Here is a 93,662-nt window from a genome sequence, read left to right as displayed (position 1 = left end):
AAAAACGGGGGAAAGCGCAAGGAAATTGCCCTGTTCTCTTAACCACTTCGGGTGGGAAAAAGGCGAGAGTCCCACCCCGGGGGGAAGGGTCCACCAGCGGGAGGGGCGGGGGGCGCTGGGGCCCCCCCGCCAATATGGCGGGGGGCCTCAGTTTGTCAAAAAAGCGCTCCTGCGGAGGTCCGGCGCCCACAGGCGGCGGATAACGTTTGATGCTGCCCTAAAAGTGACTCCGCCACTTTTAGGCAGTCGCAGGCCCCACCAATATGGCGGGGCCTGCTGTGTCAATGACGCGGGTTGTCCCGGATCAGCTTGACTGCATTGCTGAGGGCGGCGAGCACATCTGTGCGGTTCTGAGAGTCACAATTCTTCAGCTTGACCATCATACGCCCGGTATCCGTCACCACATACTGCGGGGGCAGATGGTTCAGCGCATAGGCGATCACATCAGATTTACAGATGTCGCAGTAGCAGCAGCCGTCCGCCTCCAAGATCCTATCTACATGCTGCAGCACGATATCCTCCATCAGATTATGGTAATTCAAGCCCATTTCCACATTCCCCTTCTTTTGAGAAGCGATCATATTCTTCATGATCCATATCCTCTGCACACTAGAGGGAGGATCGATCTGTAGGCCGGAAAAAGCGAGGATCGCTGGGGAAATAAAAATTTTCTGTCAGCGAGAGCCGGCGGGCAGGATATGCCGGGGGGAGTCCATCACAGATTTGCAGGCCCAGATGATCTGCCTGGTGATCTCGCTGTCATACCGGGCCCGGTACACACTGAGCTTGGTGGGGAGCAGATCTGGCGGAAACACGGCATATTGGGCCGGGAGCCGGGTGAGAGCCAGTGCCTCGGCGTCCGCCAGACAGCGGGGACAGCTGCAAAGACCAAACAGCTTTACATAACGTTCCAGCTTTTCCGCCACCAAGAGCTGCATCACATTGAAGAGCTCTGCGCCGTCTGACAGCTCTGTGGATGCCTGCTCCGGCACGGAAGGAGAGGGAGCGGGAGCAGAAGGAGTGGGGGGCGGAGTGTCCAAAACCTGGGGAGAAGCCTCTCCCTCCGCTGCGGAAGCGGGAGATGCAGGAGGGACCGGAGAGGGGGCGGCAGTCTGCTCCGAGGAGGCCAGCTCCTCCTGAAGTGCGGATTCCAGCGCAGTGTGGATGCTCTCTGACAGCGCAGCATTGTTGCTGCGGGCCACCTCCAAAATGGGCGGGGAGAGACGGCGCGCAGCAGAGGACGGAGCCCCCGGCACGGACATGTCTGAAGCAGGGGGGGCAGGCTCCAAAGGGGCGGGGGGAGGTGCTTCCCTGGGGGGCGGCACCGCGTCCGGCTTTACCTCCGGCGTGCCGCCGGAAAGAAGATTCAGCACATGGGCCGTTTTGCTGCTTCGGCTGTTTTTGCCCGCCATCACACATCCCTCCCGGGCCCATCCTGATGGCTCCTGCGGGGAAAGGCGGCGCCGGCCAGCTCATCACACAGACACTCATAATCCTGGGAGGGCTTGGAGTGGGGAGAGTAATCTACGATGCTGATCCCGTGAGCCGGGGCCGCCGCCACCGAGACGCTGTTACGGATCTTAGTCTGGAATACTCTGGTATCCAGCTGTTCCGCCATCTGCTGGGAAAGCTCCAGCATTTCCCGATTGAGATTCAGCCGGGGATTAAAACGGGTGAGCAGAATGCCCATGACCCGCAGGCGGGAATTATAATACTCCCGCACACTGTCAATGGTCTCTTTGATCTGGGAGACGCCCAGCAGGCTGAGTACCTCCGGCGCCATGGGAATGATCAGGCCGTCAGTGGCGACATAGGCGTTGACGGTCAGAATATTAAGGGCGGGAGGAGTGTCGATGATGATGAAATCATATCGGTCCTGGAGCTTTGACAGGGCGGTTTTCAGCAGAAATTCCCGCCCCGGCTTCTGGAACTCCAGTTCGGCTGCGGAGAGAAGGATATTGGCTGGAAGAAGATCGCAGGTATCTGTAGGGGAGACGGCCTGTTCAGGGGAAGCGGTCCCGCGGAATACATCGTAGATCGTGACGCAGTGCTCAATATCAAGACCGAGGCTGAAGCTCAGACTCCCCTGCGGGTCCAGATCCACGCCCAGGACCTTGGCCCCGCGGTTATGCAGGGAGGACAGAAGGGCGCAGGCAGTTGTTGTCTTTCCGACGCCGCCTTTCTGATTGGTGATCGAGATAATAGTTGGTGACATACCCCTTTACTTCTCCTTTCGTCAGTTCCGGAAAAGCCTGTGCGCAGTCTGGCATAAGGGCGCCGCAAGAAAATGCGGTATCAGCTCTTAATTTTTGACGATTCCGGACGATATAAAAAGCGAGGTAGTAAGGAGTAAAAACGATGTGCAAATTGATTTTACTCAAAATAAACTGGATTGTCAATCTATTACAGTGCTGTCCTGGGGGGACAGCCGTGTCAAAGGAGTGAAGGAAACATGGCATCGATCGGAAGCTTGACTGGCAGCACCTCCAGCGGAAGCATTTATGGAAACAGAAATTCCAACATCATCTCCGGACTGGCCAGCGGACTGGACACGGAATCCATGATCGAGGGAATGGTCCAGGGCTACCAGCAGAAAATTTCGGGACTGGAGCAGAACCGCACGGTGCTCCAGTGGCAGCAGCAGGCGTACCAGAGCATTTCCAACAAACTGGTGGAATTCGCACGGAAATATGCCTCTTATACCTCCAGCACAAACCTGCTCAGTTCCAGCTTTTTCAACAATGCGGTGGTGACCACCCCCAATGGGACGTTTTCCAATCTGGTGACTGCCTCTGGAAAGACCAGCAGCAATGTGGTGCTCAATGCGGTGGCCCAGCTTGCCACCGCCGCCCGCTATACGGTCAACAACTCTCTGGGCGCGAGTGCGAAGGACGGTCAGATCACCGTAGAGGGTGAGAAGATCGATCTGGGGAAGGAGATACAGGTCAGCACCATGAGCGGATCGCTCACGCTGACTTATGGAAATCAGAACATCACCCTGGACTTCGGGGAGCTGGAGGATTTTTCCGGAAAAGACGGAAAGCTGGACTTGGATAAGTTTAAGGAAGCGGTAGAGAAAAAGCTGGCCGACCAGAAAATCACCACTTCCAGTGGAAATGTGGTCTCTGCCTCTGAGGTGATCGGGGTAGAAGTGGGACCTCATGGGATCGGGTTCAGCGACAAATCCGGTGCCGGGAACAGCATCTATATCAGCGGAGCTTCCGGGGACTTCAAGGACATGGTGATGGAGCTGGAGGATACCATCAGCGGCAAATCAAGTAGCATCCGGCTGGATACTGACAAAGCCGTGACCGAACGCGTATCCACAACAGAGTATCTCCGGGACAAGCCCCTTACCATCACCCTTAACGGGCAGACCAAGCAGATCAAAGTGGGCGAGGTGACACCGCAGAATGGTGAAACCTATATCAAGGCATTTGCACGCACTCTGAATGAGTCCATTGCGGACGCCTTTGGCGCCGGAAAGATCACCGTGGGAACGACAGATGCGAACAACGCCCTCACGTTCCAGGTGGCCAATGGAAACACCCTGTCCGTCAATTCCTCGGTCAACGAGCTGCTGGGCCTGGGGGAGAATGGCCTGACCTCATATCTGGATACCAGCCGGACGCTGGGTGATCTGCTGGGAGAGGATATGAAGGGTCTGACTGCCCTGAGAGGCGAGGGACTGGACGGCGGAAACAAGCCCATCGAAAAGGATGGGAAATATTATGACACAGCGGGAAATCTGGTGGATCAGGATGGCAACCGGATCGACAGCGAGGGAAACAAGCTCTATTCCATGAAAATCAACGGGGTCGAGATTGGGACCTATACCAAGGACACCGCGCTGGAAACTGTGATCAACGGCATCAACAGCAATACAGAGGCGGGGGTCAACGTCAGCTATTCCAAACTCACCAACCAGTTCGTCTTTACAGCCAAAGAGACGGGCGAGGGCGGTAAGATCGAATATGGGACTGTGGATGGACAGGGAAACGCAACGGATCTGGCGGCCGCCCTGTTCGGCGGCGTAACAAATGAGAATGCTCCCGGGTATGTGAAAGGACAGGACGCCATATTCCAGGCCACCATCAACGGTGAGACCATGACATTCACACGCAGTTCCAACACCTTTGAGGCGGATGGAATGAATATCACCTTCAGCGGAACGTTTAATGCCGCAGATGGTGTGGGAAAGGACCCCATTACCAGCGAGGAGCTGAAGAATAAAAAGCCGGAGGACCTCTTCAAAACAGACGGTGAGGGCGTTACCTTTACCAGCAAGACGAATGCGGACACCATTGTGGATGCGATCAAATCCATGGTGGAAGATTACAACGCCATTGTCTCCGAGGTGAAGAAGGCGTACTCTGACATGCCGCTGGAACAGTCCGACGGCTCCAAGTACAAGCCCCTGACCGACAAGGACAAAGAGGGGATGACGGAGAGTGAGATCAAGGCCTATGAGGAAAAGGCCAAGACCGGGATCCTCTTTATGGACCGGGACCTGTCCTCTCTGTATAACGCACTGCGCAGCGCTGTTGCGCCAGGCGGTGCAGATGGCTCCTTCCTGCGCTCCATCGGGATCAAGACCAGCTATGAGGACGGACTGACCACCATCAGCCTGGATGAGACTGCGCTGCGGGAGGCTCTGGAGACCAACCCGGACCAGGTGCGGGATGCCTTCACCAAGAGCAAGGACAACGGAGCGGCCACAGATGGTCTCATGACGATGATTCAGAAGGTGACGGACCGCTATGCTGCCACGACTGGAGATGTAAAGGGCATCCTGATCGAAAAGGCGGGATCGCAGTACTCTCCCACAGCGGCACTGGACAATACACTTTTGAATCAGATGAAAGAGATCGATGAACAGATCGAAAAATGGCAGGATAAGATGTCCAACAAAGTGGACTATTATACCAACAAGTTCACTCAGTTGGAGGTCCTGATCCAGCAGATGAACTCCCAGAGCTCCACACTTTCCGGTTTAATGGGAGGCTATTGAGCCGGATAGGAGAGAAAGGATTCCAACACCTATGGATATGAGAGGATACCAACGCTACCGGGAGGACTCGTTAAGCACCATGACCCAGGGAGAGCTCCTGCTCCTGCTCTTTGACGAGCTGGTGAAGCGGCTGACCCAGGCAGAGCTCGAACTGGAGCGGGAGCATTATCCTGCTTTTGAAGCGGCAGTAGACAGAAGTGTAAAGATCATCCGGTACTTGGATGACACGCTGGACCGCCAGTATCCGATCAGCCAGAACCTGGACCGCCTGTATGAATATTTCTGTTATGAGCTCAGCCGGGTCAAAAATGGAAGGAACCAGAAGGAGCTTTCCCGGGTCAAAGGAATGGCGGCGGAGCTGAGGGACAGCTTCCGACAGGCGGATAAAAGTCAGACGGACCGCTGAAGGAGAGACAGAAGATGCTGAGCAAACAGGAGCTTGACGCAGCCTTGGCGGCAGAACGGGCAATGTATCGGGCCCTGTCCGAGGTGCAGGATATCACCCGGGAGCTGCTGGATGCGGTAGACCGCCAGGATCAGGTATCGGTGCGGCTGTTTTTGAGCATGCGTCAGGAGCAGATCAACCAGCTTAGAGATCAGAAGGAACTGCTGAAAAAGCAATGTGGCGGACTGCCCAAGGAAGAGGGCGATCTGCTGCGCCAGATCCTGTCCGGAAAAAAGCCGGCGGGAGTGGAGGGAGAGGCCCTGTCCCTCCAGGTGGAACGGAACCGCGCGCTGTTAGAGCGGACGCTTCAGGCGGACAAGGCTCTGAGCAGGCGGCTGGCGGGGAGAGAGTCTTTTTACCAAAGCTGAGTCAGGCCGCTGTTTGGTGGAAAAAGCCCTCTGCCGGCATCTTGCCGGCAGAGGGAGCTTGATGTCATTTTAGGGTGGAGAAGCGCCAGAGCGGCGCACCGGAAGAGCGGCTTTGGGATAGCTCCGCAAGGATCACTTCCGGGTCCCACGCGGCCAGGCTGCGCTCCCGGCTGTTTGGATCAGCCACCAGGATTTTCCCATCCAGCGTGACCCCGCGCAGGAGAATAAAGTGCCCGGAGCTGGTAAAGTGACCGCTCCCCATCAGAGCTACAAAGATGTGCCCGGAGGAGAGATCCTGACGCAGTTCGCCAGGGGAGAGGTCCGGGACGGACTCAGCACTGAGCCCATATGCCTGGGAGACCCCCTCTACGATGGAGAGATAAGAGCCGCTTCCGGGCGCACAGTAGCCGTGCTCATAGGCCCACGCTGCCATTTCCTCCGGGTCGATGTCCTGATCGGTCAGAGAGGAGACCAGCATAGACAGGGCGGTGGGACCGCACCCATAGCCGGAGATCGGATCTGGTCCAAAAGGCCGGCTCGCCCAAGGCTCCTCACCCTGATTGTAATAAGTCAGCGCCACTGTGCCGCCGGTCAGGATCTCTCTATCGGCCCGGACGACGAACTCTGTAATGTTGGCGTCCTCCATCGGCGGTGCCTCCGAAATGGCAGGATCACCGGCAAGCTGGCTAACAGGGGCCTCTTCCGGTGTGAGCCGGTCCAAAAGTCCGGCACCGGCGGTGCGGACGGTTTGAAAGAGCCGGGAGGCAGGGGCTGTGATCCTCTGAAAGAGGGCTGGGTCGGCATAGGCGCAGACCGCCAGCTCGGTCAGACCGATGCACAACAGGGCCAGCAGGCCCCAGAGGACCAGCCTGCGCCTGAAATGAGACTTTGATCGACGGGACAAAAAAACCACTCCTCTTTATTTGATTATAGCAAATCCGGGCCCTGATGTATAGAGAAAAAGGGGCGAAAAGGAGCGTAGTATGCCACAGATCCGCTTGGAACAGGTGAGTAAATATTATCAGCAGGAAAAGAAAGCGGTTCCCGCGGTGAGAGAGATCGACCTTACCATTGAACAGCAGGAATTTGTCTTTGTTACCGGCAGCAGCGGCGCAGGGAAAAGCACTCTGCTGAACCTGATCGCGGGGGAGATCACTCCCACTGCCGGAGCGGTTTATCTGGACAATGTACCCATAGGGCAGCAGCGCAGATTCGGGCATCCCAGAAAGGCGGGCTGCATCGGCTATGTGCCGCAGATCTCCCAGCTGATGAGAAAGCGGACCATTGAAGAGAATCTGGCCATGGCATCCATGATAGGGCGGGGGCGGAGAAAGGTGCCGATGGAGGAGCGCATTCGGAAGGCGCTGTGTATGGTCGGACTGAAGGATGTGGAGAAACGGTATCCGGTGGAACTGTCACTGGGAGAGTGCCGCCGGGTGGAGCTGGCCCGGGCCATCATCAACAGCCCATCCGTGCTGGTGCTGGACGAACTTACCGCAAGTCTGGACGAGGACACTATATGGGATCTGTTTCACTTGATCGGAGAGCTTAACCGCCTGGGTACAACGGTAATCATGGCCACGCACGCCAAAAACTTTGTAAATCTCATGCGAAAGCGTGTGATCACTCTGGTGGACGGGAGGATCTTTGGAGATGTGAGAAATGGAAGGTATGGAGATGTGATGTAGAAAGAGCAGAGTATCGCAGGACTGATCGAGATAAATATAAAATAGATAATAGATAAAGGAAGTAGTTGCCATGCTGAAAAATATGAAGGTCAAAAAAAGTCTGATCCTGGGATATGGGATCACTATTGTGATTTCTGTAGCGCTCATTATTGCCTCCCTCATGATGATGAACAATCAAAGGGGCCAGTATGAGACGCTTATGAATGAAGATGTGGAGACCAATATGGCCATCCTGAATGCGCGGGTCAATGCCATTACGGCGGGCCGGAACTACCGTGATGCGCTTCTGGTCCCCGAAAGCAGTGCCAACGAAAGCCTGATCGCGCAGGCGGAAGCGGCTCTGGAGGCGATGCAGACCTATACCAAAAGCCTGTATGAGACATGGCCCAGTCAGATCGAGGACCAGTCGCTGCTGGAAAAGTATGACAGCATTAACAGCGAGTGGAGAGCGGTTGCGGAAAAGATCATGGGCCTTTACCAGCAGTATCGCAGCACCGGGAATGAGCTCTATCTGGAGCAGGCAAAAGAGATCATTTACAATGAGGATACCCCGCTTCAGACAGAGATGGGGGATGCGGCCACTGAACTGGATACTTTTTTGGAAAAGAGCATGGCCGAGGAGCGGACCAGAATCGAGAACAGCGTGAAGGGAACTTTCTTTGCGATTATTGCCGCTATGGTGGCTGCTACCATCGGTGTTCTGGTCCTGGCGTTTGCGCTGATCCGGAATGTGACCGGCCCCACAGAGGAGGTCCGCAACGCCCTGGTGGGCTTTAGCGAGGGCAACATGGATATCCCGGTCACATTTAAAAGCAAGAACGAATTGGGCGATATGTGTGAGGCCCTGCGTACCAGCCAGCATGTTTTAAAAGAAGTCATTGCGGATGAGTGCTATCTGTTGGAAGAGATGGCCAACGGGAATTTTGACGTACATTCCAAAAACGTGGACATGTATGTTGGCGTACTCCAGTCCGTTCTCAAGTCTGTCAGGGTCATCAATGGAAACCTGAGCGATACCCTGTCTCAGATCGGTGTCAGTGCGGAGCAGGTGTCTGCCGGTTCCGAACAGGTGTCCAATGGGGCCCAGGCGCTGGCGCAGGGCGCTACTGAGCAGGCCAGCGCAGTCCAGGAGCTCTCCGCTACCATTTCTGATCTGGACCAGAAAGCACAGGAGAATGCGGAGACTGCCAGAGTTGCCAAGGAAAAGGCGGACCAGGCCGGCGGAAAGACCCAGGCCTGCAATCAGAAGATGCAGGAGATGCGCCAGGCCATGAGCGACGTGCTGAAGAGCCAGACAGACATTGGAAAGATCATTGAGACCATTGAAAACATTGCCTTCCAGACCAATATTCTGGCGCTGAATGCGGCAGTGGAAGCTGCACGGGCCGGCTCTGCCGGAAAGGGCTTTGCCGTAGTGGCGGATGAGGTGCGGAATCTGGCTTCCAAGTCGGACCAGGCGGCCAAGCAGACAAAGAAGCAGATCGAAAATGCCATTGCTCATGTGGAGCGGAGCAACGCTCTGGTGGAAGATGTGGTAAAGAGCATGGAGGAGACTGTGGAATATTCCGGTACTGCCATTGACTATCTGGATCAGCTGGCGGAGAATTCCATTGCCCAGTCCGAGTCGATCGCTCAGCTGACCACGGGCGTGGATCAGATCTCTGCTGTGGTCCAGACCAACTCCGCCACCAGCGAGGAGTCTGCAGCCGCGAGTGAGGAGCTCTCCTCCCAGGCGGTCGTCATGAAGCAGATGATCCAGCGCTTCCGGCTGAAGGAAGGAAGTGCCAGAACTGAGGAGCCCGCTGTCGGCCAGTGTGAGCCCGCCATTCCGGTCGGTGGGCTGGAGCTGTCCCAGGGAGAGAACCGGTTCAGCAAATACTGAGTGCCGGGAGCTGTGCGAAAAGAAAAAAGGGGCACAGCCAGGACCTGAAAAAGAATATTCGGCAGATAGATAAACAGGCGGGGTGGGGAGGTTGTCTTAAAAGAAATTTTAAGATAGCCTTCCCGCTTTCGTAAGGGGGTAATTCCATGGAAGAGACCAGCAGACACTCGGACCAGGAACAGGATCTGATCTATGCACTGGACATTGGGACCAGAAGCGTGATCGGGCTGTTGGCCCGGCAGGAGCAGGATAAAATGCGGGTCCTCGAAGTGGAGAGGCGGCCGCATGAGAGACGTACCATGCTGGATGGACAGATCGAAGATATCCGGCAGGTGGCAAAGGTAGTCTCCGAGGTGACGAAGAGCCTGGAGGAGCGGAGCGGGAGAAAGCTGGAGCGGGCTTGTGTGGCTGCGGCCGGCCGAGCCCTGAGAACGGAGCGGGGAGAGTACTGTCTGGAGCTCTCCGCTCCGGAGATCGTGAAGGGAGAGCGGATCAGCCAACTGGAGCTGGAGGCGGTGGCAGCGGCGGAACGCACCCTTCAGGATAAGGAGCAGGAGCAGAGGATGTTTCTGGTGGGGTACACTGTTACACAGCTTCGGCTTGACCATTACCCCATGACCAGCTTGGAAGGACACACAGGGCAGGTGCTGGAGGCGGCCGTGGTGGCTACCTTTCTGCCCAGCGAAGTGGTGGACAGCCTGTACGCAGTGATGGTGGAGGCGGGACTCGAGGTGGCGAGCCTGACCCTGGAGCCGATTGCGGCCCTGAACGCAGCCATCCCGGAGGACATCCGCCTGCTGAATCTGGCGCTGGTGGATATTGGAGCCGGGACCACGGATATCGCTCTGTGCCGGGATGGAGGCGTTGTGGGCTACACAATGGCTACGGTGGCCGGGGATGAGATCACAGAGGCGCTGATGCGGGCGTGCCTTGTGGACTACCACACTGCGGAGCGGATCAAGATGCAGCTGGGGAAGGGGGCACCCATTTCCTTTGAAGACGTGGTAGGTGTGGAGCAGAGCTGTTCGGACGAGGAAATTTTTTCTATGATAGAGCCGGAGGTCCAGCGGCTGGCCGATGAGATCGCCCGCCGGGTCCTGGAATTGAATGAGAGACCGCCTTCCGCGCTGTTTCTGGCTGGCGGAGGCAGCAAACTGGCAGGACTGAGCGGACGGGTAGCAGATGCGCTGCAGATGGACCGAAAACGGGTAGCTGTGGCCGGACGGTACTTCCAGAACAGCGCCTGCTCCGATATCCAGGACCTGGACGATCCGGAATATACCACACCTTTGGGCATCGCGGTCTCAGCAGGATTGGGACTGATCAGCGACAGCTATCGGGTCGTGCTCAACGGGAAGCCGGCAAAGTTGTTCCGGAGCGGGAGGGTGACAGTGCTGGAGCTTCTGATGATGAATGGCTTTACCCACAGCGACCTGCTGGGCCGGAGCGGAAAGAGCCTGATGCTCTACCTGGATGGGAAACGGACTGTATTTTATGGAGAACCTGCCCTCCCGGCGAGGCTTGCGATCAATGGAGTGGAGGCAAAGCCCTCCCAGATAGTCCATGCGGGAGATGTGATCCAGTTCGAGCCGGCCAAGGCGGGAAAGGATCAGGAACTGAACGCGGGTCAGCTGAGCCGACAGCTGGGAGTGGGAGGACTGGCGTGCCAGGGAAAACTGCTGGCGCCGGACACTCCTCTCAGCACGGGCGACAGCCTGGAAACCGTGCAGGTATCTGAAAAGGGGCCGGAGAAGGAGAAGGCAGCTGGGGCGCCAATACAGATCGAACTTAATGGCAGACCGCTCCCCCTTCCAGGGAAGGCGGATGGTACGCCCTACTATTTGATGGACCTGCTGGAGCGGTCCGGAATCGACTTCAAACATGCAGAGCGGCCGGTGCGGCTTACAGTGAACGGTGCGGACTGCACCTTTCAGCAGCGGCTGAATGATGGGGATAGAGTGGAGATCCAATATGAGTGATCGGATGGAACAAGGAAGCTGGAGAAATCTGGCGGGAGGCGTACTGACGCTGTGCCTGACCCTGACGGGATGCGGCGGAGGAGCCGAGCCGCCCGACAATTATGGGATCGGATCAGATGCACTGCCCGCGTTGACCAAGCTGGTGGCCCTGGGCAGCGAAATGACCTGTTCGGTGCAGGAGAATACACAGGCCGGCGGGGACCAGGACACAGATGAGGCCCAGGGACAGCCGACCTATGAATACTCCGGGCTCGAGTCCGGAAACCAGGTCGCGGCAGAATATGTGCAGATGTTGGAGGACAATTATGACTGCTCCATTCTGGGCAGCAGAGACGCCCCAAAGGAGGAGCCTGACTTTCAGGCGGAGAGGGGGGAGGTGACGGTAGGAACAAAGTGTGCAGAAGGGGACGGAATCTTTGCCCTGGAGATCAGATGGCAGACACAGTCCTGTTCTATCACGCCTGTTCTGCTGGAAGGGGCGGAAGAGGAGGCAGAGTCCCTTACAGTTGAGGAGGCGGTGCACTTTCTGGAAGAGATGCCTCCGGAGAGGCTGGGACTGAGCGGCAGTGATATGAGTTCCTATCTGTTGTTCCCGGAGGAGGGGATCGTGATGGTGGACGGGATGCCCTGCTACTGCATCAATGCTTACGGAAGAGAGGATCACCAGATCCTGGATACCTACCTGGTATCAGAGGATGGGAGCGGATTGTACCGGCTTGACCGCGGGGAGGATGCAGTCTCAGCGCTGACATAAGGGGGCGGAAGGACTGCCTGAAAGCGGGATAGAAGTTCAGGAGAAAAGTGATGCGTTGGGCTGATGCCCTTTTTCCGCAGTGGGTCCGCAGAACATCAGTAAAATTTGATCGCGAAGAATTTCGATGCATGGACAGCGTGATAGAAAAGATGCTGGTCAGTTTTGGCACTGACGCAGGGGACGGCGGGCACTGTTCAAGGCGGTCGATGTTCAGACTGCCTGGGAAATTATTTTTCGGCAGAAGAAAGTGCAGGCTGTCGGACAGGCATTTATAAAAGAGGAAAAACTGGGTGGGACGATATGGATCATCAGATACAATATCCGGGGAATATGGCGGAAGGCACTTTGATGCCGCAAAATGATGCAGTCAAACTGACACCAGAGCTCATTGACAGCTTCGAGGCATACATGAAAAATAAGGGAATGGATCAGGGCTCCATTAAAAGCTACAGACAGGCGGTGGAGATGCTGTATCAGTGGCTGCCGGAAGAGAAAGTGATGGACCGGGATACACTGAGGCAATGGAGCGAGAACCTTCAAAAGGAATCGTATGCGGTCCGCACGATAAACCGATTCCTCTCTGTGGGAAATACCCTGGCGGATTTCCTGGGGCACAGGGAATTTCAGATCAAGACCCTGATGGTGGATGCGGACGAGGTGCTGCCGGAGCTGACGCGCAACGAATATTTGCGTATGCTGCAGACGGCAAAGGCGTTGAAGAACGAGCGGGTCTATTTTTTGATAAAGGTATTTGCTAATGTTGATCTTCCGGTGCAGCAGGCATCCAAGCTGACAGTGGAGGCCGCAGAAGAGGGAAAACTGGTGATAAACAGAGGCGGCGGGAGAGAGATCATCCGTCTCCCAAAGTGCCTGTGTCAGGAGCTCTTGTCCTATGCAAAGCGGAGCGGGATCACAACAGGCCCCCTGTTCCTGACCAGACAGAAAAAACCGATGCGGAGGACACAGATTTCCGACAGCATCCGAAGAATGTGTCTGGAGGCTAAAATACCAGAAGGAAAAGGAAATCCCAGGTGTCTGCGGAAGCTGTATAAAGAGACCATGCGGTCTATTTATGCCAACATGGATTTCCTATTTGCGAAAGCCTACGAGCAGATTCTAGATCAAGAACAATTGATATACGGATGGGAAGAGAGTGTTTGAATCGGGGAGCAAGTGTACGGACAGGACAAAAGGCACCTTGGGCAGGATGATACGAAGGTTTAAACGGAGTGGCGCGGTGTGAGCGAGCCACTCCTGTTTTCCATATTAGGAACAGGCTTTCCCTGCATAAGCATCAAATGAGGGACCGCCCAGCCTTTCCAGGGGCTGGACGGCCCCTCATTTGACGCTTAGGATCTGCAATCTTCATTTTGACAGATATTTGATACCCTCTGCACCCTGAGGGGATAGTGCTGTTGGATATAAAAAGTAATATGGACAGGCTGCCTCTGAATAGCTATAAGACACAAGCGAACAGAAAGGTTGTGCCGAGATTGAGTGAATATGAATTGGATGCGCTCCAACAAATTGACCTTGTTGCTTTGGAGGCTGTGGATGTCCAAACAGTATCCCCTGATGATCTGGTCGATTTGAAGGATATCCAAATCGACCCTTCCCTTCCGAAGGAGGAGCGGATCGCATCTTTTATCCGACAGGTTAAAAATCCCTATTGCTACAAATGCGGAAAGATCGTGGTGAAGGTGGGGTTTGAGGAAGGAACGACCCTGGAGGAACAGCTGAAGACGATCTTCTCTACTATGATCTAGCCAGCTCCGCCTTGAGGTACAGCTTTTTGGATCTGTCTGTTGCCGAAACCTGAAATTTAAGCTGGACGCCGCGAGGCGGTGTTATAATGTGTCTGGAGCGGATCAGAAAATACAGCACGCATAAAGGTTTCTGCGAATTGGATGGTCCATTGGGAGGAAACCTTTATGAGTGCTTTTTTTGCATCATCAACTGCATCACATGGACAGATCTGGGATGTAGATATCTATGTGCGCGCATCCCGCGAGGACGGCGACAAGGAACAGAGCGAAACCATTAGCAACCAGATCACTATGCTGACCGATTTTGTCCATGGGAGGCCGGAGCTCCGGCTGCACGAGATCCGCAAAGATGACGGTATTTCCGGTGTGACCTTTGACCGTCCGGGCTTTCATGCAGTCATGGACGATGTGCGATCCGGCGCAGCAAATTGTGTGGTAGTCAAGGACCTCTCCCGGTTCGGACGGAACTATATCGAAACCGGTAAATACCTGGAAGAAATTTTTCCCTTTATGGGGGTCCGCTTCATTGCTGTCAATGACAATTACGACAGCATGGCGGAACGCTCCGCCGCAGACGATGTGGTGCTGCCCTTCAAAAATCTGGTGAACGACACCTATGCCAAGGATATCTCCATCAAGGTCCGCAGCAGCAAGGCTGTAAAGCGCAGAAATGGCGATTTTGTCGGTCCCTTTGCTGCCTATGGCTACTGTAAGGACCCGGAGAATAAAAACCAGCTCATCATTGACGAAGGAGCCGCCGAAACTGTTCGACAGATTTTCAGCTGGAAGCTGGATGGTATGAGCGCCCAGGCTATCGCGGACCAGCTCAACAGCAAGGGCGTACTGTCTCCCATGGAGTATAAGCAATCCATTGGGTTGAACTTCAAAACCAGCTTCAAGCTCAACAAAATGGCGAAATGGACCGCTGTGGCGGTGCTCCGCATCCTGAAAAACGAACTCTATATGGGGACAATGGTTCAAGGCAGAGAAACGACGCCCAATTACAAGGTCAAGACCCGTATTTACCAGCCTCCGGAAAAGTGGAGCCGTATTGCAAACGCCCATGAGCCGATCATATCTCCAATGATCTTTGCCCGCGTCCAATACTGCCTTTCCCTGGATACCCGTTCCGCCCCCCACAGTAAGCAGGTCTATCTATTTTCCGGGCTCCTGGTCTGCGCGGACTGTGGTCAGCCGATGATCCGGCATCCGGTTCAGAGAAAGGGAAAAGAGTACATCTACTATGTCTGTTCCTCGGCCAAATGTGGAAAAAAGTGTGAGAACCACAATATCCGGGAGGACTATCTGAAGGAAAGTGTGCTGGTCTCCATTCAGGCGCGCATCCGCAGTGTGATCGACCTGGAAAACTTGGTTCGCTATGTGGATGCACTTCCCTTACAGCAGCGGGAGATCATCAGGCTCCAGGCCCAGCTCGCCCAAAAGCAGGAGGAAGCAGAGCGGTACAAGAGGCTTTTTCGCTCCCTTTATGAACGGCTTTCAGAAGGCATTTTGACCCAGAATGAATTTTTAGAGTTCAAAGCAGTCTATGCCCATCGTTGCGACGAGGCAGAGCGGGCGGCTGGCGCGCTTCAAAGGGAAATCAAGGCGGCAACAGCGGGAACCAGTGGAACCTTTCGGTGGATCGAAGACTTCAGGGAACATCGAAACCTGACGAAACTCACCAGAAAAGTGGTTGTCATGCTGATAAAGCAGATCAAGGTCTACAAAGATCAGCGCATCCACATCCAATTCTACCAAGAAAACGAATGCCGCTGTCTGGCTGAGCGGATCATGTCAGCCGCCGACGGCCAGCCTGCGGCTGATTACAGGAAGGGGGATAAGGATGGCGAGGACCAGCCGTAAACAGATACATCAGCAGACAGACCTTGCTCAGGCCCCTAAAACCTATCTGGGCGGCGCTTATCGCCGCCTTTCTGTGGAAGATGACCGCCACCGGGACCGCCACTCTCTGGAAAACCAGGAAAACATTATTCTGGACTTTTTAAAAACCCATCCTGATATCCGTCTTGTGGAGGTCTACACCGATAACGGAGAGACCGGAACCAAGTTTGACCGGCCGGATTTTCAAAGGATGATGGAGGATGTGCGTTCCGGGAAGATCAACTGCATCATCGTCAAGGACCTCTCCCGCTTTGCCAGGGACTTCCGGGAGGCTGGGCACTATCTGGAACAGATCTTTCCCTTTTTGGGAGTCCGCTTTATCTCTATCAACGATCACTATGATTCCAGTGATCCGAAGCCTGATAAGGAAGGAATCGCCATTCCCGCAACGAACTTGATCAATGAGCTGTATGCCCGTGATATTTCCCAAAAGGTCAACAGCGGCCTGAAAACGCTGCGAAGTGCGGGGAAATTTGTGGGTGCCCTGGCGCCTTATGGGTATAACAAATCCCCCCAGGATAAGCACCAGCTTGTGGTGGACCCTCCTGCAGCAGAGGTCATTCGGAATATTTTCCAATGGCTCCTGGATGGCTGGAGCGACTGCCAGATCGTGTATCATCTGAACCAGCAGGGGATCCCCTCGCCAGGACAATACCGCTATGAGCAGGGCCTTCTAAAGCATGAGCGATATGAGAACTGTGGTCCTTGGAACCGGACCGCGATCAAAAGACTGGTCCGGAACCGTGTCTATGCTGGAGATATGGTACAAGGGAAACGGAGCAGCTCTTATTTCAGCCGCCCTGGGCCAAGGCCGGAAAGCGATTGGGATATCGTAGAGGACACCCATGAAGCGATCGTGAGCAGGGAGACCTTTGATGCGGTCCAAAATCTTCTGAAGGACCGGACGGACTTGTTTAAAAAGCGGGCCGAGAAAAATAAGGGACTGACTTTCCATCAAAATCTTCTGCGTGGCGTGGTGTACTGCGGTGGCTGCGGCCGTCCTATGGAGCGCCTTTATTATCGCTCCGGCAGACACAAGAAAGGAGAACGCCATGTCTATTACTATACCTGCCAGACCTTTACCAAGCGATCCAAAAGTCTGTGTGCCAGAAATATGGTTTCGGAGAAAGAGCTGCGGGAGGCGGCCCTTTCTACGATCCAGGCTCAGATCCGCATTGCCGCCGACTTGAAAAGGATAGCAACGGAGGTGTGGGATACGGGGGAAACCAAAGACCAAATCGCGGATATGGATGCCGAGATCCGGACCCTTCGACAAAAGCTCGCCCGCAGCAGCACCCTAAAACGCGGCATCTATGAGAACTACATAGAAGGCGTCTTAAGCAAGAGCCAGTATCTCTCTGCCAAGGAAGAATACACAAAGACGGAGGCGGCATTCCAGCAGCAGATCGACGCCCTCCTGAGTCAGAAACGCTGCATGGCCGAACACCTGACTCTCAATAACAGATGGCTGAAAGACTTCCTGAACGATGAGAGGGGTATGGAGCTTTCTCAAAAAATGCTGGCCGGTCTTGTGCAGCGGATCGATATATTTGAGAAAAAACGGGTGAGGATCACGCTGAAATTTCAGGATGGATACCATCTGCTTACTGATCATTTGACGGAGAGAGCTCATAGCAGAGAGAAGGTGGCGGGATGAATGAACTGTTTGCTCCCCCGGAAAGCGGCCTTTTGATCTCCTATCTTCGAGTGTCTTTGGAGGATGAAAACACAGGGGAATCGGAGAGCATTTCCAATCAGCGGGATTTGATCGGCTGCTATCTGAAGCAGCATCCGGAATTTACAGCCTACAAGGTCATGGAAGTGGTGGATGATGGACACAGTGGGACCAACTTTGACCGTCCAGGCATCAAACGCGTGTTGGAGCTGGTACGGCAGCGGAAAGTCGCGGCCATTCTTGTCAAAGATGACTGTGTAATAATAGAACCAACACAGAAAGACCTTGAAAATCAAGGCTTTGTGGCTGGTTCTATTTGTTTTTGACCCGAAACAAAGAGAATTTTAATTATATAATGCAATCTGCGCCGCTGGCAGCGTAACGGAGGAAATGCCAGATCAGAAAAGAATAGTATTGAACATAGAGCGGTTATCTGCCGTCAGGAGAAATCCTGGCTGGCGGGTAACCGCTCTTTTTTTGTTTCTGCCGTTACTGGCAGAAGCAAAAAGTAAGCAATGCAAGGAGGTTGTGTGAAGTGAAAAATATGTTGCTAACGAGTACAGCGCCGTAAGGAGGTGGTTGAGATGGCAGTTTTCCGGGTAGAGAAAAACGCCAATTACACAACCATGTGTAACTACCATCTGAGGGATCAGACACTGAGTCTGAAAGCAAAGGGGCTTCTCTCCATGCTTCTCAGCCTGCCGGATACATGGCACTACTCTGTGAGAGGACTTGCGGCAATCTCCTTGGAAGGTGTAGACGGTATTCTCACCGCGCTGAAAGAGCTGGAAACACATGGCTATCTGGAACGCCATCAGCTTCGTCAACCGAATGGTCGCTTGGGACAGACAGAGTATGTGATTTTTGAAAAGCCGAGAGTACAGCCGTGTATGGATTCACCGTGTACGGAAAAGCCGGATACGGTAAGCCCGAATACGGTTCCGCCGGATACGATAACTCCCGCACAAAGAAGTAAAGAAGGATCAAGTAAAGAACAATTAAGTACGGATGAGAAGGCAAAAACAGTATCACAACCCTCTCGTCATCGGTACGGAATGTATCAGAATGTACTTCTTTCGGACGAAGAATTGCAAAAACTCCAAACTGAGTTTCCAGCAGACTATCAGAGCCGCATTGAACGATTGTCGGAATATATGGCTTCCAGCGGAAGGCACTATAAAAATCATTTAGCTACCATCCGCAGTTGGGCAAGACGGGATTCCAAACAGTCCAAACTGCCCGCCTACAGCCATGATAACTACCGGTACAAGGAGGGAGAAAGTTTATGAATACAATGTACGATTTTCTGGATCGTATTCAGGTTCAGAAAGAACCTGGGCCGCAGCAGTATCTCGGCGAAGATGGACTCCTCTATTGTGGGAAATGTCATACGCCGGTTCAATGTCGGATCACATTTGAGGGCAAAGAACGGCTCATGCCCTGTATCTGTAAATGCCAGAAGGAAGAACGGGAACGGCAGGAACAGCGCATGAAGGAGGAAGAACAGCTGCTCTACGTTCGCCGTCTGAAAGCGGCAGGTATTCAGGAGAGACATCTTCAGGATTGGACATTTGCGTCAGCGACAGATACTCCCAGCATCCAGATGGCGAAACGGTATACGGAAAATTGGAAGAAAGTCAAGGCGGAAAACCTTGGCCTTTTGCTTTGGGGCGATGTTGGAACAGGAAAATCATTCCTGGCCGCTTGTATTGCTAATGCATTGTTGGAAAAAGGTGTTCCCGTCCTGATGACCAATTTTTCCAAAATCCTAAACCAGATGGGTGCCATGTATTCGGATGAGCGGTATCGCTATATTGCTTCTTTCAACCGCTTCTCTCTGCTGATTATTGATGATCTTGGAATTGAGCGGAATACCGAGTATGCGTTGGAACAGGTTTACGCTGTTATTGATGAACGCTATAAGACAGGGCTTCCATTGATTATCACAACAAACCTGACGATCAGCCAGCTCCGTAATCCTGAAGATGTGGCACACGCCAGAATTTACAGCCGGGTACTGGAGATGTGTACGCCGGTACACGTTCCGGGGCATGACCGGCGAACTACGATTGGAAAATCAAAGCAGGAACTGGTCAAAGAGGTGCTGTTCTCATAATAGAAAAACGGCTGTACAGCCGGGAAAGAGAGGGTTTTATGAATGCCTGTAAAAAAGTCTGAACGGATTCAGGAGATTCCGCTCTCTGAATTACACCCGTTCAAAAATCACCCTTTCCGGGTGGTGGATGATGAAGCCATGCAACGCACAGTAGAAAGCGTGGCACAATTTGGCGTGTTGGCTCCAGCACTTGCCCGCCCCCGTCCGGAGGGCGGATATGAATTAGTGGCAGGTCATAGGCGTATGAGGGCTTCGGAACTTGCCGGACTTGAAACCATGCCAGTGATTGTCCGGCAGATGGATGATGATACCGCAACCATTGCCATGGTGGACTCCAATCTTCAAAGGGAAACGCTTCTCCCCAGTGAGCGTGCTTTTGCCTACAAAATGAAGATGGATGCGATGGCTAGAAGGGCTGGAAGACCGTCTAAGGAAAATTCCGGCCAAGTTGGCCGGGATTTTCAGGGAAAAGAGTCCAGAGAGATTATTGCTGAGCAAACCGGTGAAAGCGCCCGTCAGGTTCAGCGATTTATCAATTTGACCAATCTGATCCCGGAGCTTCTGGATATGGTGGATCGTAAAGAAATTGCATTCAACCCGGCGGTGGAATTATCTTTTCTGAAAAAAGAGGAACAGCAAGGTTTCCTGGAAGCTATGGATTACGGACAGTCCACTCCATCGCTGTCTCAGGCACAGCGGATTAAAAAGCTCAGTCAGGCAGGTATATGTACCCAGGAAGCTATGAACACGATTATGAATGAAGAGAAAAAGAGCGAATTGGATACGGTCACGCTCAAGAATGATGTACTCCGCAAGTATTTTCCACGCTCTTATACTCCAAAGCAAATGCAAGATACGATTATCCGGCTGTTGGAACAATGGCAGAAAAAGAGACAGCGGGATCAGTCAAGGTAAAGGAGAACAAATATGCTTAACAAAAATGAAATGAATTGTAAAGCCAATGCTGCGGACGTAGATGTGGACTTGCTGGTGGCAGGTATCGGAGAAATGTTGGATGGAATCCGGCACTGCCTGAAAGCCACCGATCTGCACAGCAGTTCAACAGACAGCGATTACATTCTGATGGTTGCTGCGCTTCCAGGGAAAGGTATCCAGGTGAAGGACGTCACCGAATGTTTTGATGTGCTGAAATGTTTCGGCACAGACGATTCCGTGATTCAGGCTCCGGACTGTGATTTGCTTATGAGCTATGATGAACGGCAGGTTCTGGTGCTGGATGGTCGGAAATATCTGGTCGGCCCTGCTATCTTCTATGATGTGGACGGTGACGGTGAGGACGTTTCTGTGACTGCAGAGGACATTTACGATGTACAGCGCATGGTCGCTCACCGCACGGTAATTCTTTGTGCCGACGGGCAGGACTTTCCGGCGCTTCTGCTGAATGGTGAGGTATGAAGAAATATGAGCTGATTTATGTCGATCCGCCCTGGCGTTACCGCAGCGGCAAGGTACAGGGAGCCGCAATCAATCATTACGCTACAATGTCAGATGAGGAACTATATCAGCTTCCCGTTGCAGAAATTGCGGCAGATAATTGTGTATTGCTTCTGTGGGCAACCTTTCCAAAGCTCCCGGAAGCCCTTCGGCTGATTGAAGCGTGGGGCTTCCAGTACAAGACAGTCGGCTTTGTATGGGTAAAGACAAATCCATCCGGAAACGGCTTTTTTCTCGGCCTTGGCTGGTGGACACGCAGTAATGCTGAGATATGTTTGCTGGCAGTCAGAGGGAAACCAAAACGTCAATGCGCCGGTATTTCTCAGCTGATTATCAGTCCCAGAGAGCGGCACAGCAAAAAGCCGGATATTGTTCGTGATCTGGCAATTTCGCTGGTGGGCGATGTACCGCGCATTGAGTTATTCGCAAGGGAAACGTCTCCCGGCTGGGATGTCTGGGGAAATGAGGTGGATTGCAGCATTACGCTGACGCAATCGGAAGGAGATGCACATGAGTAACGGAAAAACCATTGGTGAACTGATGGAGGAAATGCGTCTGAAAGCTGGCGCAAAGGAGTATCACGGACATGAGTATATGGCACTGGAGCGCTTTGCTGACGATACCCGCCATATGATTATCTTTGATGTTCTGACAAAAGATTCTCCTGTTGGATGGCAAGGTGAGCGAACCCGTTTGTTTTTAACGGATGAAGGGTATCGAAAATCCCTCGAAAATCAGGAAAAAGGTCACATCAAGATTTTAAGCCATGCCCGTGTAGTGCAGGGACACCTGCATTACGATAAAAAAGAACAGATTCGTTGATGCCGGAACGGTAGTTTTTCTACCTGATCCGGCATCTTTCATTTTCCCCGATTCCGTGTTCGGGTTAAGGAGGTGGTCTATTGCAGGAGGAAGTAGAAAACAGGACACTGAATCTGGCGATCAGCACAACAAAGCTGAGTGGTCGGGCGCTGCTTGCGGCGTTTCGGAAATATATGCAGCATCGACGCAATGTAAAAGCAAATAAGCTGGCTGCTGAAAACGAAAAGCCTGTAGGTGAGCAGACCATTGATCAGCTGTTAGGGCAAAATCAGGGTGCCACCAATATTGAGATTGAGAAAACGGACATCAAAGGCTTTAAGAGGTTTCTGGACAAGTATGGCATTGATTATGCCATTACGAAAGATCCGTCCCAGGCGCCGCCCCGGTATCTGGTATTTTTCAAAGCCAGGGACGGAGACGCCATGACGGCTGCGTTTAAGGAATACTCTGCGTCTCTGCTGCAAAAGCAAAAGAAACCGAGTGTACTCAAGCAGCTGAACAAACTGAAGCAGTTGGTGGCTTCCATGCCCGCGAAGGTACGGCAGAAGAAACAGGAGCGTGATTTATGAGTAAGAAAGAAATCAAACGCCTGGTAATTCTGAATATCCCGTATCTGATTCTTGGATTGCTTGCTACCAATCTGGGAGAAGCATGGCGTCTGGCAGAAGGAACGGATATTTCCGCAAAATTGTTGGCGTTCTTCTCCACAGTCGGTCAGGCTTTTGCCAATCCGATGCCCAGCTTCTACCCTTCCGATTTTCTGGTCGGGCTGTTTGCCGGAGGATGTGTCCGGCTGGCAGTTTATCTGAAAGGAAAAAATGCTAAGAAGTATCGCCACAATATGGAGTACGGGTCGGCGCGATGGGGAACAGCCAAAGACATTGAACCGTTCATGGCTCCGAAGTTTGAGGACAATATTATCCTGACAAAAACGGAACGCCTGATGCTGTCGAACCGGCCTGATAATCCGAAGAATGCCCGCAATAAGAACGTCTTAATTGTAGGTGGTTCCGGTTCCGGTAAGACCAGATTCTGGATTAAGCCCAATCTCCTACAGTGTAACTCCAAAGAGTATCCGACTTCCTTTGTAGTCACCGATCCAAAGGGCCAGATTGTCTGCGAATGCGGAAATGCATTGTTAAAGCACGGGTATCGGATCAAGATTTTTAACACCATCAACTTCAAAAAGTCCATGCGGTACAATCCATTCGCCTATGTGCATAGCGAGAAGGATATTTTGAAACTGGTGACAACTTTGATGGCAAATACGAAGGGTGACGGAAAAAGCGGTGACGAGTTCTGGGAAAAATCGGAGAAGCTGCTCTATACAGCGTTGATCGCCTATATCCATTACGAGGCTCCGGTAGAAGAACAGAATTTTGCTACGCTGCTGACATTTCTGAATGCGATGGAGGTCCGGGAGGATGATGAAGAATTTCAGAATCCGGTGGATTTGATGTTTGAGGCACTGGAACGAAAGAAGCCGGATTCCTTTGCGGTTCGCCAATACCGACTCTATAAATTAGCCGCTGGCAAAACCGCAAAGTCGATCCTGATTTCCTGCGGTGCCAGATTGGCTCCATTCGACATTCAGGAATTGCGGGAAATCACTGCCTACGATGAGCTGCAGCTGGATACCCTTGGAGATCGGAAAACGGCGTTGTTCTTAATCATGAGTGATACGGACAGCACCTTCAATTTTCTAATCTCTATGGTGTACACGCAGTTGTTTAACCTGCTTTGTGAAAAAGCGGATGATGTGTATGGAGGTCGGCTCCCGGTTCATGTGCGTTGTCTGATTGACGAAGCAGCCAATATCGGGCAAATTCCCAATTTGGAGAAGCTGGTAGCAACCATCCGAAGCCGGGAAATCTCTGCCTGTCTGGTGCTGCAGGCAAAAAGCCAGCTGAAAGCCATTTACAAGGACAATGCGGATACGATTGTCGGCAATATGGATTCGCAGATTTTCCTGGGTGGCTCTGAGCCGACAACACTGAAAGAACTAAATGCCGCCCTAGGTAAGGAAACGATTGATATGTTCAACACTTCTGATACCAGAGGCAACAGCCCGTCATACGGCACAAATTATCAAAAGACCGGTCATGATCTCGCTTCCATCGATGAGCTTGCCGTATTGGACGGCGGCAAGTGCATCCTTCAGCTGCGCGGTGTCCGGCCATTTTTGTCGGATAAGTATGATCTGACCCAGCACCCAAACTACAAATACACGTCCGATTTCGATAAGCGCAACACCTTCGACATTGAGAAATTCCTGAACAGGAAAATGAAATTGAAAAAGAACGATGTCTTTACGGTCGTGGATGCTGACGCTTTGTAACGTAAGTCTGTCTGGAATGGCAGGCTTTTTATTTATGCCATGAATCCCTGATTGCGCAAAGAACAGACCGACTGCGGTAAGCAGAGTAATTTATCTGGTTCTAATGTGCGGTTCATATTCAGGCATTCTCTCCGCCTGCAAAAACAGAATGCAGAAATCACAATATCAAATTAAGAAAGGAAAGACCGAAGCCGGGAGCCGTTGGAAGGAAAAATGCCAGCGGCTTTTGCTTTCTGGCTTTGCTGTGCGGATTCCTATTACAGACAATTTCCCGATATGCTTCGGTCACAGGTATTTTGTATGGATTTCTTTAATGAAGCGATTACCGTTCTCCAGACCCTCGTTGTTGCCCTCGGCGCTGGCCTTGGTATTTGGGGCGCGATTAACCTTCTGGAGGGTTACGGCAACGACAATCCCGGTGCCAAATCTCAGGGGTAATGAATGCCCTCCACGGACAAGTAATTGCCGTGAAGCGTGTGGTGAAAGTCCACACGATGACAGACTGAATTGCTGGGAACCCCTAAAGCCATGTGTGCCACAACACAGAGATGAAACAGGCTCCAATGTGATGGCTGCGAAAGCAGAAAGAAACACATGGATCGCGCAAGGTGCGAACCTAAACGCCGGTAAGAATGGGCAATCAGCAGCGAAACCTCGAACAGAGGGACGTTCAACGACTATCCTTTGCAGGAGTAGGGTCAAGCGGCCCGAAGAGGTCTGCCCCGCAATCAGCGGGTGAAGATATAGTCTGCGCCCATGTGAAAACATGGGGTGTTCGCCTGATAAAAGGTGGAACCGCGCTGGAATCGCGCACCGGCGTGAACAAAACGGATGAAACAGCTTATGGCGGGCGGCGGTGTTGCCCTGATCGGCATCACTCTCGTTCCGCTCCTGTCCGGTCTGTTTGGTTAATCGGAAACCCTGTAAATCCTCGCTCCGTCCCGCATAATGCGGGGCGGGCAGAAAGGAGGTCGCAGCCGGATGGATTTTATCTGGGAATCGATTACCGAATGGCTGAAAGAAGTGCTGGTCGGTGGGATTATGGATCATCTGTCCGGGATGTTTGATGCAGTCAACCAGCAGGTTGGCGATGTTGCGACGCAGGTGGGAACATCCCCGGCGAATTTCTCGCCGGGGGTCTTCTCTATGATTCAGAATGTGTCGGAATCTGTCATTATCCCGATTGCAGGCATTATTCTTACGATTATCGCCTGTTACGAACTGATCCAGATGATTATCGATCACAATAACCTTGCCAATTTTGAAACCTGGATTTTCTTCAAGTGGGTTTTCAAGACCTTTGTAGCAGTTATGCTGATCACCAACTGCTTTAATATCACCATGGCGGTGTTTGATGTCTGCCAGAACGTGATTAACGGCGCAGGCGGATTGATTTCAGATACCACAGCCATTGATGGAGCGGCTTTGGAAACTCTGGAAGAAACCCTGATGGAGATGGACATTGGCCCGTTGATTGGTCTGTTCCTCCAGTCGTTCCTGCTCAATGTCACCATGTGGGCGCTGAGTATCATTATCTTCATTATCGTGTATGGCCGGATGATAGAAATTTATTTGGCCGTGAGCCTTGCGCCGATTCCATTTGCCACATTCGGAAATCGGGAGCAAAGTCAGGTGGGACAGAATTACCTGCGCTCACTTCTGGCGCTTGGTTTTCAGGGATTTCTGATTCTGATCTGTGTCGGAATTTATGCGGTACTGATTCAGGGAATCTCTTTCAGCGATGACGTGATTGCCTCAATCTGGGGCGTAGTCGGCTACACGGTACTGTTATGCTTTACCTTATTTAAGACCGGCGCTCTCGCTAAGGGAGTGTTTTCCGCTCACTAGACTAGGAGGGATTCAAATTGGCAGCTTATATCTCGGTTCCCCGTGACCTTACACGGGTGAAATCAAAAGTATTATTCAATCTGACAAAACGACAGCTTCTCTGCTTTGGAGCCGGTGCGCTGGTGGGCGTTCCGGCTTTCTTCCTGTTAAAGCAGTCCGGCAATGTGTCGCTTGCCGCCATCGGCATGATGATTATCATGCTCCCCATGTTCTTTCTGGGGATGTATGAGAAACACGGCCAGCCGCTGGAAGTCATTGCAAAGCAGTTTATTGAAGCAAAATTTATTCGCCCGAAAGTCCGTCCCTATCAGACCAACAATTACTATGCGGTGCTGATGCGGCAGGCGTGGGCAGAACAGGAGGTACAGCGTATTGTTTGCTCTGAAAAACAGAAAAAAACAGACAGAACCCAGCGGAATGGCTCTGCCGGACACTCTGACAAAGCGGGAGAAAAAGCAGATTCACTCTGTCATTGAAAAGGCGAAGCGGGATGATGGCATTCCCCGCACGGCACAGCAGTCCATCCCATTTCAGAGGATGTTCCCGGACGGCATCTGTCGGGTCAGTGACCGCTATTACACGAAAACCATTCAGTTTCAGGACATCAACTATCAGCTGGCTCAGCAGGAGGACAAAACTTCCATTTTTGAGGAATGGTGCGGCTTCCTGAATTTCTTTGACAGCTCCATCCACTTCGAGTTGTCCTTTATGAATATGGCTACTGATATGGAGAGCTTTGAACGCCGGATTCAGATTCAGCCCCGGCAGGATGGCTTCGATGATGTACGCCAGGAATACAGCCAGATGCTCCGCCAGCAGTTGGAACGTGGCAACAACGGTCTGACCAAAACCAAATATCTGACCTTCGGTATTGAAGCAGAATCCATGAAGCAGGCAAAGCCCCGACTGGAGCACGTTCAGACAGACCTGCTCAACAACTTCCGACGCCTGGGCGTTTCTGCCCGGACATTAAATGGTAAGGAACGGCTGCACCTGATGCACTCCATGTTCCACATGGGCGACCATGACAAGTTCTATTTCGACTGGAAATGGCTTCCTGCATCGGGATTATCGGTAAAGGATTTTATTGCGCCCAGCAGCTTTTCTTTCCCCGGTGGAAAGACGTTCCAGATGGGATCGTTGTATGGGGCTATGAGCTTTCTCTCCATTACTGCCTCTGACCTTAGCGACCAGCTGTTGAAAGATTTTCTGGATATGGAATCCAGCGAGATTGTAACAATGCACATCCAGTCTGTAGACCAGAACAAAGCCATTAAGACCATTAAGCGCACGATTACAGAACTGGATCGCAGCAAGATCGAGGAACAGAAGAAGGCGGTCCGTTCGGGGTATGACATCGACATCATCCCCTCCGACCTAGCTACCTACGGGAAAGACGCAAAGGCGCTTTTGAAGGAATTGCAGAGCCAGAATGAGCGAATGTTCCTGATTACTTTTCTGGTGATGAATACCGGAAAAACGCTGCAGGAGTTGGAAACCAATGTGTTCCAGGCATCCAGTATTGCACAGAAGCACAACTGTAATCTGTGCCGCCTGGATTTCCAGCAGGAACAGGGGCTTATGAGCAGTCTCCCGCTGGCACAGAACCTGATTGAGATTCAGCGTGCGCTGACCACCAGTTCCACGGCTATCTTTATCCCGTTTACCACCCAGGAGCTGTTTCAGAACAGCCCGGAGGCGCTGTATTATGGTCTGAACGCGCTTTCCAACAATCTGATTATGGTTGACCGGAAAAAATTGAAAACGCCCAACGGTCTGATTCTCGGCACACCTGGTTCCGGAAAGAGTTTTTCGGCAAAGCGTGAGATCACCAATGCTTTTCTTGCTACGGATGATGATATCATCGTGTGTGATCCTGAAAGCGAGTACACACCTCTTGTGACGCGCATGGGCGGTCAGGTCATTAAAATCAGCCCTGCCAGCACCCAGTATATCAACCCCATGGACATCAACAGCAATTATAGTGAGGAAGATAATCCCATTGCGCTGAAAGCAGATTTTATCCTGTCACTCTGCGAACTGGTCGTGGGCGGCAAGGAAGGGCTGCAGCCGGTGGAAAAGACAGTCATTGACCGCTGTGTTCACCAGATTTATCAGCCCTATTTTGAGAACCCGTTGCCGGAGAATATGCCATTGTTGGAGGATCTCTACAACACGCTTTTGGCGCAGGACGAAAAGGAAGCCCACCATGTGGCAACGGCACTGGAAATTTACGTCAAAGGTTCTCTGAACCTGTTCAATCACCGGACGAACGTGGATATTGAAAACCGGTTCGTCTGCTATGACATCAAAGAGCTTGGCAAGCAGCTGAAAAAAATTGGGATGTTGATTGTCCAGGATCAGGTTTGGGGACGGGTGACAAAGAACCGCGGACAGGGTAAAACCACTCGCTACTATATGGATGAGTTCCATCTTCTTTTGAAAGAAGAACAGACCGCTTCCTATTCCGTAGAAATCTGGAAGCGTTTTCGGAAATGGGGCGGGATTCCGACAGGAATTACGCAGAATGTCAAAGACTTGCTCTCTAGCCGCGAAGTGGAGAATATCTTTGAAAATTCTGACTTTATTATCATGCTCAACCAGGCCGCCGGTGACCGGCAGATTCTGGCGAACCAGCTGAATATCAGTCCCCACCAGCTTTCCTATGTAACCCATTCCGGCGAGGGCGAAGGTCTTCTGTTCTATGGAAACGTGATCCTGCCCTTCGTTGACCGCTTCCCGACAGATTTGGAGCTGTACAGCATCATGACATCGAAGCTGTCGGAGGTTATGGAACGGGAGGCGTGAGATGCTGTTCAAAAATGAAGATAGGATTTTCCCCAGGGACTACGAAAACAGAATTTTTTGTGAGGACTGTCTGACTTTTATGAAAAGGATTCCGGACGAGTCAGTTTCCCTGATTTTGACCGATCCCCCTTATGGTATCCATTACAGCAATCAGTTTGCAAAGATTCCGCACGCCATGCTTCCGGGTGATGATGGGATTGATTATTCTGCATTTGCCAGAGAGAGCTACCGCATTTTACGCATGAACAGCCATGCGTATTTTTTTACCCGTTTTGACTGCTATCCTTGCCATTTTCAATGCCTGAAGGAAGCTGGCTTTACCATCAAAAATTGCCTGGTGATTGAAAAAGGAACGCTTGGAGGGATTGGCGATCTGAAAGGAAGCTATGCAAGCAGCGCAGAATGGGTGATTTTCTGTCAAAAAGGGCGGAGAATTTTCAACTCAACTACGCTTCTGGAAAACCGGAATAAAGAAGGCACTATGTTTCACAAGGGACGCCAGCCCAGCAAACGGTATAAAACACGGTTTTCGGACTGCTGGTTTGGCTCAGAATACCCGAAGGCCACACACCATTCCATGTGGCAGAAAAAGAATGGAATCTTTCATCCAACGGTAAAAAACGAAGTCTGTCTGCAGTGGTTGATTCAAATATCCAGTAATCCGGATGATTTGGTATTCGATGGATTTATGGGAACGGGAAGTACAGCGTTGGCCGCGATTCAATCTGGACGAAAATTTACTGGAACGGAAATCTCAGAGGAATATTGGAAAATCGCGCAAGATCGGATTCGGGAGGTCAGAAAGGGGATGCGGTCGGATGAAGAATAGAACCACACGCCTGCGGTTTGAAGAAGAGGAACTGGCGAATAAGCCGGTTGCCCATGCGGCAAAGAAAGCGGAACGGGCTGCGGATAAGGCGGATGCCGCAAAAGCCCGGCTGCCCACAAAGAATAAACTGAAGCATGAGAAAGATAAGGCGGCTGACCGCAAGGAACAGTTGCGCTTTGGCAAAAAGGATAATTCCAAAGATGCGGATGTTTCTCAAAAGACATCTGGTCAGGCAAGTAAGAAAGCAGTACCAGATCGAAAGAAACCGGCGGGCAAAAAGGGCGGCAAGCAGAAAATTGGCACAGCAGATGTAAATGAGCATTTACGCTTCGACGATTCAGCAGTGGATGTAGTGTCTCCCGGCAGCCGTATCAGCCGCACCGCTTCCCATGCGGTAACTGGTACGCTTGCTGGCCGTGTACACCATGAAATTGCGGAAAACGAGGATGACAACGTGGGTGTACAGGCGGCGCATCAGAGCGAAGAATTTGCGGAAGGCGCTGCACAGACTGTCAGTAATGTCCGGTACGGTCATAAGTTGAAAGCATACCAGAAAGCCGCCCGGCTTGACCGGAAAGCAGACAAGGCAAATGTAGAAGCCCTTTATCAGCAGGCTGTAACGGATAAACCGGAAATTGCATCCAATCCTATTTCCCGTTGGAAGCAGCGTCAGGAAATTAAAAAGCAATATTATACAGCAAAAGCTGCTCAGGGGGCTGCTGCCGGGTCTAAGACTGCAGGCGGCGCAGCAAAAGGCACCGAAAAAACTGCTCAGGGAGCAAAAACACTGCTGGAACGGCTCAAAGAATTTGCCGTCCAGCATACCCATGCCATGATTATTATTCTGGTATTTGCTTTGCTTTTTCTGATGGTTTCCGGGGCGTTTTCCTCCTGTTCTGCCATGCTGCAGGGCGGTACTGGCTCTTTGTTGGGTACTTCCTTCACTGCTACGGATGAAGACATTACCGGAACCAATGAGGACTATAAGGCACTGGAAGCCGCACTGAAAAATGAGATCGACAATATCGAATCCACGCATCCCGGTTATGATGAATACCGGTATCAGCTGGATGAGATCAACCACAATCCTTATGAGCTGACTGCCTACCTGACGGTTCTGTTTGAGGATTATACCAGAGCGGAAGTTCAGGAAACCTTACAGGCACTGTTTGACCGGCAGTATACGCTCACACTTGAGGAAGAAGTGGAGGTGCGTACACGCACGGAGACACGCACCCATACAGTGACTGATCCGGAAACTGGAGAAACCTCGGAAGAAGAATATGAGGTTGATGTAGAATACAACTACTATATTCTCAATGTCACCCTTAGAAACAATGGGCTGGGGACGGCAATCGCTGCGTCAGGACTGACGGAGGATCAGCAGGAACGATATAACATCCTGCTGCAGACCCAGGGCAACCGTCCCTATCTGTTTGAGGATGATATTTATGCCACGCCTACCGGTCCTTATACAGACTACGATATTCCGGGAGAAGCTCTGACCGATGAAAAATTCGCCAATATGATCCACGAGGCGGAAAAGTATCTTGGATTTCCTTATGTTTGGGGCGGAAGTTCACCCAGTACCAGCTTTGACTGTTCTGGTTTTGTCTGCTGGGTAATCAACAACTGCGGCAATGGCTGGAATGTGGGCAGAACCACGGCAAACGGCCTTATGAGTTCCTGCGATATTATTCCCGCCAGTGAAGCACAGCCCGGCGATCTGATTTTCTTCCAGGGGACGTATGATACTGCCGGTGCCAGCCATGTGGGAATTTATGTGGGCGGCGGGATGATGATCCACTGCGGAAATCCGATCTCTTATGCTTCGATAGAAACAAGTTACTGGCAATCTCATTTTTATGCGTATGGACGCATTCGTTGAGGAGGTATGTGAATGAGTGCAAAATTGGATCGAATCGGCGAAGAACGGGATAAAGCTCTTCGCAGGCGGGATGAATGGGACGCCCGCTATAAAGAACTGGATAAACGGTATCGGGAACAGGAAAACACGGAGATTCATGACCTGGTTCATGCGTTTAACCTGACTCCGGAACAGTTGGGGCAGCTGCTGCGCCAGACCGCACAGTCCCTTCCCTCTCCGGAAGCAGTGAATCAGGTGGTAAAGGAGGATGCCACAGATGAAGATTAAAAAGTTTTTCGCGCTGCTTTTGGCTATGACCCTTTGTATGGGGGTATTTTCGGTAAACGCCTACGCTTATGTGGACGAAAGCGCTGCGGCAGAATCGCAGCCGGTTCAGGAAGAATCAGTACCGGAGGAAACTCCTGAGCCGGAGCCGACAGAGGAACCCATGGAAGCCTTGACGCCGGATGGCAATCTGACGATTGTGGACGATAACGGCAGTGTAGCAGGGGCTGGAAAGCAGTTTATCACATTGGTGAGCAAGAACGGCAATTATTTTTACCTGATTATTGACCGTGACGATGAAGGAGAACAAACCGTCCACTTCCTCAATCAGGTGGATGAAGCCGATCTTCTCAGCCTGATGGATGAGGATGCGGCAGCACAATATCAGGAAAGCCTAGAAGTTGAAACAGAACCGGAAACTCCTGAGACAGCTGCACCGGAACCTGAGCCGGAACCGGTAGAGGAACCAGAAGAAAAATCCACGAATATGCTTCCGATTGTTGTGCTGTTTGCGGCAGTGCTGGCCAGTGGCGGTGGATTTCTGTTTCTCCAGATGAAGAAAAAGAAGCAGGCGGAACAGACAAAGCCTGATCCGGACGCGGATTATACCGAAGACGAGGATGATGATTTTGAACTGCCGGATGAGGATGATGTGACTGACAGCGAAGAAATTGACTCTGAGTCTGGAGAAGACGATGCATAGGATTAAACCGGCGTAACCCTACTTTCCCAAACGAGGCAGCTTTCGAGTTGCCTTGAACATACAAATTGCGATATGCCGTTACGGATGATATAATAAATAAATCAGCTATAGATATTAAGGGGGCAGATTTTTTGAAGCAGTGTACAATTTGTGGGAAGCCTTTACCAAATGATTATAAAAAAGACATTTGTAAAGAATGCAAAAAGGATAAACGGCAAAAATGGTTCCGAAAAAATGGAAAGTGGATCGCTGTCAGTGCGGCAGCAATAGCCGCATACATTGCCAAAGTCCTATTGACCTCTGATACATCAGAGGAGCAGGATACATCAGATAGTACGGAAGATGATTATTCACCCGAAGTCATTAAGCATGAACCGGGCGAAAAATATTGGAATCCGAACACCAATAATTGGGAGAAAGATGGGAAGCCATACTCATATCGTGTTTCTTATAGAGATCGAAGAGATGGAGAAATACATACTCATAATTATGCTGATGTAGATAACGGATATGAGGATTATCAATACTACAATAAACAGTGGTGGGCGGCAGATACACAATGGGATCATGTGCCACCTGATGAAGAATAAGAGTTGAAGTAAACATAGGCAGTCATGTACTCCGGTACAGGCTGCTTTTTTCATGCCAAAAATCGAAAGGAGTTGATTGCTCATGCTCAAACTCGTGGTTTGTGAAAAGCCCTCAGTCGCTCAGAGTATCTCAAAAGTGCTGAGAGCAACAAAGCGTGGCGATGGCTTTCTGGAAGGCGGCGGCTATATTGTCAGCTGGTGCGTCGGCCATTTGGTAGAACTGGCGCAGCCGGAAAGCTATGAAGAACGCTATGCCAAATGGCGAAAGGAAGACTTGCCGATTCTGCCCCATTCCTGGAAATACCAGGTGACGGCGGCAACGAAAAAACAGTTCTCCATTTTAAAGAAGCTGATGTTACGCCCGGATGTGGAGAGTCTGGTCTGTGCAACTGATGCGGGGCGCGAAGGTGAATTGATCTTCCGTCTGGTCTATCATCAGTGCGGATGCAAAAAGCCCTTTGAACGCCTTTGGATTTCTTCTATGGAAGACACTGCGATCCGGGAGGGCTTTGCCAATCTGAAACCGGGGACAGAATACGATGCTTTATATGAAGCTGCCCTCTGCCGGGAGCGTGCCGACTGGATTGTCGGAATCAACGCTACCCGGCTTTTTTCCTGCCTGTATGGTGTGACCCTCAATGTAGGGCGCGTAATGACTCCCACGCTCGGCATGGTAGTACTGCGGGAAGCAGCCATCTCCGCTTTTATGCCGGAACCGTTTTATACGGTACAGATTACAGTAAATGATTTTGCTGTTTCCAGCGATCGATTTAAAGGAAAAACAGATGCAGAATCGTGCCGCAAAGCCTGTCTGGAAGCGGGAATGGCAACTGTCAGAAAGGTGGAGCGCAGGGAGAAATCGGAAAAGCCACCAGCCCTCTATGACCTGACAACACTACAGCGGGAAGCCAACCGTCTCTTCGGCTTTACGGCACAACAGACGCTGGACTATACGCAGAGCCTTTATGAAAAGAAACTGGTGACATATCCCCGCACGGACAGCCGGTATCTGACCGAGGATATGGCAGCATCGCTTCCAGGACTGGCAGAAAACAGTGCTCTGGCCTTTGGTGTACAGTCGCCCGCTGTGGTTCATGCAAGCGCAGTAATCAACGGGAAAAAAGTTACCGACCACCATGCCCTACTCCCCACAGCAAGTATGGCGAAAGCTGACCTTGCGGCTCTGCCTGCCGGTGAACAGTCTGTCCTGCGGATGATCGTAGCAAGACTTCTTGCCGCTGTAAGCGAGCCGCATCGGTATGCGGAAACTGCCGTGGAATTAAGCTGCGCCGGTACTGTCTTTTCTGCCAAAGGGAAAGAAATTCTGGATGATGGATGGAAGGCGATGGAACGTCAGCTTCTTCCGAAAGAGGAAAAAGCTGCAAAAATGCTTCCGCCATTAGTAGAGGGAGAAACACTTCCCATTGAGAAAACAGAAATAAAAGAGGGAAAAACTTCTCCGCCAAAGCATTTCACCGAAGACCTGCTCTTACAGGCAATGGAAGCAGCCAGCGCTGATGACTTTCCAGAGGATGCGGAACGGAAAGGAATTGGCACTCCTGCCACCCGTGCCGCCATCATCGAAAAACTGGTTCTGAAAGGCTTTTTGGAGCGCAAAGGCAGCGGTAAGGTAAAGACGCTGATACCCACAGAAAAAGGGAAAGCCTTAATTACCGTAACGCCAGAGCAGCTCCAGTCCCCTGCTATGACAGCAGACTGGGAGGAAAAGCTGTCGGAGGTGGAACACGGCGAATATGTGCCGGAAACTTTCATGGATGAGATTTCCGGCATGATTATGGAACTGGTCAATAACTATGAGATTGTGAAAGGAGCCAAAGTGCTTATGCCTGGTACAACTGTAATCGGAACCTGCCCTCACTGTGGGGCTGAAGTCATAGAACGTCAGAAGGGATGGTTTTGCTCCAATCGGGAATGCCGCTTCATTCTCTGGAAAGACAACGCCTACTTCAAGAAAATTGGCAAACGCCTCACTGCTCAGATGGCGGAACGTCTGGTGCGGGACGGAAGAATCCGTGTGAAAGACTGCAAAAGCCAGAAAACCGGAAAAACCTACAATGCTTCTGTTCTGCTGATCACCGAAGCAGATGGACGCCCGAAATTTCAGCTGGAATTTGAAAGCGGAGGTGGCGGGAAATGAGTGCGGAAAAGTTAGAAGCAGTTTATCTGGTAGACCGCCAGTTTTTTCTCCACCTCAAGGAAACGGAAAGCGGCTTTCAGTATGAAGCGTTCCATCGAAGCGATAAGAAAGAAAATTACTCTGGAATGCTGGCATGGGAAGATCTACTGGAGAGTCGAATTGCCTCCTCGCTGGTAGCTGCACGGGTAGCGGCCTGTGAAGAGATCGGACTGGAAAGTCAGGAAGTGGCGAAAGTATCTCTGCTATCCCTGCTTCCGTATCCCCGGTCAGAGATTCGACGCCGAAGCCTTCAGGAACCAGCCTGTCTTCCCTCCCACGACATTCGTTTTATCGACAGCCGGTACAAGGAACTATTCCGTATTCCGGACGGAGGGACAATTCAGGTGGATTACCCGGATCGGCATTATGCAGCCAAATGCTGCTACATTGACGATTACCATACCCAGGTTGGAAACAACGTCTACCATATTTGCCAGTTTGCAGAGCTTCTGGAGCGCGGCGGCGGGACCTGCCGCCCGGAACCGGAGCTTGACCGGGATACTGCCGTGTGGCAGCTGGGGAGTCAAAACTATCTGACAGTGGAACGCAGTCAATCAGGCTGGTCGTACCATTTATACGATCAGGGATTTCAGCCGGTAGCTGCCGGAGAAGTAGACGGACTGGAAACTTCGATTCTGGAAGCCCGTGATCAGGCGATGGATCAATGCAGGCTTAGCAGCCGAAATCGAGAACTGATCGATTATGACCGGGAAGAATTTCAGAGGAGGGAGTTTATGTCACAGGATAAAATTGAAAAGTGGGATGAAGTAAACGGTAATACGGGAAATAACAGCAGACTGGAAGCCTTTCTGGACAGCGCCGGGGACAACTATGCGATTTTGCAACTGCGCGACATTGAGGAAACACGCATGGAGCGCTTTTCTTCTTTGAAGATGCTGGAACGGATGGGTATGGAAGTGAATATTGACCATTATGAAGTGGTATATATCGCACCGTTACCGATTCACACGAACCGCTCCGCCTTTCTGGAAAGCGTCTTCGAGAAATTTAATCTGGCTCGCCCGGAAGATTTTAAGGGACACAGCCTTTCGGTCAGCGACATTGTTGCCATCCGTGAAAATGGCGCGGTATCCTGTTATTACTGTGATAGTGCCTGCTTTCAGGAACTTCCTGGACTTATCCCTGAGAATTATCTGAAAAATGCGGAAATGCAGCTTGAAGATGATTACGGTATGATCGACGGCGTTGTTAATAATGGCGCAAAAGATCGTAAGGAGAAAGCGACAAAGGATAAAGCTGAGAAGCCTTCTGTGGTGGAGCAGCTGAAAAACCAGCCACACTGTGAGGTCAGAAAGAAATCCACGGTCAAATACACGGAACAGGAGCGATGATATGGGGAATGACCGCTATCAAATGACATTGGAGGAAGTGCTGGGAACTATTCTTAGTGTCCGGCAGGAAGGTGTTCTTATGGGGATATCCACAAAATGCATAGTGTCAGGCTATCTGCTTTCCAATGGAACTGTTCTGTTGGAAAGCGAAAAAGACGAAAACGGCTTCTATGTGGGAGGGGACTATGTGAATGGAGAGTATCTCAAATCTCAGGAACGATATGAGCCTGTACGGAATGAAAACGGTGCCATTACCGGTTTTCGGCAGATGAGCGCTTATCTCCACCAGTTTTCCGGAGACGAACAGAAACTCATTTTTCAGTACGCCTTGAATACGAAAAGTAACTTGCTGGAAGATCTGGAGCAGATCTTAAAGATAGTGAAAAATCACCAGCTTCGGCAGCTCGTTTCCGGCACCTGTGAAAAACTTGCCAGAATCCCGGATCGGGAATGTATTCGGCTGATGGCTGATATCCGGGCTACTTATAAAGAAAGAAATCTGGAATCAATCCGTCAGAGGCAGAAGGCGGTGCAGAAAAGACCAAATACGAGAAAAAGAAAAAGGAGCTTGGAACGATGAAGACTTTTACTTCCGAAGAAATGAATTTGATGTGCCTGTATAATTCCGGCACTCGTCTAGAACTGATCGAAAATCTGACGGATATGCGGGGCTATCTGCAGGCTGACGAAACAGAGTTGCTTTCACTGACCGACTGTGTGCTGGAAAAGCTGCGACAGATGAACGATCAGGAATTTTCAGCACTGGATTTGTACCCCGATTTTATGGACTGACAAGGAGTTAAATACTGCCGGGATGGAAATCACTGTCCCGGCTCTTTTCTGCTGTAAGGAAGGAGGCCAATATGTGGAGTAAAGCAGATTTTTATTCGGCGGTTGCAAAAGAAACTCTGGAAGGACTGACAGCCAGCTGGCAGGAATGGGCGAAGTTTCTTGCCACGGCTTCCCGGCTGTATAAGTATCCGTTCATGGATCAGATGATGATTTACGCACAAAGGCCGGATGCCACCGCCTGCGCAGAATACGATTTATGGAATGACAAGATGAACCGCTACGTCCGGCGCGGGTCAAAAGGGATTGCCCTTTTAGATGAGCGCGGTGACAAACTGCGTCTGCGCTATGTATTTGATGTGGCAGATACGGGAACAAGGGAAAATTCGCGAACGCCTTGGCTGTGGACAATGGAGGATCAGCATATCGTTCCCATTATGGCTATGCTGGAACGAAACTACGGCGTTGGCGGCGCTGACCTGGGCGAACAGATTGCGGCGGCCGCCCGAACTCTGGCAGACGAGTATTGGGCAGATAACCAGAAGGACTTCTTCTACATCGTTGACGATTCCTTCTTAGAAGGGTACGATAATTACAACATCGGAATCCAGTTTAAGACAGCAGCCACCGCCAGCATCACTTATACGGTACTCAGCCGGTGCGGTTTGAATCCAGCGGAATATATGGGGCATGAGGACTTCATGCCGATCTTCGACTTCAACACCATTCCGGCAGTTATGGCACTGGGTTCCGCCGTCAGCCAATGCAGCAGGCAGATTCTCCTGCAGATCGGGGACACCATCCGGACTGCGGAGCGGGAAGCCATTGAGGAAAGGAGAAAATGGGATGAAGAACACCTTAACCTACACGAGGAACGGGGATTACCTGATTCCGAACCTGAAACTGGACGAGCAGCCGGAGAAGCCCCTGGGCAAATATGGACGGATGCGCCGGGCATATCTGAAGGAGAACCGCCCGCTTCTGTACAATCAGTTCCTGCTGAACGGGACGCTATATCCGCACCTGTTGGAGATCGAGGAGACGGCAAACCAGAGGTTGGAGCTGATAATGAACCAGCTTCTGGAGAAAGATCCGGCTCCGGACAAGAAGCAGAACGCGATGGCGTGGGTACAGCACATGAACGCACTGAAAGCCCAGGCCGAGGAAGTGATTTTGACGGAGCTTATCAACAGCTAAGTTTTACTTTTCCAGAAGAAGCCCCCACCGCTAAACAGTCCACGAAAGGATCGAGCGAACCATCGCCCGGTCCTTTTTCTGTGCCTGAAAATCAGGATAACAAAAAGGACGCAGAAAACGCCGCCTCCGAAGAAACAGCGGAACAACAGGAAGTTCCTGACCTGAGCCAGTACCCGATTACCCGCCGTGGTGATGATATTACCATCGGAACCGGCAATGCCACTCATGTGGTAGACATCACGGTGTCGGAAGAAGAATATAAAGCAATCAAACAGGCCATTCCGGAAGAACCGGCATACGATCCCGCTTCGCTGCCGTATCACATGGGAGATACCGTTTACCTGGATAATCAGGTATATCGGATTACCGAACTGCGGGAAGACACGGTGCAGCTCCTTCCTAATGGGGTGACTTACCCTGTATTCCGTGCAGAAAGCCGGGAACGGTTCGAGGGACTGCTTCGGCAGGACAGCCGCAACGGCGCTGTAACGGAGTATCTTGCCCCCAATCCGTCAAATGTCGATCAGGATTTGCTGGAAGTGCTGGCTTCTGGTCTGCTCTCTGCGCAGGATAAAGAGTATATTTCTGGCTGGCTGCGGGATGGGGAAGGCAATACCCGGATTGCACAGCGGCTTTCAGAACTGTTTACAAACCGGGCGGAAACGATGGAGCTGACTACCGGGGACACGGCAGATTTTCGCACCTACACCACTGGTATCGAAGTGGAGATTCTGGACAGTGAAGAACGCAGGCTGGCTGCGCTGGGCGGCAGCTGGGGCGACATAGCTCCCATTCTTCGCGGACTGTATATCCATGAGCAGGAAGGCTTTTATCAGAACCCGGAAGGTTACCGGCAAAAGCAGACGGTACTTGAGGGACAGCCGTCCTACCAGGTAGGCGATTCTGTCTTCCTGCCTGCGCCTGATCAGCCTATCAGCGGCACTCTTGGTTACGTTGGCGACACCACTGTGCGGATTGATACCGGCCCATATTCCTGGAGTAACAAGGTTATGGGGCGCAGTCAGTTTGAAGAACTTCTCCGTCAGGATGAGCGAAACGCTAGCCTGTTTGTGCAAGAAGAAAAAGAATCAGATACACCAGAATTACCGGAACTGACAACGGAGCTGGAAACCATTTATCCTGCCGAACAAAACGAACTGCCTTATGATATTGTGGTGGAACGGCTGCGCGTAAACGAGGCGGAACGTCCGGAGCCAGAGCCTATTGCTGCAAACTTCCGCATTACCGATGAACACCTGGGTGAAGGCGGGCCGAAGCAGAAATTCCGCGCCAACATCATGGCAATCCAGCTTCTGAAAAAATGTGAGGAAGAAAACCGCCCGGCTACGCCGGATGAGCAGAAAATCCTTTCCGGGTATGTCGGCTGGGGCGGCCTTGCAGATGCTTTTGATGAGCACAAAGGTAACTGGGCAACGGAATACCTGGAGCTGAAAACTGTTCTGACACCGGAGGAATATGCGGCTGCCAGGGCTTCTACCTTGAACGCACATTACACCAGCCCCACGGTGATCCACGCGATTTACGATGCCGTGGAGCAGATGGGCTTCCGCCAGGGAAATATTCTGGAGCCGTCCATGGGCGTAGGAAACTTCTTCGGTCTTCTGCCGGAGAGTATGCAGCAGAGCCGTCTTTACGGTGTGGAGCTGGACAGCATTTCCGGGCGTATTGCAAAAAAGCTGTATCCCAATGCAGAGATCACTGTTGCCGGATTTGAAACCACTGACCGTCGTGATTTTTATGATTTGGCGGTTGGCAATGTCCCCTTTGGCGATTATAAGGTCAATGATAAACCTTACAATAAGCTGGGATTTTCCATTCACAACTATTTCTTTGCCAAAGCGTTGGATCAGGTGCGTCCGGGAGGTGTGGTTGCTTTTGTGACCAGCCGTTATACTATGGATGCCAAAAGCCCGGAGGTGCGCAAATACCTGGCACAGCGGGCGGAACTTTTAGGGGCGATCCGTCTGCCGAACAATGCATTCCGTGCCAATGCCGGTACGGATGTGGTATCGGATATTCTGTTCCTGCAAAAGCGGGAACACCCCATCGACCTGGATGCGGACTGGATTCACCTTGGACGCAACGAGAACGGGCTGACCTTAAACAGCTACTTTGTGGAGCATCCGGAGATGGTGCTGGGACGGCTTTCCACCGAAAGCACTCAGTATGGCAAAGAGGAATGTACGGTGCTGCCCATTGACGGCGCTGATTTAAGCGAACAGCTGAAAGACGCGATTTCCCATATCCATGGAGAATACGTGGCTCAGGAGCGGGAAAATCCGGAACTGGAGGATAATGCCTCTGTACTGCCTGCAGACCCGACGGTAAAAAACTTTTCCTACACGGTGGTAGACGGCGAAGTGTATTTCAGGGAAAATTCCATTATGTCGCCGGTTGACTTAAACGATACCGTAAAAGGCCGGGTCAAAGGCATGGTGGAACTGCGTCAGATCGTCAATGACCTGATTGAGTACCAGCTGGAAGACTATCCACAGGAAGCTATCGAGGCCAAACAGCAGGAACTAAATACCGCCTACGATGCCTTTACCCAAAAGTATGGGTTGATTAACAGCCGTGGCAACGAGAAGGCATTTTCAGAGGATTCTTCCTACTATCTGCTCTGCTCGCTGGAGAATATTGATGAAGATGGAAATCTGGAAAGCAAAGCCGATATTTTCACCAAACGCACCATTCGTCCGGAACGTCATGTGACCCATGTGGATACGCCCAGCGAAGCACTGGCGGTTTCCATCGGAGAACGTGGCAAGGTAGACATTCCGTTTATGGCAGAACTGCTGGGGAAAGCGGATGATTTCGAGGCCGTCACCGGCGAGTTGACTGGCGTGATTTTCCGTGATCCCATGGCACCGGAAGCGCCGGAACTTGGCTGGCAGACTGCGGATGAATATCTGTCCGGTAATGTGCACGATAAGCTGCGGATTGCACGGCTTGCAGCACAAACCGATCCGCAGTACACGGTTAATGTGGCTGCGCTGGAAAAAGCTCAGCCCAAAGATTTGGAAGCCTCGGAAATTGAGGTACGCCTGGGCGCTACTTGGATTGATCCAAAGTATATCCAGCAGTTTATGGAGGAAACTTTTGAGACACCCTTCTATCTCCGCCGTGCCATTGAAGTGAAGTTTTCTACGATTACGGCAGAATGGCAGATTTCCGGTAAAAGCAGTACCGGGCGGCATGATGTGGCAGCCTATGTGACGTATGGCACAGATCGGGCGAACGCCTATAAGATTCTGGAGGATACTCTGAATCTGAAAGACGCCCGGATTTACGATACCATTGAAGATGCAGAGGGCAATAAAAAGCGTGTCCTCAACAAAAAGGAAACGACCCTCGCTCAACAGAAACAGCAGGCAATCAAGGACGCTTTCCGGGACTGGATCTGGCGTGACCCGAAACGCAGAGAAACACTGGTGGCAAAGTATAATGAACTGTTCAACAGCACCCGTCCCCGCGAATATGACGGCAGCCACATTCATTTTGTCGGCATGAACCCGGACATTAAGCTGCGGCCTCATCAGCGGAATGCCATCGCTCATGTGCTGTATGGCGGCAATACACTGTTGGCACATGAGGTAGGAGCCGGGAAAACCTTTGAAATGGCTGCTTCTGCAATGGAAAGCAAACGGCTGGGACTGTGCCAGAAGTCGATGTTTGTGGTTCCCAACCACCTGACTCAGCAGTGGGCGAATGAATTCCTGCGGCTTTACCCCAGCGCGAAACTTCTGGTGACAACGAAAAAAGATTTTGAAACAGCAAAACGGAAGAAATTCTGTGCTCGTATTGCTTCTGGGGATTATGATGCGATCATTATCGGTCACAGTCAGTTCGAGAAAATTCCCATCTCTGCGGAGCGGCAGGAACGGCTCTTACAGGAACAGATTGATGATGTAACCGAAGCGCTGGACGAGCTGAAGCGAAGCCGGGGCGAGAATTTTACCATCAAGCAGATGGAGAAGACCCGGAAGTCTCTCCAGGCAAGATTGGATAAACTGCTGAACACAGATCGGAAGGATGATGTGATTACCTTTGAGCAGCTTGGCGTAGACCGGCTGTTTGTGGATGAGAGTCAGGCATACAAAAACCTGTTCTTATACACAAAAATGCGAAATGTGGCAGGATTATCCACATCGGAAGCCCAGCGAAGCAGCGATATGTTTATGAAGTGCCGGTATCTGGATGAAGTTACCGGCGGGCGCGGCGTAGTATTTGCCAGCGGCACTCCCGTCTCCAACAGTATGACGGAATTGTACACCGTCATGCGCTACCTCCAGTACAACACCTTACAGCAAAAGGGACTCACCCACTTTGACTGCTGGGCGTCCACCTTCGGGGAAAGCACTACGGCGATTGAATTGGCTCCGGAAGGAACCGGATACCGGGCAAGAACCAGGTTTGCAAAATTTTTCAATCTGCCGGAACTGATGAACCTTTTTAAAGAAGTCGCGGATATAAAAACCAGTGACCAGCTGAATCTGCCGGTACCGGAAGCAAAGTTTGAGACGGTTGTGGTGCAGCCCTCGGAGATTCAGAAAGAAATGGTTGCGGCGCTCTCGGAGCGGGCGGCTGCCGTCCACAGCGGGCAGGTTGATCCGTCCCAGGACAATATGCTCAAAATTACTTCGGATGGCAGGAAAATCGGGCTTGACCAGCGTCTGATGAACCCGCTCCTGCCAGATGATCCGAACAGCAAGCTCAATGCCTGTGTGGGAAATGTGTTCCGGATATGGGAGGAAGGAAAGGAAAGCCGTCTGACGCAGCTCCTGTTCTGCGATATGAGCACCCCAAAAGATGACGGTACGTTTAATGTCTATGACGACATCAAGGCAAAGCTGATCGCACGGGGCGTTCCTGCAGAAGAAATTGCTTTCATTCATGATGCGGACAACGAGGTAAAGAAAAAAGAACTCTTTGCTAAAGTGCGCACGGGTCAGGTGCGGGTGTTGCTCGGCTCCACGCAGAAGATGGGGGCTGGCACCAACTGCCAGGACTTGCTTGTGGCTGTCCATCACCTGGATGTGGGCTGGCGTCCTTCCGATATGACACAGAGAAATGGGCGTATCATCCGCCAGGGCAACCGAAACAAAGAGGTTCAGATCTACCAGTATGTGACGGAAGGCACTTTTGACGCTTACCTTTACCAAACGCTGGAGAACAAGCAGAAATTTATTTCGCAGATTATGACCAGCAAATCGCCGGTGCGAGCCTGTGACGATGTGGATGAGCAGGCACTCAGCTATGCGGAGATCAAAGCACTGTGCGCCGGTGACAGCCGGATCAAGGAAAAGATGGACTTGGATATTGATGTGGCGCGTCTGAAAGTGCTGAAATCTGACCATCAGAGCCAGCAGTACCGGCTGGAAGACCGCCTGTTAAAGTATTTCCCAGCAGAGATGGAAAAACAGCGCGGCTTTATTCAGGGATTTGAAGCCGATATGCAGACCGTGACAGCACATCCTCTTCCGAAAGAGGGATTTGTCGGCGCGGAGATTCAGGGACGCACATTCTCTGAAAAGGAATTGGCAGGTGAGGCGATTCTGGCAGCCTGCAAGAGTTATACTGGTATGGAGCCGGTGGCGCTGGGAACGTACCGTGGTTTTTCCATGGAACTTTCGTACAACAGCCTCAGCCAGGAATACGAGATTGCGCTGAAAGGCTCCATGACCCATACGGTTACGTTGGGAACAGATGCCAGAGGAAATTTCACTCGTATGGATAATACGCTCGCCGGTTTGGAGGGCCGTAAAGAAAAGGCGCAGGTACAGCTGGAAAACCTGCACAATCAGCAGGAAGCGGCGAAGGCAGAGCTTGGCAAGCCCTTCCCCCAGGAAGCGGAACTGGCTGAGAAAAGCGCACGGCTGGCTGAACTGGACGCCGCCCTCAATATGGACAATCACGGCATAGAGGAGGAAGTAACAGAGCCGGAAGGCCGTTCTTCTGTGTTGGCAGATTTAAAGGCAAAAGCAGCGATAGTCGGTGAAGCGCCCAAACGGCATACGGAACAAGAAGAGGTGCGATGATGGAAAAACTGAATGATACGATTATCCTGCGGGTTTCAAAAGCAGACCGTGAGCGTATCCGGGCAAAAATGGACGAGCTGGGTGTAATGAATATGAGTGCCTACATCCGTAAAATGGCACTGGATGGCTACTGTGTGAAGCTAGATTTACAAGACTTGAAAGAGCTGATCCGGCTGCTGCGCATCTGCAGTAATAATCTGAATCAGTATGCAAAGAAAGCGAATGAAACCGGGAGTATTTACCTGGCTGACATTCAGGATTTACAGGTGCGGCTGGATGATTTGTGGCAGGCAGCAAAAGTGCTGCTGGTACGACTGGCCAGCATTTCGTGAATCAGCCATATCAGGTGTTTCGCAGAAAGAAACGCCTGAAACATAATTGCAGAATACCACTTGTGATTTGGATAGACTTATTTGCCTATTTTCTGTATACTTCTTTTATAAGATAACAACAAATCTGAATTGGATGTGTACTCTATGAAATATGTTTTGTTAAGTGCAGATGGTGAGATAAGTGTGTTTTCTGTTCCGGATAAAGTGGCAAATAATCTACAAAAATATTGTTTGGAATTTTGCTGTAATTGGCTATATCAAAGCCCTGAAGCAGCAAAGTTTCGTGTCCAAATGGGCGATACAGTCGGTGTATGCTATGACGAAAAAGATTTTATAGATTATCTCAATCAATACATTTGTGATGAGCAGTCAACGTTGATTGCAACTCTTACGGATGTATACGGTGAAGAGAATTTGCCTAAGGAATATATTGGATTGCCTTATTTCAATTTCTAGCTAATAATTTCCTGTTTGGTGATGAGATAAACAATTATCACTTTTACAGCATAGATCACCTTTATATCCTTGCCTGAGTAAATGCAAACCGATATAATATTAAGTAGAAAGAAAGGCGGTGAGCATGGTGATGAAATTCATAAAACTCCCCTTTAAGCTACTGGCACTGCCCATCATTCTGATTTTGATGGCAGCGGCTCTTTTGATAAAACTTGTAACCAACCTGTCAGCTTATGTAATGGGGCCTCTGATGCTGTTTATACTCGGATGCGGGATTTATTCGGCTGTACAGCAGATGTGGACTTCGGTGGCAATTCTGGTCGTTCTGGAAATTCTATGTGTAGCCGCCATGTTCTTTGCCGTAGTGATCGAGACAGCCCTGAACGGGATGAAGGATTCTCTGGTGGGCTTTGTACATTCATAAAATAAAATGTTTCGGGCAGGCTGCTCCGCAAGAAATGAGCGGAACGGTCTGCCTTCTTTTTAGTTATGGGGAGGACGGTGAGCTATGGCGGCAACAAGACTGATTGCATTGCATATCAACAAAGGGAAGACCATTGCACAGTGCCTGCGCGACCGGACTGATTATGCTCAGAATCCGGAAAAGACGGAAAAAGGCGAACTGGTGAGCGGATATGAATGCGATCCCATGACGGCAGACGAGGAATTTCTTCTGGCTAAGCGACAATATCTCCACATCACCGGCAGACGGCAGCAAAATGATGTGATTGCCTATCAGATTCGTCAGTCCTTCAAACCGGGTGAGATTACACCGGAGGAAGCCAACCGGGTTGGTTATGAACTGGGGCTGCGGTTCACCAAAGGAAAACACGCTTTTTTAGTAGCAACTCACACAGACCGTGCCCACATCCATAATCATATCGTTTTCAATTCCACTTCGCTGGACTGCAAGCGTAAATTTCGTGACTTCCATAACTCCGGCCTTGCTCTTCAGAAGGTCAGCGACATCATTTGTGTGGAGCATGGGCTGTCTATTATTGAGAAGAAACCATACAAAGAGCGTGTCAAACGAACCACTTATCCGAAGCGGCACTGCTTTCGTGATGAAATCCGGCAGGCTATCGATCAGGCTCTTCTAAAGAAACCAAAGGATTTTGAAGAATTTCTCCGACTTCTGGAACAGGACGGCTATACCTGCAAGCGAGGCAAACACACGGCGCTCTGGAAGGCAGGACAGGATCGTTTTTTGCGGTTCCGCTCTTTGGGAGATGGATACACAGAGGAAGAAATCCGTGCTGTCATTTTGGGTGAAAAAGAACACCGTATCCGCAGCAAGAATAAACAGTCTGTTAGCCAGAAACGTCTGAATCTGCTGTTAGATATTGACGCCAGACTTCAGGCAAAAGGAAGCGGCTATCAGCGATGGGCTACGGTCTATAATCTAAAACAAATGGCGCAGACCATGATTTTCCTTCGTGAGCATGGAATTGAGAATATCGACCAGCTTCATGAGAAAACGAAACAGTCAACAGAACGCTTCGACCAACTGGATGAAAAAATCAAGACGGCAGAAAAACGTCTGGTGGAGATTGCTTCCCTGAAAAAACACATCATCAACTATGCCAAAACAAAGGATGTATATGTAGATTACCGTAAGTCTGGATACAGCAGAAAATTTTATGAATCCCACCGGGAAGCAATAACCCTGCACAAAGCAGCAAAGGATGCCTTTAACGAATTGGGAATCAAGAAACTTCCAAAGGTAAAGGATTTATCAGCAGAATATGCCGAAGTTCTGGCAGACAAGAAAGCCGCCTACGCACAATACCGGAATGCACGGACAGAGATGCAGGACTATTTAAAAGCGCAGAAAAATGTGGAGCAATTCTTGAATCTGACTCGTCAGGAAGAAGAAAAGGCGCAGGAAGAAAAAAGAAAAGAAGAAACTCAAAGATAAGCATGAACGCCCCGGATTGACTGTAATTGGTCGTCCGGGGCGTTTTTTGTGTATGAACTGCTATCAGGAGCTTTGCCGCAGCCATCTGCGGATTTGCAGTTCGCCTCTGTTTACCAACTGCTGTGCGCGGTTATAAGATACGCCTAATTGTTCAGCAAGCTGCCGATAGGTTGTACCACTGTTAATCGCCAGCACGGCGTTTCTCTCCCGTTCGGGAAGCTGCTCGATTAGGATGTCAATCCTGTCTTTGGTTTTTGGCAGATAAAGATGATGTAGTGCCGGTCTGGAGTTTCCGGATGTAGCAGTTCTGGCGGTTCTTTGCGTAATATTTGGAAGATTGTCATAATAATAGGCAATCATGTCATCACATTGATGGTAAAGCCAGCGGTCAATCTTATAAAAGTGTTGAATGAAGCGCCTTTCGTCTTTCTCACATTTACCGTCAAATGCGGGAGCAAAGTCAATCCGGTCAACACTACCACGGGGGAATTGATCGTGGCGAAATGGGATTTCCTCATTAAACTTATCCTCTCCCCACCTCAAGGGATCGATAATGGCTATTATTGACAGATGTTTTTCCGGTCGCTCCCTACGCAATTTCTGGATACAGGCGACTGCCTTTTGTGCAAAAATCTCGTGGCAAGTATGAAAATAGAACTCAACGACGCGATCCTCATTTGAAATTTTATTGATTTCCTGATATAACAAATCGCCCATTTCCTCTTCCCAGAAAAAGCGATCCGCTACAAAACACACTTTCTTCATGATCGCCTCCTCCAGATAGACATTCCGAGATCACCACGCAGTTTTTGAGCCGACTTTTTGATGAATTGCTCTGGTGAGGGGCATCTTTTATCAAAGCCCATTTCCTTCCATAGTGCCTGAGACTCCTGTGTGTCATCCTTGTGGCTGTACGCATCCGCAAGAGCTATCTGCATCTCACGGTAAACATCTTCTGGTGTCGTATTATTTTCGGTGGCAACTTGTTTCAGAATCTTTTGGAAATTCATAATTTCATCCTCCGTTAGAGTTTGTACTTGTTCTTTAGAACTACTTTAACATAAAATGACTGTCGGTGGATGGCATCTTTTGTCGAAATTATAAAAATTCTATAAAAAGAAAGAGAGCCTTTACGGCTCCCCTGATATTTCTTATTCTTCTGTCAGAATGCGGAATGCATTCAGGATCTTCATTCTCTCCCGATGCGGCAGATGAGAAATCCGATTGGATAGCTCACAGGCTGCGCTCTCCGTGGCATGGTCAACTACATCAATCAGCAGTGAATCTGCGGAAACGCCCAGTGCGTTTGCGATGGCTACAAAAGAATCCAGATTGGGAATCTTAAGACCTCGTTCTATTACGCTCACATGAGTGGGGCTGAGATCGACCAACGCTGCCAGTCCTTCCTGTGTTAGTCCCTTTGCCTCACGGGCAGCTTTGATCCGTTGTCCAACAGCTTGTGCGTCCATCTCGTCACCTCCTCCTTTAGAACTATTTCTCGTTCCTCTTTAGTATATCGGTCATCTTCTGTGTAATACAGAAGATAAAGAACATGAAATAGTGCTAAAGAACGAATTTCATAAGTTTATTTATATTCCGGTCTGCAGTGTTTGAGATAGATATATTTATGTATATGAAAATTAATTTGACTGTTTTTTTCGATTGGATCTGCTATAATTTTGATAAGCAGATGGTCAACGCCAGCAGAATAACATCTCAGTAAGGAAGGTGCCTGGTTTGGACAATGAGTTTTTTGTGGACAGCAGAGATTATCTTTATCAGCCATTTAGCCATGAGGGATTTTCCGGGCAGCTGCTTTTGGCAACTCCCATAAGAAAAGGTCTGACACCTCTTCTCATAAAACAGGAACAGCCATGTTCGGCCTGCTGTGAATTCATATATTCCCGGCTCGCGCAGGAAATGCAAATTCCGGTTCCGAAGGCGTTCCTGGTAAAAAAGAGCGCCCGCAAAGAGAGCTGGCCGTTTAAGACACCTTATGTAGTTGGAATCACTTACTTGGAAGGACTGCATCCATTCACAACGGAAGACCTGCAAAATTCTATCAATATGGCTTTTGAGTATGCCTGTCACTATGCTTTGGCGGTCATGTTCGAGCAAATTGATGCGGTGCAGATAGCAGCAACGCCTGACGGAAATCTTGTTGGCTTTGATTTTACGGATTGCTTCCGTCTTAGTGATTTGACCGAAGCAATATTAAAAAAGCAGGATACTTTGCTAATCCATTTCCTGAAAATGCTACTGAACGCATTCAAACAGGATGATTTTTCATCTTCTGCAAGACTTGGTGCTGAAGTGGTTGCAAAGCATCTTGGAGTTTCTCAGATACCGGCAGTATACCCATTCTACCTTGAGCCGATGAAGCGATTCTGTAGGATTGGAAATGAGCAGATCAAAGAGATTTTGGAAGCACTGGATGAGGTGTATCCGGTGGCAATCAGTGTATATTTTGAAGAATACCTGGTTGAATTAAAGCTGAAAATCAGCAAGTATCTTGAAACTATTTAAGACGAAGGAGGCTATTATTATGAAGTACAAACTGTATCGTTCTTTTGGTGACCTGGACAAAGATGTGAAAAAGCATGAATTAGTTGCTGTCGAGTATGGTAGTACGATTGAAGACGTAGAGGACGCACTGATAAAGGATGTGGCCGATGATTTGGCTGGTGACACCAAATATGCTGGATGTGAAACATCTGCCTATGCGCCGGAAACTATAAAGAATTTCCGAAAAGTGAAGCGATATAACTATGAAATGATGGGGATTGTTTACCCTCCCCACGCAGAAACGAATGTGCTGATTGACTACGGCATTATAGAGGAATCGGAAAATTGAGAGTTTGAAAAAATAGTTACTGCCCGGATGCCGCACCTGTCTAAAATCTGATGAGAAGGAGGCGTCGAACAATGTCAGATAAAACATATATTGCCATAGATTTGAAATCGTTCTACGCTTCCGTTGAATGTATGGAGCGCGGTCTTGATCCGATGACAACCAATCTGGTGGTCGCAGACGCCAGCAGGACGGAGAAAACCATCTGCCTTGCGGTATCTCCGGCTTTGAAATCCTATGGGATTCCCGGAAGACCCAGACTGTTTGAAGTCGTGCAAAAGGTCAAAGAGGTCAACTCCTTACGGCAGCAAAAAGCGCCGGGACGGAAACTGACAGGTTCTTCAGTTCAGGATGGAGAACTGAAAGCAAATCCCGCTTTAGCTGTAGACTATGTGGTGGCACCGCCGCAGATGGCACATTATATGAAAATCAGTGCCAGGATTTATGGGGTGTATCTCAAATATATCGCGCCGGAAGATATTCATGTTTATTCGATTGATGAAGTCTTTATTGACGCAACCAGTTACTTAAGAACGTATCAGTTGACAGCCCGTGAGTTGGCAATGAAAATGATTCTTGATGTTCTGGACACTACTGGAATTACTGCGACAGCCGGAATTGGCACGAACCTGTATCTCTGTAAAGTTGCGATGGATATAGAGGCAAAACACATTTCTCCGGATCGGAATGGTGTCCGGATAGCTGAACTGGATGAAATGTCTTACCGGCGCTCCTTGTGGTCACATCGCCCTTTGACTGATTTCTGGCGGGTGGGAAAAGGGTACGCAAAAAAATTGGAAGAGCATGGTCTTTATACGATGGGGGATATAGCCCGCTGCTCGGAAGGTAAACCGGGTGACTACTACAGCGAGGAACTTTTGTATCAGCTCTTCGGCGTCAATGCGGAATTATTGATTGACCATGCCTGGGGCTGGGAGCCTTGTACGATTGCCGACATCAAAGCCTACAAACCGGAAAGTAACAGTGTCGGCTCCGGTCAAGTGCTGCAGTGTCCATACCCGTTTGAAAAAGCAAAACTTGTTGTGCGGGAAATGACCGACCTGCTGGTTCTTGATTTGGTGGATAAAGGGTTTGTGACAAATCAAATTGTTTTGACAGTCGGTTATGATATTGATAATCTGAAAGACCCAGCGCGGCGAAAGAAATATCATGGAGAAATCAAGACAGATCGGTATGGACGAAGCATTCCAAAGCACGCCCACGGTACTGCCAACCTGAAAAAATACACTTCCTCCACTCGTCTAATTACTCAGGCTGTGATGGAACTGTTTGACCGAATCGTAGATGAAGAGCTTCTAGTACGCAGGATTAACATGGCTGCTACTCATGTTATCACTGAGGCAGAAGCACAGACACAAAGTGAAAACAGCTTTGAGCAGTTAGATTTATTTACAGACTATTCCGCTCGTCAAAACCTGCGGGAAAAGGAAAATGAGGAATTGGAGAAGGAGCGGAAAATGCAGGAAGCCATGTTGGAAATCAAGAAAAAATTTGGCAAGAATGCAATCCTGAAGGGAATGAATTTGCAGGAAGGTGCAACGGCAAAAGACCGCAACCAGCAGATTGGCGGTCATAAAGCATAAAAGTATTTGCACTGGCGAACATCCGGAAGAGGTGATAATTATTTTACAAGATAGAAATAACCCAAATAATTCTTATGGTGATATTATTAATCATCCCCATCATGTCTCCACACGGCACCCCAGAATGGCGATGACAGATCGGGCAGCTCAGTTTTCTCCATTCGCTGCGCTGACCGGATATGGAGAAGTGATAAAGGAAACCGCTCGGCTGACAGATCGCAAGCCGGAGCTTTCTGAGTCGGAAAAAGCAGAGCTGGATTATAAGCTGCAGATGGCTTGTGATTATCCCGGAGAAAAGCCAGCGCTTACAATTACTTACTTTGTTCCGGATCAGAGAAAAGCTGGCGGTTCTTACCATACGATTTCCGGACAGATTAAGAAAATAGATGATTACCAAAAGCAAGTGATTCTGATGGATAAGACGCGGATTGATATTGACTGCATTCTCGACATAGACGGACAAATCTATGATCTCGCCAATGAGTCAGAAACAGATTTTGATTAAGCTCATGATCGTCATACCGTATTTTCGATGGAACGCGCAGCGTAAAGCGTTCGGGACGAATGCGCAGCCCCGTATCACCAGATACGGATCTTCAAGGGGATTGGGGATTCCCCCAACGAGAAAAATACCGATGTAGCCTAGAAAGCTGCACCGGTATTTTTGCCTTTGTATATACAAAGGCCCTGCTCGCCAATTTGAAATAGGGCAAAACTACATTTGACTTGTCACCAGTTGGCGACAACTGCACGTTGACTTCATTCACGATTGAGCTTACAATAATCCATAGACAGCTTTGCACTTTATAATGTAATGAAGAAAAACAATGACAGAATATTTATCAATACGTTAAGCTGCTGAAAAGTGGGAAATATCAAAACGCAGAGTACAAGTTTTATGCGTTGAAGGTAGAATTTCCGGTTCAAGTCGAATAGATTCGATATGGGCTATTTCAGCAAATGCCAAAAAGCGGCAGATGCCAGGACAAAGAATGGAAAATATATAAAAAATAGGAACATTACATCAGAAAATAGAAATGCCATGATAATTGAGTTAACAGGAGGAACATTAAATATGGCTGAAAAAAAAATCATAGACGCGATGTGGGATGATTCCCCCGTTGATGTATCCACAGAGGTGAATTTTATATGGTCCATCGCAAATAAGCTGCGTGGTACATATCAGAGTGACAAATACAAGGATGTCATCATTCCGATGGTCATTATTCGCCGCTTTGAGTGTGCCCTCGCACCCACGAAGGCCAAGGTCGTGGAGACCTATAAGGCGAATCCGAACTATCCTGCGAAGGCGATGTACCGCCTGTCCGGCTTCCAGTTCTACAACACCAGCGAGTTTGACCTTGCGGAGCTGGTCAACGACTCTGATCACCTGGCGGCCAACTTCAAGGCATACATCCAGGGCTTCTCCGCCAATATTCAGGACATCATCCGCAGCCTGGATTTTGACAAACAGATCGACAAAATGGACAAGAACAACCGGCTGCTCTCTGTAGTAAAGGCGTTCTCTGAGCTGGATCTCGATCCGCACACCATCGACAACGTGAAGATGGGCTACATATTTGAAGACCTGATCCGCAGATTTTCTGAAAATGCAGAAGCTGGTGACCACTACACCGGCAGAGATATCATCAAGCTAATGGTCAACATCCTGTTGGCAGAAGGCTGTGATGACATCTTTGATGACGGCAAGGTCATTACTGTATTGGATCAGGCGTGTGGCACGGGTGGTATGCTTTCCACCAGCTATAATTTCATTAAGCGATATAACCCTTCCGCCGATGTGCGTCTGTTTGGTCAGGAGATCAATCCGGAGTCCTACGCCATCTGTCTGGCTGAGATGATGATCAAGGGGCAGAATGCGGAGAACATCTGCTATCAGGACACCATGAAAGCCGACCGTTTCATGGGCACGAAAATGCGCTTTGTCATCGAAAATCCTCCCTTCGGCACCCCGTGGGGCGGCAAAGATGCTGCCGAAGGTGTGGAACAGGCCGTTCAGGAAGAATATAAAAAAGGCTTTGACGGACGCTGGGGCGCGGGTCTGCCCGGCTCTGGTGATATGCAGATGCTGTTTTTGCAGTCTGCCATCGACAAAATGGACGATCATCTGGGGCGTGCTGCCATCATTGAGAACGGCAGTCCGCTATTTTCTGGCGGAACAGCCTCCGGCGAGAGCCAGATCCGCCGCTGGATGCTGGAAAACGATTTGATTGAGGCAATCATTGCCCTGCCGGTAGACCTGTTTTATAACACCGGCATTGCCACCTATATCTGGGTGCTTTCCAAGAACAAGCGCCCAGAGCGCAAGGGCAAGATTCAGCTTATCGATGCCTCCAGCTTTTTCAAAAAGCTGCGCAAGGCCCTGGGTGACAAGAAAAACGAAATCTCTCCCGAAGACCGCACCGCCATTACCAAACTGTATGCGGACTTCACAGAAAACGAGTATTGCAAAATCTACCCCAACGAGGAGTTCATCTATCGGGAGTATATGGTGATGCAGCCTCTCCAGCGCAGCTATGCCATCAGGGTGGAACGCATGGAAGCGATGCTATCCAAGGGATCGTTGTCCTCCCTGTATGACCAGGCAAAGGTCGATGAGATAGAAAATATGGAGGAGCCGACCGGCAAGGATTTAAAAAAGTTGGAAAACTACCAAAACAATCAGCCGATCTATGAAGCCATTCTTGCCGCACTGAAAGAAGCCATATCGGATGAGGTCTACCTCTCCCCGGTGGCGTTTATGCCGGTGCTCACCAAAGTGCTGGCGAATGTGACCGCCGACAAAAAGCTGCTGGAGAAGATCGCAGATGGCCTCTCTGTGATGGATAAGTCCGCCGAGATCCAGCGGGACCGCAAGGGTAACGTGCTCTACGATAAAGAGACCAAGGATACTGAGATCGTAAAGTGGGACGAAAGCATTGAGGACTACATGGCCCGTGAGGTGCTGCCCCATATCCCGGATGCCCAGTGGTTCTTTGAGGAGAATCTGGGAGCCAAGAAGCCGGTGGTCAAGACCGGTGCGGAGATCCCCTTCACCCGCTACTTCTACAAATACCAGCAGCCGATACCCAGCCAAGAACTGGAGGCAAAGTTTATGGAGCTGGAGCGTTCGGTATCGGAACGTGTGGCAAAGCTGTTTGATGAGGCGGTGACGGTATGAGAGAGATGAAGGATAGTGGCGCAAGGTGGATAGGTCTTGTGCCGACCCATTGGAAAGTAGATAAACTAAAATACCATCTAAAAAGAAATGAACCGAGAAACCCCGGAAATTGCATTGTTCTGTCACTTTATCGGGAGTTGGGAGTTGTTCCCAAGGACAGCAGAGACGATAACCACAATGTAACTTCAGAAGATACTTCTAAGTATAAATATGTAAAGCCCGGCGATTTTGTCATCAACAAAATGAAGGCTTGGCAAGGTTCTGTTGCAGTATCGGATTATGAAGGAATTGTTAGCCCTGCTTACTTTGTGTACAACTTTACAGATGAAGCCTTCTTCAAAAGGTATTTTCATTACCTGTTAAGAAGTTGTTATAAGGATGAGTTCATGCGCCTTTCAGGTGGAATTCGTGTGGGCCAGTGGGATTTGCCGTCTGAAGCGCTTGACAACGTAATTGTATTGATTCCTTCAACAGAAGAACAACGTTGCATCGCTGCCTACCTTGATGCCAAATGCGCCGAGATCGATGCCCTTACCGCTGACATCCAGACCCAGATCGACACACTGGAACAGTACAAGCGCTCCGTCATCACCGAGGTTGTAACCAAAGGGCTTGAGCCGGATGTGGAGATGAAGGACAGCGGGATTCAGTGGATTGGTAGTATGCCAGCCCATTGGAATTGTATTCGAGGTAAATATGTTCTGAAGTACATCCAGAAGCCAGTTCGTGAAGATGATGGCGTGATTACCTGCTTCCGAGATGGCGAGGTCACTCTCCGCAGCAATCGTCGCGAGGATGGTTTCACAATGGCGGACAAGGAAATCGGCTATCAAGGCATCGATGTTGGAGATTTGGTCGTACACGGCATGGACGGCTTTGCAGGGGCAATCGGCATTTCCGATTCCAGAGGTAAAGCATCGCCTGTTCTGAATGTCCTTGATACAGAACAGAACAAGAGATATATTATGTACTTCCTCCGCAGCATGGCTTACAGCGATGTATTCCTGGCACTGGCCACTGGAATCCGCGTCCGCTCTTGTGACCTGCGGTGGAACAAGCTTTCAGAGTTGTTCTATCCCGTCCCTCCGTTAGAGGAACAGGAAGCAATCGTGGATTATATCGATTCCGTTTTGCGCAGAACAGATGAAGTGATTGCAGCTAAAAGAGAACAGCTCTCCACATTGGAGGCTTACAAGAAATCTCTCATTTATGAGTACGTGACTGGGAAAAAGGAGGTGCCAGCTCAATGACAAATGTTCTCTCTGAAAAGGACTATCAAAAATATCTGTTGGAGCGGCTGGCAGCCAACGGGTATGTCATTCGCAAGTCCACCAACTTTGACCGCCTTTTTGCTGTGGATCGGGAGATGCTCATGAAGTTCTTGACTGACACCCAGCCGGACACGATGGACTATCTGCGGAAAATCTACAAAGACGATCTGGAGGATACCATCGTCAGCTTCATCAACGCAGAGACTACCAAAGCCAGAGGCAGCCTGATCGATGTGCTGAAGCACGGCATTGAGATATCCAACCGGCAGCTCGATTTGATGTACACTAAGCCTGCCACCACCTTCAATCCGGAGCTGACAAAGAAATATGGCCAGAACATCTTCTCCGTTATGGAGGAAGTCTGGGCCAGCGATAAAGAGCGCATCGATGTGGTCATTTTCCTGAACGGTCTTGCCATCATCTCCTTTGAGCTGAAATGCAACACCGCAGGTCAGTCCTACCAAGATGCCATCTACCAGTACCGCACCGAGCGTAACCCTAAGACACGTCTGTTCTTGTTCAAGGCGGGCTGCCTGGTGAACTTCGCGATGGACCTGGAGGAGGTCTACATGACCACCAAGCTGGCAGGAGATGCCACCTTCTTCCTGCCCTTCAACATGGGCAACGGCGAGGGTGTGACCGCCGGTGCAGGCAATCCGGCCTTTGAGGACAGATACAGTGTCTCCTACATGTGGGAGGATATTCTGACCAAGGACACCGTGCTTGACCTCATCAGCAAGTTTATCTTTGTGGAGGTAAAAGAAAAAGTCGATGACCAGACCGGCAAGGTGAAGCGTTCTGAAAATTTGATTTTTCCCCGCTATCATCAGCTGGATGTCATCCGCAAGATCCTCGCCGATGTCCGGGTAAACCGCACAGCGCAAAATTATCTGATCCAGCACAGCGCCGGTTCCGGCAAGACCAATTCCATCGCATGGCTGGCCCACCGTCTGACCTCCCTGCACGATGCCGATAATAAAATTATCTTCGACAATGTTATTATTGTCACCGACCGTGTGGTGGTGGACAGACAGCTTCAGAAAGCCATCATGGGCATGGAGCATAAAGCCGGGCTTATTCGTGTGATGGACGATAAATGTAACTCTGCCGATCTGGCGATTGCCCTCAACGGCAATACAAAAATCATCGCTACCACCATACAAAAGTTCCCGTATATCGTGGACAGTGTGAAGGGGCTGAAAAACAAGCGGTTTGCCGTCATCATCGATGAGGCCCATTCTTCCACCGCCGGTAAGGATATGGCTGCTGTGACCATGTCCCTGGGGTCCGGCGAGCAGTTTGAAGGCGATGTAGAGGATATGATCTCCGATGAGATCAAGCGCAATGGCAAACAGGCGAATGTGTCCATGTTCGCCTTTACCGCTACTCCGAAGCCCACCACCATCCAGCTCTTTGGTCGTCTGAACACCAAAGGCCAGCGGGAGGCTTTCCATGTCTACTCCATGAAGCAGGCCATCGAGGAAGGCTTCATTTTGGATGTATTGCAGAACTACACGGAATACTCGACCTTCTACCAGATCAACAAAGAAATCGAGGATGATCCCCGCTGCAAGACTAATGCGGCCAAGCGGCAGATCGCCCGTTTTGTGGAGCTGCATGACACCAACATCTCCCAGAGGATCGAGGTCATTGTAGAACACTTCCGAACAACGGTCATGCAGGAACTGGGCGGGCAGGCAAAGGCAATGGTGATAACCGCCTCCCGACAGGCCGCCGTGAAGTATCGTCAGGCCTTTGAGGAGTATATCGCCAAGAAGGGCTATGAGGGCATCCATGCCTTAGTAGCGTTCTCCGGAAAAGTGAAGCTACCGGACGACGAAACGGAATACACCGAAGCCTCTATCAACGGCTTCCCAGAGGACAGGCTGACAAAAGAGTTTGATACCGATGCTTACCAGGTGCTTCTGGTAGCCAATAAATATCAAACTGGATTCGACCAGCCGAAACTCTGTGCCATGTATGTGATGAAGCGGCTGCGGGGCGTAAGTGCGGTGCAGACACTGTCCCGCCTGAACCGCATCTGTGCGCCCTACGATAAGAAGACCTTTGTGCTGGACTTTGTGAACAGCTACGAGGATATCAAGGCGGCCTTTGCTCCCTACTATACCACCACGCTGCTTTCCAACTCCGTGACGCCAGGGGCCATCTATGACCTGGAGGCGAAGATCGATGCCTATGCACTGTTTGATCCGGCGGATATAGACAGCGCAAATGAGATTTTGTATGCGGAAAAAGTGACCGGAAAACAAAAGCAACGCCTGACCTTTTTCCTGCAAAAGAGCAAAAAGCTGCTGGATCACTATGAGTATGAGGAGCAGCGAGAAGCTGTGGCCGCCATGCGCAGCTTTGTACGTTATTACGAGTTCTTGTTGCAGGTGTCTTGCTTTGAGGATACCGCGCTGCATAAGAAGTATAACTTTATCGCCTACCTGTTGGCGTACATTAATATCAAGCATCCTGGTGCCGGTTTTAACCTTGACGGTAAAATTAAAGCATCCAACTTTATTCAGAAGAAGGGCGAAGAGCACATTTCTCCAAACCTGGTGGCAAAGCCGGTAATGAAACTGCCCACGGCGGAGCACTTTGGCCTTACAGAAGACAAGGAGCAGCGTCTGTCAGAGATTATTGATGAGATCAACAGCCGCACCGGAAAATCCTATGATAGCGATGTGGTGGTCAAGGCCATGCTTCAGATTCGGGATATTTTGATGAAGTCGGATAAGCTGAAGACTAGTGCTAAAAATAATACGCAAAAAGACTTTGAGTTCACTTATTTTGACGATATTGATGATGCATTGATTGAGGGACTTTCGCAAAACCAGGATTTCTTCTCCCTGCTGCTCTCTAATGATGAAATGAAGCGGCAGGTGCTTGGGATTTTTTCTGAAGAAATTTATAAAAGTTTGCGTGAAGCATGAACAGCATGGAATAAAAAAATTATCAATAGATTGGAGGATAATATAATGTCCGTAAATAGCTATTTAAGTGGTTTGGCAAGCAATCTTGTTCTTAGCAATACGGAAAAAAGTAATATTTCTACTTCGGTAGATACAATCAAAACAAGGCTTTCATGGTATTTATCAAATGAAGTAGTGGAGAAAAAGATTTTTGGTTCATATGTGCGAGGAACTATATTACCTCGAAAAGTTGATGAAAAGTCTGACGTGGATATTATGATTGTGTTTAACAATCCGTATGGTTATAAACCTCAGACCTTTCTCAATAAGTTAAAATCCTTTGCCGAAAAATATTACAGTAGTTCTGAAATTTACCAGTCTAGCCCGACGGTTGTATTAGAACTCCATCATATTAAGTTTGAACTGACGCCTGCCTATGTAGAGTACGGTATGTATTACATTCCGAATGGTCCCAGCGACTGGATGTACACAGACCCTGACGGCTTTTATAGCACTTTGACAGAATGTAATGTAAATAATGCTTCGAAAATCAAACCAGTTGTACGTCTCTTAAAGCATTGGAACATTCAAAAAAATTACCGAAATATGGCATCATTTTCATTGGAAAAGAAAATTGCGGAAGAAATGATGTATGCATATTTTGGCTGTACTACATACACAGATTATTTGAAAAAAGCGCTGAATACCATTAAATATAGCACAAATTATTCAAGAGTTGATACTGCTATTGGTCATATTGATGCTGCACTAAATTATGAGAAACAGGGATTACCGTATTCAGCCCTTTTAGAAATCAAGAAAGCATTTCCGGAGGTATAACGCCCTTGAGTAGACGGGATGATATTAACAAACTATATATACCATCGCAAAAGCTTGAAAAGTTTTGTAAAATTGTCTTTTGGCTTAATTGTATGCTATCATTGGTAAATATATTCCTGTCTGGAATGGCTACAGATATTGTATCTATTTTACAGATAGCATCTGCGTTGGGCTTTGTTTCAGCATCAGTTATTGATGATGGCTTGTTTTGGTACAATGCAGAACACGAACGACGTAAAAACAGTATTCAAACAGCATTTGGAATTAGGTTGTCTGAGTTAGAAACAGATGGATATTACAATAATTCAGTTCCTCCTTCAATGATAAAATATGCTACCAATACCTTTGAAAGTGTTTATTTTTCAAAATTTATTGCGTCAAAAATGCTGATATATAGCCTTGTAAAATCACTACTTGCAATTATCGTTCTCATTTCAGTAAGTTGGATAATTGCCAATGGCAATATTCTCCTCATTATAGCCCAAGCGGTTTTTTCTGCTTACATAGTTGAGGATACAGTTTATCTTACTATATATGTTAATCGTCTAAACGCACTTTACGATAGTATATATACAGCACTTATTACAACTGGGGTTCATTCCTCTCAGAAGATGCCAATATTGCTTTCATTTTGTACAGAGTACGAGTGTATAAAAGCTCACTATAAAATAAGATTAGACAGCAAGATTTTCATAAAATATAATCACGAATTGTCGGAGAAATGGAACACTATTTCCACCCACATTACTACTGATTAGCATAAAAGAAACACAAAAATGTAATATAATCGGAGAAGAAAATAGAAATGGAAACTGATCACCAGCTAAGAATTTTATATCTGTACCAGATATTGCTCCGTCATTCTGATGTAGATCATCCCGTCTCCACCAAAGAGCTGATTGATATGATGGAAACGTATCATCAGATCAAACTGCACCGGACAACCATCCCTAAATATATAGAACTGCTGAATGCCGGTGGCCTTGAAGTAATGGAGATTCGTTCCCGCGAAAAGAAATATTATCTCAATGACCGGCTGTTTGAACTGCCGGAAGTGAAATTGCTGATTGATGCGGTGCAGTCTTCAAAGTTTATCTCCGCAGGCAAAAGCCAGGTGCTGATTTCTAAACTGATGGCGCTTACCAGTGAAGCCAATGCGGCAAAGCTCAAGCGTAATCTATATGTGACTGGACGTGTTAAATCGGACAACGAAAAAAGCTACTACATTGTCGAAGCAATCAATGATGCGATTAACGAAGGTAAACGGATTTCATTCTACTATACGGATTACAATACTCAAAAAGAGAGGGTGCTGAAAAACGATGGGTTACCGTATGTTATCAGTCCTTATGCGCTGATATGGGATGGTGACTTCTACTATGTTCTTGGCCTGAACCATGGCCGGAATCAAATCAATACCTTCCGGGTAGATCGGATCAGCAGACAGCCGGAGATTCTTGATGAGGCAGCGACATCGGCACCAGACAGCCTGAATCTGGCAAATTATTCGCGTGAGGTTTTTCGGATGTACGATACGGAGGAACCGGTTGAAGTATCGCTGCTTTGCGAAAACAGTCTGATGAAACATCTGATAGATCACTTTGGTCTGGATGTAGAGACGGAAACTGTAGATGACAATCATTTCAGAGCAAGAGTATTTGTTTGTACCAGCCCAACTTTTTACCGCTGGGTCTTTGGTTGGTGCGGCAGGATGAAGATAGAAAGCCCAGCTTTCGTACTGGATGAATATCATCGGATGGCGAGGGCTGCGCTGGAATAAGTCTGTTTCAGATTTAACGAAGACGGTAACTGTATGAACCAACAACGAATGAATAATCCAAATAAGAAATATAAGGAACTAAAGCAGAAGCAAAAAGCCCGTATCTCCGATTTGATGTATCGGGAAACCGACCGGTTTCTGCAGGAAAAGAAGCAGCCACCGGATGATAATGAAGTTGTTCAAATTGCTGAGCGGGTATACTGTTGTATTCAGGGGCTTGGATTCTGGATTCCTTATGGCGAAGTGCTGAATGAATACCAAAAAAAATGTCCACATATTCTCCAGCGACTACAAGAATCCGGTTTGCCACAGCACTTGCTTCCCAAAACGAAAAAAGAACCATCTGCTGACTCAATGAGCACATCAAAGGCGAAACAGCGCAAAACAAAAGGACACAGGCGGCAAAAGCCAAAAGAAATTCCTCTTCTCGAACAGGATGATACCTTTTTCTTTATTGCCGGTTATACTTCCGGCGGCGCTCCCTATGGTGTGACCTGGGAGGAAATGGGATTAGAACCATGGGAGGAAATCGAATAAGCAATGATATTTCGCACGAGATGTCGCCAGTTGGCGACATCTCATTTTTTCTGGCAAAATATCCCTTGCAGGAAGAACGGGTGTTCGCTATAATATAAATATCTGAAACGAACCGTTTCATTTAGAATGTGAGGAATGACCATGAGAAGCAAGAACCCGGAAGTGATGAATGCAATCTGTACCTTTGTTGACCAGTATTACCGTGAACACCACGCCTCTCCGTCTGTAAATGAGATTGCACAAGGCGTTGGCGTGTCAAAGGCGACTTCCTATCGCTACCTTGTCGCCATGAATGAGCGCGGTATGCTTTCCTATGATGGCAAAACCATTGTGACAAAGCAGGTCGGCAAATGTACCTCCGGGTACTTTTCCGCACCGGTGGTTGGCAGTATCCGCTGTGGTGACCCGGAGCGTGAAGAGGAAAGCGTAGAGGAATATGTAAGCCTTCCCAAATCCATTTTTGGTGAGGGAAAATTTTATATTCTCCGTGCTAAAGGCGACTCCATGGTAGATGCGGGCATCGAGGATGAAGATCTGATCGTTATCAGAATACAAGATACGGCGGCGGTCGGCGATATTGTCGTCGCGCTGGATGAGGACAATGAGAACACTCTGAAAATCTTTGGCGGAATTGATGAGGAAAACGGCGATGTGATTCTTCGCTATGCGAATCAAACGAAGTATCCAGGCAAAGAAATTCGAGTGAAGCAGCTCATTGTACAGGGCGTGGCAAAACACGTCATCAAGGCCCTGTAACACTGGCCTTTACGATAAATCAGGAAAGGATGTGTTCTGACAATGGAAACCTACGATGTACGCTGTCCAATCTGCGGGGAGCTGAACCATAACCTCTATCTGGAGGAAACGGATGGCTGGATGGAGTGTGAGCATTGCCATCAGGCAGTGCAGATACTGGCATATGCTAAGACAAAGCCAATCCCTGTTTATACCGGCAGAGAGCTGGCAGAGAAATTTTTGATTTCAACAAAGTGACAAGACCATGGAGGGAGGATGGACTTATGCAGGAAAAAGAAATTTGGCGACCATTCTCATGGCATTGTCCAAACTGCGGTGAAATCTCCGTTGGATATAAAAACTCCAGCGGCACGATCAAGGTGGAATGCTCAAAATGCCATGCAGTAATGGTCAGAAAAGTAATGGGGCGTCGGCATGACCGAATTGACATCTACGCCCCCAAAGGCGAAGTCAATGAGACTGGGCGGCTCGCCGGTCTCTGACAAAAAATGAATACACAGGTATAACGACGGACAGGTTGAGATGAAACAGGCTGCGTAAATCCTGCTCCAGGTCACATACCTTAACAGTCCAGAGGTTTAACCAGACATTACATGAGAGGCCGCTGGCAGAATTGGATTCCAATTTTGGAGTCCGGCTCTGTCGGCGGCCTTCTTTTGTTTTCCGGCAGGGCTTTCAAAAAATATCGAAAGCCTGATATGCATTAAGGGCTGAGGATACAAATATTGCACTAATCCTGTTTTAGGAAGGTGCGGTATCGGTACCCTTCTCTTTTTGCGCTCATTTTCAGGCTGTGAGATGGGAAACCGCTGCGGAGTTTGTATCCTTTGCCGCTTTTCGCACAGGCGGAAAGGAAAAATTATGTATTACGATCCGATGGAATGTGGAATGAGAATTTCGAAACTGCGTATGGAATGCGGCAAGACCCAGCAACAGATGGCCGACAAGTTGAACATTAGTCTGGATCATTACAGGGCGTTGGAAAACGGAAGACGCGGTGGTTCGCTCGACTTGCTGATTGAACTTGCTATTACGTTTGATATTTCTCTGGACTATCTGATCTTAGGGCGGGTGAAATATTCGGACAGTGAGCGTATCCAGAGAGAACTGGAAAACATAATGGGTCAGATTGGACAACTGAAGGCTTCTCTTTAATCTACCGTGACAAACTCGACCAGTACCGTGACAGCGAGTCACTCTGGAAACAATTTGGATTCGGCTACAATTTAATCACAGCCAGGGAACACCGGTTGGGAACCTTGAAAACCGAATACTCATTCATCAGGTACATTACCGTATGTCAGAGCCGGACAGGCAGTACGCCATGACCTTCCACCCGGAGGCGAGCGAACCATACTTGCTACAAAATACCGGATTGCAACCGGCAGGGCCAGGACGGCATACAGGGATAATGATACTTCTGTAATTCGCAGCCCGGCCACAAGGAAGGCGGGGAGGTTAGATGCCTATGGAGCAGCCCAGCAAGCTGCCGCCTGATGATTTCCCGCTTCTCAGGGGTGTCGAGGACAAATGTGAGAAAATAACCGCTTAAGAAATTTTTGGGAGCCATAACCGGGAAGGTTATTCCCGTGTTCTGGCTCCTTTAACATACCCACAAGAAAGGAGTACACACAATGGATCGAGATTTCAAACAATATCATCGCGGAGAGATATACTTCGCAAACTTAAATCCTGCCTATGGCTGTGAGCACGGCGGTATCCGCCCTGTGCTGATCCTGCAGAATGACGTAGGCAACTTCTATTCACCGACATTGATTGTCACACCTGCTACAAAGCAGGCCGACAAAAAGCCATATCTGCCGACACACGTTGTTCTGAGCAAGATCCCCGGAATGAAGTATGACGGAGACTCCTTGTTCATGTTGGAACAGTTACGGGTGATCGATAAGCACCGCATACGCGGCTACGCTGGGCGGTTGACCAAAGCTCAGATGGAACTGATTGATAAAGCGGTATGTGCCAGCCTGGGGCTTTCCCAGGACGGTGTATGATGCGCCTGACCCGGCAAGGAAATGACAGGAATTCCCTGATCTGTCTTTGCCCCACCTGCCGGGAAAACTTCGAGATCACAGGGAGTTATCGTATCCGGCGGGCAAATTACCAGCAGACAGTAAAGGAAATCTGCACCTACTGCCAGATTCGCATGGGCTATGACTACTATGTAACGCCGGTATCGGAACGGGGGTGATGAGATGGATGAACTACTGCGGATTGACCCAGAGTTCGAGTCTAAAATTCCACCTCTGACTGAGGAAGAATATCAACTGCTGGAAGAAAATATTCTCCAGGACGGCGTTGTGCTGAATCCGTTGATTGTCTGGAACGGCTGCATCGTAGATGGTCATAATCGCTTTCGTATTATTCAAGCACATCCGGAAATCAAATACACAGTCTTTGAAAAGGAGTTTCCTGACCGCTATGCCGCCATTGCTTGGATTTGCTGTAACCAGCTTGGTCGTCGAAATTTGACACCACAGCAGAAGAAATATTTGATTGGACAGCGGTATGAGGCGGAAAAACAAACAGCGAGTTTTCATGGAAATCAACACACTTTAGCTGATGAAAGTGGTGGTGGACAAAATGTCCACCACCAGAAAGTCGAAAAAACCGCAGAAAGAATTGCCCGCGAAAACAATACAAACGAGCGATATGTCCGCCGAGCTGAACGATATGCTATGGGGGTGGATGCTGCTGATGAGATAGAACCTGGAATTAAGAAAGAGTTACTTTCTGGTTCCATTAAGCCTACGGATACTGCTGTTGCAGCTATTGCCAAAGCTGACCCGGATGCTCGCCCTGCATTGGTTGAACAGCTGCGTCAGCCAAAGCAACTACCAGATAAAACATCAGCCCCAGTTCAAGAGCAAGTACCGAGAGAAATTGAACCTTCATCAATCACTGATGATGAAGTTCAGCCAGAGTCAGAGCGGGAAGAAGCAGAGCATCCTACCCGCCCCATGACAGAAATCCAAAAAATCCTTGCGATTTCATCCTGCATGGAAACTGCGGAAGAACTGGCAGATGAAAGCACCATGTTCTATGAACTGGAGGATGCGGTATCCACCATGATACGCCGATGTCTCCGCTGCTTTGAAAGCTATCCAGGACTTTTAAATAAGAAATCGTACCGCCGCAAGGTACTGAAAATATTCAAAGAAGCCATTCAATTCATTCACAAAATCGAACAGGAGGAACCAACATGAAGAACCTGATTAACTGCCCTTTTGACGAGATGATGATCTACAGCAAGAACCTGGAAGTCCCTCGTAACGCTTACCAGCGGGAACTGAATCCCAACCGTGTCCGCAAGATCGCGGCAGAATTTGACGAGCATATCGCCAATGACCCGAAGGTCAGCTTCCGTGACGGTCACTACTATGTTTTTGACGGTCAGCACACTATTGCCGCCAGGAAGCTCCGCAACGGCGGTCAGGACTTGCCCATCCGCTGCAAAGTGTTCTATGGTCTCTCCGAACTGGATGAGGCTATTTTGTTTGCCCAGCAGACTGGCACTTCCGCTCAGCTTACTGCTGGTGCGAAATTGCGGGCGTTGATTTACGGCAATGACCCGGATGCGGTAGCGTTCCTGAAAGCCACGGAGGATGTGGGATTGCGGCTGGACTACAACCAGGACAGAGGCAAGTGCCGGATCGGCTGCGTTGGCACTGCCTACTCCATCTACAAAAAGGTGGGAGAAAAAATTTATAAGGAAGGAATGCAGCATATTGTAAATGCCTGGGACGGCGCTCCGGATTCTCTTCGCTTTGAGATTCTGCTTGGCGTGGTATTCTTCGTGGATCTTTATCACGATGAATATAGTCCTAAGCGCCTGGTTGAACAGCTGCGTCGGTACGATCCGCTTACCATTTACCGGGAAGGCCGTTCCCTTGGTGTGAATATGGCTGGGTACAAAAAGTATATGTACCAGGTCTACCGGATGTATAACGGTAGCAGCCGTCGCTATATGCTTCCCCTGAAATTCTGATGCCGGACGGATAAAGAAGACCGATCCGTAATAGGTATAGAATAACGAACCCCGGAAGGGAGGTCGTCGTGACTATTTTATTGAGCCGCATCATAAGATGGAAGGGGGAAATCATGTGGCGTATCAATCCGTAGAGGAAATGAAAAACGTAGACCCTCGGACGGTTGACCGCTCCCAGCTGGTTGACCGTGAGAGCGTCCGTTTAGACCCGGACGCCGGATATGAGGAACGCTTGAAATCCCATATCCGGCAAATCCGCAATCCTTACTGTTACTTAGACGGAGGCATTGTTGTGAAGCTGGCGTTCCAGCCGAAAGGCCCTACCATAGAGGAGCGCGTCAACAGCGTATATCTCTCCGGCAGCTGACATCCTTTTCAAATGTCCTGCCGGGATGGTAAGATAAAACCGGGTCAAAAACAAAACAGGAACACGAGCCGCAGTCATGATTTGCTGGGGCTTGTACTCCTGCGTTTATAGTAGGATCAGCCTCCGTCTTTCTGTGGTGATACATTGGAAAGATTGGAGGTTTTTATTGTGCCAGAAAAGATTTATCGAACGGGAATCTATGCGAGACTTTCCCGTGAGGACAACGAACACGGAGAAAGCAATTCCATATCCAGTCAAAAGGCCATTTGCATGGAGTATATCTCCCGCCATCCAGACCTGGAACTGGTGGAGATTTACGATGAAGACGACGGCTACAGCGGAACCAACATGGAGCGTCCGGGATTTCAACGAATGCTTCAAGATATGCGTTCCGGCAAGATTGACTGTGCAATCAGTAAGGATCTGAGCCGGTTTTCCAGAAACTACATTGAGGCAGGAAATTATCTGGAGAAGATTTTTCCGTCCCTGGGCATCCGCTATATTGCCGTTAATGACTGTTATGACAGTCTGGCACCGGGAAGTGCTTCGGATGCTATCGCACTGCCGTTTAAGAATCTGGTAAACGACATTTACTGCCGGGATATATCGGTAAAAATCCGAACCAATCTGGAAGTGAAGCGCCGGAAAGGGGAATATGTTGGCTCTTTCGCTCCGTATGGCTACCGGAAATCCGCAGAGGATAAAAACCGTCTGGTGGTGGACGACGATGCGGCGGAGATCGTGACCATAATTTTCGGAATGTTTAAGGACGGTTTTCCCATCCTGCGCATTGCACAGCGGCTGAATCAAAGCGGTGTGCCAACCCCGATGGAACACAAACGCCAGCAAGGGGTAAGGTTTCAGACAGCATTTCGGCGGCGGGATATTCCCCAATGGGAATACAACACCATCGCTAGAATATTGAAGAATGAGGTTTACTTAGGCAACCTGACTCAGGGCAAGCGAGGAACGCCCAACCACAAGGTACATGATATTCGTCTGAAAGATGAAGCAGACTGGATTCATGCAGAAGCTACCCATGAAGCGCTGATCTCACCGGATGATTTCATGGTGGTGTCGGAACTGCTCAAACGGGATATGCGGGCTGCGGATGACAGCGGACAGCATTATTTGTTTTCCGGATTCCTTTACTGCGGGGATTGTAAGCAGGGTATGGTGAGAAAGACTGTGACGCGCAGTGGGAAAAAGTATATTTACTATGTCTGCGGAAAGCACCGGAAAGAAAAGAACTGTTCTCCCCATTCTTTCAGTGAAAACCGACTGCGGGAAGTTGTATTCCATGCAATCCATGACCAGATTGAAACCGTTATGCATCTGGATCAGGTGCTTACGTTTATCGAACGTCTTCCTCTGGAAAATCGGAAATCTTTCAACTATGAAGCGCAGATTGTCAAAGTAGAGGAAGAAATCGAACGGTGCAGGAAACTGAAGCTCCGGCTCTATGAAGATCTGGCAGATGGCGTGATTACAAAGAGTGAATATACGGAGTTCCGCAACGCCTATACGGCTCGGATTGAAGAGAAATCGGAAACCGTGGAACGTCTGAAGAAAGAACAGGCGCAGGCGGCAACTACCGGTATGACGAACCGTGCCTGGGTACAGGCGTTTGCTCAGTTCCAAAATATTTCGGAGCTGGATCGCCGGGTGTTGGTGGCACTGGTAGACCGGATTTTTATTTACGAGAACAAAGCGATTGAGATTCAATTCAAATACCGGGATGAATACGAGCTGGCGCTCCGCTATGTCAAGGAATTTGAAGAAAGGCCAGCTGCGGCTGGCTGAACATAGGAGGATACCATGGCAAGAAAAAGTAGAAAAAACAGCAGTCAGCCGGAATCGGCAGCACAGATCGGGCAGATGTCCTATGTCACTGCAATCTATGCACGGCTGTCTGTAGAGAACAGCGGAAAACAGGACGAAGGCGCTTCTCTCCAGAACCAGATTGATGTTTGTAAGGAGTATGTTGCAGGCTGTCCCTATCTCAGACTTGCGGAGGTTTACGCCGATAACGGAAAAACCGGCACGGTTTTTGACCGTCCTGCCTGGAACCGGCTGATGGATGATGTGCGTAGCGGTAAGGTGGAGGCTATCGTGGTTCGTGATCTGAGCCGATTCGGGAGAGATTACATTGAAGTGGGCAACTATCTGGAAAAGATTTTTCCGGCATTGGGAACACGCTTCATCTCTGTCAAAGAAAACTTTGACAACTTTACCTGTGGCAGTTCCATGGAGTCCCTCTCTGTGTCGCTGCAAAATTTGATTAACGCCCTGTATTCCAGAGATATTTCCCGTAAGGTTTCCACGGCGCTCCTGGCGCAGCAGCAAAACGGAACCTTTCAGAGCCGTAACCCGCCTTACGGGTATATGTGGAATGAAGATAAATCCGCTTATGTAATTGACGAGGCTGCCGCTCCTTATGTGCGGAATATATTTCGCTGGAAGATGGAGGGCGTTTCTGTCAATTCCATGATTCACCGCTTAGAAGAAGCAGGCGTTGTCCATCCGGAACTTCGCAAGCGTGAAAATGGTTCCCGACATGGCAATCAGGTTGGAAAAGGCTGGGCAAAGTCCACGATCAATTCCATTCTTGAAAACCCGGTCTATCTGGGACACACGATTCACGGCAGAATGCGTACCGCTATTTATAAGGGTGTCAAGAAGCATAAGGAAGATCCAGAAAACTGGATTTGGTATGAAAATACGCATCCGGCGATTATTTGCCAGGAAGATTTTGATACAGTTCAGCATATTCTGGCGGAGGCCAGTCGTATCCGGCAGGAGAAAATGAAACAGTCTGCCATTATCCGGGAACAGATGATTGATTTCTTTGACCAGAAAATATTCTGTGCAGACTGTAAAAAGCGAATGTACTTCCGCCGACATCGGATTGACAAAAAGGGACCGGAAGAATGGATGGGGTCATATGAGTGCAGCACCTATACTTCACGCCGCCACGAACACTGTACAAAGCATTATATACGACAGAATGTTCTGAATGAAAAAGTGCTCACTGTCATACAGGATCAGCTACGGGTTGCCCTCAACTACGAGCGGCTGCTCAGTATCTTAAAGGGAAGCAAGGAAGAAAGCAATCTCAAAGAAAAGTACAACGCCGCTGTCTCCAGTATCAGCTTGAAGCTGAATGCCCTGAATCAAAAACGAAGCAAGTTATATGAAAGCTACGTGGAAGGTATTCTGAATGAAGAAGAATATTCTTTTGCTAAGAAGACCTATGAGAAAGAACATGAACGCCTGAGTCAGCTGATGGATGAAGCGGTTCAGCGCCGGACAAAGTTTCTGGATTCTATTTCTCCGGATAATAAATGGATGTCTATGATGAAGGCGGCCACCGGTACTACGGGACTGACGCAGAAGCTGGTGAATACCATGATAGAGAAAGTTCTGATTTATGAAAATGGCGCTGTCGAAGTTGTTCTTTATTACGATGATGTATATCAGGAAATGTGCCAGAGTGTTCTGGAAATGCAAAAGAAGAAGGAGGCGATCTCATGAAAGAACCAAAAGTTGCCATTTATATCCGTTTGTCCTTGGCTGACGAGGATACACGCCGATCCAAAGAGGAAAGCGACAGCGTACAGCATCAAAGACTACTGATCCACGAATTTCTGAACCGGCATCCGGAATTAAAAGATGCTCCGCGCACGGAATTTGTAGACGACGGCTTTACCGGCACAAACACCAATCGTCCGGCTTTTCAGAATATGATGAAAAAGCTCCGCTCCGGTGAACTGAACGTCCTCGTTACGAAAGATTTTTCAAGAGCCATGCGGGACTACACGGAAATGGGAAACTATCTGGAATGTGTGTTCCCTTTTTTGGGTGTGAGGTACATCTCTATCAATGATGGTTATGACAGCAACGATTATAAAGGTGTTACCAGCGGAATGGATGTAGTAATCCGAAATATTGTCTATGCGTCTTACAGCAAAGACCTGTCCGTGAAGACCACAACGGCAAAGCTGCAAATGATGAAGCAGGGCAAGTATGTGGGCAGCATTGCTCCTTACGGCTATCAGTTTCACCCGACTATCCGCAACAAGCTGGCGATTGATCCGGAATCTGCTTCGGTGGTGCGAAGGATTTTTGATCTGGCGCTGGCAGGAAAAAAGACCAGACAGATTGCGGAGATTTTGAACATAGACGGCATACTGACACCGGGCAGTTACTTCCGTCTGAAACATCCAGACCAGAACCGTTTTCAGAAACGGAAAGAAAGCAACGGCTGGAATTATCATACGGTGCTGGGCATCTTGCATCAGTACGAATACACTGGCGCAACAGTTGGGCATAAGCGTTCCAAAGCTGCTGTCAATGTCAAAAAAGCGCTTCCGAACAAGAAAGAGGACTGGATTGTAGTGGAGAATATGCACGAAGCCATCGTAACCCATGAGGAATTTCAGAAGGTGCAGGAAATACTGAAGCTCGGCAGGAAACGCGGTAGTCATGGAATACAGGAGTACCCATTAAAAGGTGTTGTCCGATGTGCAGAGTGCCATCGGATAATGACTCGCCGGACTGGCAGAAAAGGAGCTGTATATTATCTATGTGATAAGTCGGCATCCGATCCGGGCGCATCCTGCCCACGGGAAAAGCATTTCATGGAGACTGACATTGAACAGGTAGTGCTTCATGCCATTCAGCAAATGCTTACTTTGTATCGGCAAAAAGAAAACCAGAAAACAGCCTTACAGTTTACCCGGACAGGCAGGATCAACGCCTGCATGGCTGAATTGACCCGTCTGCAGCAGCTTCAGGAGCGCTACCGGCAGGAAAAACTGACTCTGTATGAAAGTTATATTGCCGGTGACTGTAGCAAGGAACGCTATCTTAAGAAAAAGGCTGAGATTGATAAAACAGTTCAAGAACTGGATGAAGATGTAAAGAAACAGGAATCGGCTTTGGCCGCTCTGGAGGAGGAAGCTCATACCTCGGAAAATCCACTGCGGGAACTGAGCAGACAGTACCGGAATACCCCATCTCTTACCAAAGAAATGGTACGGGGATTTATTCAGGATATTTACATCTATCCGGATTCGCAGATTGAGATTGTATGGAAATTCCGGGACTGCTTTGCAGACCTGACAGACAATCAAACAAAAGAAACGGAGGACAATTATGGAGTTGACGTTTAAAGACAACTGTGCTGCCGATATGCAGGATCGGGTGTGTAGCATTCTGCTATCGCTGAGTATGATGGCTGACGTGAGGAAGAGAAAGATTGATGGGATTAGTCAAGTGGCGCGTGTATGCCGCCAGGAGCAGCAATATCATTACCAACGTGCAGTGCTCAATACCTTGCGGCTTCTCGGCGTTATGATTGGTCACACCGAAATGGCCAGCGACAAAAATCTGGAAACCATCAGCGAAACCGGTTATGACGGCTTCCTTCACATAATCCGCGAATATGAGACATACTTTGATTTAGACGACAAATTCGAGGCATAATCCTCCTGATGAAAAGTCGGAGGACGCATCGGGCAGCCAGCCCGGAAACGTCCTCCGACTTTTCAAAATTTTTTGGTTCTTTGTTGACACAAGGAGATCTCTCCCGTTTTGGCCGGAATTACAAAGAGGTCGGGAGCTATCTGGAACAGGTGTTTCCCTTTCTTGGGGTCCGTTTTATATCTGTCAACGACGGCTATGACAGCAACGAATACATTGGCTCAACCGGGGGCCTGGACATCGCCTGCAAAGCTCTGGTTCACGATCTTTACAGCCGGGATATTTCCCGAAAGGTAAAGAGCAGCCGATATGCCCGCCTGCGGCGTGGCGATTACTTTTGCAGCGTTGCTCCCTACGGCTATGTGAAAAGCAGTGAAGATAAGCATAGACTGGTGATCGACCCGCCAGCGGCCAAAGTGGTCCGGCGTATTTTCGATATGACCCTGGCGGGCTTTTGCACCACAGAAATTGCCAGAACACTTAATCTGGAAGATGTGCCCTCTCCCCTGATCTACATGAGGCAGAAGTATCCGGGCAAAAAGATAGCGGCCCTGGAGGATGGTTTTTGGAACAATTTTGTGGTGCTGTCCATTCTCTATGAGGAACGATACACCGGCAAGGCCATCAGCGGCATGCGCCCCAATCTTCGGGTCGGCAGCAAGCAGCGCCGGAAAACAAAAAGGGAGGACTGGATCATCGTTCCCGACTGTTTTGAGGCCATTGTCTCCGAAAACGAGTTTCAGGAGGCGCGGCGGTGTATCGACCATTTGGAAAAGAGAAAAATGACAGCACCGCCGCACTTGTTCTATAAAAAGCTGCACTGTGCGGGATGCGGCAGGGCCATGCGCCGCAGCAACACCACGGTCCGATACTTTTATTGCAATACCAGGAAATTCCGCGATTCTCCCAACTGCATGGAAGGCAGACTGATGGAGCAGGACCTGATAGACGCGGTCCTGCTTGCGATCCGGCAGCAGGCCAGGATCGTTGTGGATACGGGCCAGCTGATTCAGCAGGCAAAGAAAAATCGCGGTACACGTGTATCCATACTGGAACAGCAGATCAGAGCCTTAGAAAAGCGGATCAAAGCATCAAATCGGTCCCGAATAGAGCTGTTTGAGCAGCTGAACGATGGGGTGATCTCGACTGAACAGTATAAGACAAGACGTGACCACTTAAACAGACAGATCCAAGAGCTGGAGGCACAGAACAGACAGCTTACTAAACAGATGAGGGAGCTGCAGGGAAATGCCACAGAGAATGGCTTTGTTTGGCTGTTCCGCCCCTGCGAGCAGGTCGAGTCTTTGACCCAGGAGATCGTAGATGCCCTGATCCGCTCCATTCGGATCTACAGGGCGGACCAAATTGAAATACAATGGAAATATTTAGATGATTATAAAAAATGCTTGGATCTCTTGAAAGATCAAACGGACAGGAAGGCGGTGTGATCCTATCAGATAAGCCCCTTGTTGAAGTATCTTAAAACACGATCGCGACAATTTGAAATCATAAATGGCAGACTTGTGATAATATTTATCATAAGCCTGCCATTTATTTGTCGTATTGGAGGAAGTGGCTTTTTGCTTACTTGACAGGTGAGGGCCCGGGAATACCCTGAGGGCCGGTAGGGCCAGTGGCACCGTTAGGTCCAGGGATACCCTGCGGGCCGGTGGGGCCAGTGGGGCCAGTGGGGCCGGTCCCGACGGGCGGGATGGGCCCGGGGCAGATAGGCGGGCAGGGAGCAGGGCCAGGCCCAGGGCAGATAGGCGGGCAGGGAGCAGGCCCAGGCCCGGGGCAGATGGGCGGGCAGGGAGCAGGCCCAGGCCCGGGGCAGATGGGCGGGCAGGGACTGGGGCCGGGCCCGGGACAGACGGGCTGGCAGGAAGGCGGGCAGGAGCACGAGCAGCGGCTGCCCGTACCCTGGGAGCACATGGAGTCCCAGCGTGTCAGACTTCTGTCTGAAGGAAGATAACGGTTCATTTGGGTCTCCTTTTCTTCATTCAAGATTGCGTGGCTTTGCCACAGCCCATTCTATGCGACTGCCGTTCTTCCGGTGCGCCTCCGCGCCCGGACGTCCTTTCCCGCAGCCGCCCCTTTACAATCCAGAACATTTCTGACATAATGGAGGCAAACCACCACCATTCACCAGGAAAGGCCGTGTTGTTATGTCTGACCGCCCCTATGTTCTCGCCCTGGATCAAGGCACCACCAGCAGCCGATGCATCCTGTTCGACCGGCAGCAGAATATTGTCGGCCTGGCCCAGCGGGAATTTGGACAGCACTACCCAAAGCCCGGCTGGGTGGAGCATGATCCCATGGAGATCTATTCCAGCCAATACAGTGTCCTCACCGAGGTGCTGGCCCAGAGCGGGGTGGACCCCGCCCAGGTGGCGGCTATCGGGATCACCAACCAGCGGGAGACCACCATCGTTTGGGACCGGGAGACAGGCAGGCCGGTGTACAACGCCATCGTCTGGCAGTGCCGCCGCACCGCGGCCCTGTGCGAGGAGCTGAAGGCGGATGACGAGCTCACCTCCTACATCCGGGAACACACCGGCCTGCTGCCGGATGCCTATTTTTCCGCCACCAAACTGAAGTGGGTCCTGGACCACGTGGAGGGGGCAAGGGAGCGGGCCCGTCGGGGGGAGCTGCTCTTTGGAACGGTGGACTCCTGGCTCATCTGGAAGCTCACCGGCGGCCGGGTCCACGTCACCGACTATACCAACGCCAGCCGTACCATGCTCTTCGACATCCAGCGCCTGTGCTGGGATGAGCACATCTGCCGGACGCTGGACATCCCCATGGAGATGCTGCCTCAGGTGAGGGACTCCAGCGCGGTATATGGCACTGTGAACCTCCAGGGAGTGGAGGTCCCTATCGCCGGCATCGCCGGTGACCAGCAGGCGGCCCTGTTCGGGCAGGCCTGCTTCTCTCCAGGGGAGGCCAAAAACACCTATGGGACTGGCTGCTTCCTCCTGATGAACACTGGGCGGGAGCTGTGCCGGAGCAGGAACGGTCTGCTCACCACCATCGCTGTGGGCCTCAACGGTTCGGTGCAGTATGCACTGGAGGGTTCTGTCTTCGTGGGCGGAGCGGTGATCCAGTGGGTACGGGACGAGCTGCGGTTTTTCAGCGAGTCCCGGGATGCGGAGTACTACGCCCAGAAGGTGCCGGATACCGGCGGGGTCTATCTGGTCCCGGCCTTCACCGGCCTGGGAGCCCCCTATTGGGATATGTATGCCAGGGGCTGCCTGGTGGGGCTCACCCGGGGCACGACCCGGGAACACATTATCCGAGCGGCCCAGGAGTCCATCGCCTACCAGAGCTGGGATCTGGTCCGGGCCATGGAGCAGGACACCGGCCTGCCCCTGGCCGAACTCCGGGTGGACGGCGGGGCCAGCCGGGACCGGTTTTTGATGCAGTTCCAGGCGGATATCCTGGACAAGCCGGTCCGCCGCCCCATGATCCGGGAGACCACCGCTCTGGGGGCTGCCTATCTGGCGGGCCTTGCGGTGGGGGTGTGGGACAGTCTGGATGAGATTCGCGCCCAGTGGACCCTGGACAGACTGTATCAGCCCCAGATGGAGGAGCCCGTCCGCCGGTCTCTGCTGGCTGGATGGCACAAAGCCGTGGGCCGCAGCCTGAATTGGGCAGAGCCGGAGACATGATAAAAGGTGGCGTCCATCCGCACACTGCGGATGGACGCCTCAGCTTGTCAAAAAGCCCTCCTGCAAGGAGTTCCGGCGCCCGCAGGCACCGGAATCAAATTGGAGCACGTCATTTCCGGGGGCGTGTACCTCGGAAATGACACCTCTCACGCAAGATAGGACGACTTTTCCGAGAGGAATCAAGGCCTATCTTGCGTGCTTACTTTCTCGAAAAAGCGGCTCTGCCGCTTTTTCGACAGTCTGTGGCGTCCATCCGCACACTGCGGATGGACGCCTTTCGACTCTTATGCCATGCCTGTGAACCGGTCCAGGAGCTGCTCCTCCTCCACAGGGAGCACCCGCCTCCGGTCCAGCCACAGCTCACAGATCCCAGAGTCGCCGCAGTCCACAAAGTAGCGGACCAGCCGCTCCCCTTCCTGACACACCACTCCGGAGCGGCTGTATGCTCCGGTCCCGTAGCGGTAGGAGGACCACAGAATGTCGTGCTCCAGCGCCCGATCCCCGCCGCCCCCTAGAAGCCGCAGCCCGCCAGTGACTGCGCCGTCCTTGGTGAGCGAGACAGGGCCGCCGTCCTCCGGCTGGACCAAGGCATAGCCCGGGGGCAGCTCCATGCGGCAGTAGGGAGTCTCTCCGGCACGGCTCTGTCCCATGCCCAGCAGGGCTGCCCCCAGCAGCAGACCCGCGCACAGCAGCACCGCGCGGGGAAGTTCCGATTTTCGCCTCGTCATCAACGCCCCCCGTTTGTTTTTTTCAGCCTATCACACTCCGCCTGGCGCCGCCACCGCAGGGAGGAAAAAAGTATGTAAAACCTGTATGGAGGTCTTGGCCCCGGGCTTATGATGCCCTGAAACGGCGGCGCTATTCGTCGTGTTTCGTCGTGCGCCGACAAAACAACAGAATGAAAAAATATTTGGGAGGCCCCTTCGGTCCTCCCAAACGATTCAAAGCTCGGCCAGCTGGGCCTGATAGAGGTCCTCGGTCCTGGCGTCAAAACAGACAAAGGTGACCTGGGGCCCCTCCGGATGCTCCTCCAGGAAGCGGCGGACAGTGTCCACCGCGATCCGGGCGGCCTGATCCGGCGGATAGCGGTACACCCCGGTACTGATGGCAGGGAAGGCCGCGGTGCGGCAGCCCAGCTCCAGGGCCAGAGCCATGGAGTTTCGATAGCAGTCCGCCAGCAGTTCTGCCTCCCCATGCCCGCCTCCGTGCCACACGGGGCCCACTGTGTGGATGACGTATCGGGCGGGCAGGCAGTAGCCTCCAGTGGCCTTGGCCTGGCCGGTGGGACAGCCGTGCAGAGTGCGGCACTCGGCCAGCAGCTCCGGCCCGGCCGCCCGGTGAATGGCCCCGTCCACCCCGCCGCCTCCCAGCAGGGAGGTATTGGCGGCATTGACGATGGCGTCCACCTGCAATTTGGTGATGTCCCCTGTGACAGCGCGCAGTTCCATGGAAAGCCCTCCTGTTTTCTGAATTTTGGGATGCTTCTAGTGTACCACGCCCAGCCCCGGAGCACAAGGAAGAGGCGCGTATTATGTAAGTCTCAGCGGCACCATCAGGGTGCGGGCATCGACTCCCGACGGCGCACACCGCATGCCACTCAGAGCAGGTCACGTTCTGAACGTCACAAAAGTGATCAAAGCTGGAGATGCCCGGAGCGGCTGTGTCACCACTTCACAGCACAGGGGCCCGCAGGATGCCCCGGTGCAAGTACCGCAGAAACCAGCATCTTCAGGCCGCAGAGGAGGGACTCAGAAGCCCGGCAGCATCGGCAGGCATTCAGAAGGGCACTCCCATGGAGAGCAGGGGGCTCCGGCAGATCATCCATCTGCCTCCTCCTGGGGCTGAGGATGGCCGCCGCGCCGGGCCAGGAAAAGTCCGGCGCACAGGGCGGTGAAGGGGGCCACAGTGACCAGACCGAAGGAGCCGATGACGGTGTGGATGATCTCCGCCGCCACATACTTGTAGTTCAGGATGTGGTCAACCGGGGTGCCCTGGGCCATGAAGACCATGAGCAGGGCGATGTAGCCGCCGGAGTAGGCGAAGAGCAGGGTGGTGGTCATGGTGCCCATGGCGGCCCGGCCCACGTTGAGGCCGGAGCGGGCGGCCTCCTGCCAGCTCAGGTCGGGACGCTTCTCCACCACCTCGTGGACGGCGGAGGTAATGTCCACGCTCAGGTCCATCACCGCTCCGGAGGCCCCGATGAAGATGGAGGCCATAAAGATCTGGGTCAGGCTCAGGTGGGCGTAGCCGGAGTAGAGCAGGCTCTCGGAGTAGGACATCACTGCCCCGTGGATCTGGAACAGGTCGGTAAAGAGGATGCCCAGCACACAGGTGACCAGGATGCCAAGAAAGGAGCCGGATACCGCCGCCCAGCACCGCCGGTCAAAGCCGTACACCAGAGCGATGATCAAAATGGTGAGAAAGAGGGTGATGGCCAGCCCGACCCAGATGGGGTTCCAGCCCTTGAGGTAGAGGGGGACCAGGAGCTTCCACAGGCAGAGCACCGTCAGTACGAAGGAGGCGATGGCACGCACCCCGGTGCGCCCAGCGAACAGGATGAGGAAGAGGGCAAAGCCGGCGGCCATCAGGGCCTCCCAGCCCAGGCGGTAGTGGTCGCTCATGGTGACATTGGTGATGGTGTCCCCGTCGTGGCTCACCACCACCTGGGCCCTGTCCCCGGGAGAGAAGAGCTTGTCCTGCTCCAGAGAGCCGTTGAGCATGTTGATCCCGGTGACCGTCCTTCCCTGAAATCTGCCGTCCAGGATCTCAAGCTGGCAGCGCTGCTCACCAGAGCGGACCAGGCCGGTGTCGATGATGGCGGAGTTGTCTGTCTCCAGCACCCGGGCGGTGCAGCGCTCCGCCTCCTGGTAGATCAGGGCGCCCTCAAAGCCAGTGGGCAGGACCAGAAGGAGCAGGATGGCCAGCAGGCATACCAGCACAGGAGCTTGGTAGGAAAAAGAATGGGATCTGAGGCGGTCGAGCATGGATGAAAACTCCTTTTCGCATGATTTCGGGGGACAGGAAAATGTCTCATTCCAGAACACAGGGGCGGCCCGCCCCCGGCAAATATGCCGGAGGCGGGCCCGGAAGGGGCTGTCTGGACCAGCTCAGGCGATGTTCAGCAGGTCGGCCAGCTTGTTGTAGATGTCGGTGTTGTCATAGTAGCCGTTGAACATCTCGCTGCCTGCGCCCTCGGCCAGGACTGCCACGGGCAGACCGGTGTGGCTGTAAGAGGTGAAGGAGATGCCGGACTTGTTGTTGATGATGTGGGTGATGGTGACAGAGAGGGGCTCGTAGGTGCCGTAGAGCACATACTCCGCTTGGTCGTACTGACTGGAGGCGGTACCGTTGATGCTCTTTTCATAGGCGGCCCGTAGCTGCTCCATCTCATAGGCGGTGAGGACCAGCTTGTCGCCCTCCTCGCCCTGGGCCTTCAGGCCAAAGAGCTTCTCAATGTCGGCCAGCACGGTCTCAAAGGGGGTCTTGTTGGCCTTATAGGAGGCCACATAGTCGCTGTCGTACTTGGCGAAGGAGATCTTTTGGTTCTCCAGCAGATCCAGATAAGTGTCGTAGTCGGTTCCGGCGAAGCCGATGGTCAGGCCGCCGGTCTCATGGTCGCCGGTGACCAGGATGAGGGTCTCGTCAGCATGCTCCTTGGCGAAGTCGATGGCCACCTGTACCGCATCGGCCAGGGCCTGGGTATCGTGGATGGAGGAGGCGGCGTCGTTGGCGTGGCAGGCCCAGTCGATCTTGCCGCCCTCGCACATCATAAAGAAGCCGGTGTCGTTGTCCAGCACTTCGATGCCCTTGGCTACATAGTCAGCCAGAGCCCACATGTCGTCGGTGCGGTCCAGCTCATAGGCCATGGCGTCGGAGTCGGCCAGGTCCTCGTCGATGATGATGGCTTTCTCTGTATTGGTGCCGATGGCGTCGGCCTCGGCGTGGGTCTTGGCCACGGTGTAGCCGGCCTCCTGGGCCAACTCATACAGGTCGGTCTGGTCTCCGCTGCTGCCGGTGGGCTTGAGCAGTCCGCCGCCGGCAAAGTAGTCGAAGCCAGACTCGACCAGCTCCAGGCCGATCTCATAGTAGCTGCTGCGGCTGGCCTGATGGGCATAGAAGGCGGCAGGGGTGGCGTGGTTCAGGTTGACGGAGGTGATGACGCCGATCTCCCAGCCCTTCTGGGCTTTCAGCTGCTCGGCAATGGTCTCATACTCGATGGTGCCGGTTTCATCCACATTGATAGAGCCAGAGTAGGTCTTGTGGCCGGTGGAGATGGAGGTGGCGGTGGAAGCGGAGTCGGGGGCGAAGGAGTTGGAGTCATAGGTGACGGCGGAGCCGGCAGCCTCAAAGTTCATAAAGTTGAGGTACTCGGGGCCGTCGAGGATGGCGCCCTGGTTGTCATCCAGACTGGGCTGGGCCTGCCAGTAGTCAGCGTCCTTCAGGGCACCCAGGTAGTCGGAGGTGGACTGGATCTGGGGGTAGCTCATGCCGTCCCCGATGAACAGGAAGACGTATTTAGGGGACTTGACGGACGCGGCCGCAGTGGCAGTCAGAGCGGCGGTATGCGGTTCCTGAGACTCCTGCGGGACCTGGGCGGCGTTGGCGGCGCAGCCGGCCAGCGTGGCGGCGGACAGGGCACAGGACAGAAGTGCGGTTGCGATTTTTTTCATGTTTGTTTGTTCCTCCCAATTTCTCTTGGACAGTTTGTGACCGCTGGGTCAAGGCTATTCTAGCGGCTCTGCGTTAAGTCCAAAACAGCTGAAGTGTGAAATCTGCGTTAAAGAATATTATCGGCTCAGCAGCCCATGCCCGCACAGAGAGAGCGAGCGGAGCGGCAAGGAACGGAATAGAGGAACACGGCGTTTTGATTCAGATTCAGACAATGAAGGGACACAGGAGAATGTCATATAGGAATGACTATAATGTACAAATTTTGAAATTGAATTTTGTACAGGACTGCCAATTTTGCGCTGAGTAAAGAGGGGAGGTCCATCAGAAGGCTGGCACAGGGGGAGGGGGGAGAGAAAATATTTTTCAATCCAGCGGAAAGTGAAAAGCGATTCGGATATTTGTTACAAAATTGTTAACGGAAAATTGGATGAGTCTACCAGAAATCCTTTTAAAACAATGAAAAAATAAACAAAAATAATGAATAAATTAGATATTATGAAAATGTAAAACGGGTAGATGCAAAAAATAGATTTAACTTCAGGCAGAATGAATGATAAAATAAAGGCTCAGAGGACACGGAGTTGTCTGAAACTGACAAGAACACATGGGACAGGCTTTCACAAAAATGAATCTCATGCATAAAGGGAGCGCTGTCCGGCTAGGGTGTTTTTTGTGAAACAGCTCAAAAATGGCCATGTCGGACGGTTTAGGCATTAAAAGCGCATCAGCCGCTCTGACAATGGGCTGAGCGGGATGAAAGGGAGGAAGTTGAACGATGCATATCGGAACAGGAGAGCTGATCGTCGTGCTCGTGGTGGCGCTGATCATCTTCGGCCCGTCGAAGCTGCCCGCGCTGGGCAAGATGGCGGGCAAGGCGGTGGGAACGCTGCGTCACTATGCAGACAGCAACAACTGGGACGAACTGCTGGAGGAAGAGGAAGAGGAGAAAAAGTCCGGAAAGAAGCAGGAGGAGAAGTCTCAGAAGCAGACGGAGAACGAGCAGGAGGCGGAGCCTGTAGAGGAGCCCGCCGAAGAAGCAGAGCAGGCGGAGCCTGCCGAAGAAGTGGAGCAGCCGGAGCAGGCCAAGGAGGGCTGAGCAGTTCCGGCGGCAGAAATTGTCAAGAATAAAGGAGAGCGGATTGTAATGTTTGGAAAATTTGGTACGGTGGAGATACTGCTGATCCTGGCGGTGGCTCTGCTGATCTTCGGGCCCACCAAGCTGCCGAAGCTGGGCAAGGCTATTGGGCAGACCATTGGAAACTTTAAGCGGAGCAGCGCCGCCGCGGAGAAGGCTGAAGAGAAGCACGACAGCAAAGAGTCCTGAGCCCATCCATGAGCCGCGCCACATTAGAGCAGGACAAGAAGAAAACCAGAGCGAAGGACGGTCCGGGCGCTGAAACGGATCGGAAGGAACGGGAGGAATACGGAGAGGAGACGGACGAGCTGGAGGATGACGTGCCCCAGGGGGGCAGGATGTCCCTGCTGGCCCACCTGAATGAGCTGCGCCGCCGGCTGACCATCTGCGCGGTCTGCTTTCTGGTGGGGGTGGCACTCTGCCTGAGCCAGGCGGAGTGGTTCACCAACCTGCTGCTCTCCCGGGGAGAGAACTTCTCCTTTGTGTACATCGCACCGGCTGAGCTGATGATGACCTACGTGCGGATCTCCCTGGTGGGGGGCGTGGTGATCATCATCCCTGTCATCATCTATCACATCTGGCGCTTCCTCCAGCCGGGGCTGAAGCGGGCGGAACAGATGGGCTTCAACCTGATCATCACGGTGGGGCTGCTGCTGTTCTGCCTGGGGGCCCTGTTTGCCTTCACCATCGTGCTGCCCATCCTGCTGGGCTTTTTTGCACGGCTGAATACCTCCGGGACTGTGACTGCCATGGTGTCAGTGCAGGAGTATGTCAGCTATGTCATTTCCACCATGCTGATCTTCGGCGTGATCTTCGAGACCCCCATTGTGCTGGTGGCCCTCACCGGCGTGGGGCTGGTCAAGCCCAAGACGCTGCAGAAGAACTTTAAATATGTAGTGCTGATCATCCTGATCGTGGCCGCCGTCATCACGCCGCCTGACGTGACATCCCAGGTCCTGGTGGCCATCCCGCTGATGATCCTGTTCTACGCCAGCATCATCCTGTGCAAGATCCTGTTCCGCCGCAAGCTGGCAGAGCAGGAGGAAGATCTAGATTGAGCGTGTGCAACCACCGGGACGGCGGAGACAGAGCGTGAAGCATTGAGGGGACGCGCCCCGCCCGGAGTGATATTGCAAATTGAGAAATGAGGAGGAATACAAAGTGAGTGGTAAAAAGGAGAACGTGCAGAGCAGCGGCATTACCCGCCGAGACTTTGTAAAGGGTCTGGCCATCGGGGCTGCGGGCCTGGGGATCGCCACCATTCTGCCCGGCGGGATCATCACCGCGGCTTCCGCGGCGGACACCACCACCAAGCAGCAGGTCGGCAAGCAGGGCGACGGCATCTATATCGATGGCGTGGCTGAGAACATGAAGAGCAAGACCTATACTCTGGAGTTTGTCCAGCCCATCAAGCTGGTGGCGGTGAAGGACGGCAAGGTGCAGAGCGAGGGCACCTGGCGTACCACCAATAAGCACCTGGTCTCTGTGGACCCGGACGGAACCACCATCATGCGGGACGGCGTGGGCGGCTACGATGTGGAGATCTCCTGGACATTGGGGAGCACCACCTATGCCGTGACCCTGCACACCGGCCAGACCGCCGGAGCCCACGCCATCGAGGTGGATCACCCCATGACCCGGGGCGACTTTATGATCCGCCTGGCCAAATATTTCGGCTGGCCCCACTACAACGCCGTGATGGACGACGGCACGGACATCAATGACAAGGGCGAGGTCATGACCACGGAGCGGGTGCGCAACTTCTATGATGTCACTGGCGACAATGACTATGTGAAAGCCATCGAGTCCGCCCTGGATATGGGCGTGCTCACCGCCACCTCCCCCGAGGACTGCTTCTATCCCATGTCCGAAATGACCCGGGAGGACGCGGCTGTGATCTTGGTCAGCGCTTTCAAAATGTCCAAGCTGGGCGCCGACTACATCTCCAAGTTCGATGACACCAACAAGATCGACAAGAACTGCTATGACGCTCTGAATATCCTGGTGGGCCGCAACTTTATGCGGGGCCGCAGCAACACCACCCTGAATCCCACCGATGGCATCACCGACACCGAGGCACGCATCATCATCGACAATATCGACCGCCGTGTAGTCTGCCCTGTGTGGGCCATGCCGGTGAGCAACCGGAAGTTCGTCCGCGTCCGTCCCGAGTGGTTCACCTCCACCCAGGATGCGGTGGTCCATTGGCGCTGTAAGGTGGACAAGTACTCCCACCCCGAGCTGAACGGCCTGTTTGTCCAGGACCGCGGCGTGGGCGTGTACGTGGGCACCGGCTGGAGCGACTGGTATGACTATATCCCCGGCTACTCCACTGACCCCTGCTTTGGCCTGAACAACAACAAGGACCTGCCTTACGACGCGACTTGGCTTATCGTGGACGTGGAGTGCTATGCCACCAAGCCCGGCATGGAGGACAGCCCTGTCACCAAGTTCATGTGGCGGATCGAGCGTCCCGCGTGGCACGACTTTGCCTTTGACAAGCTGCATGACGCCGGGGAGAACTTCCCCGCGGTCTACCGCTACTTCGACAACTTCCAGGCAGCGGCCTACTACATCGAGGGCAGCAAGATGGGCATCCTCTTCGACGGCCTTATGCCCACCAACACCAGTATTTCTCTGATCGATCGGGTGAAGGAAGTGGCGACCAAGCCCTTCGTCTTCGTGCTGGGTCACAACCACGGCGACCACTCCGGCGCGATGCCCTATGCCTACGACGCCGGCGTGGATGTCTACATGTGTGACCGTGTTGGCCCCGCCGGCGGGGATTGGAGCATCCAGGTGTACAACAAGAAGTACACCAGTGCCAATGCGGTGATCGACTCGGAGAAGACTGGTACCTACACTGGGGACAAGGTGCACCTGATTGATGAGGGCTATGTCTTCGATTTGGGTAACTGTAAGTTTGAGGTAGTCCATCTCCCCGGCCATGAGGACGCATCCATCCTGATCTATGACCGGGCCAACGGTCTGCTCTTCTCCTCCGATATCTACGCCGTCAACCGCTACTGGGTGGCGGACCAGTTTGCCGCCAAGGGAGTGAAGCAGGACCTGCTCCTGTCCCTGCACCAGCAGCTGATGGACATCTATACCAAGGATGGCGCTCAGGTCAAGGAGCTGTACACCGGCCACAACCGCATCGGAATGGGTGGCGACTACCTGACTATCTGGGAGCAGTGCCTCCAGAAGCTGGTGGACTACGGCCCTGACGGTGTTTCTGATGACCGCCGCGGTGACGGTGCCATTCTGGCCATTGATGGAAACCCCTACGAGACCATGAACTGGACCGGCTTTGCTGAGAGCGGCAAGATGATCCACGCTCAGTACAAGGGCCTCTATGACGGCAAGACCTATTACCGTCTTGAGGTGGACAACCGGGGGACCGAGAACCCCTTGGTGTCCAGCAACATGTACTGGGATTACAAGACCAACGCCCACCTGAGCAATATCACTTTCAAGGACGCCACCCTGGTGGGCCACGACTTCAAGTACAAGACCGGCTTCGACACTGTGGACGACAAGCTGGAGGACGGCCGTCTGAAGTACGCCATCCCCAACAAGTTCGTGCCCTATGAGTATGACTACGAGGTAAAGGTGGGGGCCCTTCAGAGCACCGTTACCTTTACGCCCGTGGCCATGTCCAACCGGATCAAGGACCTGAAGGTCAACGGGAAGTCGGTCTCCAGCCGCTGCCCGGTGAGCGTGCCCGCCTCCGGCAAGACCACCATCGAGGTCACCGGACCCGACGGGAGCACCAAGGCGACTTACACCCTGACCTTTGTTGTTGGCTGAACCAACAGAAAAGAGTGAATAAAAAGTCCCGGCCTGGCGCAAATGCGTCAGGCCGGGACTTTTTTAGAAAATTTTGTGTTCCCCTGGACAAAGGGGGGAGCCCGAGGGTCTAATAGGCAGAAAGGGGGGAACAGCGTGAACGACCAGGAGTACTGGCAGGGGGTGGAACAATGCCGGGAACGGCTGTGGCGCATCGCGCGGATGTGGCTGTCCGATGACAGCGCGGCCATGGACGTGGTGGACGAGGCGGTGTTCCGGGGCTGGAGGGCCTGCGGGAGACTGCGCCACCCGGAATATTTTACCACCTGGCTCACCCGCATCCTGCTTAACGAGTGCAGCCGGGAGAAAAAACGGCAGGACCGGGAACAGGCGGTGGACCAGCTGCCGGAGCAGGCCTGGGAGGACCCGGACCACCTGCCTCTGAGGGCGGCGGTCCAGGCACTGCCGGAGCAGCTGAGAGCAGTGATCCTTCTGCGCTATTTCTTCGACTGTACTTTGCGGGAGACGGCAGAGCTGCTGCGGATGCCGAGGAGCACGGTCCACACACGGGAGAAAAAGGCGCTGAAGCTGTTGAAGCTGGAATTGAGTGAGGAGGTCTGAAGATGGAGCGCATGGAGGAATACCAGAGAATGCGGGAAGAGGAGGCCGGCCGGCCCGTCCCGGCAGAGCTGGCCTGCCTGGAGACCAGGGTCAGGGCCCGGGCGGCGGAGCGGCCGAGGAGGAGAAGAGGACCGGTCCTGGCGGCTGTGTGCCTGTGTCTGGTCCTGGGGACCGGCATGGCCTGGGGCATGGGCGGTTTCGCCGCGCTGGACCGGCTGCTGGGGGAAAACGCGGGACAGTTGATCCCCTTCTATCAGGAGGTGGGAGAGACGGTCCGCCTGGAGGACGGGATGGTGGAGATCCAGGGCGTCACTTTTACCAGCCACAGCTGTACCGTGGTCTACCGGCTGACCGCCCCAAACGGAGAAGAGGCGGCGGAAACGCCTCCCTTCTACTGGAAGCTGATCCAAGGAGAGGCGGGCCCGAAGGAGTCCCCCTTCTCCTCCTTTGTGGAGCCCAGCCGGAATGGGCAGGATCTGGGAGGAAACCTCGGCTGGGAGGAAGTGTTGGAGGGAGAGAAGCGGGGGAGCACCTATCAGGTCTTTACCATCAGCGTGGAGGAGGACATGAGTCAGGTGGAAGACCCCAAGCTCCTTCTCTACTTTTCCAGGGCGGTGGACGGGGTCCCCTCTGCCGATGACGTGCCCGGCGGCACTCTGCTGACTATCCCGGCGGAGGAGGTGCTGGAGGAGCGGGTGGTCCGGGTACCGGGGGACGGGGAGATCCGGCAGGTGAGAGTCAGCCCGGCGCTGATCTCCGCCCAGACAGCTGTGCCTGCCGAGGGAAATCCCGTCAACCTCGAAGTGCTCCGGGAGGCCCCGGAGATCCGGCTGCTCTACCGGGACGGGACGGCCTGGGAGCTGGAGCGGGAGCATGTCTTTCAGAAAGAAGGACGGCCCGACTACTGTGCCAACGCGGGAGAGGACGGTCTGCTGATCCTGAACTGGTTCCTGCGGGAAGCCCCCCCGGATCTGGAGGATCTGGAGGCGGTGGAGGTGAACGGGATCCGGTGTCCCGTCGAGTAGGCGCAGAAATGCCGCGCCGCGTACAGGAAAGCTGTACGCGGCGCGGTGTTTTATCGTTTCAGGGTGGACAGGCGCCCGGCTCACTTGCCAGGCTTGAAGCTGTCCTTCAGGGAGACCGCCCGGTTGAACACCAGAGCGCCGGGCTTGGAATCTTTGCTGTCCACGCAGAAGTAACCCAGCCGGAGGAACTGGTAGTGGGCGGGGGCCTGGGCATCGGCCAGAGAGGCCTCCAGTTTGCAGCCCTCCAGCACCTCCAGGGAGTTGGGGTTCAGGCAGTCCAGGAAGTTCTTATCCCCGGCGTCCGGGTCGGGGTCGGTGAACAGGTTGTCGTACAGGCGTACCTGGGCGTCCACGGCGGTGGCGGCCTCCACCCAGTGTAGGGTGGCCCCCTTCACCTTGCGGCCGTCGGCGGGGTCTCCGCCCCGGGAGAGGGGATCATACTCCGCCAGCACTTCCACCACGTTGCCCGCCTCGTCCTTGACGCAGCCGGTGCAGGTGATGAGGTAGGCCCCCTTCAGGCGGCACTCAGGCCCGCCGGGGAAGAGACGCTTGTACTTGGGGACCGGGGTCTCCAGAAAGTCATCGGACTCCAGATACAGGTGACGGGAGAAGGAGACCGTGCGGGTGCCGGTGCCGGGATCGTTGGGGTTGTTCTCCACCTCCAGGGTCTCGCTCTGACCCTCGGGATAGTTTGTGATGGTCAGCTTGATGGGATGGAGCACCGCCATGGCCCGCTGGGCATGCTCGTTCAGATCCTCCCGCAGGCAGTGTTCCAAAAAGGCATACTCCACGGTGGAGGTGGCCTTCGCCACGCCGATGCGGTCGCAGAAATTGCGGATGGAGACGGGGGTATAGCCCCGTCGGCGCAGGCCGCACAGGGTGGGCATGCGGGGGTCGTCCCAACCGGAGACGTAGTCCTCCTCCACCAGCTTGCGCAGCTTCCGCTTGGACATGACTGTATAGTTGATGCCCAGGCGGGCAAACTCGATCTGCCGGGGCTTGCTGGGGACGTCGGTGTTTTGGATGACCCAGTCGTACAGGGGGCGGTGAGCCTCATACTCCAGGGAGCACAGGGAGTGGGTGATGCCCTCCAGGGCATCCTGGATGGGGTGGGCGAAGTCGTACATGGGGAAGATGCACCACTTGGTGCCCTGGCGGTGGTGCTCGATGTAGCGGATGCGGTAGAGCACCGGGTCCCGCATGTTGAAGTTGCCGCTCTCCAGGTCGATCTTGGCCCGCAGGGTGTACCTGCCCTCGGGGAACTCGCCGTTCTTCATCCGCTCAAACAGGTCCAGAGACTCCTCGATGGGGCGGTCACGCCAGGGGGAGCGGGCGGGGGTAGTCACATCGCCCCGGTACTCCCGGAACTGCTCGGGGGTGAGCTCACAAACATAGGCCAGGCCCTTCTTGATCAGGCCCACAGCCAGCTCGTAAGTCTTTTCAAAGTAATCGGAGCCATAGAAGAACCGGTCGCCCCAGTCGAAGCCCAGCCAGTGGATATCCTCCTGGATGGCGTCCACGTACTCGGTGTCTTCCTTGGCCGGGTTGGTGTCATCCATGCGCAGGTTGCAGATGCCGCCAAACTTCTCGGCAGAGCCGAAGTCGATGATAAGCGCCTTGCAGTGGCCGATGTGGAGATAGCCGTTGGGCTCGGGCGGGAAACGGGTGTGGACCTGCATCCCGGCAAAGCGGCCGCCGGGGGCGATGTCCTCCGCGATAAATTCATGGATGAAATTCTGGCTGGGGGCGGGGCCTTCCCTGCTCTGAGTGGAAATAATGGTTTCGTCGGACATATCGGGTCCTCCTCTTGCGTAAACTTAACTCTAATTTTATACCATATTTCAGAGGAATAATCAACCGATTCCCACGTAAATGGGAGAAAACCGGGGGAACATACAGAAAAGAGGGGAAGAGAGGAGACAGCTCCGTTCAGTTCGGAGAAAAGCGGGCGGGACCGGCCTGGCGCGCCGCGGAAAAGCGTTGCCTTTTTGACAAAAGGCAGGTATAATAAGACAAACCAGAACACAGGTCCGGGAGAGCACCCGGAGGCGGAGAGGAGGCGCGGCCTTGAACTACGATGTGCTGGTGGTGGGCAGCGGCCCGGCGGGCCTGGCGGCGGCTGTGGCCGCCCGGGGACGGGACAAGAGCGTCCTGGTGGTGGGCAATCCCTGGCAGGAGAGCCCCCTGGCCCGGGCGGAGCGGATCGACAACTATCTGGGGCTGCCCGGGGTCAACGGACGGGAACTGATGGAGCACTTCAGCGCCCATGCCCAGCGGGTGGGGGTGGAGTTCCACACCGGCCGGGTGGTGGCGGTGATGGCCTGGGAGGGGTTTGCCCTCACGGCGGGCAGCGAGGTGTTCCAGGGGCGCACTCTGGTGCTGGCGCCAGGGGTGGCCCGGCTGGCCAAGTACCCGGGGGAGGCGGAGCTGCTGGGCCGGGGGGTGAGCTATTGCGCCACCTGCGACGGGATGCTCTACCGGGGTCGGGCGGTCACAGTGGTGGGCCGGAGCAAGGACGCCCCCCAGGAGGCCAACTACCTGAAAAGCCTGGGCTGTCAGGTGGTCTATGTCTCCCCCCAGGAGCCCAAAGGGCTGGACCGGGAGATCCCATTCGTCCGGGCCGGAAAGCTGGAGGTGCGGGGGATCGACCGGGTGACCGCCCTGGTGGCCGACGGCGCGGAGCTGCCCTGCGAGGGGGTGTTCATCCTTCGGGACGCCCTGGCCCCCACCGATCTGCTCCCTGATCTGGAGCTGAGGAACGGGGCCATTGCGGTGGACCGGGAGATGGCCACCAGCCTGCCCGGCGTGTTCGCTGCGGGGGACTGCACCGGCGGCCCTCTCCAGGTGGCCAAGGCGGTGGGCGAGGGCCACACCGCGGGCCTGAGCGCGGCGGAGTATGTGGACCGGAAACGCAATGAACACCAATGAGACAGAAGGGAAGGATCAAAAATGTCATTGAAGCATTTTACCAGAGAGACCTTTGAGAAGGAACTGAACGGCGGCGCGCTGATGCTGGTGGATTTCTGGGCGGAGTGGTGCGGCCCCTGCCGTATGCTGGGCCCAGTGATCGAGGGACTGGCCGACGAGTATGAGGGCCGGGCCGTCATTGGAAAGGTGAACGTGGACGAGGAGGGGGAGCTGGCCATGCGCTATGGCGTGATGAACATCCCCACCGTGATCCTCTTCAAGAACGGCAGGGAGATCGACCGCAAGGTGGGCGTGATGCCCGGCGCGGTGTTCACCCAGGCGCTGGACGAGAATCTGTAAAAGCCAAAGCGGGCCCCGCACCACCGGTGCAGGGCCCGCTTTTATTCATGCATCCGGGGAGGCGAGGAGCAGGTCCAGCTCCTCAAGGGTGTCGTTGGGCAGAAGGGCCAGGAGGCGGACCACCTGCCCGTCCTCACCGGCGAGGGCCAGGACATGGTAGGCGTTTTCGTGATACGGAATCAGAGAAAAGCGGAAGACCGCCCCGTCCCGGCCGGTCAGAGACAGGGCGCGGGCACGCTCCAGGTCGTACCACTGGTCCAGCGTTCCCTGGGACTGATAGGCCAGCCACTCTGACAGCCAGAGGGAGGAGTCCTGAAAGTCCCGCTGGAACAGGCGCTCCATCTCCCGGGCGAAGGCGGGGTCTGACCGCCGGACCTGGCCGCAGACCCACGCCTGGGGGGCCTGGATGGCGGCGCGGATCTGTTCGGCCTGGGCCTCTTCATAGTCCAGCTGCGCGCCCCAAAGGCCGTCCAGGGCCCGGACTTGGGCGGCGGGGCGGAAATTTTTTCATGGGGCACCTCCCGGCAGGTATATTTGAGGGGCCTGGAACATAGACTTGGGATACCATTGTATCCCAGAACGGGGAAAAAGACAAGCTCAGGGAGGGCGGAGGCATGGGCCGGGGCAATTCTGTAACCAAATTTTCATCTTCTCGTAACGAATTCGATAGGATATCTCCGCCGGAAGATGCTATACTGAATACACAACAAGGAAGGGAGGTTCCCTCAATGAAGAAATGGATGATCGCGCTGATGATGGCCGCACTCCTGATCGTACCCATGGGCGGTATCGCCTATGCCGTCGGAGAGGGAGCGCCCGCCGCCCCGGCTGCCGGGGAATTCATACCCGGCGACGTGCCCGCCCAGAGCGGCACCATGGATGCCATGGTGGCCCCTGTCAACGCCCTGGTGATGTGCATGGTGGAACAGGGCCTGGCCTACAACGACCAGGATGACGTGTTCCTGTGGAACAGCCTGTACTATATGCTCAGCCTGTGCGGCCAGATGGACGAGCGGGCGGAGCTCACCGATGACATGCTGATCCTGCCCGCGGAGACGGTGGCCGACTACGCCGGCGCTCTGTTCTCCAACTTCGACGGACTGCCAGCCCTGCCCCGGGAGATGAACGGCCGGGTGAGCTATGACTGGCAGAACGACACCTTCCGTCTGGCCCGGGGCGACGCCGGACTGACCGAGACCCGCCTGGGTGAGATCACCGAGCTGGGCGGCGGCCGTGTCCAGGTGGCCGGAGCCCTGGTGAGCCTGGAGGATGAGTCGGTGCTGTGCAGCTTCACGGTGGACCTGGTCCGCAACAACAGCATGTTTGGCTATGCGATCTCCGGATTGGATATCCTCTGATATGCCCCTCAGCCCAGAAACGCGCCGCAGCTGCGGCGCGTTTTTGGCTGTCCGCCCCAGGCTTTTTCCCGGGACGGAGGTATGAAATGGGGAGGATCTGCCTATATTGGAAGAGATACCTTGCTATTTTGGGGAGCGCATATTATAATAGGCCCTGTTCGCGGCGAAGACGCCGCAGGATCTTGAAAAACTGGGGAGAGGTGCTTGAAACATGACCCTGGAGATACATGACTATATTCAGCCCGGGCGGACCGCCCATCTGGTGGGGATAGGAGGGGTGTCCATGTCCCCGCTGGCAGAGGTGCTCCACGGGGCGGGGGTGCGCATCACCGGCTCCGACGCCCACGAGAGCGGGGCGGTGGAGCACCTGCGGGCGCTGGGGGTCCCGGTGACCATCGGCCACCTGCCGGAGAGCGTGGAGGGGGCGGACTGCGTCATCCGCACCGCCGCCGTCCATGATGACAACCCGGAGATCGCCGCCGCCCGCCGGCTGGGCATCCCCGTCTTCGAGCGGGCCCAGGCGTGGGGAGCCATCATGCGGCACTACCACAACGCCCTGTGTGTGGCGGGGACCCACGGAAAGACCACCACCACCTCTATGTGTACCCACATCTTTCTGGCCGCAGGGCTGGACCCCACTGTGATGATCGGCGGCACCCTGCCCGCCATCGGCTCCGGCTACCGGGTGGGCAAGGGGGAGACCATCATCCTGGAGTCCTGTGAGTACTGCAACTCCTTCCTCTCCTTCTTCCCCACCGTGGCGGTGATCCTGAATGTGGATGCGGACCACCTGGATTTTTTCAAGGACCTGGAGGACGTGGAGCACTCCTTCCGCCGCTTCGCTGAGCTGGTGCCGGCAGACACCGGCGTAGTGGTGGCCGACCGGGACGACCAGAACACCATGGAGACCCTGGCCGGGCTGGAGCGTCCGCTGATCACCTTCGGCCTGGAGGAGGGGGACGTCCACGCCGCCGGGCTGGAGTGGGTGAACGGCTTCCCCAGCTTTGACATCGTCTTCCGGGGGGAGAAGGTGACCCGGGTGGAGCTCCAGGTGCCGGGGGAGCACAACGTGCGCAACGCCCTGGCCGCCGCCGCCGCCGCG

At 52.1% G+C, this 93,662-nt stretch carries 89 protein-coding genes and 1 pseudogene; 76 read left to right on the top strand and 14 right to left on the bottom strand.

Annotated elements, in window-relative coordinates; all coding sequences use genetic code 11:
* Positions 1-281: 281 nt before the first annotated feature.
* The 3 genes from BN1969_RS16200 to BN1969_RS16190 form a co-directional block, all read right to left on the bottom strand.
* Positions 282-590, bottom strand: coding sequence for a late competence development ComFB family protein (locus tag BN1969_RS16200; protein WP_050625222.1), 309 nt, complete (start codon positions 588-590; stop codon positions 282-284).
* 84 nt (positions 591-674) lie between these two features.
* On the bottom strand, positions 675-1,412 hold the full coding sequence (locus BN1969_RS16195; RefSeq protein ID WP_050625221.1) for a late competence development ComFB family protein: 738 nt from the start codon (positions 1,410-1,412) through the stop codon (positions 675-677).
* A complete protein-coding gene (locus BN1969_RS16190; protein WP_050625220.1) occupies positions 1,412-2,215 on the bottom strand; it encodes a ParA family protein in 804 nt (267 codons plus the stop codon). Before BN1969_RS16190 ends, BN1969_RS16195 begins: the two co-directional genes overlap by 1 nt.
* Before the next feature lie 237 nt (positions 2,216-2,452).
* Here BN1969_RS16190 and fliD point away from each other — a divergent pair, with 237 nt between their 5' ends.
* The 3 genes from fliD to BN1969_RS16175 are packed head-to-tail and all read left to right on the top strand — an operon-like array spanning position 2,453 to position 5,824.
* Positions 2,453-5,011: a flagellar filament capping protein FliD gene (gene fliD, locus BN1969_RS16185; RefSeq protein WP_050625219.1), complete on the top strand. Its 2,559-nt coding sequence runs from the start codon at positions 2,453-2,455 to the stop codon at positions 5,009-5,011.
* 31 nt (positions 5,012-5,042) lie between these two features.
* Entirely contained in the window at positions 5,043-5,417 is a 375-nt protein-coding gene (locus tag BN1969_RS16180; RefSeq protein ID WP_050625218.1) for a flagellar export chaperone FliS, read from the top strand.
* A 14-nt stretch (positions 5,418-5,431) separates the two neighbouring features.
* Positions 5,432-5,824 (top strand): hypothetical protein, encoded by a 393-nt coding sequence (locus BN1969_RS16175; protein ID WP_050625217.1) that lies wholly within the window; start codon positions 5,432-5,434, stop codon positions 5,822-5,824.
* Positions 5,825-5,888: 64 nt separating this feature from the next.
* On the opposite strand, the gene BN1969_RS16170 is transcribed toward BN1969_RS16175, so the two are convergent.
* On the bottom strand, positions 5,889-6,728 hold the full coding sequence (locus BN1969_RS16170) for a C39 family peptidase (protein WP_242850368.1): 840 nt from the start codon (positions 6,726-6,728) through the stop codon (positions 5,889-5,891).
* Between the two features lie 79 nt (positions 6,729-6,807).
* On the opposite strand from BN1969_RS16170, the gene BN1969_RS16165 reads away from it, so the two are divergent.
* From BN1969_RS16165 to BN1969_RS15995, 37 genes and pseudogenes are all read left to right on the top strand, one after another.
* A complete protein-coding gene (locus tag BN1969_RS16165) occupies positions 6,808-7,512 on the top strand; it encodes a cell division ATP-binding protein FtsE (RefSeq protein WP_050625216.1) in 705 nt (234 codons plus the stop codon).
* A 70-nt stretch (positions 7,513-7,582) separates the two neighbouring features.
* Positions 7,583-9,394 carry a methyl-accepting chemotaxis protein gene (locus BN1969_RS16160; RefSeq protein WP_077138792.1) on the top strand — a complete coding sequence of 604 codons (1,812 nt, stop codon included), beginning with the start codon at positions 7,583-7,585 and terminating at the stop codon, positions 9,392-9,394.
* Between the two features lie 146 nt (positions 9,395-9,540).
* Positions 9,541-11,373, top strand: coding sequence for a pilus assembly protein PilM (pilM, locus tag BN1969_RS16155; RefSeq protein WP_050625215.1), 1,833 nt, complete (start codon positions 9,541-9,543; stop codon positions 11,371-11,373).
* Positions 11,366-12,127 carry a hypothetical protein gene (locus BN1969_RS16150; RefSeq protein ID WP_050625214.1) on the top strand — a complete coding sequence of 254 codons (762 nt, stop codon included), beginning with the start codon at positions 11,366-11,368 and terminating at the stop codon, positions 12,125-12,127. Before pilM ends, BN1969_RS16150 begins: the two co-directional genes overlap by 8 nt.
* A gap of 162 nt (positions 12,128-12,289) precedes the next feature.
* Positions 12,290-13,288 (top strand): tyrosine-type recombinase/integrase, encoded by a 999-nt coding sequence (locus BN1969_RS16140; RefSeq protein ID WP_147577138.1) that lies wholly within the window; start codon positions 12,290-12,292, stop codon positions 13,286-13,288.
* 389 nt (positions 13,289-13,677) lie between these two features.
* Positions 13,678-13,893, top strand: coding sequence for a DUF6870 family protein (locus BN1969_RS16135; RefSeq protein WP_242850367.1), 216 nt, complete (start codon positions 13,678-13,680; stop codon positions 13,891-13,893).
* Positions 13,894-14,058: 165 nt separating this feature from the next.
* A complete protein-coding gene (locus tag BN1969_RS16130; protein ID WP_050625211.1) occupies positions 14,059-15,756 on the top strand; it encodes a recombinase family protein in 1,698 nt (565 codons plus the stop codon).
* Positions 15,737-17,452, top strand: a complete 1,716-nt coding sequence (locus tag BN1969_RS16125) for a recombinase family protein (protein ID WP_050625210.1) — start codon at positions 15,737-15,739, stop codon at positions 17,450-17,452. The genes BN1969_RS16130 and BN1969_RS16125 overlap by 20 nt, the downstream gene beginning before the upstream one ends.
* Positions 17,449-17,796: a recombinase family protein gene (locus BN1969_RS16120; protein ID WP_050625209.1), complete on the top strand. Its 348-nt coding sequence runs from the start codon at positions 17,449-17,451 to the stop codon at positions 17,794-17,796. The genes BN1969_RS16125 and BN1969_RS16120 overlap by 4 nt, the downstream gene beginning before the upstream one ends.
* 258 nt (positions 17,797-18,054) lie before the next feature.
* Positions 18,055-18,759 carry a helix-turn-helix domain-containing protein gene (locus tag BN1969_RS16115; protein WP_050625208.1) on the top strand — a complete coding sequence of 235 codons (705 nt, stop codon included), beginning with the start codon at positions 18,055-18,057 and terminating at the stop codon, positions 18,757-18,759.
* Positions 18,756-19,586, top strand: coding sequence for an ATP-binding protein (locus tag BN1969_RS18355; protein ID WP_050625207.1), 831 nt, complete (start codon positions 18,756-18,758; stop codon positions 19,584-19,586). The genes BN1969_RS16115 and BN1969_RS18355 overlap by 4 nt, the downstream gene beginning before the upstream one ends.
* A 42-nt stretch (positions 19,587-19,628) precedes the next feature.
* On the top strand, positions 19,629-20,501 hold the full coding sequence (locus BN1969_RS18350) for a ParB/RepB/Spo0J family partition protein (RefSeq protein ID WP_050625206.1): 873 nt from the start codon (positions 19,629-19,631) through the stop codon (positions 20,499-20,501).
* A 12-nt stretch (positions 20,502-20,513) separates the two neighbouring features.
* Positions 20,514-21,002, top strand: a complete 489-nt coding sequence (locus tag BN1969_RS16100; RefSeq protein WP_050625205.1) for a hypothetical protein — start codon at positions 20,514-20,516, stop codon at positions 21,000-21,002.
* Positions 20,999-21,559, top strand: a complete 561-nt coding sequence (locus BN1969_RS16095) for an MT-A70 family methyltransferase (RefSeq protein WP_050625204.1) — start codon at positions 20,999-21,001, stop codon at positions 21,557-21,559. The genes BN1969_RS16100 and BN1969_RS16095 overlap by 4 nt, the downstream gene beginning before the upstream one ends.
* Positions 21,552-21,863 carry a DUF5720 family protein gene (locus BN1969_RS16090; RefSeq protein WP_050625203.1) on the top strand — a complete coding sequence of 104 codons (312 nt, stop codon included), beginning with the start codon at positions 21,552-21,554 and terminating at the stop codon, positions 21,861-21,863. The genes BN1969_RS16095 and BN1969_RS16090 overlap by 8 nt, the downstream gene beginning before the upstream one ends.
* An 80-nt stretch (positions 21,864-21,943) precedes the next feature.
* The gene (locus BN1969_RS16085) at positions 21,944-22,432 is read left to right on the top strand and encodes a PcfB family protein (protein ID WP_050625202.1); all 489 of its coding nucleotides are present in this window, start codon (positions 21,944-21,946) and stop codon (positions 22,430-22,432) included.
* Positions 22,429-24,201 (top strand): VirD4-like conjugal transfer protein, CD1115 family, encoded by a 1,773-nt coding sequence (locus tag BN1969_RS16080; RefSeq protein ID WP_050625201.1) that lies wholly within the window; start codon positions 22,429-22,431, stop codon positions 24,199-24,201. The genes BN1969_RS16085 and BN1969_RS16080 overlap by 4 nt, the downstream gene beginning before the upstream one ends.
* Positions 24,202-24,501: 300 nt before the next feature.
* Positions 24,502-24,636: pseudogene (locus BN1969_RS16075) on the top strand (Maff2 family mobile element protein); the annotation flags it as partial.
* Positions 24,637-25,032: 396 nt separating this feature from the next.
* A complete protein-coding gene (locus BN1969_RS17370; protein WP_021659611.1) occupies positions 25,033-25,113 on the top strand; it encodes a Maff2 family mobile element protein in 81 nt (26 codons plus the stop codon).
* A gap of 69 nt (positions 25,114-25,182) precedes the next feature.
* Positions 25,183-26,049, top strand: coding sequence for a VirB6/TrbL-like conjugal transfer protein, CD1112 family (locus BN1969_RS16070; protein WP_050625200.1), 867 nt, complete (start codon positions 25,183-25,185; stop codon positions 26,047-26,049).
* A 17-nt stretch (positions 26,050-26,066) separates the two neighbouring features.
* Positions 26,067-26,525 (top strand): PrgI family protein, encoded by a 459-nt coding sequence (locus tag BN1969_RS16065; protein ID WP_009259774.1) that lies wholly within the window; start codon positions 26,067-26,069, stop codon positions 26,523-26,525.
* Entirely contained in the window at positions 26,467-28,857 is a 2,391-nt protein-coding gene (locus tag BN1969_RS16060) for a VirB4-like conjugal transfer ATPase, CD1110 family (RefSeq protein ID WP_336454722.1), read from the top strand. Before BN1969_RS16065 ends, BN1969_RS16060 begins: the two co-directional genes overlap by 59 nt.
* Position 28,858: 1 nt before the next feature.
* Positions 28,859-29,686: a DNA-methyltransferase gene (locus BN1969_RS16055; RefSeq protein WP_050625199.1), complete on the top strand. Its 828-nt coding sequence runs from the start codon at positions 28,859-28,861 to the stop codon at positions 29,684-29,686.
* Positions 29,676-31,574, top strand: a complete 1,899-nt coding sequence (locus tag BN1969_RS16050; protein ID WP_050625198.1) for a C40 family peptidase — start codon at positions 29,676-29,678, stop codon at positions 31,572-31,574. The genes BN1969_RS16055 and BN1969_RS16050 overlap by 11 nt, the downstream gene beginning before the upstream one ends.
* 12 nt (positions 31,575-31,586) lie before the next feature.
* Complete coding sequence (locus BN1969_RS16045; RefSeq protein ID WP_009259778.1) at positions 31,587-31,841, top strand: DUF4315 family protein; 255 nt, start codon at positions 31,587-31,589, stop codon at positions 31,839-31,841.
* Positions 31,831-32,541, top strand: coding sequence for a DUF4366 domain-containing protein (locus BN1969_RS16040; RefSeq protein WP_050625197.1), 711 nt, complete (start codon positions 31,831-31,833; stop codon positions 32,539-32,541). The genes BN1969_RS16045 and BN1969_RS16040 overlap by 11 nt, the downstream gene beginning before the upstream one ends.
* Positions 32,542-32,672: 131 nt before the next feature.
* Positions 32,673-33,131 carry a hypothetical protein gene (locus BN1969_RS18140; protein ID WP_118751858.1) on the top strand — a complete coding sequence of 153 codons (459 nt, stop codon included), beginning with the start codon at positions 32,673-32,675 and terminating at the stop codon, positions 33,129-33,131.
* Between the two features lie 82 nt (positions 33,132-33,213).
* A complete protein-coding gene (locus tag BN1969_RS16035) occupies positions 33,214-35,289 on the top strand; it encodes a DNA topoisomerase 3 (protein WP_050625196.1) in 2,076 nt (691 codons plus the stop codon).
* On the top strand, positions 35,286-36,680 hold the full coding sequence (locus BN1969_RS18345) for a YodL domain-containing protein (RefSeq protein WP_182433303.1): 1,395 nt from the start codon (positions 35,286-35,288) through the stop codon (positions 36,678-36,680). Before BN1969_RS16035 ends, BN1969_RS18345 begins: the two co-directional genes overlap by 4 nt.
* Position 36,681: 1 nt before the next feature.
* The gene (locus BN1969_RS16025) at positions 36,682-37,260 is read left to right on the top strand and encodes a transposon-transfer assisting family protein (protein ID WP_050625195.1); all 579 of its coding nucleotides are present in this window, start codon (positions 36,682-36,684) and stop codon (positions 37,258-37,260) included.
* Complete coding sequence (locus BN1969_RS16020) at positions 37,257-37,472, top strand: transposon-transfer assisting family protein (protein WP_050625194.1); 216 nt, start codon at positions 37,257-37,259, stop codon at positions 37,470-37,472. Before BN1969_RS16025 ends, BN1969_RS16020 begins: the two co-directional genes overlap by 4 nt.
* Before the next feature lie 843 nt (positions 37,473-38,315).
* On the top strand, positions 38,316-38,666 hold the full coding sequence (locus tag BN1969_RS18135) for a TnpV protein (RefSeq protein ID WP_050625193.1): 351 nt from the start codon (positions 38,316-38,318) through the stop codon (positions 38,664-38,666).
* 323 nt (positions 38,667-38,989) lie between these two features.
* Positions 38,990-44,725 carry a helicase-like domain-containing protein gene (locus BN1969_RS16010; RefSeq protein ID WP_473206044.1) on the top strand — a complete coding sequence of 1,912 codons (5,736 nt, stop codon included), beginning with the start codon at positions 38,990-38,992 and terminating at the stop codon, positions 44,723-44,725.
* Positions 44,722-45,057 (top strand): plasmid mobilization protein, encoded by a 336-nt coding sequence (locus BN1969_RS16005; RefSeq protein ID WP_336454714.1) that lies wholly within the window; start codon positions 44,722-44,724, stop codon positions 45,055-45,057. The genes BN1969_RS16010 and BN1969_RS16005 overlap by 4 nt, the downstream gene beginning before the upstream one ends.
* A gap of 144 nt (positions 45,058-45,201) precedes the next feature.
* On the top strand, positions 45,202-45,513 hold the full coding sequence (locus BN1969_RS18130; RefSeq protein ID WP_118635552.1) for a hypothetical protein: 312 nt from the start codon (positions 45,202-45,204) through the stop codon (positions 45,511-45,513).
* A 124-nt stretch (positions 45,514-45,637) separates the two neighbouring features.
* Positions 45,638-45,937, top strand: a complete 300-nt coding sequence (locus BN1969_RS16000) for a hypothetical protein (protein ID WP_050625190.1) — start codon at positions 45,638-45,640, stop codon at positions 45,935-45,937.
* A gap of 84 nt (positions 45,938-46,021) precedes the next feature.
* The gene (locus tag BN1969_RS15995) at positions 46,022-47,431 is read left to right on the top strand and encodes a relaxase/mobilization nuclease domain-containing protein (RefSeq protein ID WP_050625189.1); all 1,410 of its coding nucleotides are present in this window, start codon (positions 46,022-46,024) and stop codon (positions 47,429-47,431) included.
* Positions 47,432-47,494: 63 nt separating this feature from the next.
* Here BN1969_RS15995 and BN1969_RS15990 read toward each other — a convergent pair whose 3' ends face one another.
* The 3 genes from BN1969_RS15990 to BN1969_RS15980 form a co-directional block, all read right to left on the bottom strand.
* The gene (locus BN1969_RS15990) at positions 47,495-48,196 is read right to left on the bottom strand and encodes a sigma factor-like helix-turn-helix DNA-binding protein (protein ID WP_050625188.1); all 702 of its coding nucleotides are present in this window, start codon (positions 48,194-48,196) and stop codon (positions 47,495-47,497) included.
* The gene (locus BN1969_RS15985) at positions 48,193-48,441 is read right to left on the bottom strand and encodes a sporulation initiation factor Spo0A C-terminal domain-containing protein (RefSeq protein WP_050625187.1); all 249 of its coding nucleotides are present in this window, start codon (positions 48,439-48,441) and stop codon (positions 48,193-48,195) included. The genes BN1969_RS15990 and BN1969_RS15985 overlap by 4 nt, the downstream gene beginning before the upstream one ends.
* 141 nt (positions 48,442-48,582) lie before the next feature.
* Positions 48,583-48,900, bottom strand: a complete 318-nt coding sequence (locus BN1969_RS15980; RefSeq protein WP_009259791.1) for a helix-turn-helix domain-containing protein — start codon at positions 48,898-48,900, stop codon at positions 48,583-48,585.
* A gap of 268 nt (positions 48,901-49,168) precedes the next feature.
* On the opposite strand from BN1969_RS15980, the gene BN1969_RS15975 reads away from it, so the two are divergent.
* From BN1969_RS15975 to BN1969_RS15865, 25 genes are all read left to right on the top strand, one after another.
* Positions 49,169-49,957 carry a hypothetical protein gene (locus tag BN1969_RS15975; protein ID WP_050625186.1) on the top strand — a complete coding sequence of 263 codons (789 nt, stop codon included), beginning with the start codon at positions 49,169-49,171 and terminating at the stop codon, positions 49,955-49,957.
* 19 nt (positions 49,958-49,976) lie between these two features.
* A complete protein-coding gene (locus BN1969_RS15970) occupies positions 49,977-50,285 on the top strand; it encodes a hypothetical protein (protein WP_050625185.1) in 309 nt (102 codons plus the stop codon).
* 71 nt (positions 50,286-50,356) lie between these two features.
* Positions 50,357-51,886, top strand: a complete 1,530-nt coding sequence (locus tag BN1969_RS15965; protein ID WP_050625184.1) for a Y-family DNA polymerase — start codon at positions 50,357-50,359, stop codon at positions 51,884-51,886.
* A complete protein-coding gene (locus BN1969_RS15960) occupies positions 51,837-52,391 on the top strand; it encodes a YolD-like family protein (protein ID WP_336454713.1) in 555 nt (184 codons plus the stop codon). Before BN1969_RS15965 ends, BN1969_RS15960 begins: the two co-directional genes overlap by 50 nt.
* A 570-nt stretch (positions 52,392-52,961) precedes the next feature.
* A complete protein-coding gene (locus BN1969_RS15955) occupies positions 52,962-55,067 on the top strand; it encodes a type I restriction-modification system subunit M (RefSeq protein WP_050625183.1) in 2,106 nt (701 codons plus the stop codon).
* Positions 55,064-56,317, top strand: a complete 1,254-nt coding sequence (locus tag BN1969_RS15950; RefSeq protein WP_050625182.1) for a restriction endonuclease subunit S — start codon at positions 55,064-55,066, stop codon at positions 56,315-56,317. The genes BN1969_RS15955 and BN1969_RS15950 overlap by 4 nt, the downstream gene beginning before the upstream one ends.
* On the top strand, positions 56,314-59,277 hold the full coding sequence (locus tag BN1969_RS15945) for a type I restriction endonuclease subunit R (protein ID WP_050625181.1): 2,964 nt from the start codon (positions 56,314-56,316) through the stop codon (positions 59,275-59,277). Before BN1969_RS15950 ends, BN1969_RS15945 begins: the two co-directional genes overlap by 4 nt.
* Positions 59,278-59,322: 45 nt before the next feature.
* Positions 59,323-60,096 carry an SMODS domain-containing nucleotidyltransferase gene (locus BN1969_RS15940; protein WP_077138791.1) on the top strand — a complete coding sequence of 258 codons (774 nt, stop codon included), beginning with the start codon at positions 59,323-59,325 and terminating at the stop codon, positions 60,094-60,096.
* Between the two features lie 5 nt (positions 60,097-60,101).
* Positions 60,102-60,854, top strand: coding sequence for a hypothetical protein (locus BN1969_RS18125; RefSeq protein ID WP_147577134.1), 753 nt, complete (start codon positions 60,102-60,104; stop codon positions 60,852-60,854).
* A gap of 47 nt (positions 60,855-60,901) precedes the next feature.
* Entirely contained in the window at positions 60,902-61,876 is a 975-nt protein-coding gene (locus tag BN1969_RS15935) for a helix-turn-helix transcriptional regulator (protein ID WP_050625180.1), read from the top strand.
* A gap of 33 nt (positions 61,877-61,909) precedes the next feature.
* Positions 61,910-62,413: a hypothetical protein gene (locus tag BN1969_RS18745; RefSeq protein ID WP_242850365.1), complete on the top strand. Its 504-nt coding sequence runs from the start codon at positions 61,910-61,912 to the stop codon at positions 62,411-62,413.
* A 141-nt stretch (positions 62,414-62,554) separates the two neighbouring features.
* Positions 62,555-63,169 carry a LexA family protein gene (locus BN1969_RS15925; protein ID WP_050625179.1) on the top strand — a complete coding sequence of 205 codons (615 nt, stop codon included), beginning with the start codon at positions 62,555-62,557 and terminating at the stop codon, positions 63,167-63,169.
* Between the two features lie 42 nt (positions 63,170-63,211).
* On the top strand, positions 63,212-63,406 hold the full coding sequence (locus tag BN1969_RS15920; protein ID WP_050625178.1) for a hypothetical protein: 195 nt from the start codon (positions 63,212-63,214) through the stop codon (positions 63,404-63,406).
* Between the two features lie 26 nt (positions 63,407-63,432).
* Positions 63,433-63,651: a hypothetical protein gene (locus BN1969_RS17365; protein WP_077138790.1), complete on the top strand. Its 219-nt coding sequence runs from the start codon at positions 63,433-63,435 to the stop codon at positions 63,649-63,651.
* Positions 63,652-64,030: 379 nt separating this feature from the next.
* Positions 64,031-64,324, top strand: coding sequence for a helix-turn-helix domain-containing protein (locus tag BN1969_RS15915; protein ID WP_050625177.1), 294 nt, complete (start codon positions 64,031-64,033; stop codon positions 64,322-64,324).
* A 479-nt stretch (positions 64,325-64,803) separates the two neighbouring features.
* Entirely contained in the window at positions 64,804-65,181 is a 378-nt protein-coding gene (locus BN1969_RS15910; protein WP_050625176.1) for a type II toxin-antitoxin system PemK/MazF family toxin, read from the top strand.
* Positions 65,178-65,378 (top strand): hypothetical protein, encoded by a 201-nt coding sequence (locus tag BN1969_RS15905; protein ID WP_050625175.1) that lies wholly within the window; start codon positions 65,178-65,180, stop codon positions 65,376-65,378. The genes BN1969_RS15910 and BN1969_RS15905 overlap by 4 nt, the downstream gene beginning before the upstream one ends.
* 4 nt (positions 65,379-65,382) lie before the next feature.
* Positions 65,383-66,393, top strand: coding sequence for a ParB N-terminal domain-containing protein (locus BN1969_RS15900; RefSeq protein ID WP_050625174.1), 1,011 nt, complete (start codon positions 65,383-65,385; stop codon positions 66,391-66,393).
* Complete coding sequence (locus tag BN1969_RS15895; RefSeq protein WP_050625173.1) at positions 66,390-67,175, top strand: DUF6551 family protein; 786 nt, start codon at positions 66,390-66,392, stop codon at positions 67,173-67,175. Before BN1969_RS15900 ends, BN1969_RS15895 begins: the two co-directional genes overlap by 4 nt.
* A gap of 115 nt (positions 67,176-67,290) precedes the next feature.
* On the top strand, positions 67,291-67,542 hold the full coding sequence (locus tag BN1969_RS15890; protein ID WP_009259817.1) for a DUF6870 family protein: 252 nt from the start codon (positions 67,291-67,293) through the stop codon (positions 67,540-67,542).
* Between the two features lie 168 nt (positions 67,543-67,710).
* A complete protein-coding gene (locus tag BN1969_RS15885; protein WP_050625172.1) occupies positions 67,711-69,345 on the top strand; it encodes a recombinase family protein in 1,635 nt (544 codons plus the stop codon).
* Positions 69,346-69,360: 15 nt separating this feature from the next.
* Positions 69,361-71,076: a recombinase family protein gene (locus tag BN1969_RS15880; protein ID WP_050625171.1), complete on the top strand. Its 1,716-nt coding sequence runs from the start codon at positions 69,361-69,363 to the stop codon at positions 71,074-71,076.
* The gene (locus tag BN1969_RS15875) at positions 71,073-72,716 is read left to right on the top strand and encodes a recombinase family protein (protein ID WP_050625170.1); all 1,644 of its coding nucleotides are present in this window, start codon (positions 71,073-71,075) and stop codon (positions 72,714-72,716) included. The genes BN1969_RS15880 and BN1969_RS15875 overlap by 4 nt, the downstream gene beginning before the upstream one ends.
* Positions 72,700-73,029 carry a hypothetical protein gene (locus BN1969_RS15870; protein WP_050625169.1) on the top strand — a complete coding sequence of 110 codons (330 nt, stop codon included), beginning with the start codon at positions 72,700-72,702 and terminating at the stop codon, positions 73,027-73,029. The genes BN1969_RS15875 and BN1969_RS15870 overlap by 17 nt, the downstream gene beginning before the upstream one ends.
* 149 nt (positions 73,030-73,178) lie before the next feature.
* On the top strand, positions 73,179-74,474 hold the full coding sequence (locus BN1969_RS15865; protein ID WP_187120359.1) for a recombinase family protein: 1,296 nt from the start codon (positions 73,179-73,181) through the stop codon (positions 74,472-74,474).
* Positions 74,475-74,668: 194 nt separating this feature from the next.
* On the opposite strand, the gene BN1969_RS18950 is transcribed toward BN1969_RS15865, so the two are convergent.
* Complete coding sequence (locus BN1969_RS18950) at positions 74,669-74,956, bottom strand: hypothetical protein (protein WP_187120379.1); 288 nt, start codon at positions 74,954-74,956, stop codon at positions 74,669-74,671.
* Between the two features lie 235 nt (positions 74,957-75,191).
* Between BN1969_RS18950 and glpK the strand changes: the two genes are divergently transcribed.
* Positions 75,192-76,694, top strand: a complete 1,503-nt coding sequence (gene glpK, locus BN1969_RS15855; RefSeq protein ID WP_050625166.1) for a glycerol kinase GlpK — start codon at positions 75,192-75,194, stop codon at positions 76,692-76,694.
* A 284-nt stretch (positions 76,695-76,978) separates the two neighbouring features.
* Here the strand turns inward: glpK and BN1969_RS15850 are convergent, their stop codons facing one another.
* The 4 genes from BN1969_RS15850 to BN1969_RS15835 form a co-directional block, all read right to left on the bottom strand.
* Positions 76,979-77,422, bottom strand: a complete 444-nt coding sequence (locus tag BN1969_RS15850) for a hypothetical protein (protein ID WP_133248248.1) — start codon at positions 77,420-77,422, stop codon at positions 76,979-76,981.
* A gap of 213 nt (positions 77,423-77,635) precedes the next feature.
* On the bottom strand, positions 77,636-78,142 hold the full coding sequence (locus BN1969_RS15845; RefSeq protein WP_050625164.1) for an O-acetyl-ADP-ribose deacetylase: 507 nt from the start codon (positions 78,140-78,142) through the stop codon (positions 77,636-77,638).
* A gap of 369 nt (positions 78,143-78,511) precedes the next feature.
* Complete coding sequence (locus BN1969_RS15840; protein ID WP_050625163.1) at positions 78,512-79,678, bottom strand: YibE/F family protein; 1,167 nt, start codon at positions 79,676-79,678, stop codon at positions 78,512-78,514.
* Between the two features lie 123 nt (positions 79,679-79,801).
* Positions 79,802-81,364 (bottom strand): alkaline phosphatase, encoded by a 1,563-nt coding sequence (locus tag BN1969_RS15835; RefSeq protein WP_050625162.1) that lies wholly within the window; start codon positions 81,362-81,364, stop codon positions 79,802-79,804.
* A 776-nt stretch (positions 81,365-82,140) separates the two neighbouring features.
* Here BN1969_RS15835 and BN1969_RS18945 point away from each other — a divergent pair.
* The 6 genes from BN1969_RS18945 (at position 82,141) to BN1969_RS15805 (ending at position 87,935) form a co-directional block, all read left to right on the top strand.
* Entirely contained in the window at positions 82,141-82,461 is a 321-nt protein-coding gene (locus BN1969_RS18945) for a twin-arginine translocase TatA/TatE family subunit (protein WP_050625161.1), read from the top strand.
* 48 nt (positions 82,462-82,509) lie between these two features.
* Positions 82,510-82,689, top strand: a complete 180-nt coding sequence (gene tatA, locus BN1969_RS15825) for a twin-arginine translocase TatA/TatE family subunit (protein WP_050625160.1) — start codon at positions 82,510-82,512, stop codon at positions 82,687-82,689.
* 8 nt (positions 82,690-82,697) lie between these two features.
* Positions 82,698-83,558, top strand: coding sequence for a twin-arginine translocase subunit TatC (gene tatC / locus BN1969_RS15820; RefSeq protein WP_108979491.1), 861 nt, complete (start codon positions 82,698-82,700; stop codon positions 83,556-83,558).
* 103 nt (positions 83,559-83,661) lie between these two features.
* Positions 83,662-86,310, top strand: a complete 2,649-nt coding sequence (locus BN1969_RS15815; RefSeq protein ID WP_147577130.1) for a cadherin-like beta sandwich domain-containing protein — start codon at positions 83,662-83,664, stop codon at positions 86,308-86,310.
* Between the two features lie 135 nt (positions 86,311-86,445).
* Entirely contained in the window at positions 86,446-86,910 is a 465-nt protein-coding gene (locus BN1969_RS15810; protein ID WP_050625158.1) for a sigma-70 family RNA polymerase sigma factor, read from the top strand.
* Positions 86,911-86,912: 2 nt separating this feature from the next.
* The gene (locus tag BN1969_RS15805) at positions 86,913-87,935 is read left to right on the top strand and encodes a hypothetical protein (RefSeq protein WP_050625157.1); all 1,023 of its coding nucleotides are present in this window, start codon (positions 86,913-86,915) and stop codon (positions 87,933-87,935) included.
* An 80-nt stretch (positions 87,936-88,015) separates the two neighbouring features.
* Here the strand turns inward: BN1969_RS15805 and BN1969_RS15800 are convergent, their stop codons facing one another.
* Positions 88,016-89,728 carry a glutamine--tRNA ligase/YqeY domain fusion protein gene (locus BN1969_RS15800; protein ID WP_147577128.1) on the bottom strand — a complete coding sequence of 571 codons (1,713 nt, stop codon included), beginning with the start codon at positions 89,726-89,728 and terminating at the stop codon, positions 88,016-88,018.
* 274 nt (positions 89,729-90,002) lie between these two features.
* Here BN1969_RS15800 and BN1969_RS15795 point away from each other — a divergent pair, with 274 nt between their 5' ends.
* Both BN1969_RS15795 and trxA read left to right on the top strand, forming a co-directional pair.
* Complete coding sequence (locus tag BN1969_RS15795) at positions 90,003-90,863, top strand: NAD(P)/FAD-dependent oxidoreductase (protein WP_050625156.1); 861 nt, start codon at positions 90,003-90,005, stop codon at positions 90,861-90,863.
* Positions 90,864-90,884: 21 nt separating this feature from the next.
* Positions 90,885-91,202: a thioredoxin gene (gene trxA / locus BN1969_RS15790; RefSeq protein ID WP_050625155.1), complete on the top strand. Its 318-nt coding sequence runs from the start codon at positions 90,885-90,887 to the stop codon at positions 91,200-91,202.
* A gap of 45 nt (positions 91,203-91,247) precedes the next feature.
* Here the strand turns inward: trxA and BN1969_RS15785 are convergent, their stop codons facing one another.
* Positions 91,248-91,544 (bottom strand): hypothetical protein, encoded by a 297-nt coding sequence (locus BN1969_RS15785; protein WP_050625154.1) that lies wholly within the window; start codon positions 91,542-91,544, stop codon positions 91,248-91,250.
* A gap of 386 nt (positions 91,545-91,930) precedes the next feature.
* Between BN1969_RS15785 and BN1969_RS15780 the strand changes: the two genes are divergently transcribed.
* Both BN1969_RS15780 and BN1969_RS15775 read left to right on the top strand, forming a co-directional pair.
* Entirely contained in the window at positions 91,931-92,560 is a 630-nt protein-coding gene (locus tag BN1969_RS15780) for a hypothetical protein (RefSeq protein WP_050625153.1), read from the top strand.
* A gap of 211 nt (positions 92,561-92,771) precedes the next feature.
* On the top strand, positions 92,772-93,662 hold an 891-nt coding region (locus tag BN1969_RS15775; RefSeq protein ID WP_242850364.1), incomplete at its 3' end, for a UDP-N-acetylmuramate--L-alanine ligase.

This window comes from Clostridium phoceensis, from assembly GCF_001244495.1.
Taxonomy (GTDB): Bacteria; Bacillota; Clostridia; order Oscillospirales; family Oscillospiraceae; genus Lawsonibacter; species Lawsonibacter asaccharolyticus.
Note: the sequence above shows the minus strand (reverse complement) of the source record. Positions and strands in the feature narration are given on the sequence as shown.

Coding starts and splice junctions, on each gene's coding strand:
- BN1969_RS16200 (WP_050625222.1), bottom strand. CDS start 590: ATGAAGAATATGATCGCTTCTCAAAAGAAGGGGAATGTGGAAATGGGC.
- BN1969_RS16195 (WP_050625221.1), bottom strand. CDS start 1,412: ATGGCGGGCAAAAACAGCCGAAGCAGCAAAACGGCCCATGTGCTGAAT.
- BN1969_RS16190 (WP_050625220.1), bottom strand. CDS start 2,215: ATGTCACCAACTATTATCTCGATCACCAATCAGAAAGGCGGCGTCGGA.
- fliD (WP_050625219.1), top strand. CDS start 2,453: ATGGCATCGATCGGAAGCTTGACTGGCAGCACCTCCAGCGGAAGCATT.
- BN1969_RS16180 (WP_050625218.1), top strand. CDS start 5,043: ATGGATATGAGAGGATACCAACGCTACCGGGAGGACTCGTTAAGCACC.
- BN1969_RS16175 (WP_050625217.1), top strand. CDS start 5,432: ATGCTGAGCAAACAGGAGCTTGACGCAGCCTTGGCGGCAGAACGGGCA.
- BN1969_RS16165 (WP_050625216.1), top strand. CDS start 6,808: ATGCCACAGATCCGCTTGGAACAGGTGAGTAAATATTATCAGCAGGAA.
- BN1969_RS16160 (WP_077138792.1), top strand. CDS start 7,583: ATGCTGAAAAATATGAAGGTCAAAAAAAGTCTGATCCTGGGATATGGG.
- pilM (WP_050625215.1), top strand. CDS start 9,541: ATGGAAGAGACCAGCAGACACTCGGACCAGGAACAGGATCTGATCTAT.
- BN1969_RS16150 (WP_050625214.1), top strand. CDS start 11,366: ATGAGTGATCGGATGGAACAAGGAAGCTGGAGAAATCTGGCGGGAGGC.
- BN1969_RS16130 (WP_050625211.1), top strand. CDS start 14,059: ATGAGTGCTTTTTTTGCATCATCAACTGCATCACATGGACAGATCTGG.
- BN1969_RS16125 (WP_050625210.1), top strand. CDS start 15,737: ATGGCGAGGACCAGCCGTAAACAGATACATCAGCAGACAGACCTTGCT.
- BN1969_RS16120 (WP_050625209.1), top strand. CDS start 17,449: ATGAATGAACTGTTTGCTCCCCCGGAAAGCGGCCTTTTGATCTCCTAT.
- BN1969_RS16115 (WP_050625208.1), top strand. CDS start 18,055: ATGGCAGTTTTCCGGGTAGAGAAAAACGCCAATTACACAACCATGTGT.
- BN1969_RS18355 (WP_050625207.1), top strand. CDS start 18,756: ATGAATACAATGTACGATTTTCTGGATCGTATTCAGGTTCAGAAAGAA.
- BN1969_RS18350 (WP_050625206.1), top strand. CDS start 19,629: ATGCCTGTAAAAAAGTCTGAACGGATTCAGGAGATTCCGCTCTCTGAA.
- BN1969_RS16100 (WP_050625205.1), top strand. CDS start 20,514: ATGCTTAACAAAAATGAAATGAATTGTAAAGCCAATGCTGCGGACGTA.
- BN1969_RS16095 (WP_050625204.1), top strand. CDS start 20,999: ATGAAGAAATATGAGCTGATTTATGTCGATCCGCCCTGGCGTTACCGC.
- BN1969_RS16090 (WP_050625203.1), top strand. CDS start 21,552: ATGAGTAACGGAAAAACCATTGGTGAACTGATGGAGGAAATGCGTCTG.
- BN1969_RS16080 (WP_050625201.1), top strand. CDS start 22,429: ATGAGTAAGAAAGAAATCAAACGCCTGGTAATTCTGAATATCCCGTAT.
- BN1969_RS17370 (WP_021659611.1), top strand. CDS start 25,033: ATGAAACAGCTTATGGCGGGCGGCGGTGTTGCCCTGATCGGCATCACT.
- BN1969_RS16070 (WP_050625200.1), top strand. CDS start 25,183: ATGGATTTTATCTGGGAATCGATTACCGAATGGCTGAAAGAAGTGCTG.
- BN1969_RS16060 (WP_336454722.1), top strand. CDS start 26,467: ATGGCTCTGCCGGACACTCTGACAAAGCGGGAGAAAAAGCAGATTCAC.
- BN1969_RS16055 (WP_050625199.1), top strand. CDS start 28,859: ATGCTGTTCAAAAATGAAGATAGGATTTTCCCCAGGGACTACGAAAAC.
- BN1969_RS16050 (WP_050625198.1), top strand. CDS start 29,676: ATGAAGAATAGAACCACACGCCTGCGGTTTGAAGAAGAGGAACTGGCG.
- BN1969_RS16045 (WP_009259778.1), top strand. CDS start 31,587: ATGAGTGCAAAATTGGATCGAATCGGCGAAGAACGGGATAAAGCTCTT.
- BN1969_RS16040 (WP_050625197.1), top strand. CDS start 31,831: ATGAAGATTAAAAAGTTTTTCGCGCTGCTTTTGGCTATGACCCTTTGT.
- BN1969_RS16035 (WP_050625196.1), top strand. CDS start 33,214: ATGCTCAAACTCGTGGTTTGTGAAAAGCCCTCAGTCGCTCAGAGTATC.
- BN1969_RS18345 (WP_182433303.1), top strand. CDS start 35,286: ATGAGTGCGGAAAAGTTAGAAGCAGTTTATCTGGTAGACCGCCAGTTT.
- BN1969_RS16025 (WP_050625195.1), top strand. CDS start 36,682: ATGGGGAATGACCGCTATCAAATGACATTGGAGGAAGTGCTGGGAACT.
- BN1969_RS16020 (WP_050625194.1), top strand. CDS start 37,257: ATGAAGACTTTTACTTCCGAAGAAATGAATTTGATGTGCCTGTATAAT.
- BN1969_RS18135 (WP_050625193.1), top strand. CDS start 38,316: ATGAAGAACACCTTAACCTACACGAGGAACGGGGATTACCTGATTCCG.
- BN1969_RS16010 (WP_473206044.1), top strand. CDS start 38,990: ATGGGAGATACCGTTTACCTGGATAATCAGGTATATCGGATTACCGAA.
- BN1969_RS16005 (WP_336454714.1), top strand. CDS start 44,722: ATGATGGAAAAACTGAATGATACGATTATCCTGCGGGTTTCAAAAGCA.
- BN1969_RS18130 (WP_118635552.1), top strand. CDS start 45,202: ATGAAATATGTTTTGTTAAGTGCAGATGGTGAGATAAGTGTGTTTTCT.
- BN1969_RS16000 (WP_050625190.1), top strand. CDS start 45,638: ATGGTGATGAAATTCATAAAACTCCCCTTTAAGCTACTGGCACTGCCC.
- BN1969_RS15995 (WP_050625189.1), top strand. CDS start 46,022: ATGGCGGCAACAAGACTGATTGCATTGCATATCAACAAAGGGAAGACC.
- BN1969_RS15990 (WP_050625188.1), bottom strand. CDS start 48,196: ATGAAGAAAGTGTGTTTTGTAGCGGATCGCTTTTTCTGGGAAGAGGAA.
- BN1969_RS15985 (WP_050625187.1), bottom strand. CDS start 48,441: ATGAATTTCCAAAAGATTCTGAAACAAGTTGCCACCGAAAATAATACG.
- BN1969_RS15980 (WP_009259791.1), bottom strand. CDS start 48,900: ATGGACGCACAAGCTGTTGGACAACGGATCAAAGCTGCCCGTGAGGCA.
- BN1969_RS15970 (WP_050625185.1), top strand. CDS start 49,977: ATGAAGTACAAACTGTATCGTTCTTTTGGTGACCTGGACAAAGATGTG.
- BN1969_RS15965 (WP_050625184.1), top strand. CDS start 50,357: ATGTCAGATAAAACATATATTGCCATAGATTTGAAATCGTTCTACGCT.
- BN1969_RS15955 (WP_050625183.1), top strand. CDS start 52,962: ATGGCTGAAAAAAAAATCATAGACGCGATGTGGGATGATTCCCCCGTT.
- BN1969_RS15950 (WP_050625182.1), top strand. CDS start 55,064: ATGAGAGAGATGAAGGATAGTGGCGCAAGGTGGATAGGTCTTGTGCCG.
- BN1969_RS15945 (WP_050625181.1), top strand. CDS start 56,314: ATGACAAATGTTCTCTCTGAAAAGGACTATCAAAAATATCTGTTGGAG.
- BN1969_RS15940 (WP_077138791.1), top strand. CDS start 59,323: ATGTCCGTAAATAGCTATTTAAGTGGTTTGGCAAGCAATCTTGTTCTT.
- BN1969_RS15935 (WP_050625180.1), top strand. CDS start 60,902: ATGGAAACTGATCACCAGCTAAGAATTTTATATCTGTACCAGATATTG.
- BN1969_RS18745 (WP_242850365.1), top strand. CDS start 61,910: ATGAACCAACAACGAATGAATAATCCAAATAAGAAATATAAGGAACTA.
- BN1969_RS15925 (WP_050625179.1), top strand. CDS start 62,555: ATGAGAAGCAAGAACCCGGAAGTGATGAATGCAATCTGTACCTTTGTT.
- BN1969_RS15920 (WP_050625178.1), top strand. CDS start 63,212: ATGGAAACCTACGATGTACGCTGTCCAATCTGCGGGGAGCTGAACCAT.
- BN1969_RS17365 (WP_077138790.1), top strand. CDS start 63,433: ATGCAGGAAAAAGAAATTTGGCGACCATTCTCATGGCATTGTCCAAAC.
- BN1969_RS15915 (WP_050625177.1), top strand. CDS start 64,031: ATGTATTACGATCCGATGGAATGTGGAATGAGAATTTCGAAACTGCGT.
- BN1969_RS15910 (WP_050625176.1), top strand. CDS start 64,804: ATGGATCGAGATTTCAAACAATATCATCGCGGAGAGATATACTTCGCA.
- BN1969_RS15905 (WP_050625175.1), top strand. CDS start 65,178: ATGATGCGCCTGACCCGGCAAGGAAATGACAGGAATTCCCTGATCTGT.
- BN1969_RS15900 (WP_050625174.1), top strand. CDS start 65,383: ATGGATGAACTACTGCGGATTGACCCAGAGTTCGAGTCTAAAATTCCA.
- BN1969_RS15895 (WP_050625173.1), top strand. CDS start 66,390: ATGAAGAACCTGATTAACTGCCCTTTTGACGAGATGATGATCTACAGC.
- BN1969_RS15880 (WP_050625171.1), top strand. CDS start 69,361: ATGGCAAGAAAAAGTAGAAAAAACAGCAGTCAGCCGGAATCGGCAGCA.
- BN1969_RS15875 (WP_050625170.1), top strand. CDS start 71,073: ATGAAAGAACCAAAAGTTGCCATTTATATCCGTTTGTCCTTGGCTGAC.
- BN1969_RS15870 (WP_050625169.1), top strand. CDS start 72,700: ATGGAGTTGACGTTTAAAGACAACTGTGCTGCCGATATGCAGGATCGG.
- glpK (WP_050625166.1), top strand. CDS start 75,192: ATGTCTGACCGCCCCTATGTTCTCGCCCTGGATCAAGGCACCACCAGC.
- BN1969_RS15850 (WP_133248248.1), bottom strand. CDS start 77,422: ATGACGAGGCGAAAATCGGAACTTCCCCGCGCGGTGCTGCTGTGCGCG.
- BN1969_RS15845 (WP_050625164.1), bottom strand. CDS start 78,142: ATGGAACTGCGCGCTGTCACAGGGGACATCACCAAATTGCAGGTGGAC.
- BN1969_RS15840 (WP_050625163.1), bottom strand. CDS start 79,678: ATGCTCGACCGCCTCAGATCCCATTCTTTTTCCTACCAAGCTCCTGTG.
- BN1969_RS15835 (WP_050625162.1), bottom strand. CDS start 81,364: ATGAAAAAAATCGCAACCGCACTTCTGTCCTGTGCCCTGTCCGCCGCC.
- BN1969_RS18945 (WP_050625161.1), top strand. CDS start 82,141: ATGCATATCGGAACAGGAGAGCTGATCGTCGTGCTCGTGGTGGCGCTG.
- tatA (WP_050625160.1), top strand. CDS start 82,510: ATGTTTGGAAAATTTGGTACGGTGGAGATACTGCTGATCCTGGCGGTG.
- tatC (WP_108979491.1), top strand. CDS start 82,698: ATGAGCCGCGCCACATTAGAGCAGGACAAGAAGAAAACCAGAGCGAAG.
- BN1969_RS15805 (WP_050625157.1), top strand. CDS start 86,913: ATGGAGCGCATGGAGGAATACCAGAGAATGCGGGAAGAGGAGGCCGGC.
- BN1969_RS15800 (WP_147577128.1), bottom strand. CDS start 89,728: ATGTCCGACGAAACCATTATTTCCACTCAGAGCAGGGAAGGCCCCGCC.
- trxA (WP_050625155.1), top strand. CDS start 90,885: ATGTCATTGAAGCATTTTACCAGAGAGACCTTTGAGAAGGAACTGAAC.
- BN1969_RS15785 (WP_050625154.1), bottom strand. CDS start 91,544: ATGGAGCGCCTGTTCCAGCGGGACTTTCAGGACTCCTCCCTCTGGCTG.
- BN1969_RS15780 (WP_050625153.1), top strand. CDS start 91,931: ATGAAGAAATGGATGATCGCGCTGATGATGGCCGCACTCCTGATCGTA.